119 protein-coding genes, 1 tRNA gene and 1 pseudogene (2 of these 121 running past the window's edge) are annotated in these 115,343 nt (G+C 26.8%); 78 read left to right on the forward strand and 43 right to left on the reverse strand.

Annotated elements, in window-relative coordinates:
* Nucleotides 1-280, forward strand: partial view of a group III truncated hemoglobin gene (locus tag AACT_RS06520; protein ID WP_172126034.1) — the 3' portion only. It extends 98 nt beyond the left edge of the window; the window shows 280 of its 378 coding nt (coding positions 99-378); its start codon lies beyond the left edge, outside the window; its stop codon occupies nucleotides 278-280.
* A 27-nt stretch (nucleotides 281-307) separates the two neighbouring features.
* On the opposite strand, the gene AACT_RS06525 is transcribed toward AACT_RS06520, so the two are convergent.
* Nucleotides 308-997 (reverse strand): SDR family NAD(P)-dependent oxidoreductase, encoded by a 690-nt coding sequence (locus AACT_RS06525; protein ID WP_172126035.1) that lies wholly within the window; start codon nucleotides 995-997, stop codon nucleotides 308-310.
* Between the two features lie 128 nt (nucleotides 998-1,125).
* Here AACT_RS06525 and AACT_RS06530 point away from each other — a divergent pair, with 128 nt between their 5' ends.
* Nucleotides 1,126-1,821 (forward strand): glutamine amidotransferase, encoded by a 696-nt coding sequence (locus AACT_RS06530; protein WP_172126036.1) that lies wholly within the window; start codon nucleotides 1,126-1,128, stop codon nucleotides 1,819-1,821.
* On the opposite strand, the gene AACT_RS06535 is transcribed toward AACT_RS06530, so the two are convergent.
* Complete coding sequence (locus AACT_RS06535; RefSeq protein ID WP_172126037.1) at nucleotides 1,818-2,633, reverse strand: hypothetical protein; 816 nt, start codon at nucleotides 2,631-2,633, stop codon at nucleotides 1,818-1,820. The genes AACT_RS06530 and AACT_RS06535 overlap by 4 nt on opposite strands.
* A gap of 126 nt (nucleotides 2,634-2,759) precedes the next feature.
* On the opposite strand from AACT_RS06535, the gene pnuC reads away from it, so the two are divergent.
* Genes pnuC through AACT_RS06550 form a run of 3 tightly spaced genes read left to right on the forward strand, consistent with a single transcriptional unit; the run spans nucleotide 2,760 to nucleotide 4,575 of the window.
* On the forward strand, nucleotides 2,760-3,341 hold the full coding sequence (gene pnuC, locus AACT_RS06540) for a nicotinamide riboside transporter PnuC (protein WP_172126038.1): 582 nt from the start codon (nucleotides 2,760-2,762) through the stop codon (nucleotides 3,339-3,341).
* Nucleotides 3,322-4,074, forward strand: a complete 753-nt coding sequence (locus AACT_RS06545; protein WP_172126039.1) for a choline/ethanolamine kinase family protein — start codon at nucleotides 3,322-3,324, stop codon at nucleotides 4,072-4,074. The genes pnuC and AACT_RS06545 overlap by 20 nt, the downstream gene beginning before the upstream one ends.
* Nucleotides 4,075-4,092: 18 nt before the next feature.
* Nucleotides 4,093-4,575 carry an HD domain-containing protein gene (locus AACT_RS06550; RefSeq protein WP_172126040.1) on the forward strand — a complete coding sequence of 161 codons (483 nt, stop codon included), beginning with the start codon at nucleotides 4,093-4,095 and terminating at the stop codon, nucleotides 4,573-4,575.
* Nucleotides 4,576-4,644: 69 nt separating this feature from the next.
* Here AACT_RS06550 and AACT_RS06555 read toward each other — a convergent pair whose 3' ends face one another.
* Complete coding sequence (locus tag AACT_RS06555; RefSeq protein ID WP_172126041.1) at nucleotides 4,645-4,806, reverse strand: ORF6N domain-containing protein; 162 nt, start codon at nucleotides 4,804-4,806, stop codon at nucleotides 4,645-4,647.
* A gap of 135 nt (nucleotides 4,807-4,941) precedes the next feature.
* Here AACT_RS06555 and AACT_RS06560 point away from each other — a divergent pair, with 135 nt between their 5' ends.
* The 6 genes from AACT_RS06560 (at nucleotide 4,942) to AACT_RS06585 (ending at nucleotide 10,268) form a co-directional block, all read left to right on the forward strand.
* Nucleotides 4,942-5,220: a hypothetical protein gene (locus tag AACT_RS06560; RefSeq protein WP_172126042.1), complete on the forward strand. Its 279-nt coding sequence runs from the start codon at nucleotides 4,942-4,944 to the stop codon at nucleotides 5,218-5,220.
* A 365-nt stretch (nucleotides 5,221-5,585) separates the two neighbouring features.
* A complete protein-coding gene (locus AACT_RS06565; protein WP_172126043.1) occupies nucleotides 5,586-6,050 on the forward strand; it encodes a hypothetical protein in 465 nt (154 codons plus the stop codon).
* 9 nt (nucleotides 6,051-6,059) lie between these two features.
* Nucleotides 6,060-6,584 (forward strand): hypothetical protein, encoded by a 525-nt coding sequence (locus AACT_RS06570; RefSeq protein WP_172126044.1) that lies wholly within the window; start codon nucleotides 6,060-6,062, stop codon nucleotides 6,582-6,584.
* 464 nt (nucleotides 6,585-7,048) lie between these two features.
* Nucleotides 7,049-7,810, forward strand: a complete 762-nt coding sequence (locus tag AACT_RS06575) for a transposase (RefSeq protein WP_172126045.1) — start codon at nucleotides 7,049-7,051, stop codon at nucleotides 7,808-7,810.
* 135 nt (nucleotides 7,811-7,945) lie between these two features.
* Nucleotides 7,946-9,079 carry a hypothetical protein gene (locus AACT_RS06580; RefSeq protein ID WP_172126046.1) on the forward strand — a complete coding sequence of 378 codons (1,134 nt, stop codon included), beginning with the start codon at nucleotides 7,946-7,948 and terminating at the stop codon, nucleotides 9,077-9,079.
* Between the two features lie 112 nt (nucleotides 9,080-9,191).
* Nucleotides 9,192-10,268: a CNNM domain-containing protein gene (locus AACT_RS06585; RefSeq protein ID WP_172126047.1), complete on the forward strand. Its 1,077-nt coding sequence runs from the start codon at nucleotides 9,192-9,194 to the stop codon at nucleotides 10,266-10,268.
* Nucleotides 10,269-10,298: 30 nt separating this feature from the next.
* Here the strand turns inward: AACT_RS06585 and AACT_RS06590 are convergent, their stop codons facing one another.
* Both AACT_RS06590 and AACT_RS06595 read right to left on the reverse strand, forming a co-directional pair.
* Nucleotides 10,299-12,116 (reverse strand): L,D-transpeptidase family protein, encoded by a 1,818-nt coding sequence (locus AACT_RS06590; protein ID WP_172126048.1) that lies wholly within the window; start codon nucleotides 12,114-12,116, stop codon nucleotides 10,299-10,301.
* A 115-nt stretch (nucleotides 12,117-12,231) separates the two neighbouring features.
* Nucleotides 12,232-12,897: a tRNA-uridine aminocarboxypropyltransferase gene (locus AACT_RS06595; RefSeq protein WP_346726251.1), complete on the reverse strand. Its 666-nt coding sequence runs from the start codon at nucleotides 12,895-12,897 to the stop codon at nucleotides 12,232-12,234.
* 136 nt (nucleotides 12,898-13,033) lie between these two features.
* Between AACT_RS06595 and AACT_RS06600 the strand changes: the two genes are divergently transcribed.
* On the forward strand, nucleotides 13,034-14,158 hold the full coding sequence (locus tag AACT_RS06600) for an AI-2E family transporter (protein ID WP_172126049.1): 1,125 nt from the start codon (nucleotides 13,034-13,036) through the stop codon (nucleotides 14,156-14,158).
* Nucleotides 14,159-14,196: 38 nt separating this feature from the next.
* On the opposite strand, the gene AACT_RS06605 is transcribed toward AACT_RS06600, so the two are convergent.
* From AACT_RS06605 to AACT_RS06635, 7 genes are all read right to left on the reverse strand, one after another.
* Entirely contained in the window at nucleotides 14,197-15,066 is an 870-nt protein-coding gene (locus tag AACT_RS06605; protein ID WP_346726262.1) for a response regulator, read from the reverse strand.
* Nucleotides 15,033-15,509 carry a histidine kinase dimerization/phospho-acceptor domain-containing protein gene (locus tag AACT_RS06610; protein ID WP_172126051.1) on the reverse strand — a complete coding sequence of 159 codons (477 nt, stop codon included), beginning with the start codon at nucleotides 15,507-15,509 and terminating at the stop codon, nucleotides 15,033-15,035. The genes AACT_RS06605 and AACT_RS06610 overlap by 34 nt, the downstream gene beginning before the upstream one ends.
* Before the next feature lie 3 nt (nucleotides 15,510-15,512).
* Nucleotides 15,513-16,046, reverse strand: a complete 534-nt coding sequence (locus tag AACT_RS06615; RefSeq protein WP_172126052.1) for a heme NO-binding domain-containing protein — start codon at nucleotides 16,044-16,046, stop codon at nucleotides 15,513-15,515.
* Nucleotides 16,047-16,059: 13 nt separating this feature from the next.
* Complete coding sequence (locus tag AACT_RS06620) at nucleotides 16,060-16,560, reverse strand: pyridoxamine 5'-phosphate oxidase family protein (RefSeq protein ID WP_172126053.1); 501 nt, start codon at nucleotides 16,558-16,560, stop codon at nucleotides 16,060-16,062.
* Between the two features lie 2 nt (nucleotides 16,561-16,562).
* On the reverse strand, nucleotides 16,563-18,938 hold the full coding sequence (locus AACT_RS06625) for a helicase HerA domain-containing protein (protein ID WP_172126054.1): 2,376 nt from the start codon (nucleotides 18,936-18,938) through the stop codon (nucleotides 16,563-16,565).
* Between the two features lie 108 nt (nucleotides 18,939-19,046).
* The gene (locus tag AACT_RS06630) at nucleotides 19,047-19,373 is read right to left on the reverse strand and encodes a YegP family protein (RefSeq protein WP_172126055.1); all 327 of its coding nucleotides are present in this window, start codon (nucleotides 19,371-19,373) and stop codon (nucleotides 19,047-19,049) included.
* A gap of 201 nt (nucleotides 19,374-19,574) precedes the next feature.
* Nucleotides 19,575-20,630, reverse strand: coding sequence for a CNNM domain-containing protein (locus tag AACT_RS06635; RefSeq protein ID WP_172126056.1), 1,056 nt, complete (start codon nucleotides 20,628-20,630; stop codon nucleotides 19,575-19,577).
* A gap of 177 nt (nucleotides 20,631-20,807) precedes the next feature.
* Between AACT_RS06635 and AACT_RS06640 the strand changes: the two genes are divergently transcribed.
* Nucleotides 20,808-21,167 carry a hypothetical protein gene (locus tag AACT_RS06640; protein ID WP_172126057.1) on the forward strand — a complete coding sequence of 120 codons (360 nt, stop codon included), beginning with the start codon at nucleotides 20,808-20,810 and terminating at the stop codon, nucleotides 21,165-21,167.
* 21 nt (nucleotides 21,168-21,188) lie between these two features.
* Here AACT_RS06640 and AACT_RS06645 read toward each other — a convergent pair whose 3' ends face one another.
* The 3 genes from AACT_RS06645 to AACT_RS06655 form a co-directional block, all read right to left on the reverse strand.
* Entirely contained in the window at nucleotides 21,189-21,539 is a 351-nt protein-coding gene (locus AACT_RS06645; protein WP_172126058.1) for a DUF309 domain-containing protein, read from the reverse strand.
* Nucleotides 21,539-24,352, reverse strand: a complete 2,814-nt coding sequence (uvrA, locus tag AACT_RS06650) for an excinuclease ABC subunit UvrA (protein WP_172126059.1) — start codon at nucleotides 24,350-24,352, stop codon at nucleotides 21,539-21,541. The genes AACT_RS06645 and uvrA overlap by 1 nt, the downstream gene beginning before the upstream one ends.
* 144 nt (nucleotides 24,353-24,496) lie before the next feature.
* On the reverse strand, nucleotides 24,497-24,949 hold the full coding sequence (locus AACT_RS06655) for a hypothetical protein (RefSeq protein WP_172126060.1): 453 nt from the start codon (nucleotides 24,947-24,949) through the stop codon (nucleotides 24,497-24,499).
* Between the two features lie 254 nt (nucleotides 24,950-25,203).
* On the opposite strand from AACT_RS06655, the gene acnA reads away from it, so the two are divergent.
* The 3 genes and pseudogenes from acnA to AACT_RS15525 all read left to right on the forward strand — a co-directional run bounded on the left by acnA (nucleotide 25,204) and on the right by AACT_RS15525 (nucleotide 29,320).
* On the forward strand, nucleotides 25,204-27,690 hold the full coding sequence (gene acnA / locus AACT_RS06660) for an aconitate hydratase AcnA (RefSeq protein ID WP_172126061.1): 2,487 nt from the start codon (nucleotides 25,204-25,206) through the stop codon (nucleotides 27,688-27,690).
* A 28-nt stretch (nucleotides 27,691-27,718) separates the two neighbouring features.
* Nucleotides 27,719-28,825: pseudogene (locus AACT_RS15520) on the forward strand (cation:proton antiporter domain-containing protein); the annotation flags it as partial.
* On the forward strand, nucleotides 28,814-29,320 hold the full coding sequence (locus AACT_RS15525; RefSeq protein WP_228720570.1) for an NAD-binding protein: 507 nt from the start codon (nucleotides 28,814-28,816) through the stop codon (nucleotides 29,318-29,320). The pseudogene AACT_RS15520 and the gene AACT_RS15525, both read left to right, overlap by 12 nt.
* Before the next feature lie 29 nt (nucleotides 29,321-29,349).
* Here AACT_RS15525 and AACT_RS06675 read toward each other — a convergent pair whose 3' ends face one another.
* Together AACT_RS06675 and AACT_RS15685 are read right to left on the reverse strand one after the other, a co-directional pair.
* Nucleotides 29,350-29,847 (reverse strand): hypothetical protein, encoded by a 498-nt coding sequence (locus tag AACT_RS06675; protein ID WP_228720549.1) that lies wholly within the window; start codon nucleotides 29,845-29,847, stop codon nucleotides 29,350-29,352.
* A gap of 225 nt (nucleotides 29,848-30,072) precedes the next feature.
* Nucleotides 30,073-31,059 carry an ATP-grasp domain-containing protein gene (locus tag AACT_RS15685; protein ID WP_172128579.1) on the reverse strand — a complete coding sequence of 329 codons (987 nt, stop codon included), beginning with the start codon at nucleotides 31,057-31,059 and terminating at the stop codon, nucleotides 30,073-30,075.
* A 191-nt stretch (nucleotides 31,060-31,250) separates the two neighbouring features.
* Here AACT_RS15685 and AACT_RS06685 point away from each other — a divergent pair, with 191 nt between their 5' ends.
* Nucleotides 31,251-32,477 carry a DEAD/DEAH box helicase gene (locus AACT_RS06685; RefSeq protein WP_172126064.1) on the forward strand — a complete coding sequence of 409 codons (1,227 nt, stop codon included), beginning with the start codon at nucleotides 31,251-31,253 and terminating at the stop codon, nucleotides 32,475-32,477.
* Here AACT_RS06685 and AACT_RS06690 read toward each other — a convergent pair.
* The 7 genes from AACT_RS06690 to AACT_RS06720 are packed head-to-tail and all read right to left on the reverse strand — an operon-like array spanning nucleotide 32,474 to nucleotide 38,606.
* Nucleotides 32,474-33,217 carry a sulfite exporter TauE/SafE family protein gene (locus tag AACT_RS06690; protein WP_172126065.1) on the reverse strand — a complete coding sequence of 248 codons (744 nt, stop codon included), beginning with the start codon at nucleotides 33,215-33,217 and terminating at the stop codon, nucleotides 32,474-32,476. The two genes, AACT_RS06685 and AACT_RS06690, sit on opposite strands and share 4 nt — an antisense overlap.
* Entirely contained in the window at nucleotides 33,214-33,987 is a 774-nt protein-coding gene (gene cysE / locus AACT_RS06695) for a serine O-acetyltransferase (protein WP_172126066.1), read from the reverse strand. Before cysE ends, AACT_RS06690 begins: the two co-directional genes overlap by 4 nt.
* On the reverse strand, nucleotides 33,980-35,785 hold the full coding sequence (gene speA, locus AACT_RS06700) for a biosynthetic arginine decarboxylase (protein WP_172126067.1): 1,806 nt from the start codon (nucleotides 35,783-35,785) through the stop codon (nucleotides 33,980-33,982). The genes cysE and speA overlap by 8 nt, the downstream gene beginning before the upstream one ends.
* A 2-nt stretch (nucleotides 35,786-35,787) precedes the next feature.
* Nucleotides 35,788-37,011: a histidine--tRNA ligase gene (gene hisS / locus AACT_RS06705; protein WP_172126068.1), complete on the reverse strand. Its 1,224-nt coding sequence runs from the start codon at nucleotides 37,009-37,011 to the stop codon at nucleotides 35,788-35,790.
* Nucleotides 37,001-37,570 carry a dTMP kinase gene (gene tmk / locus AACT_RS06710; protein ID WP_172126069.1) on the reverse strand — a complete coding sequence of 190 codons (570 nt, stop codon included), beginning with the start codon at nucleotides 37,568-37,570 and terminating at the stop codon, nucleotides 37,001-37,003. The genes hisS and tmk overlap by 11 nt, the downstream gene beginning before the upstream one ends.
* Nucleotides 37,555-38,049, reverse strand: coding sequence for a pantetheine-phosphate adenylyltransferase (gene coaD / locus AACT_RS06715; RefSeq protein WP_172126070.1), 495 nt, complete (start codon nucleotides 38,047-38,049; stop codon nucleotides 37,555-37,557). The genes tmk and coaD overlap by 16 nt, the downstream gene beginning before the upstream one ends.
* A gap of 2 nt (nucleotides 38,050-38,051) precedes the next feature.
* Complete coding sequence (locus AACT_RS06720; RefSeq protein WP_172126071.1) at nucleotides 38,052-38,606, reverse strand: UbiX family flavin prenyltransferase; 555 nt, start codon at nucleotides 38,604-38,606, stop codon at nucleotides 38,052-38,054.
* Nucleotides 38,607-38,816: 210 nt separating this feature from the next.
* On the opposite strand from AACT_RS06720, the gene AACT_RS06725 reads away from it, so the two are divergent.
* The 16 genes from AACT_RS06725 to AACT_RS06800 all read left to right on the forward strand — a co-directional run bounded on the left by AACT_RS06725 (nucleotide 38,817) and on the right by AACT_RS06800 (nucleotide 50,166).
* Nucleotides 38,817-39,455, forward strand: coding sequence for a recombinase family protein (locus AACT_RS06725; RefSeq protein WP_172126072.1), 639 nt, complete (start codon nucleotides 38,817-38,819; stop codon nucleotides 39,453-39,455).
* Between the two features lie 67 nt (nucleotides 39,456-39,522).
* Nucleotides 39,523-39,969, forward strand: coding sequence for a 50S ribosomal protein L9 (gene rplI, locus AACT_RS06730; RefSeq protein ID WP_172126073.1), 447 nt, complete (start codon nucleotides 39,523-39,525; stop codon nucleotides 39,967-39,969).
* A 4-nt stretch (nucleotides 39,970-39,973) separates the two neighbouring features.
* A complete protein-coding gene (gene hslV, locus AACT_RS06735; RefSeq protein WP_172126074.1) occupies nucleotides 39,974-40,510 on the forward strand; it encodes an ATP-dependent protease subunit HslV in 537 nt (178 codons plus the stop codon).
* A 4-nt stretch (nucleotides 40,511-40,514) separates the two neighbouring features.
* Nucleotides 40,515-41,843 (forward strand): ATP-dependent protease ATPase subunit HslU, encoded by a 1,329-nt coding sequence (gene hslU, locus AACT_RS06740; RefSeq protein WP_172126075.1) that lies wholly within the window; start codon nucleotides 40,515-40,517, stop codon nucleotides 41,841-41,843.
* Nucleotides 41,844-41,901: 58 nt separating this feature from the next.
* Nucleotides 41,902-42,207: a hypothetical protein gene (locus tag AACT_RS06745; protein ID WP_172126076.1), complete on the forward strand. Its 306-nt coding sequence runs from the start codon at nucleotides 41,902-41,904 to the stop codon at nucleotides 42,205-42,207.
* A complete protein-coding gene (locus AACT_RS06750) occupies nucleotides 42,204-42,992 on the forward strand; it encodes a TatD family hydrolase (RefSeq protein WP_172128581.1) in 789 nt (262 codons plus the stop codon). The genes AACT_RS06745 and AACT_RS06750 overlap by 4 nt, the downstream gene beginning before the upstream one ends.
* Before the next feature lie 36 nt (nucleotides 42,993-43,028).
* Complete coding sequence (locus AACT_RS06755; protein WP_172126077.1) at nucleotides 43,029-44,291, forward strand: lytic transglycosylase domain-containing protein; 1,263 nt, start codon at nucleotides 43,029-43,031, stop codon at nucleotides 44,289-44,291.
* Entirely contained in the window at nucleotides 44,275-45,261 is a 987-nt protein-coding gene (locus AACT_RS06760) for a septal ring lytic transglycosylase RlpA family protein (RefSeq protein WP_228720550.1), read from the forward strand. The genes AACT_RS06755 and AACT_RS06760 overlap by 17 nt, the downstream gene beginning before the upstream one ends.
* 9 nt (nucleotides 45,262-45,270) lie before the next feature.
* Nucleotides 45,271-45,843 carry an imidazoleglycerol-phosphate dehydratase HisB gene (gene hisB / locus AACT_RS06765; RefSeq protein WP_172126078.1) on the forward strand — a complete coding sequence of 191 codons (573 nt, stop codon included), beginning with the start codon at nucleotides 45,271-45,273 and terminating at the stop codon, nucleotides 45,841-45,843.
* Nucleotides 45,840-46,337, forward strand: a complete 498-nt coding sequence (locus AACT_RS06770; protein WP_172126079.1) for a KdsC family phosphatase — start codon at nucleotides 45,840-45,842, stop codon at nucleotides 46,335-46,337. The genes hisB and AACT_RS06770 overlap by 4 nt, the downstream gene beginning before the upstream one ends.
* Nucleotides 46,334-46,873, forward strand: a complete 540-nt coding sequence (locus tag AACT_RS06775; RefSeq protein WP_172126080.1) for a hypothetical protein — start codon at nucleotides 46,334-46,336, stop codon at nucleotides 46,871-46,873. The genes AACT_RS06770 and AACT_RS06775 overlap by 4 nt, the downstream gene beginning before the upstream one ends.
* Nucleotides 46,870-47,364: a lipopolysaccharide transport periplasmic protein LptA gene (gene lptA / locus AACT_RS06780; RefSeq protein ID WP_172126081.1), complete on the forward strand. Its 495-nt coding sequence runs from the start codon at nucleotides 46,870-46,872 to the stop codon at nucleotides 47,362-47,364. The genes AACT_RS06775 and lptA overlap by 4 nt, the downstream gene beginning before the upstream one ends.
* Nucleotides 47,361-47,963, forward strand: coding sequence for a ribosome biogenesis GTP-binding protein YihA/YsxC (gene yihA / locus AACT_RS06785; protein ID WP_172126082.1), 603 nt, complete (start codon nucleotides 47,361-47,363; stop codon nucleotides 47,961-47,963). Before lptA ends, yihA begins: the two co-directional genes overlap by 4 nt.
* On the forward strand, nucleotides 47,953-48,414 hold the full coding sequence (locus AACT_RS06790) for an N-acetyltransferase (protein ID WP_172126083.1): 462 nt from the start codon (nucleotides 47,953-47,955) through the stop codon (nucleotides 48,412-48,414). Before yihA ends, AACT_RS06790 begins: the two co-directional genes overlap by 11 nt.
* A 93-nt stretch (nucleotides 48,415-48,507) precedes the next feature.
* Complete coding sequence (locus tag AACT_RS06795) at nucleotides 48,508-49,290, forward strand: transglutaminase-like domain-containing protein (protein ID WP_216658227.1); 783 nt, start codon at nucleotides 48,508-48,510, stop codon at nucleotides 49,288-49,290.
* Between the two features lie 24 nt (nucleotides 49,291-49,314).
* Complete coding sequence (locus AACT_RS06800; RefSeq protein ID WP_172126085.1) at nucleotides 49,315-50,166, forward strand: transglutaminase family protein; 852 nt, start codon at nucleotides 49,315-49,317, stop codon at nucleotides 50,164-50,166.
* A 29-nt stretch (nucleotides 50,167-50,195) separates the two neighbouring features.
* On the opposite strand, the gene AACT_RS15615 is transcribed toward AACT_RS06800, so the two are convergent.
* The 9 genes from AACT_RS15615 to fliK all read right to left on the reverse strand — a co-directional run bounded on the left by AACT_RS15615 (nucleotide 50,196) and on the right by fliK (nucleotide 60,968).
* Nucleotides 50,196-51,851: an efflux RND transporter permease subunit gene (locus tag AACT_RS15615; RefSeq protein ID WP_172126086.1), complete on the reverse strand. Its 1,656-nt coding sequence runs from the start codon at nucleotides 51,849-51,851 to the stop codon at nucleotides 50,196-50,198.
* 8 nt (nucleotides 51,852-51,859) lie between these two features.
* Nucleotides 51,860-53,419, reverse strand: coding sequence for an efflux RND transporter permease subunit (locus tag AACT_RS15620; RefSeq protein ID WP_172126087.1), 1,560 nt, complete (start codon nucleotides 53,417-53,419; stop codon nucleotides 51,860-51,862).
* A 9-nt stretch (nucleotides 53,420-53,428) separates the two neighbouring features.
* A complete protein-coding gene (locus AACT_RS06815; protein ID WP_172126088.1) occupies nucleotides 53,429-54,190 on the reverse strand; it encodes an efflux RND transporter periplasmic adaptor subunit in 762 nt (253 codons plus the stop codon).
* On the reverse strand, nucleotides 54,190-55,554 hold the full coding sequence (locus AACT_RS06820) for a TolC family protein (RefSeq protein WP_172126089.1): 1,365 nt from the start codon (nucleotides 55,552-55,554) through the stop codon (nucleotides 54,190-54,192). The genes AACT_RS06815 and AACT_RS06820 overlap by 1 nt, the downstream gene beginning before the upstream one ends.
* A gap of 128 nt (nucleotides 55,555-55,682) precedes the next feature.
* Complete coding sequence (gene fliP, locus AACT_RS06825; protein WP_172126090.1) at nucleotides 55,683-56,411, reverse strand: flagellar type III secretion system pore protein FliP; 729 nt, start codon at nucleotides 56,409-56,411, stop codon at nucleotides 55,683-55,685.
* Nucleotides 56,412-56,484: 73 nt separating this feature from the next.
* A complete protein-coding gene (mrdA, locus tag AACT_RS06830) occupies nucleotides 56,485-58,263 on the reverse strand; it encodes a penicillin-binding protein 2 (protein WP_172126091.1) in 1,779 nt (592 codons plus the stop codon).
* The gene (locus AACT_RS06835; protein WP_172126092.1) at nucleotides 58,260-58,700 is read right to left on the reverse strand and encodes a hypothetical protein; all 441 of its coding nucleotides are present in this window, start codon (nucleotides 58,698-58,700) and stop codon (nucleotides 58,260-58,262) included. Before AACT_RS06835 ends, mrdA begins: the two co-directional genes overlap by 4 nt.
* A gap of 62 nt (nucleotides 58,701-58,762) precedes the next feature.
* The gene (locus tag AACT_RS06840) at nucleotides 58,763-59,086 is read right to left on the reverse strand and encodes an EscU/YscU/HrcU family type III secretion system export apparatus switch protein (protein WP_172126093.1); all 324 of its coding nucleotides are present in this window, start codon (nucleotides 59,084-59,086) and stop codon (nucleotides 58,763-58,765) included.
* A 1-nt stretch (nucleotide 59,087) separates the two neighbouring features.
* A complete protein-coding gene (gene fliK / locus AACT_RS06845; protein ID WP_172126094.1) occupies nucleotides 59,088-60,968 on the reverse strand; it encodes a flagellar hook-length control protein FliK in 1,881 nt (626 codons plus the stop codon).
* A 42-nt stretch (nucleotides 60,969-61,010) separates the two neighbouring features.
* Between fliK and AACT_RS06850 the strand changes: the two genes are divergently transcribed.
* The 11 genes from AACT_RS06850 to AACT_RS06900 all read left to right on the forward strand — a co-directional run bounded on the left by AACT_RS06850 (nucleotide 61,011) and on the right by AACT_RS06900 (nucleotide 73,620).
* The gene (locus tag AACT_RS06850; protein WP_172126095.1) at nucleotides 61,011-61,505 is read left to right on the forward strand and encodes a gluconate 2-dehydrogenase subunit 3 family protein; all 495 of its coding nucleotides are present in this window, start codon (nucleotides 61,011-61,013) and stop codon (nucleotides 61,503-61,505) included.
* Nucleotides 61,502-63,160, forward strand: a complete 1,659-nt coding sequence (locus AACT_RS06855; protein WP_172126096.1) for a GMC family oxidoreductase — start codon at nucleotides 61,502-61,504, stop codon at nucleotides 63,158-63,160. The genes AACT_RS06850 and AACT_RS06855 overlap by 4 nt, the downstream gene beginning before the upstream one ends.
* Before the next feature lie 69 nt (nucleotides 63,161-63,229).
* Nucleotides 63,230-64,135: a hypothetical protein gene (locus AACT_RS06860; protein ID WP_172126097.1), complete on the forward strand. Its 906-nt coding sequence runs from the start codon at nucleotides 63,230-63,232 to the stop codon at nucleotides 64,133-64,135.
* 86 nt (nucleotides 64,136-64,221) lie between these two features.
* Entirely contained in the window at nucleotides 64,222-64,572 is a 351-nt protein-coding gene (gene arsC, locus AACT_RS06865; protein WP_172126098.1) for an arsenate reductase (glutaredoxin), read from the forward strand.
* The gene (locus AACT_RS06870; protein WP_172126099.1) at nucleotides 64,569-64,934 is read left to right on the forward strand and encodes a hypothetical protein; all 366 of its coding nucleotides are present in this window, start codon (nucleotides 64,569-64,571) and stop codon (nucleotides 64,932-64,934) included. Before arsC ends, AACT_RS06870 begins: the two co-directional genes overlap by 4 nt.
* On the forward strand, nucleotides 64,934-67,264 hold the full coding sequence (locus AACT_RS06875; RefSeq protein ID WP_172126100.1) for an AAA family ATPase: 2,331 nt from the start codon (nucleotides 64,934-64,936) through the stop codon (nucleotides 67,262-67,264). The genes AACT_RS06870 and AACT_RS06875 overlap by 1 nt, the downstream gene beginning before the upstream one ends.
* A 58-nt stretch (nucleotides 67,265-67,322) precedes the next feature.
* A complete protein-coding gene (locus AACT_RS06880) occupies nucleotides 67,323-68,786 on the forward strand; it encodes a peptidylprolyl isomerase (RefSeq protein ID WP_172126101.1) in 1,464 nt (487 codons plus the stop codon).
* A 3-nt stretch (nucleotides 68,787-68,789) separates the two neighbouring features.
* Nucleotides 68,790-70,187 (forward strand): cell division protein FtsA, encoded by a 1,398-nt coding sequence (gene ftsA / locus AACT_RS06885; RefSeq protein ID WP_172126102.1) that lies wholly within the window; start codon nucleotides 68,790-68,792, stop codon nucleotides 70,185-70,187.
* Entirely contained in the window at nucleotides 70,187-71,320 is a 1,134-nt protein-coding gene (ftsZ, locus tag AACT_RS06890) for a cell division protein FtsZ (RefSeq protein ID WP_172126103.1), read from the forward strand. The genes ftsA and ftsZ overlap by 1 nt, the downstream gene beginning before the upstream one ends.
* Nucleotides 71,321-71,538: 218 nt before the next feature.
* Nucleotides 71,539-73,179, forward strand: coding sequence for an IS1634 family transposase (locus tag AACT_RS06895; RefSeq protein ID WP_172125626.1), 1,641 nt, complete (start codon nucleotides 71,539-71,541; stop codon nucleotides 73,177-73,179).
* Nucleotides 73,180-73,200: 21 nt separating this feature from the next.
* Nucleotides 73,201-73,620, forward strand: coding sequence for a hypothetical protein (locus tag AACT_RS06900; RefSeq protein WP_172126104.1), 420 nt, complete (start codon nucleotides 73,201-73,203; stop codon nucleotides 73,618-73,620).
* 65 nt (nucleotides 73,621-73,685) lie between these two features.
* Here the strand turns inward: AACT_RS06900 and AACT_RS06905 are convergent, their stop codons facing one another.
* The 4 genes from AACT_RS06905 to AACT_RS06920 are packed head-to-tail and all read right to left on the reverse strand — an operon-like array spanning nucleotide 73,686 to nucleotide 76,581.
* The gene (locus tag AACT_RS06905; RefSeq protein ID WP_172126105.1) at nucleotides 73,686-74,777 is read right to left on the reverse strand and encodes a YeeE/YedE family protein; all 1,092 of its coding nucleotides are present in this window, start codon (nucleotides 74,775-74,777) and stop codon (nucleotides 73,686-73,688) included.
* Nucleotides 74,778-75,041: a hypothetical protein gene (locus tag AACT_RS06910; RefSeq protein WP_172126106.1), complete on the reverse strand. Its 264-nt coding sequence runs from the start codon at nucleotides 75,039-75,041 to the stop codon at nucleotides 74,778-74,780.
* 11 nt (nucleotides 75,042-75,052) lie between these two features.
* Complete coding sequence (locus AACT_RS06915; RefSeq protein ID WP_172126107.1) at nucleotides 75,053-76,087, reverse strand: coproporphyrinogen III oxidase; 1,035 nt, start codon at nucleotides 76,085-76,087, stop codon at nucleotides 75,053-75,055.
* Nucleotides 76,084-76,581 (reverse strand): nucleoside 2-deoxyribosyltransferase, encoded by a 498-nt coding sequence (locus AACT_RS06920; protein ID WP_172126108.1) that lies wholly within the window; start codon nucleotides 76,579-76,581, stop codon nucleotides 76,084-76,086. The genes AACT_RS06915 and AACT_RS06920 overlap by 4 nt, the downstream gene beginning before the upstream one ends.
* Nucleotides 76,582-76,697: 116 nt before the next feature.
* On the opposite strand from AACT_RS06920, the gene AACT_RS06925 reads away from it, so the two are divergent.
* The 11 genes from AACT_RS06925 to AACT_RS06970 all read left to right on the forward strand — a co-directional run bounded on the left by AACT_RS06925 (nucleotide 76,698) and on the right by AACT_RS06970 (nucleotide 88,057).
* On the forward strand, nucleotides 76,698-77,720 hold the full coding sequence (locus AACT_RS06925; RefSeq protein WP_172126109.1) for an adenosine deaminase: 1,023 nt from the start codon (nucleotides 76,698-76,700) through the stop codon (nucleotides 77,718-77,720).
* Nucleotides 77,717-78,166, forward strand: coding sequence for a protein tyrosine phosphatase family protein (locus AACT_RS06930; protein ID WP_172126110.1), 450 nt, complete (start codon nucleotides 77,717-77,719; stop codon nucleotides 78,164-78,166). The genes AACT_RS06925 and AACT_RS06930 overlap by 4 nt, the downstream gene beginning before the upstream one ends.
* 90 nt (nucleotides 78,167-78,256) lie before the next feature.
* Nucleotides 78,257-79,363: a homoserine O-acetyltransferase MetX gene (metX, locus tag AACT_RS06935; protein WP_172126111.1), complete on the forward strand. Its 1,107-nt coding sequence runs from the start codon at nucleotides 78,257-78,259 to the stop codon at nucleotides 79,361-79,363.
* The gene (gene xseB, locus AACT_RS06940) at nucleotides 79,364-79,567 is read left to right on the forward strand and encodes an exodeoxyribonuclease VII small subunit (protein ID WP_172126112.1); all 204 of its coding nucleotides are present in this window, start codon (nucleotides 79,364-79,366) and stop codon (nucleotides 79,565-79,567) included.
* 70 nt (nucleotides 79,568-79,637) lie between these two features.
* A complete protein-coding gene (gene radC / locus AACT_RS06945; RefSeq protein ID WP_172126113.1) occupies nucleotides 79,638-80,297 on the forward strand; it encodes a RadC family protein in 660 nt (219 codons plus the stop codon).
* 150 nt (nucleotides 80,298-80,447) lie between these two features.
* Nucleotides 80,448-81,104 carry a BRO-N domain-containing protein gene (locus AACT_RS06950; protein ID WP_216658228.1) on the forward strand — a complete coding sequence of 219 codons (657 nt, stop codon included), beginning with the start codon at nucleotides 80,448-80,450 and terminating at the stop codon, nucleotides 81,102-81,104.
* On the forward strand, nucleotides 81,082-81,279 hold the full coding sequence (locus AACT_RS15455; protein WP_216658229.1) for a hypothetical protein: 198 nt from the start codon (nucleotides 81,082-81,084) through the stop codon (nucleotides 81,277-81,279). The genes AACT_RS06950 and AACT_RS15455 overlap by 23 nt, the downstream gene beginning before the upstream one ends.
* 148 nt (nucleotides 81,280-81,427) lie before the next feature.
* Nucleotides 81,428-83,470: a type I restriction-modification system subunit M gene (locus AACT_RS06955; RefSeq protein WP_172126114.1), complete on the forward strand. Its 2,043-nt coding sequence runs from the start codon at nucleotides 81,428-81,430 to the stop codon at nucleotides 83,468-83,470.
* Nucleotides 83,467-84,771: a restriction endonuclease subunit S gene (locus AACT_RS06960; protein ID WP_172126115.1), complete on the forward strand. Its 1,305-nt coding sequence runs from the start codon at nucleotides 83,467-83,469 to the stop codon at nucleotides 84,769-84,771. Before AACT_RS06955 ends, AACT_RS06960 begins: the two co-directional genes overlap by 4 nt.
* A 4-nt stretch (nucleotides 84,772-84,775) precedes the next feature.
* Nucleotides 84,776-87,676, forward strand: a complete 2,901-nt coding sequence (locus AACT_RS06965; RefSeq protein WP_172126116.1) for a DEAD/DEAH box helicase family protein — start codon at nucleotides 84,776-84,778, stop codon at nucleotides 87,674-87,676.
* A gap of 90 nt (nucleotides 87,677-87,766) precedes the next feature.
* The gene (locus AACT_RS06970) at nucleotides 87,767-88,057 is read left to right on the forward strand and encodes a hypothetical protein (protein WP_172126117.1); all 291 of its coding nucleotides are present in this window, start codon (nucleotides 87,767-87,769) and stop codon (nucleotides 88,055-88,057) included.
* An 86-nt stretch (nucleotides 88,058-88,143) separates the two neighbouring features.
* Here the strand turns inward: AACT_RS06970 and AACT_RS06975 are convergent, their stop codons facing one another.
* Nucleotides 88,144-88,932 (reverse strand): polysaccharide deacetylase family protein, encoded by a 789-nt coding sequence (locus tag AACT_RS06975; RefSeq protein WP_172126118.1) that lies wholly within the window; start codon nucleotides 88,930-88,932, stop codon nucleotides 88,144-88,146.
* A 147-nt stretch (nucleotides 88,933-89,079) separates the two neighbouring features.
* On the opposite strand from AACT_RS06975, the gene AACT_RS06980 reads away from it, so the two are divergent.
* The 15 genes from AACT_RS06980 (at nucleotide 89,080) to AACT_RS07045 (ending at nucleotide 105,785) form a co-directional block, all read left to right on the forward strand.
* A complete protein-coding gene (locus AACT_RS06980; protein ID WP_172126119.1) occupies nucleotides 89,080-89,763 on the forward strand; it encodes a HesA/MoeB/ThiF family protein in 684 nt (227 codons plus the stop codon).
* 31 nt (nucleotides 89,764-89,794) lie between these two features.
* Nucleotides 89,795-90,421, forward strand: coding sequence for a LysE family translocator (locus tag AACT_RS06985; RefSeq protein WP_172126120.1), 627 nt, complete (start codon nucleotides 89,795-89,797; stop codon nucleotides 90,419-90,421).
* 73 nt (nucleotides 90,422-90,494) lie between these two features.
* The gene (gene carB, locus AACT_RS06990; protein WP_172126121.1) at nucleotides 90,495-93,737 is read left to right on the forward strand and encodes a carbamoyl-phosphate synthase large subunit; all 3,243 of its coding nucleotides are present in this window, start codon (nucleotides 90,495-90,497) and stop codon (nucleotides 93,735-93,737) included.
* Between the two features lie 6 nt (nucleotides 93,738-93,743).
* Complete coding sequence (locus tag AACT_RS06995; RefSeq protein WP_172126122.1) at nucleotides 93,744-94,187, forward strand: Sua5 YciO YrdC YwlC family protein; 444 nt, start codon at nucleotides 93,744-93,746, stop codon at nucleotides 94,185-94,187.
* A gap of 70 nt (nucleotides 94,188-94,257) precedes the next feature.
* Nucleotides 94,258-94,333, forward strand: a tRNA-Glu gene (locus AACT_RS07000).
* A gap of 941 nt (nucleotides 94,334-95,274) precedes the next feature.
* Nucleotides 95,275-97,851, forward strand: a complete 2,577-nt coding sequence (locus AACT_RS07005) for a DEAD/DEAH box helicase family protein (protein WP_216658230.1) — start codon at nucleotides 95,275-95,277, stop codon at nucleotides 97,849-97,851.
* Between the two features lie 21 nt (nucleotides 97,852-97,872).
* Nucleotides 97,873-98,400, forward strand: coding sequence for a DUF3427 domain-containing protein (locus AACT_RS15460; protein WP_216658231.1), 528 nt, complete (start codon nucleotides 97,873-97,875; stop codon nucleotides 98,398-98,400).
* Between the two features lie 198 nt (nucleotides 98,401-98,598).
* The gene (locus tag AACT_RS07010) at nucleotides 98,599-98,811 is read left to right on the forward strand and encodes a helix-turn-helix domain-containing protein (RefSeq protein ID WP_172126123.1); all 213 of its coding nucleotides are present in this window, start codon (nucleotides 98,599-98,601) and stop codon (nucleotides 98,809-98,811) included.
* Nucleotides 98,811-99,137: a HipA N-terminal domain-containing protein gene (locus tag AACT_RS07015; RefSeq protein ID WP_172126124.1), complete on the forward strand. Its 327-nt coding sequence runs from the start codon at nucleotides 98,811-98,813 to the stop codon at nucleotides 99,135-99,137. Before AACT_RS07010 ends, AACT_RS07015 begins: the two co-directional genes overlap by 1 nt.
* A 1-nt stretch (nucleotide 99,138) precedes the next feature.
* Nucleotides 99,139-100,137 (forward strand): type II toxin-antitoxin system HipA family toxin, encoded by a 999-nt coding sequence (locus AACT_RS07020; RefSeq protein ID WP_172126125.1) that lies wholly within the window; start codon nucleotides 99,139-99,141, stop codon nucleotides 100,135-100,137.
* 467 nt (nucleotides 100,138-100,604) lie between these two features.
* Nucleotides 100,605-100,991, forward strand: coding sequence for a PAS domain-containing protein (locus AACT_RS07025; protein WP_172126126.1), 387 nt, complete (start codon nucleotides 100,605-100,607; stop codon nucleotides 100,989-100,991).
* Nucleotides 100,992-101,000: 9 nt separating this feature from the next.
* Complete coding sequence (locus tag AACT_RS07030) at nucleotides 101,001-101,552, forward strand: nitrate- and nitrite sensing domain-containing protein (protein ID WP_172126127.1); 552 nt, start codon at nucleotides 101,001-101,003, stop codon at nucleotides 101,550-101,552.
* Between the two features lie 144 nt (nucleotides 101,553-101,696).
* Nucleotides 101,697-102,728 (forward strand): IS5 family transposase, encoded by a 1,032-nt coding sequence (locus AACT_RS07035; RefSeq protein WP_172125441.1) that lies wholly within the window; start codon nucleotides 101,697-101,699, stop codon nucleotides 102,726-102,728.
* Nucleotides 102,729-102,843: 115 nt separating this feature from the next.
* A complete protein-coding gene (locus AACT_RS07040) occupies nucleotides 102,844-104,583 on the forward strand; it encodes a methyl-accepting chemotaxis protein (protein ID WP_228720551.1) in 1,740 nt (579 codons plus the stop codon).
* 128 nt (nucleotides 104,584-104,711) lie between these two features.
* Nucleotides 104,712-105,785 (forward strand): ankyrin repeat domain-containing protein, encoded by a 1,074-nt coding sequence (locus AACT_RS07045; RefSeq protein ID WP_172126129.1) that lies wholly within the window; start codon nucleotides 104,712-104,714, stop codon nucleotides 105,783-105,785.
* A gap of 36 nt (nucleotides 105,786-105,821) precedes the next feature.
* Here the strand turns inward: AACT_RS07045 and AACT_RS07050 are convergent, their stop codons facing one another.
* Together AACT_RS07050 and AACT_RS07055 are read right to left on the reverse strand one after the other, a co-directional pair.
* Nucleotides 105,822-106,214: a heat shock protein transcriptional repressor HspR gene (locus AACT_RS07050; RefSeq protein WP_172126130.1), complete on the reverse strand. Its 393-nt coding sequence runs from the start codon at nucleotides 106,212-106,214 to the stop codon at nucleotides 105,822-105,824.
* Between the two features lie 4 nt (nucleotides 106,215-106,218).
* Entirely contained in the window at nucleotides 106,219-107,088 is an 870-nt protein-coding gene (locus tag AACT_RS07055) for a DnaJ C-terminal domain-containing protein (protein ID WP_172126131.1), read from the reverse strand.
* A gap of 178 nt (nucleotides 107,089-107,266) precedes the next feature.
* Between AACT_RS07055 and AACT_RS07060 the strand changes: the two genes are divergently transcribed.
* Nucleotides 107,267-108,415, forward strand: a complete 1,149-nt coding sequence (locus tag AACT_RS07060; protein ID WP_172126132.1) for an acyltransferase family protein — start codon at nucleotides 107,267-107,269, stop codon at nucleotides 108,413-108,415.
* Nucleotides 108,416-108,459: 44 nt separating this feature from the next.
* Here the strand turns inward: AACT_RS07060 and AACT_RS07065 are convergent, their stop codons facing one another.
* From AACT_RS07065 to AACT_RS07075, 3 genes are read right to left on the reverse strand one after another with little or no spacing between them, the layout of a single operon-like run.
* The gene (locus AACT_RS07065; protein WP_172126133.1) at nucleotides 108,460-109,950 is read right to left on the reverse strand and encodes an ATP-binding protein; all 1,491 of its coding nucleotides are present in this window, start codon (nucleotides 109,948-109,950) and stop codon (nucleotides 108,460-108,462) included.
* Complete coding sequence (locus AACT_RS07070; protein ID WP_172126134.1) at nucleotides 109,947-110,564, reverse strand: chemotaxis protein CheX; 618 nt, start codon at nucleotides 110,562-110,564, stop codon at nucleotides 109,947-109,949. The genes AACT_RS07065 and AACT_RS07070 overlap by 4 nt, the downstream gene beginning before the upstream one ends.
* Complete coding sequence (locus AACT_RS07075; protein ID WP_172126135.1) at nucleotides 110,565-110,933, reverse strand: response regulator; 369 nt, start codon at nucleotides 110,931-110,933, stop codon at nucleotides 110,565-110,567. It abuts the gene before it with no gap.
* Between the two features lie 117 nt (nucleotides 110,934-111,050).
* On the opposite strand from AACT_RS07075, the gene AACT_RS07080 reads away from it, so the two are divergent.
* From AACT_RS07080 to AACT_RS07110, 7 genes are all read left to right on the forward strand, one after another.
* Complete coding sequence (locus AACT_RS07080) at nucleotides 111,051-111,368, forward strand: hypothetical protein (protein ID WP_172126136.1); 318 nt, start codon at nucleotides 111,051-111,053, stop codon at nucleotides 111,366-111,368.
* Nucleotides 111,365-112,552 carry an FAD-dependent oxidoreductase gene (locus tag AACT_RS07085; protein WP_172126137.1) on the forward strand — a complete coding sequence of 396 codons (1,188 nt, stop codon included), beginning with the start codon at nucleotides 111,365-111,367 and terminating at the stop codon, nucleotides 112,550-112,552. Before AACT_RS07080 ends, AACT_RS07085 begins: the two co-directional genes overlap by 4 nt.
* Entirely contained in the window at nucleotides 112,549-113,130 is a 582-nt protein-coding gene (locus tag AACT_RS07090) for a hypothetical protein (protein ID WP_172126138.1), read from the forward strand. The genes AACT_RS07085 and AACT_RS07090 overlap by 4 nt, the downstream gene beginning before the upstream one ends.
* Nucleotides 113,131-113,387: 257 nt before the next feature.
* A complete protein-coding gene (locus AACT_RS07095) occupies nucleotides 113,388-113,621 on the forward strand; it encodes an acyl carrier protein (protein ID WP_216658232.1) in 234 nt (77 codons plus the stop codon).
* Nucleotides 113,614-114,753: a D-alanyl-lipoteichoic acid biosynthesis protein DltD gene (locus AACT_RS07100; protein WP_172126139.1), complete on the forward strand. Its 1,140-nt coding sequence runs from the start codon at nucleotides 113,614-113,616 to the stop codon at nucleotides 114,751-114,753. The genes AACT_RS07095 and AACT_RS07100 overlap by 8 nt, the downstream gene beginning before the upstream one ends.
* A complete protein-coding gene (locus AACT_RS07105; RefSeq protein ID WP_172126140.1) occupies nucleotides 114,753-114,893 on the forward strand; it encodes a hypothetical protein in 141 nt (46 codons plus the stop codon). The genes AACT_RS07100 and AACT_RS07105 overlap by 1 nt, the downstream gene beginning before the upstream one ends.
* Nucleotides 114,893-115,343, forward strand: the 5' end (the start) of a protein-coding gene (locus tag AACT_RS07110) for an MBOAT family O-acyltransferase (RefSeq protein WP_172126141.1). 686 nt of this gene lie beyond the right edge of the window; the window shows 451 of its 1,137 coding nt (coding positions 1-451); the start codon lies at nucleotides 114,893-114,895; the stop codon falls past the right edge of the window. Before AACT_RS07105 ends, AACT_RS07110 begins: the two co-directional genes overlap by 1 nt.

Consider the following 115,343-nt stretch of genomic DNA (forward strand, 5'->3'; position numbering starts at 1 on the left):
TGAAAAATTGGGAGCAGATATGAAATCAGAGATTTGGCAAAAGCATATAACATTGCTTACAAATTTTTGGTTTACAATATCTTTCGGAAGAGGGGAATACAATGGCTCACCATTTGCTCCTCATATGCAAATATCAGGATTAGATAGAGAATCATTTGAAAGATGGTTAAAACTATTCTTTGAAGCTCTTGATAAGATTTATGTGGAAGATATTGCACTTAAATTTAAAGAAAGAGCTTCTATAATTGCTAGTAATTTTATGAGAAACTTATCTATTTAGAAATATAGATATAAACAGATTTCTTGTTTATATCTTTCTTACATCCACATAAATACCTGATTGGAATTCATCAATTCTATTAATCAAAGTATCTATTTTAATAACTGTTTCTTCAGGGCTTTGAACTATCCCTTCATTTAATTTTTTAGCTGATGTAAAAATCTCTTCATCTATTTCAAATCTTATATAATCTGTCATTGGTGTTTTAATAACTCCAGGAGCAACAGCAAGTATTTTTGTGTTTGTCATTTCATTTGAATACAGATTTACAAGCATATTTACGCCTGCTTTTGATAAACTATATGAACCCCAACCTTTATATCCAGTTAATGAAGCTCCTGAAGAGATGAACAAAATATTTTTTACTTCTATTTTCATAAAAATATCAAGGAGTTCTTTGTTTGCATAAACATTTAAGTCATAAACTTCTTTCATTTCATCTATTGATAGTTCTTCTAGTATTTTGATTTTTCCTAGCATTCCTGCATTTAAAAATACTATTTCAATATTGTTTATCTCTTTTATGAAGTTTGTAAGCTCTTGTTTTATTTTTGTAACTTGTGATAAATCAAAACTTTTATGAATAAAATTTTCATCAAAAATATCTGGTTTTTTTCTACTGATTCCATAAACTTTATATTTTTTTTCTAAATAGTATTTTGTAAGAGATAGTCCAAGACCTGAACTACAACCTGTTATTAAAATTTTTTTTTGCAAAATAAGCCTTTGTGGTTTTTTTTATTTTAGTAAAGCTTTGCTTATAATAGATTATATTTTAAACAGTTTACATAATATTTTTTTACATAATGATGTATAATTTTTTTAATTAATGCTTTGAGGAAAATATGAAAAAATTATATATTATAAAATGTGGTTCTACTTTTGAAAACCCAAATGGTGATTTTGAAGATTGGATTATTGAAAAACTTGAAAAAAAAGATTTAAATATCTCTACAATTGATCTTCAAAAAAATCATCCTTTACCTATGCCTAGAAAAAACGATGCTATCATCATAACAGGTTCACACAGTATGGTAACAGATGAAGAGTCTTGGAGTTTAGAGCTTGAAAAATGGCTTCCCAAAATTATAGATGAGCAAATACCTCTTCTAGCTATTTGTTATGGACATCAATTATTAGCAAAATGTTTAGGTGGAGTTTCAGGTTATCATGAAAATGGAATCGAAATAGGAACAGTTGATATATTTTTAGAAGATTTTGCAAAAGAAGATGAGCTTTTCTCAAAACTTCCAAATAGTTTTAAAGCTCACACCGTTCACTCTCAAACAGTAGTGGAACTGCCAAAAAATGCCATAAGACTGGCTTTTAATAATCATGATATAAATCATGCTTATAGGGTAGGGTCAAAAGCTTGGGGAGTGCAGTTTCATCCTGAATTTGATGCGAATGCAATGAATTTATATATAAATGAAGTCTCTAAAAAGAAAAATCTAGAAGTAAATAAACTTATAAAACAAAGTGAGGAAACCATAGCTGCCACTTCTATTATAAAAGAGTTTGAAAGATTGTTTTGTATTTAAACAATCTTTCGAAATAATACATAAAGAATGTATAAAAAAACAATAGGTAAAAATATTGTTTGAAAAATAAAAACAATAATCAAATCTATTAAATACTGACTTGAATTATCAACAGCATTTTTATACTCATCAATCTTTTTCTCATAAAAACTCATATCAAATTTTTCTGCAATTTTATTAAAAAATGAGCTCTCTTCTTTTTGTATTACAGTATCTTTATTTATTTTACTTACCTCTTCTTTTACTTGCATAATATTTTCATTTAGTGTTTCTATATTGTATTGAGGTTTTACAAAATAGTTATAAGAAACATCGTTTATATAGACTATAAAAGGAATAGAAAATCTTAGAAAAAGCAGTATAAAAGTAGCTTTGAAAAAGATATTTCTGATTATTTCATCCTTTGAAAAACGAACAAATAGCCAAATATTAAAAACTAAAATAAAAGCAAAAAGCACATAGTTGTAAATATCATTTGTTAAAAAACCTAATAAAATCTTTTGAATTCCAAGAGAAACTAAACTTGCAAGCATTATTAGTGAAAATTGCTCAACAAGATCATTTATGGGATCAAGTATTTCTCCAACAGCAACAACTACAAAGGGCAGATTTATTTCTGTTCCTTGCGCTAGTGATATTACACCATTTAAAGCTTTTGCACTTCCAAAAACTATTACAGCTTGTTTAAATGAGTCATCAACCAATTTTTTAGAGTTTTCATCAAGTGTAAAAGAAAAAGCGAAAAATAAAGCTATGCAAGTAAATACAAGTAATAAAAGTTTATTCCAATTGTTTATAATAAATGTTTTCATGGAAGCAATTATAGCAGATTAATAAACAAGAAAATTAATTAAATATTGGATAAAATCTATCTTATTTAAAACAAGGAATATAAAATAGAAAATTTTATTAATAATATTCAAGAAGCTATAGGCTATATGACTTCTTGGGAAATGCTGGCTGTATTTTTGTCAGTTTCTTATATACTTTTAGCCATAAAACAAAATCTATGGTCTTGGGTTGCTGCATTTTTTAGTACTTTGATTTATAGCATACTTTTTTTTGATGCTTCACTTTTAATGGATAGTGCTTTAAACATCTTTTATTTAGTAATGGCTGTTTATGGTTGGTATTCTTGGAAATATGGAAATATAAAAGCTCAAAATGAACAATTAAAAATCACTACTTATGGAATAACAAACAATTTCAAAATCATTGGTATTTTGATTCTTATATCTATTGTATTGGGCTATATAATGGCAAACTATACAAGTGCTGATTTTGCATATTTAGATACTTTTACTACAGTATTTGCTGTATTTGCTACTTATATGCTTGCAAAAAAAGTTTTGGAAAATTGGATTTATTGGGTTGTTATAGATACTGTTTCTATTTATATTTATATACAAAAAGGCTTTTATTTAACAGCTGTATTATTTGCTATCTACACAGTTCTAGCTTGTGTTGCATATATCCAATGGAAAAAAGAGTATAAAAATCTTGAACTTAAATCTGCTTAAAACATATAATATTTTTAAAGAAGAATTATTAAGCCTTGAGATATTAAAAAATCAAGGCTTTAATAATGTAAGTTATCTTTTAAAAACTACAGGAAAATCATATATAATAAGAGTTTTTAAATCAAATGAAAGCGTAAATATAAGCAGAGAATTTGAATTTAAAACTCAAAAAAAAGCACATAAACAAAAGATTGCTCCTAAAGCTATTTTCTTAAATAGTGAATTTATGATTTATGAGTATAAAAAAGGTATTCATAAAACAAAACTTAAAAATTCTGATATTAAAAATCTTGCAAAACAGATAAAAAAACTTCATAAAATAAAAACAAAAGCAAAAACCTATGATTTTAAAAGTGATTTATTAAACTATAAAAAGATGTTAAAAGATGAAAAAAGTAAAAAAATCATAAGTGAATCACTTAAAAGTTTAAAAAAACTAAAAAAGTTCAAAAAAGAATTAGTTCTTACACACCATGATTTAAATCCTAAGAATATCATTTTTTATAAAAATAAAATAAAAATTATAGATTGGGAATATGCAGGAATAAATGATAGATTTTTTGATTTGGCTGCTATTTGTATTGAGTTTAAATTAAATAAAAAAGAAGAAGAATTATTCTTATCTTATTATTTAAAAAAAATAGATAAGAACAAATATTCAAAACTAAAAAACTTTAAAACAATATATAAAAACCTTTGTGATTTATGGTTTGAAAAATTAAACTATTTATAAAAAAGATATAATTGCTTTATGAATACAAAAAGAATATTAAAAAAAGAGTTTTTCATAACTTTATTTATCAAACAAAATAAATGGCATAGATTTGGTATTTTAGTACATACCTTAGCTGTAGCTTTTCATGTTTTTAAAGCCAAAAAATACTCTATGCTAAGTGCTGCTTTTTTACATGATATTGGAAAACCCTATGTTGCTTATCAAACAAAAGAAGATAAAATCACAGGTGAATACTCTTTTCATAATCATGAAGAAGCTAGCTACCATATTATAAAAAACTGGAAAATTTCAGAATATACAAAAAAACTTGTTCGATATCATTATCTAATAAGAGGAATGCAAAAAGCAAAAGAAAAAAATCACTTAGGCAGATACAATCGTATGAAAAGAGCTTTTGAAAACCTTGATGAGAATTTTAAAAAAGAGTTAGAGCTTTTTATGCATTTTGATGATTTGGGAAAATCTTGCTTTTTTGAATCTAATAATCACTTGAATTAAATTTTTTTTGATAAAGAAAATCTATATTAAAAAGGATTTTTTATGGAGATAGCTATTATTCTAATTTTTTTAGTAAATTCTTATATAAATACCTTGTTCTGTGAAAACTTTTGGATTTGTTCTTACTTTAGCAAAATTTGCGGTCAAATTTTTTGACCGCAAATTCTCAAACTCAATATCTGATAATTCAAAATAAAAATCTTCCAATTTGTTAAGTTTTTGTTTGTTCAAGCCAGTATCTAATAATCATTTGAATTAAATATCGCTTGAAATATTTAAGATATTAAATTTTTTTTGATAGAATAATCACAACAATATATTTTAGAAGTTTTACTTGTAATTTAAATTTGAAAAATAGGAAAAAATATGAGTTTTGAAGAACAAGGCTTTTTTGATAAGGTTTACCATAGAAATGGGAAACTATATAAAAAAGTAAATAAAGAAAGTATAGAAGAAATGATAAACGCTGTTAATAGTAAATCATTTTTAAATAAAGATTTATTGATTGTAGATATTACAGATGAAAAAATTAGAAGCTATAGTAAGATGTTAGAAATATTAGAAGCCCAAAATATCGAAGAATTATCAGTTAAATTAGATAAATTAAAATATAAAGTATATTTACGAATAAGAATTAAAGATTAGTGAATTATATGTCCTACTTTTGGAATTCTTTCCTTGTTTCCAACGTACACGTTGGGAATGCATATAAAAACCAAATAAAATAAGAGAAACAAAAATGAATAGAAGTAGATATAAAATATATGAACCAACATATCTGCATTTTATGACCTGACCCCCTTTTTTCAATTTTTCAATTTAAACGAACGTTATAGCACATCACTAACTAATTAATTATACTTACCTTTTTTATATACGATATATGTACAAAAAAATTAAATATATACATTTTTCTAACTTTTGGCTAAGAAAGTATTATATAAGCTAAAAAGTTATATTCTAAACAAATAATAAATTTACTTGAATGAATATATAATATAAGGACTAATATGGAAATCTTACTATTTCTACTTGTAGGAATTATTTTAATACTTGTTCTAAAAAATATTTTTAGAACATTTGCAGTAACAAAAGAGCTTAAGTTTGTTGTAAACACGTTAACGGATATAAAGGATAATAAGTTAACGTTAACAAAGGTAAAAGAACAACTAGATGCTCAAAATATTGAATATTCCTTAAGTGATGATGGAACCTTGTATTGGCAAAATCCAAATAATAATAATTGGATTTTTATTTTTGACAGATTGAGTTTCTCTGTTTCAGTGCAATCTCATGAAGAGTCATTATATAACGGTATTGAATTAAAACTTTGTTTATATGGTTCTTCTTATGATGAGGCTTGGACTGAAGGCAAATTTGTAAACTATATAGCTAAGCCCACAGTTGAGACAATAATGATGATTAGAAAATTTCCATACTATAATGTGAAATTAGTTGATTTCTTTACAACATAGGGAGTTTTGATGAGTTTATTTTCATTTTTCCCAAATTTACTTGCAAAAGCTAAAGCATCTATCATTGTTGAAAACTTATTAATAATTCAAAATGAAAGATTTAATTTTGACGATAACATAAGTAAAACTTCCCAAGAACTTATTAACCAAGTTTTTGAGTCTATGCCAGATGTTTATGAGGGTAAATTTGGAGTTAGACCACATAAGATAACAGTAGCTATTACAGCATTAGCTGAAGGATTAAACAAAACAAATATAAACGATAAATATTTTACGCCTTTTGTATTATCATTAGCAACTGCTTTAAATGAAGTAGAAGTAAATTCAGGTTTTTATCATTTTACAAATATTGATTATACACTACTTAATTCAAGTATAAAAATATTAGAAGAAAAAGAAAGAGAATTTGAACTGAAGAATAAAGATATCTTAGATAACTTTGATTTTTTATCAAAAGATTTAAATAGTAAGAAAGAATCTAAAGAAAATAAACTTCAACAAATGAGGAAAGCATCAAACCTTAACTTAAAATAGTATCATGATTTGTAATTATATTACATGAGGCACAAGTAATATAACACACTTAACCAAAAAGATTAAAAAGTATAATTCCCCGTACTACAACATCAAATACTTTTAAGAACTTTCAAAAAATCAAACTTCTTTAAAACTAATTATTATTACTATTGAAAAGTAAGCCAGAGAATAAAGGTTTCTAACTCAAGCAGTAACAATATGAGCTCTTCAAATGTATTTACGACTAGAAAGATTAAAACGAGAAAAATATAAAAGTGATTGATTATTAACTATAAAATATTTTGTGATGAGAGCTGTCATTTACAAAATGATGCTTGGGATAGTAAGACACTAGGGGCTTTAAAATGTCCAAGGAAAATACAAGGAAAATAGGGGTCAGGTCATGAATTTCCACTTTTAATAAAATAAAAAATAAAATTATTATATACTAATCCTAATATTGTATTGTAAAAGGATAAAATATGCCAAGAAGAGTAAGAATAGAATTAGCAGGCTTTCACCATGTATATAATAGGTCAGTAGAAAGAAAGTATATTTTGCAATATCCAATTGATAAAGATAAGTTTTTAGAGATATTAAATGAAGTTTGTGAGAAATATAAACTAAAAATACACTCATATTGTATTATGGATAATCATTACCATTTATTACTAGAAAATTCACTGGAAAATTTATCTTTGGCAATGAGACAATTAAACTCTAAATATGCAACATATTATAATAAGAAGTACAATAGAGTAGGTCATTTATGGCAAGATAGGTTTAAGTCATGGTATGTGTTAAATGAAAACTATTTGTATATTTTATATAAATATATAGAATCAAACCCAGTGAAAGCAAATATGACAAAGAATATAGGAATTTATAAATACTCATCTTCTTATACAATCCTAAATAACTGTATAGAAAAGTGTTTAGATAAATCTTTTATAATAAGAGATTTTTCAGTAAAAGAATTAGCTATGTTTTTATCAATACCTTTAAATAATGAAGAAGTTAAAAATATAAATAGTATTCATAAAGAAAAACTTAAAACTGAAGATGAGAAAATAGTAAGAGAAAAAGAAAAAAGTTTAAATGATATATTTATGAATATAAATACCAAAGAAGAAAGAAATAGAAAAATCAAGTATGCTTTTTATCATGGATATAAACAAAGTGAGATTTCAAGATATTTAGAAATATCTTCGTCTAGTGTATCAAAAATTATTAAGAAGGCTTAAAAGTGGCGATTCATGACCTGACCCCTTTTAAATTAAATTTAATTACAGAATATTTAAGGTATTTAAAATTTTTTTAGCTATAATCAAAATCACTTAAGAATAGAAGGGAAGGGTATTTATTTACCTTAATACAATTTGCAGCAATTTACAATTACAGATAAAATAAAAAGTCTTGATATACAAGACATAACAGAAAACCTTTTTCATTACTCATATGATAGCAAGAGCTTAAAAGCATTAGTTAAAAGTAACACATCAAAAGAAGATATTTCATATATATCGGCATATAGCAGCTTCAAAGGTGAAGTTTATGAAAATATAGTTTATGAACTTTTAATGCAATATGCATTAACTCAAGATGAAATCACAAGATTTGTATTAAAAGGTCCATACCAAGATAAAGAAAATCTATATATTAAAAGTGGACTTTTAATAGATAGAAGTTCTCAAATAGTTTATAAATCAGCATATAAAGATATTAGTGAGTTTGATGCTTTATTTTTTACAAAAGACTCATTATATTTTGTAGAGATGAGTACATCTAAAAAAACTTCGAGTTTAAATAAAAGATTGGCAAAAAAATATGCTCTTTTAAAGATGATATTTCCAACATTAAATATAAATGCTTTAATAGTAGTTACAAAAGGTTCAGTTGGATTAAAAAACTTTCCACCATATGCTACTATTTGGTTAACAAATGATTTAGAAGATGAAGAATTAATAGAAAAGATTATTTTTGCTAAAAAAGTTAAAAATGATATTCAAACTTTAAAATCTCCTAGAAATAGCAAGTTTGTAGAAGCATGTAAAGTAAAATATAAAAAATTCCAATATTTTCCTACTTTAGAATGGATTTTAAATAAATCAAGGGAACATCAAAAATTTACAGTTGATTTAAAGTTTTTTTCATCACCAAAACTTGGTCTTTATTTTGATATTTTTACAAAACTTTATATAGGATATACAACTACAGCAGAATTTTTAGAGTTATATAAAGAGTTTGATTTAAAAGTTAAGTCAGATAGAATAATTGTAACAATAGAAAAAGTAAACCAAACACAACTTGATATTGTATATTATGCTAAAGAAACTAATGGAAAACTAAAAAGAGTTCGTTTAGAAGAGGATAAAATTTCTATAAAAGACAAAGAACTTGATGGCTTCACAAACGCCGAAGTAAGGTTCTTTATGAAGGTTTTAGAAGAGAAACACCATCTTAGTGTTGAAAATATAAAACATATTTTAAATAATATATCTTTAATAAAATAAAATATGGTATAATCCTCGTTAAAATTTTTCAAAGGATTATATCAATGAATTTAACTGACTCCTATCGTAGGCGTAATTTAATTTATTCTAAAAACAACTCAGGGTTTGCAATATGACTCTTCTAATTACTTATCTTCTAATCGCGTTACTTGTCTCTTTCTTGTGTTCTATTTTAGAGGCTGTTTTACTTTCAAGCACACCTTCTTATATTGAATCATTAGGTAAAAAAGACAATTCAGATACTGCTGAAATGCTAAGAAATTTAAAATCAAATATTGATAAACCAATATCATCTATTTTAATATTAAATACTTTTGCACATACAATGGGAGCAGCAGGTGTTGGTGCACAAGCGCAAATGTTGTATGGAAACAAATATGAGACTATTATTGCTGTTGCATTAACTCTTTGTATTCTTTATTTTTCTGAAATAATACCAAAAACAATAGGTGCTGTATACTGGAAAAAACTTTTACTTCCATCTGCATATTTAATTAATTTTTTAATAAAAATTACTTATCCTTTAGTTTGGATATCTTTATTTATTACAAATTCTATTTCAAAAGGTAAATCAAAAGATTCAGCTTTTTCAAGAGATGAAATTATGGCAGCAGTTACTATGGGGGAAAAAGAGGGTTCTATTCTTTCTACTGAAAGTACTTTGATAGAAAATCTTTTTAAACTAAAAAATATCAAAACAAAAGATATTATGACTCCAAGAAGTGTAGTTTTTGCATTTAAATCAAGTACTAGTGTTGAAGATGCTATTGAAGATGATAAAATGTATATCCACTCAAGAATTCCTGTTTATTCAGAGAATATTGATGATATCATAGGAATAGTATTTAATCAAACTATTCTGGAAGAGAGTGTTGAAGAAAGAGATAGTACTCTTTTATTAGATATTACAGTTCCTGTTCATAAAATCTCTGAAAATGTACCTGTTTCTTCTTTAATTGACCAATTCATAAAAAGAAAAACACACTTATTTGTGGTTCAAGATAACTATGGACAAACAAGTGGTGTGGTAACTTTAGAAGATGCTATTGAAACTCTTTTAGGTGTTGAGATAGTTGATGAAATGGATGAAGTTGAAGATATGCAAGTTTTTGCAAAAAATAAAAACAAACAGTTCCAAGATAAAATGTTAGTTGAAAAGAAAAGGCTAGCAAAAATTAGACTGGCGTAAAGCTCAGTCTAATTATATTTTTTTAATCTATTAGTAAAGTAAATCTTTTTGGATATTATCATAATTGTAAATATCTTCTCTAAATTGTAAAACACCATCTTCATCTACCCACGAAGTTAAATAAACTAAATGTATAGGAATTTTTTTGGTTAAGCCTATTGATTTTTCATTTGAATCTTTTAATATAGCGTTTACTTTTTCCATATTTAGATTATTGTCTTCAGATGCTATTTTAGCCATTAATTCTTCTGGTTTAGATAATCTTATGCATCCATGAGAATACGCTCTTCTAGCATTACTAAATAAGCTTTTTGCAGGTGTATCATGTAAATAAACTGCATGTTTATTTGGAAACATAAATTTCATTCTTCCTAATGGATTATCAGAACTTGGGCTTTGAGTTAATCTGAAATTTGGAATAGAGTCTACATCTTCTAAAATAAATGCATCAATAATTTCTTTAGCATCCATTTTCTCAGATTCAGGATGCCAAGAATCATAAATATCTATACCTTTTGAAGCTAGATAATTTGGATCTTTTATTAATTTAGGAATAATCTCTTTTTTTGTAATGCTTTGAGGAATATTCCATTTTGGATTTATAACAACATATGACATTTTGTCTGAGAATATAGGAGTAGGGTGTTTTCTTTCTCCTACAACAACTGCCATATTTAATTTAACATCATTATTCTCAATCATTCTTAATTTGAATTCAGGGATGTTTACAATTAAGTATTTTTCTCCTAAATCTATTGGCAACCATCTCATTCTTTCAAGGTTTAATCTGATTTTTTCTATTTTTTCATCAGCACTCATATTTAAGAATCTTTGTGTTTGCGCACCTACGATTCCATCTGCATATAATCCATGCTTTTTTTGAAATGAGATAACGGCTGTTTTTAAATCTTCATCAAAATTATCTTCACAAGAAATAGCTATAGGTTTTTCTATTGTTTCTTTATTAATATTTTCATTTGTAACATTTGTTTGATTTTGCACATTAATATTATTTGTAATAACATTTTCAGCATTTATATTGCTTTGAATATTGTTTTCACATGTTTTTAGTAAATCGTTACTTTGAAGTAATCTTTTTCTTAGAAATTTTACAAGCTCAGAATTGTCTCCAAGTCTTAAGCTTTTTATTTCTGGTATTTTTGTATAACCACCATTTTCTGAGATAGTTTGTAAATCATTTATAGCAAGAATTAATTTATCAGCATTAGGAAAATTAAAATCAATTTCTTTAAAAGCAAAAGATAAATCATTATTTTTAATAGCTTTACTCAACAATATTTTTGAGTCTTTTGAAAAATAAACTCTATCCCAATATGCTTTTATCTCTGTTTCTTTGTCTATCATTTTAAGCTTTTCTTCAAAAGCTTTCCAGTTTATTGAACCTTTTAAAAGATAAGTAAAATATTTATCATATAATTCTGTAATCATAAAATCTATAGTTAATAAATCATTGTGATTTTCTACTTTTGTTATATCAAAACCTTTTAGTTTTTCAAGAACTTCATTTAATTTAAATGTTTGTAGAGATTTTGGTCCAAGAACAGGATCATTTTTTATTTTATCAAGAAGAGAAATAGAGATATCTTTTATACCATTTTTATCTATCCAATATGTTTGATAATTATTGTGTTTATAGTAATCTTTTAATGTTTTTTTATCTATAATGAATGGTAGATAATTTTTTTCTAAAAAAGATTTATTAGCACTACTCAAATCTTTTTCAATAAAACTCTTTTCTTTATTTTCTAATTCATTATTTATAATATTTGCAAATAAATAACTGTTAAATAAAGCAAAACTAACAACTACCGACTTTAGTTTACTCATAAAAATAATCCCCACATAGATTTCGTATTTTAATTTTATATAAAATACCCAAAATATGATTAAATCTTAATAATAAGAAATATTTTTTTATATTAAATTATTAAAAATATCTCTTTTAAAACAAGTTAGCTTTTTTATATGCTGGTTTATACCTAATATTATTTTCATCATTAGCATATTTTAATTGGTATTTAACCATATTCTCAAAAGGTAGTAAAAAATTTAATAATTTTTTTTCAGGAATCTTTTCTATGTTATGATTATTCAATTGTTCTAATACACATAAGGTTGATTCAATTGTAGATAGGCAATATTGATTTGGTTGTGTTTTTATTTTAAATTGTGATGATTTATTATGTTCAAAGCTAATTTTTCTTAGATTTTGAAGATTTTTGCTTAGCCTTAGCATTTTCTTAGAGCAAGGCCAAGTTGAGTCTATTATGAAAATTAAAGATTTTTTTAGAGTTGGAATTTTCTCACTATTTAGTTTTATACTATTTGTATCAGGATATAAAACATAAGGTTCATAATTTTTGTCATTTAAAAGTTCATTTACTCTTTTATGATTTGTAAAATCAATTCCCACATGTAGCTCACAGTTTTCTAAAGAGTTATTTGTCATATGGCCTGTTCCATTTTTTGTTTTTTTAAACTCTTTTGGATGCATTAAAATTACAAATTTGGTTCGGGTTTTTATGGGATCTACTATAAATTCACAAATACAAGAGGATTTTGGTCTATAACATTTGTAGCATATTTCTCTATTTTCAAGCTCTATCAATTAATCTACTTTTTTAATTTTTGCAAATTATAGTCAAATACTTATTACATTTATAGAAAACTTGGATTAAATGAATATAATTGCGTAAATTTAAAATAAAAAAAATTATATATAAGAAAAAAATAGAGGATTAATTATGGAAAAAAATAGTAGTTTTGAAAATATAACAACATTATCAAAAACTAATTTTGCAGGGGCTTTTTATTTTTTTGCATTTGTATTTTTGGTAGTTTTTGCATTAAATAGTTTAAGTAATATTTTAACACCAATAGCAATTGCCATATTAATTTGGTTTTTAATAAATGCCTTTGCAAATCAAATTAAAAAATTACCTTTTTTAAATGAAAAAGTAGGGGACTTAATAGCTATTCCATTATCTTTGATTTTCATCGTTTATTCTATGATTGAAATAGGAAGTTTTATAGCTTCTAGTATGTTAGAGTTAAGTTCAACAATTTCTCAGCTTGATAGTAAAGTAAATGCATTAATAGATAAATTATCTTTAATGACTTCATTTGATTTAGCAACACCTTTACAAAAGTTTTTTCAAGAGTTTAGCTTATCAAGTGTGATAAACAAAATCATAAGTGCTTTTAGTGCTATTTTTAGTAATATTGTTCAAATATTTTTATATGTATTATTTCTATTAATTGACCAAAGATTTTTTAACACAAAACTAAATGCTCTCTTTCCTAAAAAAAATAATAGAGATAAAGCTCAAAATGTATTAACATCTGTTTCTAAAGGAATCAGAACTTATATTTCAATCACTACAATTATTAGTTTAAGTACTGGCTTTCTAACATATATAATATGTGAAATGTTTTCTCTTCAAGGTGCAATTTTATGGGGATTTATAGCTTTTGTATTAAACTTTATTCCTACAATTGGAAGTATTATTGCTGTTTTAATTCCTGCGATTTTTGCTCTTATTCAGTTTCCTGAGTTAACTCAAGTGCTATTTTTATGCTTAGCTTTAGTTTGTGTACAGTTTGTAATAGGAAATATAATTTATCCAAAACTTATGGGAAATAAATTAAATATTTCTCAGTTTGTTGTAATTTTATCTTTAGTTGTTTGGGGCGCTATGTGGGGAACTATTGGAATGTTTTTATCTGTTCCTTTAATGATGATTTTATTAATCATCTTATCTCAATTTGAAAGCACAAGAACTCTAGCTATTTTAATTTCAGGAGATGGTACTATTATGGAGAATAAAGCTCATGATAAAAAGACAGCAGAGCAAAATACTAAAATATAAAGAAAACAAAACAGTTTTCTTTATATTGAAATTTTGACTTATTTATTTGTAAATTTATTTATTATATCAATAAGTTTATTGATATTAAAAGGTTTAGATAAATAGTCATTCATTCCATTTTTTAGGAATTCTTCTTTATCACCTTCAAGTGAATTAGCTGTTAATGCAATAATTGGAGTTTGAAGCTTAAACTCATTTTTTAGTATATTTGTAGCTTCAATTCCATTCATAATAGGCATATTAATATCCATTAAAATAATATCAAATTTTTCTTCTTTACATTTATCAATGGCAATTTGCCCATTTTGAGCAAGAACAAATTTTATATTTAATCTTTTTAAAACTTCTGAAATTAGAAGTAAATTAATTTGATTATCATCAACAATCAAAATATTTAGATTTTGATTATAGTTTTTAATTTCCTCTTTTAAATCTAAATCTAATTGTGTTTTTTCATCTTTTTTTACATCTTGAGCTTTTTCAAATTCAAGTTCAAAGAAAAAACTACTTCCAATATTTTCTTCACTATTTAATTGTAATTTTGCTCCTAATAACTCTACAATAGCAGCAGAGATATTTAATCCAAGACCAGTTCCACCAAATTTTCTAGTGGTTGAATTATCAGCTTGTGTAAATGCTTCAAAGATTTTACTTTGTTTATCAATGGCAATTCCAAGACCTTCATCTTTTACTTCAAAGAGTATTGTTTGCTTATTATTTGAATCATTTTTTAAATTTATATTTATATTGATTCTTTTGTCTTTATCTGTAAATTTAATTGCATTATTAATCAAGTTTGATAGAACTTGTTTTAATTTATGAATATCTACATATAAATTATCAGCTATTTTTTCATCAATATTAAAACTATAATTTATACCTTTTTTTGTGCATCCTTTGAGAATAATAAAATATTATTAGCCATCTCTTTTTTAAGATCAACTTGGCTTAAATCAATTTCAGTTTTTCCACTTTCTATTTTTGAGAAATCTAAAATATCATTTATAATTGATATTAATGTTTTAGTTGATGATTCAATAATATCTATATACTCTTTTTGTTGCTCATTAAGGTTTGTTTGTAAAAGTAATTGGGTAAAACCAATTATCCCATTCATTGGAGTTCTTATTTCATGAGACATATTTGCTAGAAAATTTGATTTTGCTTCTTTTGCAATATTTGCAACTTTTAGGGCGTCTTCAAGTTCTAAAGTTCTTTCGTAAATTAGTTTTTCAAGATTTTTATTAATATCATATACTTCACTACTTTTTTTTTCTAAAAGTTCTTCAGCTTCTTTTCTAGCATTACGTTCTCTTTCAAAACGTTTTTTCCATGGGCTTTCTTCTATCATTTATTACTTTTCTATTTCTAAAGTAAATCTTGTAATATCATCTATCTTTTCTTGGCTAATGATGATTTTCTCATTGAAATATTTCGCAGAACCTTTCATCAATCCTATTGCAAATGGTTCTAGGTGTTTACTTGAAATATAATCAATAACTATTTTGTTTTCACTTCTTTGTATTAAATTGAATTTTGGTAAATCAGCACCAGGATATAGTTTTTGAACTTCAGGGTGAATAATATCATCTACTCTTGAGATTAAATCTAATGAAGATTCAAAATTATCTTTTAACTGAGGATTCAAAGATATTAATCTTGAAAACATATGTTCACCAAATATTTCTAAAAGCTTAGGAACTTCAATATTTGACTCTTTGCTAAGTGCTACAACTAATCTAACAAGCTCTTCAAATGGATAATTTCCTGCTTGTGTAAAAGAACCATTATTTGGTAATTTTGCTTCTTCAATAATCTTATCTGCCATATCAAAGCCAAAATTATTTTCAACATACTCAAGTAATTCTGTAAAAACTAAACCCTTCATTTTCTATCCTTTATTATTTTGTATTTCCATGTCCATTTGAAGAAGTACTTGATCTTTGAATAAACTCTTCAAAGTTTTCTCCACCTAAGTTATAAGCTTGTCCAAATCCAAATACAGCTTCTCCATAAAATGGTGTAAATTCAAATAGATAAAAATCACCCATTTTTTTAAGCATATCTACCATATTCTTTCCAAATCTATTTCTGAATTCATTTAGAATCACTTGCTCTTTTTGTGTATCTTGGTCAAGTTTTAATGTATTACATTGAATTGATACTCTTTTTTTAGCAAAGATATTTTCACAGCTTTGCTCATCTTCACAGAAGAAAATAGAAGCTATTTTATTTTGTGTAAGATTTGATGAATGTTTTGCCATAAGTGACAAATATACATAGTATTTATGATTATATTTTACAAAAGGTGCATAAGATGAAAAAGGGTATCTTTTGTCATCTAGTGAGCTTATTGTAAGACTTTTTATTGGTTCTAAAAATTCGTTTAGGTTTTTTGCCATTGTTATTGTTCTTTCCAAAGTAATTCTAATTTTATATTATAAATATCACTTCTTTTTGGTTTTATAAATATTTCTTCAATTTCATAGTTTGAACTTAGGTTAGAACTATTTATTTTTTCTATTTCATTTTCAAGGGTATGCTGAAGAGTTTTTTGCTCTTCTTGAAGTTGTAAAATATTAGCTTCAACATATTTTATATCATTTCTTTCTTTTAGTATTCTACTAGCTCCCTTTGCGCTTGAAGCCACTTTACCCATATTTGTTTTAGTAAGTACTGATTTTCCAAAAAAAGCACCTAATAGAGATGTTCCTATTGATATAAGCGTATCTGTTGTTGTGGCTGTTGCTTGTTGCTCTTCACGTTCTAGTTTTTCATAAAGAGTTGACAGTTTATTTTCTATTGAATCATTATCTTTTTGAAATTTTATTTGAAGTTTTTCAACTTCATCATCAATTTTTTCATTTAGTCTATCTTGCAATCTAATTTTAAAATCACTCAAAGTCTCATCTTGTTTAGAAACAATTTTTAAAGCATCATTTTTATATAGAGTTAGTTTTGTGTTTCTATAGATATAATCACTAAAATCTTTTTCAATTGCTTTTAACTCTTTTTCATTTTGTATAAAAACAGGAAGAGTATAATAAGAAGAATTAGTTCTTTCCTTTTCTTCAAAAGAAGCATTTTCAAGATTTTCTCTCTCTTCAAAATCAATAGCTTTCATCTCTTCATCTAAGTAAATTTTAAAAGCTTGTGTAGTTTCCAAATCAATAGCCTTAGAACTATTTACAAAATGAACATTACAAGAAAATGTCAAATAAGCTTGTAAATAGTAGCTATTATTTTGTGAAGTATAAAGGTACTTTTGAGCTATATTACTTGTAAGTATTGGTTTTGAACTTTGCTCTGCTTTTGGGATATGAGCTTTTATTGTCTCTTTTTCTGTTTTTTCTTCATTTGGCTTTTGATTTAATTGATTAATTTTGTGAGCCATTAATTTTTTTATATCATCTTTTGGAATAGGGCCTTTTAAATAAGATAATGCCCATCTAGTTTTAAACAGTTTTATTCCATCTTCATTTATATTTTTTAAAATAAATGTTCTTTTTTCAAGATTTGATATTAAATTCATTACTTCATTTTTATCAAGATTTCCCTCGCTTGCACTACTTAATCCATCTATTACTTTTTCTTTATCTTGTTTTGTTTGTAATCTTCCTATAAACCAAGTCCCAATGTTTGCTAAACCTTTGTAGTCAATATCAACAGGATTTTGAGTTGAAAGTATAATTCCTACACCAAAAGATCTTGCTTGTTTCAAAAGTGTAAGCATTGGTTGTTTTGATGGAGGGTTTGATGATGGGGGAAAGTATCCAAAAATCTCATCCATATAAAGTAGGGCTTTAAGTGATGATGTACCTTCTTGTCTTCTCATCCATGAAACCATTTGATTTAGTAGTAATGAAACAAAAAACATTCTTTGAGAATCATTTAAGTGGGCAATAGAAAAAATAGAAACCTTTGCTTTTCCATTTTCATCATAAAGTAAGTTTGAAATATCTAAAGTTTCACCCTCTATCCAAGATTTAAAAGATGGATTTGCAATAATAGTATTTAATTTAAGAGCCAGTTTTAATCTATCATCTTGTGCAAAAAATGTTTCTAAATCAAAGATACCAACTTTTTCAAAAGGTGGCGTTACAATCAAAGAGATTAGTTGTTCTAAATTTAAATCTTTTCCTGCTGAGTAATAATTCATAAATATAGAAGAAATTAAAATACTCTCTTTTGAAATAGAATCATTTTTCTCTTCTATTAGTGATAAAATTGATGAAACAGTAGAGTTGATTAGTGAAACTAATAAATCATTATCTTCTAAAACTTCACGTGATGGAGCTTTAAAAGATGATAAAATAGATATTTGAACACCAGCAGAGCTTCCAGGAGTATAAATAGTAAAATCAGCTGCATTTTTTAGTTTTTCAATTCTTTGTGCACTTTGAAAATCCCCTTCAATTCCTTTTTTCCACATATTAGCAGTGTTTTTTGCATGCTCTTTTACTGTTACGCCATTATTAATAGCATCTTGTTCTTCAATCCAAGGTTCAAAATCACTTCCTTCTAAGTTTGGAAAAGTAAGAAGTAGATTTCCCATATCACCTTTTGGGTCGATTATTATTGAAGGGATGTTATCAATAGCAGCTTCTTCAAGTAGTGAAATTCCAAGTCCTGTTTTTCCACTTCCTGTCATTCCAATAATTGCAGCATGTGTTAATAAATCTTTGTTTTTATAAACTAATGGAGTATAAACATCTTTTGATGATTCTTCTTTTCCAATATAAAAGAGTTTTAGTTTTTCATAATCAATAGTACTATTCATAATAGACCTTTATTTTAAATATATCATTCATATTTTGACTAAATATTATAGCAAAAAAAAAGTGAATGCCTCTTTGACATTCACTTTTTCTTCTATAAGATTTATTGTTTATTCTTCAATAATATCAGCAGTTTCACTATTTGCTTTTAATTCAGCAATAGCAGCATTTCTTTCAATAACATCTGAAAATAAAGCACTTGTTCCAACGATTTGTCCATTTGTTGATTTGATATTAAAAAATTGCTTACCATTTGATGATTCTTTTAATTCATATCTAGAATCTTCTTGACAATTTTTTTTAACAGATTCTATTCCATTTTTTGCACTAGCTTTTTGTGCGTAGTTTTCACTTTTGATAATAGTTTTACCTTCTGCATTTACAAAAATAAATGAAAATGGCTCATTTGCTTCACTTTTTCTAGGTTTGATAGTCATTGTTTTTCCTTTTTTATAGATTCACATTGATTCTATAGAAAATAGATTTAAAAAGTACTTATTAAAAAGAATATTATTTGTTATTTTTGATATTTATATAGGGGCTTAAGCCCTATATATATTTTATTTTAGAATAGTTCTAGTATTTAGTTTTGTAGTATTTGCTTAAAGAATAAAAATTTGAAAGTTTAATTTATTAGATTAAACTTCTTTCTCTTTTTCCTTTTCTTTCTCTTTTCTTTTTGCTTTCATTTTATTTAAAGCTAATTTCCTCATATCTGCTGTTGTATCTAGTTCATCCATTATTTCAAGACCAAGTAATGTTTCAATACAATCTTCTAAACTTACGATTCCTTCAGTTTGATTATATGAATCATGTACTATAAACATATGTTCTTTCTTTTGTATAAACATATTTAAAGCTTTTGCAACATGAATATTTTCATGTAATGAAAATACAGGTTTCATAATATCTTCAAGGTTTTTTTCACCTTCTGTAAGTGCTTGTTTAAATATTTTTTTTGTTAAAACAATTCCTACGATATTGTCAATATTTCCTTCATAAACAGGAACTCTTGAAAATTTAAAAGTTCTTTTATCTTCAACGATATCTTTTATTAAAGTATTTTTTTCTATTGCGTAAACAACAGAACGAGGTGTTAATATATCTTTTATTTTTATATTATTTAGTGTTAAAGTATTTTCAATTATTTGAGACTCTAAATCACCAATAATTCCTTCTTCTTCACTTAAAAGTGTTGAATGAATTAACTCTTCTCTAGAAATAGCATCACTACTTTCTTTTCCTATTTTTCTTGTAACAAATTGAGTTATAATAATAATAGGATATGTAATAAATATAAAAAAATTAATAATTCTAGGTGCATGGGGTGCTAATTGTTTCCAATAAACAGCTCCAATAGTTTTTGGAATAATTTCAGCAAAAAACAGAATCATAAATGTAAGTATAATTGAAACAACCATAACAAGAGTACTATTCCCAGCAAAAACATTTTGTGCTTGAACTCCAATTGCTGTTGCACCAAGTGTGTTAGCAATTGTATTTAAAATAAGAATTGAAGCAATAGACTTATCAATATCTGTTTTTAATTTTTTTAATAGCTTTCCAGCAACAGGATTGTTTTTTTCTAAAACAGAAATGTAAGATGCGTTTGTAGATAGTAGAACTGATTCTAAAATAGAACATAAAAATGATGTACCAATAACTGCAATAAATAGTAAGATTAAAATTTCCATTTTTTCTCACTTCTTAATAAACTACGCCTCGGGGAACTATCTTCCAAGGAAACTCCTTTTTTTATATGAATTTTATAAACAATAATATCAAAATAAACTTTAATATATAAAAATATTTTGACAAATATTTATTTTTTCTAGTATAATACAGTATATTATTTTATAAGGAGGGTTATTATGGAATATGGTGCAATACCTAAACTTGATCAATTTACTGATAATAGAGCTCTAAATATACAAAAAGTTCAATCATCAAAAGAATCATCAGGTATAACAAATAAAGAAGATTTAAATCAAGTATCAAAAGAAACATCAACAGAAGTAAAACAAACATCTGCTGCAAGTGAAGTTTCTACACAATCTTCAAGCCAGGCTAAATATGAAGTAGTTTTGACTAATACAAATTTTGGTTATAATGATTCTTCAAAAGATTTTTATGTGAAAGCGATACGAGGAAATAGTGAAAATCAATATCCTACAGAAAGTATGATGAGAATTAAATCATATATGATAAGTCAAGCTAATACAGCTTCTTAGAAATCAAGTTTTATTTTAATATTACTTGATTTTTATTTGGGAGTTTATTTTTATTAATATGTTTTTAGCTTCGTAAAATTTTTCTTTATTTTCTAATTCAATATGATCTAATAAAGGTATGTATTTTAAAAATGCAGGCCAAACTTTTTTATAACCCTCAGGTTTTTTCTTTATAAAAAAAAGTGCAAGGGCTGTTGCCCCATTTATAAGACCTTTTAAAACAAGAGCTTTTTCTTTTTGCCCTTGTTTTTTATATAAATTCCAATCATCTTCAAGTAACTCATGAGCTTCTACAAAATAGTCATTTTCAATTGCAAATAAAAATCTATCAATTGCAGTTTCTTGATTAAAAATAGTGTAATCTATTTTCATTAGCTGTTTATCTCTTTATCTAAATAATATCCAGTATGAGAACCTGAGATTTTATGATTTGCTGCAAGATATTCAGGTGTTCCCTCATCAACTAACATTCCACCTTTATTTCCACCCTCAGGTCCCATATCAATAACCCAATCAGAGTTTTTGATAACATCAAGGTTATGCTCAATTACTAAAACAGAGTTTCCTAAATCAACAAGATGATGTAATACTTTTGTTAATCTATCAACATCTGCAAAGTGTAAACCTGTGGTTGGTTCATCAAGTACATATAAAGTATTTCCTGTATCTTTTTTACTTAACTCTTTACTTAGTTTTATTCTTTGAGCTTCTCCACCACTTAGTGTAACTGCATTTTGTCCAAGAGTAATATATCCCAAACCAACATCACTTAGTGTTTGAAGTTTTGCATTTAGTTTAGGAACTTTTGCAAAAAATTCTAAGGCTTCATCAACACTCATATTTAATATATCAGAAATATTTTTGCCCTTGTATAAAATCTCTAAAGTTTGAGCGTTGTATCTTCTACCATGACAATCATCACATTTCACCATGATATCTGGTAAGAAGTGCATTTCAATTTTGATTTCACCTTCACCTTGACATTTTTCACAACGACCACCTTTTACATTAAAAGAGAATCTTCCTATTTTATAACCTCTTAAACTTGCTTCCTTCGTTTTTGCAAATAATTCTCTTATTTCATCCATTAATCCCGTATATGTAGCTGGATTTGATCTTGGTGTTCTTCCAATAGGACTTTGATCAAGGTAGATAACTTTATCAAGTTTTTCTAATCCTTCTATTTCAACACCATCTACCTTTTTCACTTTTCTAGCACGATTTAAAAGCTCTTTTGCAACTGGAAGTAGAGTTTGTAAAATAAGAGATGATTTTCCGCTTCCTGAAACCCCTGTTATTGCACATAGGTTTTTAAGGGGAATTTTTACATCTAAATTTTTTATATTGTTTATAGTTACATTTTTTATCTCTATAAACTCTTCTTGAGGACGATTATGAACATAATCTATTTTTTTAGCCCCCGTTACATATTTAGCAGTTAGTGTTTTTGCTTTATTCATCTCTTTTAGGGTTCCAGCAAATACGATTTCTCCACCATATTTTCCAGCATTTGGTCCAATATCTACTATAAAGTCAGCTGCTTGAATAGTTTCTTTATCATGCTCAACTACAATTACAGTATTTCCTTTTTCTTGTAAGGCTCGAAGAGTCTTGATAAGTTTATTTGTATCTCTTTCATGAAGTCCAATAGAAGGTTCATCAAGTACATACATAACTCCTGTTAATCCAGAACCAATTTGAGAAGCAACTCTAATTCTTTGAGCCTCACCTCCACTTATACTTCTAGCATCTCTACCTAAAGTTATATATCCAAGTCCTACGTCATATAAGAAATAGATTCTCTCTTTTATCTCTTTTAAAATAGGTTTTGAAATCATTTTATTTTGATCAGATAGATATTCAAAATTCTTTTCATCTTGAAAAAATGCATGGGCTTCTTCTATGGGAACATTTAATAAATCACTAATAGTTTTTTTAGCTACAAACACACTTTGAGAAGAGGGTTTTAATCTATTTCCATTACAAGAGTCACATTTCTTTTCAGTCATATAGTCAGCCATCTCTTTTTCATCTTTGATCATGTCGTAGGCTAATTTTATAATTCCTTCCCATTTTCTTGTAAGTTTATGCTTTTTCCAAAAGAATACAGCATCTTCAACACTTCCATGTAAAATAGCTTTTCTATGATGATCTTCTAATTCTTTAAAAGGAATTTTAGTATCAACTCCTATTTTTTCACAAAAAGCTAAAAGCATTTTGAAATAGAATCCTTTATTAAATCCATATATAACTTTTATAGCTCCATCTTCAATAGTAAGTTCTTCATCAATAACTTTTTTCATATCAAGGGCATATCTAATACCTAAACCATCACATGATGAACAAGCACCTTTGGGTGAATTAAAAGAGAACGATAAAGGCTCAAGTGGTTCAAAAGAAATTTTACAAGAAAAACAAGCCATATGCTCAGAATAATGTATATGTTTTTCAACACCCATTTCTTCATGGTTTAAAACTTCAATTTCTAGTTCTCCAAAACTCTCTTTAAGACCTTTTTCAACATCTTGAGCGATTCTATCTCTATTTTCTTCTTTTATTACAACCCTATCTATTACTATTTTAATAGTGTGCATTTTATTTTTTTCAAGCTCTATTTCTTCATCAAGTCTTGCCATTACTCCATCAATCATGGCTCTTACATAACCTTTACTTCTTAAGTTTTCAAGTAAATCAGCAAAGCTTCCTTTTTTTCTATTTATAATAGGAGCTAATATTACGATTTTTGATTCATTTGGTAGTGTAAGAACTTGAGTGATTACATCACTTGCACTCATTTGAGAAATTGGCTCTCCACATTGGTGACAATGTTGTTTTCCAATTCGGGCATATAAAAGTCTAAAGTAGTCATATACTTCTGTAATAGTTCCAACAGTAGATCTTGGATTTTTAGAAGTTGTTTTTTGATCAATAGCAATAGCAGGAGTTAGTCCTTCAATTCTTTCGACATCAGGTTTCCCAACTTTATCTAAAAACTGTCTAGCATATGCAGAAAGCGATTCGATGTATCTTCTTTGACCTTCTGCGTAAAGTGTATCAAAAGCAAGTGTAGATTTACCAGAACCTGATAGTCCTGTAAATACAATTAGCTTATTTTTTGGTATTTCTAAATTTATATTTTTTAAGTTATTTTCTTTAGCGTTAAATATTTTTATAGTATCTGTCATTTTTTGCCTTTAAAATTTTCAAGCCCATATTATAGGATAGATTTCTTAATAGCTTATTGAAATTTATAGTATGGTTTTTATATTTGAGTTTATAACACTTTAGTGAATAAATCATCTAAAGTGTTATAATTTCTTAATAGGGAGTTAGTCTTCTATTTCTTCTTGTAGATCTGCATGTGTTTTAGCTTTGTAGCTTTCAATATCTTCTAAATCTTTTAACCAAAATTCTGAACTTATAATTTCATATACAGTTTCATTTTTAGATTTAGAAACTTCTTTTACTTGCCATAAAATATTTTCAGCTTCTACAAAAGTTTCGCTATTTATTTGATCTTCATATAAACGATTAAGAACAGATGTTTCATTCATTCCTTTTGATAAAAGTCTAACCAGTGAAGGTTTAAGTGAAATATTAAATACTTCAAAATTATCTGGATTATCACTTGATATTTTTATTGTTAATTTAACACCTGTTGGCTGAAAAAAAGTTCCATTAAAAGATTCTCTTAAAAGTCCTTGTGCATTAAATAATCTTTCATGATATGAAAGATCTGCGAATTGTTCCCATTTCAATTTTATTAATTTTTTTAAATTCAACTATTTCAACATTAAAAGTATTAGACATTGTAAGCCTTTGATAAATGAACTATAACATAGTGTTTAAAACACTAATTAAGTAAGCAATTTATATATGAACTTAGCTTATATGATACTTTAAAAAATCAATGATGGGATATAAATTAATTATCTAGAAAATTATATAAAATATAAAGAAATTAATAGCGTATTTAAAAGCAATTCAAAGTTATAATAAGAAAGTCTTTACAATGATATAGTCAAAAGGAATAATATTGAATAAATATACAAATAATTTTATTTTTAATAAAAATGTTTACTACTATTGTGATTTAAAAAAGATTTTTGAAAAATATCCATTATTAAGAAAACTTCCAAACTCTGCAAAGATTTTACTAGAGTCAAATATAAGAAATGCAAAAGAGGAAGATATCTCTTCTATAATATCTACTTTTATACATAGAAACTATTTAAATAAAATTGAATTTAATCCAAATAGAGTAATACTAGAAGATTCTATTGCTATATCTATTCTTATGGAACTAGCTTTAATGAAAGAGTTTGTATATTCACAAGGGAAAAACCCAAAAGATTTAAATCCTAAGATTATGTTAGATGTAGTTATAAATGGCTCTTTAGATGATAACAGTATTAATATAAATGAACAAAAATATAGTTTTATCAAATGGGCTAGTAATGAATTTAAAAACCTTAGTGTAATACCTTGTAATTTAGGAGTTTGTAAAAAAGTAAATTTAGAATATCTATCTACTATGATTAGCTCAGAAATTCAAGGTGATAAAATATACATATATCCAGAAACATTAGTAGGTAGTGATTCTCAAACTACTATGATAAATGCCCTTGGAGTTCTTTCTTATAATATAAATGAAATAGAGATTCAATCATTGCTTTTAGGTTTAAGTACTAATTTATCATTTCCAAAAGTAATAGGTATAGAAGTAATTGGTACACCAATACAAACAATAGGAATAAATGATATTTTATTAAAGCTTATTCATATACTAAGAGAGCATAAAGTATCAGATACCATTGTAGAGTTTTATGGAGATGGTTTAAAACATATAAGTATAGAGAATAGAGCTATGATAGCTAGTATTACTCCAAAATATGGAGCTATTTGTTCTTATTTTGGTATTGATAATACTACTATTTCATATATAGAGAAAACTAGAGGAGTAAATGCAAGTCTAATAGAAGAGTATTTTAAAAATCAAGGTATATATAATTGTAATGATTCAATATATGATGAGTATATAACGCTTGATTTATCATCTATAGAAATTACAGTAGCAGGTCCTAGAAAAATAGAAGATAATTTTAGTATAGAAGAGTTGAGAAGTAAATTTACAACTTTTAAAAAAGGGCATTATGTAAATGATAATGATATTGTGTTGGCAATTATTTCTTCTACTACAACTCAATCTTTAATACAAGCAGGTTTATTAGCAAAAAAAGCATGTGAACTAGAACTTAGTATTAACAATAATATCAAAAGAGTACTTTTTCTTGATTCTTTAATAATAAAAGAGTATTTGATAAAACTAGATTTATATAAATATTTTGAAGAATTAGGCTTTGAAATTGTTAGTAAAGATTTAGCTTTTTACTCTACAAAAAAACTTGAAATGCTTAAAATTTCTATGGATATAGATAAATTTGATTTAAATGTTGTATCTCTTGTATCTTCAATGGAAAACTTTAAAGAAAAAGTACATCCAAAAATAAATTCAAATTGGTTGATGTCTCCTGCATTATTAATAGCTTATTGTTTAAAAGGGAATATGGACTTTAATATTTTAGAAAATGCTATATATGAAGATATTACATTAAATGACATATGGCCAGATACTAATGAAGTAGATGAATTTCTGAAAAAAATCGATTACAGTATATATAAAAATGCATATAAAGATATCTTTTATGGGAATGAACAATATAAAAAACTAAAGTATCAAAACTTACCTATATACAAGTGGGACAATACAGATATTTATATACAAGCAGAAAAAAATCAAAAACTATTTGAAAATAAGAGTATAGATAAAATTGAAATTACAGATGCAAGTATAATGGCAATTTTTGGTAATGCTATTACTACAGAGCAAATAACACCAATGGGAAAAATATTACCATATTCTAAAGCTGGAATGTATCTTGAATCAAAAGGTGTTAAGGTAAATGAATATGGAAAGTTTGAAAATAGAAAATCAAATGTTGAGGTAATGCTAAGAGGAACTTTTTCAAATATAAAATTAAGAAATAAGATTATAAGTTCAAAAGAGGGGGGATTTATAAAAGACTTTTCAAGTGGTGAGATTATATCTATATATGATTTTTCAAGTGAAATGCAAAAACAAAATACTCCTCTTGTAATATTTGCTGGAAGTTACTATGGAATTGGTGAGTCAATAGACTGGGCTGCAAAAGGAACTAAGCTTTTAGGAGTAAAAGCGATAATTGCAAAATCATTTGCCCACAATCATAGATTAAATCTAATTTCAATGGGAATATTACCTTTAGAGTTTATTGATGATGATATTGAGAGTTTACATTTAGTGGGAGATGAACAAATCTCAATAAAATCAAATGAGATAAAAATAAACGCAAAAGTTAATATAGAAATAAAAAGAAGTGATGAGGTAAAAGTAATAAGCGTTAAAAGCAAATTAGAAACAAAAGATGAGCTAATTTATTATAAAAATGGTGGAGTACTGTCTTATTTATTAAAAAGCATTTAAAAATATTTAAAAAAACATAAGGGATTTGATGGAACAAGTTATTTTAGTAATATTAGCTGTTGGTGTTGTAGCAGTCATTTTAGGAATTTTATTAAAGCGTTTAGATGTTCCTCCTTTAGTTGGGTATATTTTTTCAGGAATTATTCTTGTAAATATTGTTGGTTCAAATGAAGAAAATTCACATATATTAGAACAAATTGCTGAGTTTGGTATTGTGTTTTTAATGTTTACTATTGGTCTTGAAATGAAACTTGATAATTTAATCCAAATGCGTAAATAAGTTTTTGTATATGGGGGCCTTCAAGTTGTTTTATCAATAGCTGTATTTACTCTTTTAGCTCATTATTTATTTGCTTTAGAGCTTAAAACTTCTTTAGTTATTGGAGGGGCTTTATCTTTATCTTCAACAGCAATTGTTTTAAAAATGTTAAATGATTCAAATAATATTACAAACTATTATGGGCAAAATTCTTTAGGGATACTTATTTTTCAGGACTTAGCTGTTATTCCTATTTTATTAGTATTAACTATTTTATCAAATAGCCAAAGTTCTGTTAGTAATTTATTATTTGATATATTTCTTTCTGCAATCGTATTATTTGCAGTTATGATTATTTTTGGTAAATATTTTTTAAATCATATTTTAAAATTAGTAAATAAAGCAGAAACACACGAACTTTTTATAATGATAATTCTAATCATAGCTATTGGTTCAAGTTTTTTAGCCCATTATTTAGGATTTACTTATTCAATGGGAGCTTTCATTGGTGGTATGTTAATTGCAGAAACTCACTATAAACACCAAGTTGAAGCTGATTTAATACCTTTTCGAGATCTATTTCTAGCACTGTTTTTCGTTACAGTTGGAATGCATATTGATATACAATTTTTTCTAAGTCATATATTTCAAGTTTTTACTTTGAGTGTTATTATTATGATTATAAAGGCTTTGATTATATTTACAATTATGTATTTTTATGTTGGAAAAAGAGTTGCCCTTGAAACTTCATTAGCTATTTGTCAAGTAGGGGAGTTTTCATTTGTTGTTTTTACTCAAGCTACACAAACTACACTTTTAGATTCAAATACAGGACAGTTATTAACTCTTTCTGTGATTATTTCTATGATTGCTACTCCATTTATATTAAAAAATATAAAATCTATTACATATAAATTTTTACAAAAAACAGATGCTTCTAATGATGAAGTAATACTTACAAAAAAAGAGTCATTTAAAAATCATGTAATTGTATGTGGATATGGTAGTTTTGGAAAACAAATACTTTTAAATCTGAAAAAAAACAATATACAACATCTAGGAATAATAGATAATTATGAGTTTTTTGAAAATGCTTTAGAGCAAAAAGAAAAAATAATATTTGGAAATCCAACACAAAAACATATTTTACAAGAAGCTGGAATATCAAAAGCAAAGGCAGTAATTATAGCTTTACATGATATAGAAAGTATCACTCTTTTAACTCATACTATAAAAGATATAAATAAAGATGTGAAGATATTGGCTAAGGTTACTAAAAAATCTGTTTTACCAGATACTATAGATAGTGAAGATTTTGTTGATATTTATGATTGTACAGCTGAATTATTAGTTGAAAAAGCTACTAATTAAATAAGCTAGTGAATAAAATGTTTTAAAGATTATTTACTAGTATTTAATTTATATTCATTGATTCTAATACGTCTTTCAATTTCTCGTTTAACTGCATTAAAAGCATAATTTTTATTTCCACCATGAATAGATGTAATTAATTTTGATTCGCAAGATTCACAAATAAAATCTGTTTTAGAAACATCCGTATATTTTGTATGAGAAGAAGTGTCATCATATACTAATATTGATGCGCAATTAGGACAATAGCATTGTAAATTTGTTATTTGATTTTTATGCCATTTCCATTTCCAAGTTGCACCATAAATTGAATCTTCTGTATAGCTTGTGTAGTCTAATTTTGAATTTTTCTTAATTAACATAAATATTGTTAATAAAGAAATTAATCCAAAAATAGATGCTAATAAAAATATCCATGCAGGATAATTATAAGCAGTTAACTGAGTGTTTTCTAGCCAAAGCATAGCTTGTGAAAACCATGAAGATGATATTATAAAATATTCTTGAGTTTTTTCAATAACTTGCAAAAAATTGTCCTAGTTTAAGTGATTTTACTAATGTAATAATAGTTTTATTTGAATTTTTTATTTGAAAACCTTTTTATAGGTTATTTTTTTGGAATTATATAGTATGTACACTAAATTTAAAATTTTTAAGTGTAGTTTTTTAATATGTTTTTGAAAATAAATATTGAAATATGGCATTAGTATTTAGAATATTGACATTTGTATATGTCAATATCTTATTAAATATTAAAATTCTGCTACTTGGGGAACAACTATACCTGCATCAGCGATTCTTAAAATCATTTGTTCATAATCCATATCATTTAGTAAAAATGAACGTGAATAATATCCATTTTCAAGTTCTGGCATAAGGTTTGCTTCTATAAAATGTAAGACTCCCTTGTAACTTGTTTTTATATCAATTCTTCCTATTGTTTTACCGTTTAATGCTCTAAAAGAATTTAATGCAATAGTACAAAGCTCTTTATGAATTTTTTTATCGCTTACCTCTATTACTTCTTCTAAATTATTTTTTACTTCATTATCTAAAATACGATGTCCATTTTTATTTTTAACTGCAATTATTTCAACAGGTAAAATCATTAAAATATTTTTTGATTTATTTTCTAAAATACTAACGCTATATTCTTTTCCTGATAAATAGTTTTCTACTAAAGTACGAGATTTATCTGTGTTATAAATATCTAAAACTTTTGCTTGATATTTTCTAAAATCAAAAACAACAGATTCAGGAGTTATTCCTTTGCTATTTTCGCCAGATATTGGTTTTAAAAATAATGGAAAAGTTACAGGAAGTGAAGCTTCTGTTTCATGTTCATCTGGTTGGGTAGTAAAAAAGTTTGCTGTATTTATATTTGCTTCTTTTATTGTAAGTTTGGCATGATTTTTATCATATTCATTATCTAAGGCTTCTTTATTTGAAGTTATAAAATTAATATTATGTTTTTTTAAATAATCACTAAGCCAAATTTCTTGGTTTTGGAAATCAAAATATTTTATTCCTGAAAATACTAAATCAGGTTTTCTTTTTATTAAAGATTTTAAATCATTTTCATTTTCAATAATAGTAATAACAACTTTCTCATAGGCTTTTGATAAAATTTCTAAGATTAGATTTTCGTCTAATTTAAAGCCTATATCTTTTCTATATGAAGTTGAATCTTTTGGTGTATCGATTGTGACAATTTCTATTGATTTATTGATTAAAGAGATGGGATGTCCTTTTTTGTAGTTTTAGTAAGATTAAATAGTTCATTTTTACTTGAAAAAACTACCCAAAGTTATTTTAGGGTAGCGTAAATAGTATTAATTACATATTTTTATAATTTTTTTATGTTTATTGGTTTTAATAAAGGCAAATAATCATAAAATACCCCAATCAAACAAGCAATTAAAGGATTTTTATGTCATTTTCACACTTAGGTCTAAGCCTAGAAATAAATAAAGCACTAAATGAGAATGCTTATAAAATACCAAGTAAAATTCAAGAAAAAGTAATTCCTTTAATTTTAGAAAAAAAAGATGTGATGGCAAGAGCCCAGACAGGTAGCGGAAAAACTGCGAGTTTTGTTTTACCTATTTTACAACTTTGGAATGAAAAAAAGTATGAAGGAAAAGCAAAAATTAAAGTTTTGATTCTAACACCAACTCGAGAATTAGCTCTTCAAGTATCTCAATCTTTTGAATTGTTTTCTAAATACTTAGAAAAGAAACCAAAACTAGTTACTATTATTGGTGGTAAAAGTATTGGTGATCAGCTTTTGGATATACAAAAAGGTTGTGATATTGTTGTGGCAACCACTGGTAGGCTAAATGATATCTTAGATAAAAAACAGATGAATTTATCAGCACTTGAATTTTTTGTTTTAGATGAAGCAGATAAGATGCTTGATTTTGGTTTTGAAGAAGAATTAGAACTACTTTTAAAACAAATTCCAAAGGAAAGACAAAATTTACTTTTTTCAGCAACTTATCCTTTAAAAGTTCAAAATATTATTGCAAAAATCACAAGAGAAGCAATAGAAGTTTTCATAGAAGATGAAGCACCAACAGTGCAAACTATAAATCAAAGGCTAATAGAAGTTAATAAAGAGAACAGAAGCCCACTTTTAAGAAATCTAATAGAAAACCATTCTTGGGAGCAAATACTTGTTTTCATGGCTAATAAACGTTCTTGTGACAATATAGCTGCAAAATTTAGAAAATATGGTTTAAATGCAGAATCATTTCATGGTGATTTACTTCAAGATGAAAGAAATGAAACACTACAAGATTTTAAAGATAAGAAAATAAAAATCTTATTTGCTACAGATATTGCAGCACGTGGTTTGCATATAGATGATATTTCATGTGTAGTAAATTTTGATTTACCAAGGGCACCTGCTGATTATATTCATAGAATTGGAAGAACTGGACGAGCTGGGAAAAGTGGAAATGCAATCTCTTTTATAGGATTAGAAGATTTTGAACATTTTGCTTTAATTGAAAAAAAATGTGATTTAAAACTCCAAAGAGAACAGATAGAAAAATTTGAATTAATAGGAAAACCATTAGAAAAAGAAAAAGGGAAAGAACCTATAAAAGGTAAAAGATTAAGTAAAAAAGATAAACTAAGACAGCAAAAGCTTTAAAAAGAGTAAATAGTCTTATAAAGCATTGCTACTAATATAATAATATTCAAAATTAAAATATATTGTTTATATGAAGTGGCTTTTACTAAATGTTTTGCTTTTATTCCAAAATATACCCCAATAAGTGAACCAATCCCTACAACTGCCCCTTCAAGATATAACATATGACCATGAAGTGAAATAGATGTAAATCCAGCAATTGATGAGAAGATAACAAAAAATAATCCCAAAGCTGTAGCTGATTTTAAATCATACTTCATAAATCCAACAAGAATAGGTGTTAATAAAATAGAACCACCAACTCCTATACTCATAGCAATAAGACCTATGAAAGCTCCAATAACAAATAAAGTTAATTTACTATGTGATTTTCTTTCCCCATCATAAGAAGCAGGAGAATAAAAAATTCGAATAATAGCAAAGATTAAAATCGCAATAAATAAATATTGTAAAGATTCATTTGATACATTTGTAACAATATATCCACTTTGTAAACCACCAACAAATCCGCCTAGTCCAATTATAAGACCATCTTTTACAACATTTTGAGCGTGTTTAGCATTTAATATAGATCCATAAATTGAAGAGAAAACCATTTGCATGATAGATATTGCAACTGCTTCTTTCATTACATATCCTACTAATAAGAGTATAGGAACAAGAATCATTCCTCCGCCAACTCCAAAAAAACCAGATATAAAACCTGTGATTATTCCAAAGCCAGCAAGTTCTAGTATCACGAATCAGTCTTTTTAATAGAGTTCATTGCTTCAATAAAGTTATTGTATTCCTCTTCAAGCTTTTTATCTTTTACACTTACATCAATTCCATCTTCTTCTTTTAAAGCAACTTCAACAACATGAATTCTTTCAAGAAGATATTTAAACATTTCTTTATTAATATCAGGTAAATCCCCATGTGCCATTTTACAATTTTTATTATCACGTCTAATAATTTTTGCAGGAACTCCAACAGCAGTTGAGTTATCAGGAACATCACAAACAACAACAGAGTTAGCACCAACTTTAGAATTTCTACCAATTGTAATATTTCCTAAAACTTTTGCTCCACTTCCTATTACTGTGTTTGATTTAACAGTAGGATGTCGTTTCCCTTTATCAAGACTAACTCCTCCAAGAGTTACACCTTGATAAATTAAAACATCATCTTCAACAATAGCAGTTGCACCAATAACCACTCCAATAGCATGATCTATAAATACTCTTCTTCCTATTGTACAAGCAGGGTGAATATCTGTTTTTGTAAGAAAAGAAGATATTCCATTAATAACTCTAGAAAGTTTTTTCCAACCTTTATAATAAAGCTTATTTGCAATTCTATGATTAATAATTGCCCAAACACCCGGGTAATTAAAAAATAGTTCTAAGTTGTTATCTAAAGCAGGGTCGTTGTTTCTTGGAACACAAAAATCTTCTTTTATTTGTGCCCAAAATGAAATTTTTTCTTGTTCTTTTTCAAGCTCTTGCTCTTCTATTTTTCCATCATTCATGATAGCTCCAAATAGTTTTTAAGTAGCTATTTTCATTTAAATATTTTTCCATATCATTATAATTATGATCATTTAAACTTTTTCTCAGTATTGCTCTTATCTCATTAGTGTCATAATCAATATCTTCTAAGATATCAATAATCTTTTGAGACTCTAAGATCTTTTCTAAAACAACTTCACCATCTTTAAATACAACATTAACTTCTGTTGGGTGAGAAAATAAATTATGTTTCATTCCTAATGTATCTTGATAAGCTCCCACGTTAAAGAATCCTATGAAATAATCTTCTTTATTTAAATTTACATCATGTAAATATAAAGGTTTTTTTATATCAAATGGTAATTCTCCATCACTATCACAAGTAATATCCCATAATGATGCACTTCTTGTTGGTTTTTTATCAAGATGAGTAATAGGCATTATAGGAAATTCTTGGTCAATTCCCCAATAATCAGGAAGTGATTGGAATAATGAAAAGTTTAATAAATATTTTTCTTGAATATTTTCATCAAGCTTTTTTAACTCTTCATAGTGGTCAATTTCAAGTAAAGATATAGCTTTTTTAATAACTTGGTGAGTTAAAATTTCAGCATTTGATCTGTCTTGTAAATCAATATAACCTAAATCAAATAGTGTTAATAAAGATTCCATATGGTCAATACTATCATGCATATACTCATAAGCAGTTCTTTTTGACATATCTCTTAATAAGTCATGTAATTCTTGAATTAATGGAGGATTTTTTTCTTTTAAATTTAAATGGTCAAGATCATATTCAGAAGAGAATAATTCAAGAACAGGAGTTATTAAAACAGTTGAAGCCGCAGATATAAATCTTCCTGATTCTGTGAAAATATTTGGTTCATCAACACCTTTTTGCTTTGCAATATCTTTTAATGTAAAAATAACATCATTTGAAAATTCAGATAATGAATAAAATCTTGTTCTTTCATAAGCATTATATTCAACAGCTAATCCACCACCAATATTAATAGCGTTAAGATTTGTAGCACCTAGATTTTTGAGTTCGGCATAAATATGTCCAGCTTCTCTTAATGCTTTTTTTAATGGTTTGATTGAGTTCATTGCTGAACCAATATGGAAGTGAATCATTGTTAAATACTTAACTATATTATTATCTTCCATTAATTCATAAGCTTCTAAAATTTCAGTAGATGTAAGACCAAATTTAGAGTTAATACCTCCACTTTTAGCCCATAATCCACTTCCTCCACTGTGAAGCCTAACTCTTAGTCCAATACTTGGAGCTTCCATTTTTGTTTCGTTTAAAACCTCTATAATCATTTCTAGTTCGTTTAAACCTTCTATAATAAGTGTAATATCATGACCCATACTTTTAGCAATAAACCCTAAATGAATCATCTCTTTATCTTTAAATCCATTAACCGTAATTGGAGAATTTATATTATTGTAAGTCATTGCAATTACAAGTTCAGCTTTACTTCCAGCTTCTAATCCATAATTAAACTTTTTACCTTCATTTATTAAAGGATGAATAAAGTTTGGTAATTGATTTACTTTTAAAGGGAAAACAGCATTAAAATTACCTTTATAATCATATTCTTTAATACTTGCATTAAATGTGTTGTATAAAGTATTTATTTGCTTCTCTGTAATATGAGGAAACCTTAAAAGCAAAGGACCTTTAAAGTCTTGTTTTCTTATATCCTTAACAATAGAGATTAAAGAAGGTTTACAATCATGATTTATCTTCGCTAATCCATCTTCTATTACAAAATTGTCATCACTCCATATATTTATACCATAGTTATTCACTTTTAAAAATCCTCTAATTTTAAATTTGTTTCTTCTCTTGTTTTTATATTTTTTATATAAATTGTGCCATTTTTTAGTTCATTTTCACCAATTAGTGCAACAATATTAGCCCCTAGTTTTTCAGCAATACTAAAATGTTTTCCAAAACTTCTTGGCGTGTATTCTACTAAAGTTTTTGTTGTTTTTCTCTTTTGATTTGCAACTTTTATCATAGTATTTAATGAACTATCATCCAGGGTACCCATGTATATCACATCTTGATTACATTGTGGCATCTTAATTAGCTCTAATAGTCTTTCAATTCCAATTGCAAAACCAATTCCAGGTGTTGATTTTCCACCTAAGAATTCAACAAGTTTATCATATCTTCCACCACCTGCAATAGCACTTTGTGCACCAATTTCATTACTTACAAACTCAAATGCTGTTTTATTATAATAATCTAAACCTCTTACAAGATTTGAATCTACTTCATAATTTATGTTATTGAAATTTAAAATCTCTTTTAGTTTTTCAAAATCACTATCACAAGAATTACATAAACTAGTAGTTATTTTTGGAGCACCTGTTAATAATAATTGACATTTATCATTTTTACAATCTAAAACTCTAATTGGGTTGGTTAGAATTCTTCTATTACAGTCTTCACAAAGATTCTCTTTAAAATTTGTTAAATGTTTAACTAGGTTTTCTTTATACGGAGGCATGCACTCATTACAACCAAGAGAATTTAATTTTAAAGTAAATCCAATTCCAAAAAATTCAAGAATTTCTTTAAGCATGATGATTATATTTGCATCTTCAAAAACAGAATCTATTCCAAAGACTTCACAACCAAATTGGTGAAATTCTCTTAATCTTCCTTTTTGAGGTCTTTCATATCTAAACATAGGTCCGTAATAATACCATTTGTAGTTCCCACCAGCACGATCAAGTTTTTTCTCAACAAAATGTCTCACAACTCCTGCTGTTCCTTCTGGCCTTAAACAAACGTCATTTTCACCTTTATCAATAAATTGATACATCTCTTTATTTACAATATCACTACTTTCTCCAACAGATCTTTTAAATAATGCTGTTTCTTCTAAAAGGGGTGTTTCAATATATGAAAAACCGTAGTTTTTTGCAATTTTTGATGCATTATCTACAAAATAAGTAAATAAAGCACTCTCTTCATTTACAATATCTTTCATACCTCTTAAGCTTTGTATTGTCTTATTTGCCATTCATAAATTCCTCTATCTTCATCTCTATTTCTTCTATTTTCAAGCTTGCATCTATAAAAATATAATTTATATTTAATTTTTTTATTGTTTCTTTCATTCTATTTTGGATATTCAATAAGTAATCAATTCCTCTTAATTCTATAGAATCATTTTCTTTTTGTGATAATCTATATTTCAATTCTTCAGGTGTTAATTCAAGTAAAATTACATGGCTTGGAAGGGTATTATCTGTTGCAATTAAATTAAGTTCAATTAGTTGATCTATTTTTAATTGAGTAGAATAGGCAATCCCTGATATTATCGATCTATCTGAAATTATTGTATTATTTTTATTGGGCTTTATCACTTGTTCAATATGCTCAGCTCTATCAGCCATAAAAAGAAACATTTCAGCAACTTTTGATTTTGCTTCTCCATTTAAAGCCATAACTCTAAGTTTAGTTCCAAGTTCTGTTCCTCCTGGCTCTTTTGTAAAAATTGCCTTTGGATATTTACTTTTTAATAAATTTAATTGAGTAGATTTACCAGCTGTATCAATACCTTCTATAACTGCATACATTTTACTACTTTCTCTGGAACTAAATGTTCAAATTTACCATTGAATCTTATAATTTCTCTAACAATTGTAGAAGAAACAAAAGCATTTTGTAATGTTGGCATTAAATATAAAGTTTCAATTTTTTTATTTATTGAAGAGTTTGCATATCCCATTTGAAGTTCAAATTCAAAATCTGAAACAGCTCTTAATCCTCTAATAATTGTATTTACTTTAAGCTCAGTTGCTAAATCAACAAGTAATGTGTCAAATCCTAAAACACTTACTCCTTCTATTCCTTCAACCGCTGCTTGTGCAAATGCAACTCTTTGATCGTGATCAAACATAGGTTTTTTTAGTTCACTTTTTGCAACAGCTATAATTACTTCATCAAATATATTTGCGGCTCTTTTTATGATATCTAAATGGCCATTTGTAATTGGATCAAAAGTACCACTATATATAGCTTTTCTATATGAATTTATATCACAGTTCTTTGGCATATTTATTCCCATCTTTTATATAAGTTATTATCTATTTTTAGTAAATCAAACCATTTACCAATTAGAAATTTTTCCATATCTTCTAAACTTTGCTGAGCACTATAATAACCCAGAATTGGAGGTGCTATTATTACTCCTAAGTTTGACAATTTAAGCATATTTTCTAAAACAATACTATTTAAAGGCATTTCTCTAGGTGCAAGAACTATATCTCTTTTTTCTTTTAACATAACTGTAAAAGCCCTTGTTATAAGTGAATCTGAAATTCCAACAGCACATTTTGCTAAGGTATTCATAGAGCATGGCAAAATTATCATTTTGTCCACTTTAAAAGAGCCAGATGCAATACTTGCACCAATATTTGAATCTTTAAAAACTGTTATGTTTTCACAATCTTCAAATAGTTTATTTGCAGATATGCCATTTTCAAGCTTTAATGCAGTTTTTGCACTTTTAGAAAAGATAACAAACACTTCAATATCTTTTGGTATTTGTTTCACAAAATTAACACCAAGATTAGAGCCACTAGCTCCTGAAATTGCAACAGTTATTCTCAAGAAAAACCTTTAATTTTAATATATTAAAAATGATAATAGCAAAAAAAAACTTTTAATTCAATCCACCTAGTTACATATAGGAAAAAGCCCTAATTATAAGCTTAATTTAATTGAGTAAATGATAACATATTGTATAAATAATATATATTATATTTTAACATTTTGTAGAATAAAATATTATTTAATATACTTTATGTAAAAGGATTTTATATGTCAAAAATTTTTACGTATATTAGAAAAAATGAAAATAATTTAAAATATACCCAAGAGCAAAAAGATTCTGTTGAAAAATATATCAATAAGAAAAATATCGAAGTTTATAAAAATATAGAGATTGTTATAAATACCCCTCGGGAAGAAAAAAATATATTAGAATTATTGAAAAACTGTGAAATGAATTCAACTATTATTGTTTCAAATCTAAATGTTTTTGGAAGAACAATTGAAACTATTTTAGAAATAGTTAAATTTTTGTTATCAAATAAAATTAGAATAATCATTGTTGAACAAAATTTAGATTTAATAGACGATAAAGATATGCTAAGCCAAATGATTTTAGGTGTTATTTCAATGACTATTGGTTTAGAAAAAGAGTTAATGAGCTTAAGAACAAAAGAAGCATTAACAGCTAAAAAATTAAATGGTATAGCCTTAGGAAAACCAAAAGGTACAATACAAAAATCAAAATTTGATTTACAAAGAGATAAAATAGAAGAACTTTTAACTGTTGGTTTATCAGTTAGAAAGATATCAAAACTTCTTGGATATAACAATCATATAGGATTGAATAACTATGTTAAAAAAAGAAAAATAAAAGCAAATCTAAAAAATGAACAAAAAACATTATAGTGTTTATATTTATAATGGTTTAAATAAAATATAGTAAAATAAAATAATTAAAATTAATGGAGTTATTGTGAAAGTATTATTAACAAAAGATGTAAAAAGTTTAGGAAAAGCTGGTGAGATTAAAGAAGTAGCAGATGGTTATGGTAAAAACTTCTTAATAGGTAAAGGCTTAGCATTACACGCAACAACTGAAGTATTAAATAGATGGAAGTCTGAACAAAAAAGAGCAGCTGAAAATGAAGCAAAAGAAATAGCAACAGCAAAAGAGTTAGCAGAAAAGTTAAATGCAACAAAATTAACAATCAAACATAAAGTTGGAGCAAATGGTCATTTAATTGGGTCAGTTACTAATAAAGAGATTGCAGAATCATTAGAAGATCAATTTTCAATTATGCTTGATAAAAAAAATATTTCATTAGATAAAAAAATCAAATCTGTTGGAATTTATGAAGTTGATTGTAAATTAGGTCATGCAATTCATGCAAGTTTAAAAGTTGATATAATTGGAGAATAATTAGATGTTTGATGCTACAACGATACTTGCTTATAAAGGTGCAAATAAAGCAGTAATTGGAGGTGACGGTCAAGTTACTTTTGGAAATACTGTTTTAAAAGGAAATGCAACAAAAATAAGAACTCTTTATAAAGATCAGATATTAGCTGGATTTGCAGGAAGTACAGCAGATGCATTTAATCTTTTTGATATGTTCGAAGGTCATTTAGAAGCTTGTAAAGGAGATTTATTAAAATCTGTAATTGCTTTTTCCAAAGAATGGAGAAAAGACAAACTTTTAAGAAGACTCGAAGCTATGATGATAGTTTTAAATAAAGAAAAAATTTTTATATTAAGTGGAAATGGTGATGTTGTAGAACCTGAAGATGGAGCAATCGCTTCTATTGGAAGTGGTGGAAATTTTGCTATTTCAGCTGCACGTGCGCTTGCAAAACATTCTACTTTAGATGAAGAGGCTGTTGTTAGAGAGTCTTTAATGATTGCAGGAGAACTTTGTATATATACAAATCAAAATATTAAAATATTAAAATTAGAGGACTAAAAGTATGGATATGACACCAAAACAAATCGTTGCATACTTAGATGATTATATTATTGGTCAAGCAAATGCAAAAAAGACTATTGCATTAGCACTTAGAAATAGATATAGAAGAATGAAAGTAGAGCCAAAACTTCAAGAAGAGATAATGCCTAAAAATATTTTAATGATAGGTAGTACAGGAGTTGGTAAAACAGAAATTGCAAGACGATTAGCTAAAATGATGGGTTTACCTTTTATAAAAGTTGAAGCTAGTAAATATACTGAAGTTGGATTTGTAGGTCGTGATGTTGAATCTATGGTTAGAGATTTAGTATATGAAAGTATAAATTTGGTAACTCGTGAATTTGAAGAAAAAATAAAAGATAAAATTGATGATGAAGTAAATAAAAAAATTATTGAAATTTTAGTTCCACCATTACCAAATACTGCTAGTGATAGTGCAAAGGAATCATTTATTAAAACATATAATGTAATGGAAAAGAAACTTTTAGACGGAACTTTAGATGATAAAAGAATAGAAATTGAAGTTCCTAAAAAAGCCCACGTTGAAATTTTAGATTCTTCAATGCCTTTTGATATGAGTTCTATGCAAGAAAGCTTAAATAAAATGTTAGGTGGACTTAATAAAGAAAAAATCAAAAAAGAAGTATCTATTAAGGACGCTAAAATTTTATTAAGAGGTTTTGCAAGTGAAAGTTTACTAGATCTTGAAGCTATAAAAATTGAAGCAATTAAAAGAGCTGAAAATGGTGGAATTATATTTTTAGATGAAATTGATAAAATTGCATCAGGAAAGAAAAATAATGGTCAAGATCCATCTAAAGAAGGAGTACAAAGAGATTTACTTCCAATAGTTGAAGGATCTAATGTTCAAACAAAATTTGGTCAAATTAAAACTGATCATATATTGTTTATCGCTGCTGGTGCATTTCATGTATCAAAACCAAGTGATTTAATTCCAGAACTGCAAGGAAGATTTCCTCTAAGAGTAGAATTAGAAGCTTTAGATGAAGAATCATTATATAAAATTTTAACTAGTACTAAAAACTCTTTATTAAGACAATACAAAGCTCTTTTAGAAGTAGAAGAAGTGGAATTAGAATTTGATGATGAAGCTATTAGAGCATTTGCAAAATATTCAGTTACTGCAAATGAAATAACAGAAGATATAGGTGCTAGAAGACTTCATACTGTTATTGAAAAAGTGATTGAAGATATCTCATTTGAAGCAGATGAGAAAAGAGGTCAAAAAGTTATTGTAACAAAAGAGCTAGTATCTGAAAAACTTGACGATATTGTTGATAATGTTGATACAGCAAGATATATCTTGTAAGTTATAAATTAATAATTTTTTAGATAGAATATTTTAATAAAAACAAGGAGATAGTATTATGAATATAATAACATTTTGTGAAGTAGATGAATCTTTATTTAATCCTGAATTTAATGTTGAACATTTTCATTCAGGTACAAGTTTAGAAGCAGATGTAGTTATTATTAATATTGATTCAATATTTGAATTTGAAGAAAATAAGACTGCAATCACTAAAGATAAATTTGTCTCAATAGCTATTATTGAAGATGAAAGTGATTATGATGCTTTTAAAAATTTTGGGATTGATGCTTGGATTAGAATGTCTGAAATTTCACAAATTAATAATATTATTAACTTAGTAAATAAAAGGCTTTTATCATAATTATAGATACTCACTGTCACTTAGACAATAAGAAATATTACGAAGATATTGATGCTGTTATTCAAAATGCATTAAATCATGGGATTAAAGGTTTTTTAATCCCTGGCGCTGATTTTAATGATTTACCACAAGCCATTAAACTTGCAGAAAAATATGAAGAAGTATATTTTGCTGTAGGAATTCATCCTTACGATATAGATATGTACAATGAAGAGATGATGGAAAAATATGTAAATCATCCAAAATGTATTGCAATAGGTGAATGTGGTTTAGATTATTTTAGACTTCCTGAAGATGAAGATGAAAAAATAGCAAATGTGGAAAAACAAAAAGAAGTTTTTATATCTCAAATTGAATTTGCAAAAAAAGTAAAAAAACCTTTAATAATTCATATTAGAGAAGCTTCAAATGATTCAAGACAAATTTTGATAGATTATAATGCTAAAGAAGTTGGTGGAGTATTGCATTGTTATAATGCAAGTGAACATTTACTCCCTTTATCTGAGCATAATTTTTATTTTGGAATAGGTGGGGTTTTAACTTTTAAAAATGCAAAAAAACTAGTTGAAGTTTTACCAAAAATACCAAAAGATAAGTTATTAATTGAAACGGATGCTCCATATCTTACTCCCCATCCCCATCGAGGTGAAAGAAATGAACCTTATTACACTACTTTTGTAGCCCAGAAAATGGCTGAATTACTTGAATTATCCCAAGAAGATATAGAGGATCTAACAACAAATAATGCTAAAAAATTATTTAAAGAGTTTTCTAGTCTTTCTTAGATATAATCTGACTTATATCAAATAAGTGAGGATTTTTTGAATAAAATCATAATATTAATATTTTTTTTAATAAATACTCTTTGGGCAAGCATTGGTACAAATGAGGACTTAAAAGTTTTAAAAAACTTAGGACTTGAATCTTCATTTATCTCAGATAGTGAGCTAGTTGATATATTCAACGAGTATTCTTCTAAAAGTAAAATTAGTTATTATCGGAATATTTTAAAAAAATCTTCATTAAATGCACAAGTTGTAAGAACTGAAATTGATAATGAAAATCTTCCAGAAGCTATATTCTTTATTCCCATGATTGAAACTAGTTTTGTAAATCATGTTAGAGGGAAGAACTCTCCAGCAGGCCTTTGGCAAATCATGCCAGCTACTGGGAAACATTTAAAATTAAGAAATGATGAATTTATTGATGAAAGATTGGATTTAATTAAATCAACTGATGCAGCTAGTTCTTATTTGAAAAGATATTATAATAAATTTGATAAATGGTATTTATCTATTTTAGCTTATAACTGCGGTGAGGGTAGAGTTATTGAAGGACTTACAAGAGCTTCTTTAGATATGTATATTGAAAATAATCCAAATAGAAGTACTCAGATTTTGAAAAGTTATCAAAGGGTACTTGATGATTATAGAAGAACTAAAAATGGAGTTTCAAAAGTTTATGGCGTTTATGGTGAGTTACAAAGTTTAGAAGTTCCTTTTAGTTTAGAATATTTAATTAAACATAATAAAGAAAGAGATTATCTACCTGAGTCAAGTTTATCTTATCTAAAAAAAGTTGCTGTTTTTTCAATGCTTTCAAGTAGAGATTTATTTGAAAATATAAATAGAGCACCTTATAGATTAGAAAAAGTAAAAGCACCAAAAAATATACAGCTAAAATCAATTGCAAGTGCTATAAATATGAATTCAAGTGAGTTTTTAAATATAAATAAACATATACGAAAACAAGTTTTACCAAAAGATTCTAGGAATTATAATATTTATATTCCAAAGAGTAAATTAGAAATCTATAATAAAAATATTGCTAATATAAAGCCAGTTATTGATAAAAAAGTTAAAGAAGTTAAAAAAGATAAGAATGTTAATACTAAAAAAAATAAAGATGAAAAAAAGATTGTAAAAGATACAAAAAAGAAAGCCTTGGTTTACATAGTAAAAAAAGGAGATTCTTTTGAATCAATTGCAAAAGCTTATAAAATAAGTGTAAAAAAACTTAAATCTGATAATAACAAGAAATCAAATTTAGTAAATATAGGAGATAAAATTGAGATTTATAAATAGAAATTTTAAAAATAGTATATTATTAAGTTTATTATTGAGTCTATTATTCTTTACAGGATGTTCTCAAAAAAGTGGTGATGTAGATTATAGTTTTTATAAAGATACTAAAAACTCAAAAATTAATAATTCAAAAGAAATGCATAAATACACTATGAGACCTTATAGTGTATTTGGTATTACTTATTATCCTTTTGTTGCAAAAATTGGTGATGATTTTGATGGTATTGCTTCTTGGTATGGTCCAGATTTCCACTCTAAGAAGACTTCAAATGGAGAAATTTATGACATGTATGATATGACAGCTGCTCATAAAACATTACCTATGAATACAGTTGTAAAAGTAGAGAATTTAGAAAATGGTAAAACAATAATTGTTCGAATCAATGATAGAGGACCTTTTGTAAAAGGCAGAATAATTGATTTATCAAATAAAGCAGCTCATGAAATTGATATGGTAAGACGAGGAACGGCGAAAGTAAAAGTTTCAGTTTTAGGGTATAATGGGGAAATTGATAATAGAAATGCACCTACTATAGAAATTCCAAGTACTCAAGTGGCAAGTAATAATATTGGAAAAGAAATAGAACCAGGTATTGATACATTAGAACCTTTAGAAATAAAAGAAGATAATATTAAAACTACTTCTGTTCCTGTTAGTGCTTCACGAAGTGATATAAGTACAACTTCAAGCGCTAAAATTACAAGACCAAGTAATACATCTTCTAGTGCATCTTTTTCATCAGGAAACTATAATCTTCAAGTTGGAGCATTTAGTCTTGAATCAGGTGCAATAAAAGTTAAAAGCGATTATCAAAAGAAATTTAGAAAAAATAAAGTAGAAGTACAAAAAGTATTTGTAAATGGAAAAACTTTAAACAAAGTATTTGTAAGAGGTTTTAGTTCTTATGAAAATGCACAAGAGTTTAAAAATGCAAATGGTTTAGATAATGCAGTTATAAGTAATGATTAGGATAAAAATATGATTGAAGTTAATAGAAAAACAAAAGAAACAGATATTAAGTGTAAAATTGATATTAATGGTTGTGGAAAATCAGTTATTAATACAGGTGTAGGATTTTTTGATCATATGCTTGAAGCTTTGTCTAAACACAGTGGTATTGATATAGAATTATCTTGTGCTGGTGATTTACACATCGATGCTCATCATACTGTAGAAGATTGTGGAATTGTTTTAGGACAATCTTTAAAAAAAGCTATATTCCCAATTCAAGCAGTTGAAAGATATGGAAATGCAACTGTTGTTATGGACGAAGCAGCAACTACTTGTGCCTTAGATTTATCAAATAGACCATATTTAGTTTATGAAGTAAATGTAAGTGGAAAAGTAGGTGACTTTGATGTTGAATTAGCTGAAGAGTTTTTTCATGCACTTGCTGGAAATGCTGGATTAACTGTACATATTATACAAGATAGAGGAAGAAATAAACATCATATTTTAGAAGCTAGTTTTAAAGCATTTGCTGTTGCTCTTAGAAGAGCATTAGTTAAAAATGAAAGATTAGGAATTCCAAGTACTAAAGGTATTTTATGATTGAATTAATTGTTTTAGATGTAGATGGTACTTTAACTGATGGAAAAATCACATACTCTTCTAGTGGAGAAGAAACTAAGTCTTTTGATGTAGCTGATGGTTTAGCAATTGCTGTTTGGACTAAAGCATTTAGTAAAAAAGCAGCTATAATTACAGGAAGAAATTCTTCAATTGTTGAAAAAAGAGCAAAAGAATTAAATATAACTCATTTACACCAAGGAATAAAAAATAAACAAGAAGTTTTAGAAGAAATTCTGAAAAAAGAGGGTTTATCTTGGAGTCAAGTTGCTGCAATTGGTGATGATTTAAATGATTACAATATGTTAAAAAAAGTTGGTCTTTCATTTACTCCTGCAAATGGAAGCCATTATTTAAAAGACTTTGTAAATGTCGTTTGTCAAAACAAAGGTGGAGAAGGTGCTGTTCGAGAAATGCTTGAATACATTTTCAAAGAAGAAAATTTAGAAGAGGACTTTTTAAACGCATGGATATGAGAATTTTCACCTCAATTCTTTTATTACTAGCATTGGGTGCTTACTTTTTTCCTGTTGAAAATTTAAAAAAGAATGCTTTAGAAAAAGATTTACCATTAGTTATATTTGAAAATCCAACTATGTATACATTAAATGAAAAAAATGTAAATAGGGTAGTTGTTGCAACACATGCTGTAAAGTATCAAGATAGAGATGAAATGTTTAATGCAGATATCATTCTAAAAAATAATGATTTAAGTAAAAATTTTGATAGTGAAAAACTAAAAGCAGATTTAATTGTAAAAAAAGCAGATATTTATACATTGACAAACAATGTAGATTATAGAAGAGATGATTTCATAAAATTAAATACAGATGAATTAATTTATGATGATATTAAAAAAATAGCACAAAATTCAAAACCTTTTAAAAGCGTTTATCAAAAACATATTTTAAATGGTAATTCAGTGTTTTTAGATATTAATAATAATTTTATAACAGCTAAGAATACACATTTTGAAATAGATATGACTAAAACGCAAAAAGGAAAAAAATGAAATATTTAATTGGAACTTTACTTTGTTCTACATTGTTGCTAGCTCAAACTGAAACATTGATAATTGATTCACAAGACTTTCAAGCAGATGATAAAAAAGGAGTCTCTATTTTTACAGGAAATGTAAAAATTAAAATGGGACAAGATAAGTTAAATGCAGATCGCGTTGATGTATTTTTTACAACAGATAAAAACAATGCAAAAGTTCCTTTAAAATATGAAGCAACAGGAAAAGCTGACTTTGAAATAGTGACAAAAGACAAACACTATATTGGTAATGGTGATAAGATTATATATTCACCACAAAAAGAAGAATATACTATTATTGGTAATGGATTTTTACAAGAAAAAAATGATGATAGAAAAGTTTACGGAGATACAATTTTTGTAAATCAATTAAGTGGTGAGGCAAGAGTCAAAGGTAGTGAAAACAAACCTGTTAGATTTATGATTAATGTTGAACGTGGTGAAGATAAAGGAACTAAGAAATGAAAATAACTGAAGCAAATTTTTTACAATCAGCACAAGGAATAGCAGATTCTCCAAGTCCTGATAGAGCCGAAGTTGCTTTTTTAGGAAGATCAAATGTTGGAAAGTCTTCACTTTTAAATACCTTAACAAATAGAAAAGGTTTAGCAAAATCATCTTCAACTCCTGGAAAAACTCAACTTATAAACTATTTTGAAATTAAATTCAAAACAGGTAATGAAGAGTTACCTTATTTATTTGCAAGATTTGTGGATTTACCAGGTTTTGGATATGCTAAAGTAGCAAAAAGTCTAAAAGCGGAATGGAATAGAAATTTAACTGCTTATTTAGAACAAAGACCAAATTTACAAATTTTTGTTCATTTAATTGATTCACGACATCCGTTACTTGATATTGATAAAAATGTTGACGAGTTTTTAAAAACAATAAAAAGAGGCGATCAGATTATTGTTCAAGCTTTTACAAAAATTGATAAATTAAAAATGAACGATTTAGCAAAATTAAAAAGAGAATACCCTGAAGGAATTTTTATATCAAATTTGAAAAAAAAGGGTATGATAGATTTACAAAATAAAATTACAGGATATTTATTTGGACATTAGATTTTATAAGCCAACAGTGGCAGATATTACAAAAATGCAAGATATTGTAAGAGAAGAAGTTGATAAAGGAAAAATCCTTTTAAGAACTGCTGATGAAATGGCCACAACTATTCGATCTTATACAGTTGTTGAAGTTGATGGAAAAATGGCTGGGTTTACAGCAACTCATATTCATTCTCCAAGACTTGCAGAAGTACGAAGCTTAGTTGTTGGAAAAGATTTTAGAGGTTTAAAGCTTGGAAAACAATTAGTTGAATCATGTATTAAAGAAGCAAAAGAATATGGAATTGAACAACTTTTATCTTTAACTTATGAGCAAGGCTTTTTTGAGTCTTGTGGATTTAGAGTTATATCAAAAGAAGAAATCCCTGAGCATAAAATCTGGGCTGATTGCATAAGATGTAAGCATTTTCCTATTTGTGATGAAATTGCAATGGTAATTGACTTATAATTCATCATTTTTTATATAGCTTTTATATTTTAAAACTACTTTTTTTAGTGTACAATGTACTTAAATATTATCTAAAAGGATTGATTTATGTGGTTGTCCACTAGCTGTACTTTCAAATTTGACATTTCTGAACCTACACCTTTTTTATTTATGTTAAGACCTCGAGGTGACTTAATTCAGCATATTACTTTTGAAGAATTTATTATTAAACCAAATATTAAAGTAACTCAATTTCAAGATATTTATGGTAATTTTTATCAAAGATTTATTGCTCCTCCTGGAAAATTAAAAATTAAAAGTAATAGTAAAATTAAAACAAATGAAAATTTCAACAATGCATATGGAAAAGAATTTATAGAAGTTCAATCTTTGCCTGAAAATGTACTTTTATATTTGCTTCCTAGTAGATATTGCGAGTCTGATTGTTTTAATCAAATGGCTACAGAAATTACACAAGGTTTACCTTTAGGATATGAGCAAGTAAATGCAATTACTAATTGGATACGAAATAATATTAGTTTTGAGAATAATAACAGTGATACACAAGTAAGTGCTATTGAAGTTAATAATAGAAAATATGGTGTATGTAGAGATTTGGCTCATTTGGGAATTGCTTTATGTAGGAGTATAAGTATTCCTTCTCGTATTGTTGTGGGATATTTGTATAATTTAGAACCTATGGATTTACATGCTTGGTTTGAAGTTTATATTGGTGATGGCTGGTATCGATTTGATGCAACACAAGAAGCAAATAAAGAAGGCTATGTAGTAATTGCATACGGTAGAGATGCAGCAGATGTTGCTGTTTATAATCAATATGGAGCTACACTTTTCCCTAGTTCTCAAAAAGTTAAAGTAAAAAAGATAAAAGAGTAAACAAATTAAAAATTAGGATAAATTATGCAACGCTTTAAAATTATACATAGAACGTATTATAACTATTCAAATAGTGTTGATTTAGGAGCTCATAATTTACTTTTAAGACCAAGAGAAAATCATGAACTTAGAATCGAGAATTTTGTTTTAAATATTACTCCTAAAGCAAAAGTTTTATGGCATAGAGATGTTGAAGATAATTCTGTAGGAATTGCCAGTTTTACTGAATCAACGCAACAATTATTAATAGAAAGTGAATTAATAATTCAACAATATAATGAATCACCTTTGGATTTTTTAGTTTCTTCATATGCAATTAATTATCCATTTACCTATGAAGCGGATGATAACTTAATTTTATCTGCATATAGAATACTTCCAGATGAACAAACAAGGAAACTATTAAATAACTGGATTTTCAATATATATAAAATAAATGAAGAAATTCAAACCTATACCTTACTTCAAAGATTAACTACTTATATTTATAAAAATTTTGTATATAAAATTAGAGAAGAAGTAGGCGTTCAAAGTGCAAGTGAAACTTTATCATTAGGTACAGGTTCTTGTCGTGATTTTGCTTATTTATTTATGGAAGCAGTGAAATGTCTAGGGCTTGCAACTAGATTTGTAAGTGGTTATTTATATGCTCCTTTAATGAGTGAACAAGTAGGTTCGACTCATGCTTGGGCTGAAGTTTATGTTCCAGGGGCTGGATGGATTGGTTTTGATCCTACTATTGGTAATATTGTAGGAAAAGATCATATCGCAGTTGCAGTGTCTAGACTTCCTAATAACATCTCACCAATTGCAGGTTCTTTTTCAGGAACTGCAACTTCAAGTTTAGATGTTGGAGTTTGGGTAACTTTATGTTAGTTTTTGAAATGTTATTTAATTAAAAAAGATTATAAAATCTTTTTTAACTGATTTTTTATAATAACTGGTACAAAAAACATAGAAACAACATAAGAGATTAAAGTTCCACCAATAAGTGCCACACCAAGCCCTCCAAATACAGCATCGTTTGCTATTAAAGCACTTGCAAATACCATTGTAAGAACTGTTAGAATTATTGGCTTAGAACGTGTTGCTGTGGCTTTTGCAATGGCTTCGTTTATACTCAAACCTTTTTCAATTACAAGTTGTTTTGAGAAATCTATAATTAAAGTCGAATTTCTTGAGTTTATTCCAATAAGTCCTATAAATCCTATAAGTGAAGTAGCTGTTAAATAGAAAATATCAACAGTTATCAAATCCATAATTATATGAGCAAAAATAACTCCAATTATTGATATAAAACTTGATAATACAATTCCCCCTGAAATTGCAAAACTTTTATAATACATAACCATTAAAAAGAAAATTAAAACAAGAGCAATTATAAACGCTCCTCCTAAATCTATAAATGTATCAATTGTAACTTTTAATTCCCCATCAAAAACCAAATCAAATCTTTCATTTGTTTTTTTATCTATAAATGATAGGTTTAGCATATTTGTTTTTATAAGATCATAATCAGAACTTAAACTATCTATCATTTCATTTCTAGCATCTAAAAGAGGATATATTTGACTATCTTTAGAAGTTTCAGCTATTACGTTTATCATTAGATTTAAATTCTTTGAAGTAATTGTTGGCTCTTTAATAACTTCTTTGATTTTTACAAATTCAGAAATACCAACTGTGTTCCCTTGGGCATTTATAATTTTTAGAGTTTGAAGTTTTGCTTTTAAATCATCTACTTTTGAAGTATTTAACAATCTTGAATCATCAAGTCTTAAAAAAATTGGGATTTGATTTTGTGCATTTGCTTTATTTATAACAGATACTTTCATTCCTTCAAAAGCTAAATAAAGAATATTTTTAATTTGCTCTAAATCAACATTACTTATAATTGCTTTTGAATTATCAAGTTCAAGCTCGTACATCATAAAATCTTTATCAGCTAAAATATCAATATCAACTAAAGTTGCTTGATTTTTTAGAATTTGTGCAATTTTAATTGCAAAATTTCTTCTACTTTCAAAACTATTTCCACCATATATTTCACTAACTATTGAAGCCAAAACAGGAGGGCCAGCGGGTAGCTCTATAAATTTTATATTTGCTTCATATAAAGAACAATTTTTTTGTACATCAGCTCTTAATTGGCTTACTAAATTATAACTTGTGATTTCTCTATCTTCTAGTTTTTTTATATTTACCATTATTTCAGCTTGTGATTCTTTATCTTTTAGAGCACTTTGTTTTACTAAGGCTGCAAAATCAAGGGGTTGACCTTCTCCTAAAAATGCTGAAATATTTGTAATATTTTCATCTTTTTGAAGATTTTTAGTAATACATTGGACAACTTCTTTTGTTTGATTTATGCTAGAACCATCTTTTAAATCAATATAAATAGAAAAAGTATCTGAATCCTTGCTTGGAAGCATTTTTGCTTTTGTTATTTGTGTTGGAAATGTTGCAATACTTAAAATAAATAAAATTAAAGTGATTAAATAAACCAAAAAAGATTTAAAAGGACTTTGTAAAATGTTGTAAATAAATTTTTCTAATCTCATATAAAATCCTATAAAACTTTTTTAACTAAATATGGCGTAAAAGCATATGCAACAAATAATGACATAGCTAAGGAAATAGGTACAAAAACAGGAAGAGGGTGCATAAACTGTCCCATCATTCCACCTACGAAAAACATAGGAATAAAAGTCATTATAATTGCAATTGTTGCAATATTGGTGGCATTTCCTATTTCATTCGTTGCATTTATTGAAATATTTGTAATATCAATATTTGGTGATTCACTTTTGTGTCTATGAATATTTTCAATTACAATAATAGCTGCATCTACTAACATTCCTAAAGATACTATTAGTGCAAATAGCGTAATTCTATTTATTGTTTCTCCAAAAATAAAACCTATAAAAAGAGTAAGTGATAAAATCATAGGAACCATCACAGATACAATCATCGCTTCTTTAAATCCAAGTGTAAAAATAAGTAAAATAGCAATAATAACAATAGAAATCAAAAGATTTGCAACTAAATCATTTACAGCATTATTTGCAGTATAACCATCATCTCTTGTGATAATATATTTGATATTTTTTGCTAATAATTCATCTTTTATAGAGTCCATATATGCAAAGATATTTTCATTTATACTTACAGAGTTAGTCCCTTTTAGTTTTGATGCTGTTAGGGTGATTTGTTCTGATTGCTCAAAATCTCCTTTTTCATCTTTGATATAAATTAGAGCCTCTTTTTTATTTTGAATATCAAAAGATTTTTCTACCTTTGCTATATCTTTTAGATAAATAGGTATTTGGAAATTATAAGAGATTATTAGATTTTCTAGGTCATTTATATTTTCTATTGCTTGTTTTATTCCAAAAACTACTACTGATGAACTTTGTGTATTTGTTGTAATATTTGGTGTTTTGTACGAAAGAGATTGTATTTGCTTCATAACTTGAGCTAATGAAAGATTGTAAGCTGCTAGTTTATTTGCATCAACTTGTACATTAAACTGCTCTTTTTTTTCACCTTTTAAATCAACTAAAGCTACATCTTTTATTTTATTTATCTCTTTTGATATTTTGCTTACTTCATTATATAAATCGGTTTGTAAAATAGCATCTTTGCCATCTATTTTATTGGCATAAAAAGCAATAGTAGCAATTGGAATATCTGTATCTATATCCATTGTTTTAATAATTGGTTGCATTGCACCTTGTGGCATTAAATCCATATTTCTCATAACTTGGTCATAAAGTTTTAGATTTGATTCTTCTTTGTTTTCACCTATAAAATATTGAACTTGCACGATTCCAACTGAATCTTTTGCAAATGAATAGATGTTTTCAACACCTTTTATTTCTCTGATTTTTTTCTCTAAAGGCTCAATTATAACTTTTTGTATTTCACTTGGATTTGCACCAGGAAGTGCTACAATTACTACACCACCACTTACTTTTATTTGAGGGTTCTCTTCTCTTGGCATTACAATTAGTGAAATATAACCTAAGGCTAGAATAAAAAATCCAAAGATAAAAGTCAAAGGATGATTTATAAAAGCTAAGGATAGTTTTCCTGCAATATTTAGATTTTTATCTATTTTATTATTCATCTAAAATTCCTAATTAGCATTTGCTAAATCAATTAAAATTTTTGAATACATTCCAGGATAGATATTAAAGTTTTCTTTATTAAAAGAGATTTTTAATATAAATGAGTGAGTCATTGCATTTGTATTTGGAATAATAGCTTCAATTACCCCTTTTGTTTTAAAGTTTTGAGAAGCTATTTCTATATCAACACTTTGACCTATTTTTATACTATTTAGATTTGTTTCTGAAATATCTGTTTTTATTAAAAGATTTGATAAATCAGTTAATATAAATGCAGGTATAGAAGGCATCGCCATTTCACCTGCTTTTATTGATTTTTTGATAATTAAACCATCATTAGGGGCTTTTATTTTTAGATAATCATATTGAGTATCAACTTCTTTTAATTTTGCATTTGTGATTAAAATCATATTTTTTGTATTTAATAGATTTAATTCTAGTTGCTCTAAATCATATTTAGATACTAAATCCTGCTCTTGTAATCTTTTATATCTGTTGTAGTTTAATTGAATATTTTTTTCTTGATTTTTTAAAATCTCTAGATTTAAAAGAACTTCTTTTTTATTTGAATCAATACTAGAAGAATCTATTTCATATAAAATATCACCTTTTTTTACCTGAGAGCCTTCATTTACATAAACATCTTTGATATATCCCATATTTCTACTTGTAATAATCTTTTCATTATCAGAAATCACTGTTCCTGATAGTTCTAGTTGATTTGCAAATAAATTTACACAAAAAATAGTTGTTAGTAATATTTTTATCATTAGTTTTTTTCCTCTTTAATATTTTTTCCTAAAACAAGATTTAGTGAAGCTAAAGCAAGAGATTTTTCATATCTAGCTTCTATTAATAAAGCTTCATTTTTTCTAAAGTTTGCTTCTTGTTGAAGTAGGGTTGTCATTGAAATTAGTTGGTTTTTATATTGTAATTTTGCTTGCTCTAAAATATCATTTGCTAGATTTTTAGCTTGCATTTTTTCAAGTAAAATTTTCTCTTTTGTTTCTAGGTTTAAAACTGCTTTTTTAAGCTCTAGTTTTATTGCATCTTTTAATTTTTCTTGATTTAATGTGGCTTTTGCATACTCTATTTTACTTTTTTGTTTTTCAATATTTCTTGTATTATCAAATAGAGTTATTGTTATACCAACCATAGCCATATAATAGTCTTTATCTTGTGATAGAGTTAAAGTATCATCATTAAATCCATACTCTAATCTTGAAAAAACAGTAGGATAATAAGCTGCTTTTGCAATATCAATATTTTTTTTACTAGCATCTACTTGAATGTTTTGCATTTTTATTTCATCTCTATTTTTTAAAGCTTGCTCATAAAGCTCTTTTTCATTTGGAAATTTAAAATAGATATTTTCAAGATTTTCAACATCAGTGATTGAATCATAAGAACTTAAAAAACCTAGATATGCAAGAGCTAGTTGAAAGTTATTTTTAGCTTCAAGTAGTTGAGAATTTATATTTGATTCATAAACTTTTGCTTCATTTACATCTATTTTTGTTACAAGTCCCTCTTTATGAAAAGCAATTGCTCCATTTTTCATAAATAAAACAGACTCTTTTGCTTTTTCTAAGGCTTTGACAAAATCTTTTGCAACAACAGCACTATTGTAAGCTTTTAAAACCTCAAACTCTAGCTCTTTTTTATCAAGATTATATTTTATGCTATTTGCTTGTTCTTGAAGTTTTAAAATATCCTTTTGATTTGATAATTTAAATCCTGTAAAAAGTGGAATATCGTATGTTAATTTTGTGTTGAAGTTGTTTCTTGCACTTGGATAGTTTAAATTATCAGGAATAACATTTTGTCCAGCCATAGCTTGTGCCATAGCTGATGGAGTAAATCCAAAATCATTGAAAGTGGCTTCCCTTGAAGATAGTTTTGAATTAAAAACATAACCTGAATGATTTGTTCTGCTTATCTCTTCACTAAGAGAGAATTTTCCATAAGAAACAGCATCAATATTTTCTATATCCAGTTTTGAAGACTCTATATTTAGTTTTTGTTTTTGTAAATCTTTACTATTTTTTATAGTTGTTTCTAATATTTTATCAAAACTAACACTTTGTGCATATGCAAAAGAGACTAGTAATAATGATAAATAAATTTTATGCATTTTTCATCCTATGTTCACTATATAGGCGATATTATACATTAAAAAATAAGAAATGCATATGGAAAAGTGTTTATATAATTATAAATATAAGTTATATATAAATCTGTTATATATATTATAATATAGGCTTATTTAAAGCTTTGGGCCAGATTACCAATTATTAATTGCCAGCCATCAATTACTATAAAAAAGATAATTTTTATGGGTAGGGATATCATAACAGGTGGAAGCATCATCATCCCTAGACTCATTAAAATTGAAGCCACAATTATATCTATAACTAAAAATGGTAAAAAGATTAAAAATCCTATTTCAAAAGCAGTTCTTAGTTCACTTACTATAAATGCTGGCATTAAAAGAGTTAATGGAACAGCGTCTATATTTTTAGGATTAGGTTCTTTTTTTATTCTATAAAAAAGTGCTAAATCATCTTCTCTTGTATTTTTTATCATAAATTCTTTAAAAGGTTTTATACCTCTTTCAAAGGCAACTTCATAACCAATTTTTTCATCCATATATGGTTTAATACCATCTTCCCATGATTTCTTTCCATAAGGTTCCATGATAAAGATTGTTAAGATTAATGATAAAGATATTACTATTTGAGTAGGAGGAGTTTGTTGTAATCCCATTGCTTGTCTTAGAAGTGAGAATACTATTATAATTCTTGTAAATGAAGTAACCATTAGTATTAGCGTAGGTGCTAATGCCATTAATGTTAAAATTATAGCTATATTTATAGTTTTTACAAATTGTGCAGGTTCGTTAATTCCAGAAACAGACAAGTTTACTATTGGTGCTGTATCTTCTGCAAATGCAAAAATAGATAAAAGTAATAAGGTAACTATAATTTTCAAAAAAAATCCTATCTAAAAAATGAGTTCAATGTTATCCAAAAAATGTTTAAAACGATATAATCAAGAACTAGGCTTACTCTTCACTTGTAATATAACCTAATTCATATAATCTGTCATAGATTTTACTAGCAATATCTCCTGCTGCTTCTCCACCATGTCCACCATGTTCTTCTATAACTGTTACAACATATTGTGGATTTTTAAAAGGAGCATAAGTTGTTATCCATGCATGAGATCTTTGATAATATTGTAACTCACTCTCTTTCATTCTTACTTTTTCAGATTGAGGAATAGATACAACTTGCGCTGTTCCTGTTTTTGAAGCAATTGTAATTTTAGAATTGATATGTTTACTAGCTGTTCCTTTTGCTGCATATGAAACATCATACATTCCTTTTCTTAGCACATCTAAATACTCAAGTGGTATATCTAATTCTTTGGGCTCTTCATATGTTGCTTTATAAAAGTGTGGTTTAGGAAGTTTCCCTGTTGCTATATAACTTGTATATCTAGCAATTTGTAAAGGTGTTACTAATACATTTCCTTGCCCGATTGATGAAATTACTGTTTCACCTACATACCAAGGTTGATTATATTTCTTTTCTTTCCATTCTTTATTTGGATTTACTCCAAAAAATTCATTAATTTGATCAACACCAGTTTGTTGACCAAATCCTAACTTATCAAGGGTGCTAGATATTTTATTGATACCAATTTTTAAACTCCCCTTATAAAAGAAATCATCACAACTTTCAGCAATTGCTTTTCTAAATCCAACATTTCCATGTCCTGTTGATTTCCAACATCTAAAATTTCTATTTCCAATTGTAATAGATCCTGAGCAGTTTACATTAAAGTTGTCTTTTATATTGTTTTCTAAAAATGATAAAGCAACACCCATTTTTATAACAGATCCAGGAGGATAAAGTCCATTTATTATTTTATTTGTAAATGGATGATTAAAATCGTTTCTCATATCATTCCATTCTTTTACTGAAATTCCACGTGCAAAAATATTATTATCAAACTCAGGAAATGATGCAGCAGATAATATTTCACCATTTTTTGCATCCATCACAATAACAGCTCCACTTTTTCCAGTAAAAATTTCTTGAATATATTTTTGAAGATTTATGTCTAAAGTGATTTTGATGTTATTATCTATTGATGGTTCTTTTTCATCTAAAATTTCAATCTCTTTATTTAAAGCATTTACTTTTACATCTTTATAACCCATTTCCCCTTGAAGCTTGGTGTTATAGTACTTTTCTAAACCATTTTTACCAATTATTCCATTAAATGAAGATAACTCATTATTCAAAATATCAATTTTAGAAGCTTTTCCTACATATCCAATTATATGAGAAGCTACTTCTTTTTGTGGATAATATCTTTTTGTTGAAGATTCAATTTTGATATCTTCCTTAGATGCTAAGATTGTATATTTTGAGAAAAATTCATCATAAGGAATATAATCAATTATTTCAATGAAATCATGATTATAAGAAGAATCAGCTTTTTTATACTCTTTCAATAGTTTTTCTTTTTCATATTTTGGAAAATGTTTTACTATTAAATCAATAATATTTTCTAATTGCTCTTTATATTTGTATGAGCTTAAATGAGGTTTTATTAAAATAGTAAAACCCATTTCATTAATTGCTAGTTTTTCACCATTTCTATCTTCTATGATTCCACGAATTGGTATTTTATTAACTCTGTTTATATAATTATTTTTTGATAATTCTTCATAATATGTGTTTGATTTTATACTTAAAAAATATACTCTTGAAAGTAAAGTAATAACAATTGTAAAAATTACAAGAAAAATTATAATTAATCTTATTTTCAAAGAAAGGCTCCTAAAAATAGTAGATCTATTATTGTATTTATAACTAAAGCGATAAATATATCCTCAGTTAATCCAAATGATATAGCCCACATAATAATAAGTCCTATGTAAAAAAATATTATATAAATATAACTATTTCCTGCACTATAAGACATTGAATTTTCTTCTTTTGGAAGAATAAAAATATAGATAAATAAGGATAAAAGAGTTAAAGAAAATGGCTTTAATCCTGTATTTATTTCGATAAATAAAAATGATATGATTACAAATGCTAGTGAATATAAATATCTTTTTCTAAGACATCTATAAAATGCTGTAAATAAAATTCCAGCAAGCATCACTAATAAAAAATGTATAGATGCAATAGTGTTTATTGTTATTGCAATTAATAATACTATAAATAAAAAAAATGGATTATCTAGGTTGTTTCTTGTCATATGTATCTAATATTTTATTTTGAATAAGTTTGGATTATAGTATAAAAAGTCTTATATGAATATCAAAACTTATTTATAAGGGAATTTGTTGTTTTCTCTTTGAGTTTACTATCAATATCTTTTTTATTATTTGATAAATCATAGATAAAAGAAAATATTTCAGCCACAGCTTTATACATAGATCCTGGAATCTCTTTATCTATATCAATTTGTGATAGAAGTTCTATTAAATCTGCATCTTCTTTTATTGGTATATCATGCTCTTTTGCAATTTTTATAATATTTGAAGCTGTTTCACCTTTACCTTTTGCAGTGATTTTTGGTGCATTGTCTTTTTCAATATCATATTTTAAGGCAATTGCTTTTTGTGTTATATTCTTTTCCATTTTATGCCCTTATATCAATACTTGAACTTATTGTTTGTGAATAGCTGTTTTCCATATAAGTTTGAGCTGGATCTTTTTTCTCTACTTGTTCTTCTTTTAAATCTAAAAGCTTAATATTCACAGGAATTAGGTCTACACTATTTAAAGCAACTTTTAATGATTGCATATTATCTCTAATAGCTGTTTTAAAATGTTCTCTTTGAGCATAGATTGTTAAATCAATTTTATTTTTATCATACATTGCAAGCATTAAATCAACTTTTCCAAAATCTTTTAGGGTTAAATTTATTTGACAATAAAACTTATCTTCATCAGTTTTTTTCATGGAGATATTACCCTCATCAAGCATTTCCCAAAAAAATGGTAAATATACATTATTTGAGTTAGAAGTTATTGAGGCTAATTGATGATAATCTATTTGAGTTAATAATTTATCCACTTGTCTTGCTAAATCTTGTGATTTTGGATCAGTTTTAGAACTAACTTCATCTTGTATTTGTAGTAAAATAGACTTCATATCATCTGAAATATTACTTGATTGAGCTTTTGGATATGCTAAATCTTTTATTAGATTTTCTACATTTTCAACTAGTTTTGAAATATGAGTTTGTACTGTAGTGCTATTTGGGTTTAAGGTTTCAAGACTTTCTTTTAGATTGGTTAATAAAGGGCTTAGATTTGATGAGAAATTATTTGAAAAAGTACTTATATTATTTTGATTTAATATATTTTGTATATTTTCACCTTTAACAAATAAATTATCCATTTTTAATAAGTTATCAATCAATGTAAGCGTATTCTTACTTGCAATACTTGGATTTTGAACTAGTTCATTTTTTATTTGAGTTAATAAATCTTTTGTTTGTGCATTTATTGCTTCTTTATTTTGAGTTTGAGATGTACTTAAAGAATTAGTTAAATTTTCTAAAGATGAAGTAAGAGTTCTTAAATTACTTGAAGTATCGCTACTACTTGGATTTTGAATAATTTTTGCTATAACTTCATTTATCTGTTTTGCTTCTGGCATATCCATGTTTTTTACTAGATTTTGTACTTGACTTAGTGTATCTTTATTTATTGAACTTGGATTTTGTATTAAATCATTTTTTATTTGAGTTAGTAAATCTTTTGTTTGAGCAGTTATTGTTTCTTTATTTTGTGGATTTAAATTTGCTGTATTATTTTCTACTTTTGATTCAAGTAAAGCACCATTACTTATAAACTCTTTTAATTGATTTGTAAGTGTTGATAAATTTTGTGTTTGGGATGTATTTAAAGTATTACTTAAATTTTGTAAAGAAGAGGTAAGTGTTTTTAAATTACTTGACAATTCAGTGGTATTTGAGCTTTGGAAAGTTTTTGTAAGTAATTCATTTACTTGCTTTGCTTGTGTGGTATCAACATTTTTTACTAAATTTTGTATTTGATTTAAAATATTTTCAATTTTTGCATTAGGAGTTTGAGTCATTTTTGATTCTAAAAAAACACCTGATTTACTTATTTGTTCTTTTAAAGTACTTGCATCCATATCTTTAATATTTTTTAAGAAGCTTTCTATTTGAGGTTTAAATTTTTGTAAATTTTCATCCTGTGAAATATCATCCATTAAAGTACTAAGATTACTTGATACATTTCCCATTTCTTTAAAAACAGTAGAGTTCTTTAGGACATTCTCTATTGTTGCATTTGATTTCGTTCCACTTTTTAAGCCATCAAACAATTCTTTTATAACATCTTTTACAGAAGTAGAATTATTTTTTAGCATTTGATCTAAGCTTTTTGAATCGGCTTCTTTTAAAACCTCTTTTAAAGCTTTGTTATCATTTGGCAATAGTATATTTAATGATGTATTATTTGAAACTAACATACAAAAGTATATCATATCTAAATACTTTATAAACACTTTTTTAGTTATAATTTTTTTATGAAAAGAAGAAAATTTATAAAATTCACCACTATTACTGCTTTATTGTTCTACTCAAATATTGTTATTGCGAGGGAATTCTCAAAAGATTCATTATTGATTTTAGATGAAGTTTTAAATATTATATTTCCAAAAACAAATACAATGCCTAGTGCAAAAGAGTTTGAAGCTTTAAATTATTTAGTTAAAAATATTTCCCATAAAAGTTTTGATAATGATGATAAGGTTTTAATAATTGATGGAACAAAAGATTTTCAAAGTAGTTTTCCAGAATTTTTGAGTTTAGATAAAGAAGAAAAAAAAGAACTTATTTTTTCAATAATAAAAAAGAGTCAATATGCTAAATCATGGATTTCAAAACTTTCATATTATGGAATAGAAGCTATGTTTAGTGATCCTTTATATGGTGGAAACTCTAATCAAAGAGGATGGCTTAGTGTTAATCATAATATTGGATATCCAAGGCCAATAAAGCTTTATGGAGAAAAAATATGATTTATGATGTCTGTGTTATTGGAAGTGGAGCAGGGGCTGGCCCTATTATTTATGAACTCAGTCGAAATGGTTTGAGTATTTGCGTTCTAGAAAAAGGTGATATTTACAATGAAAAAGATTTTTCAAAAGATGAAATAGCTGTTGTCAGGCGTCCAATTTACACTCCAAGTTTAAAAGATGAATATCACACTATTGAAGAGTTTGTCGAGGGTTCATGGCAAAAGTTTCCAACATATGAAACAGCTTGGAGTTTTTGGAATGGGAATCTTCTTGGAGGTTCTTCAAACTTTATGAGTGGATATTTTCACAGACTTAAACCAAATGATTTTAAACTTGCATCTACCTATGGAATTGCTCAAAATTCTAATATTGTTGATTGGCCTATAAGTTATGATGATATGGAAAAATACTATGAAAAAGTTGAAAGAATTGTAGGCGTTTCAGGTGAAGTTCAAGAATATGAATTTGTGGAGCCACGAAGTACAAAAGATTTTCCATATGCACCATTACAAGAGAATAAAATAGTAGAATTAATAGATAAAGCTTGTCGTGAGTTAAATTATAAAACAATAAAAACACCAAGGGCAATACTCTCAAGGCAAAAAGAGCATAGAAATCCTTGTTATTATTCCAATTATTGTGGTTCATATGCATGTTCAAGTGCTGCAAAAGGAAGCTCAAGAGCTTCATTAATAAAAGATGCACTAGTAACAAATAACGTAAAAATAATTCCAAATGCCTTTGTAATAAAATTAAATACTTCAAAAGATAAAAAAATTGAATCGGCTATTTATTTAACAAAAGATGGAAGTAAAAAAGAGATAAAAGCAAAGCTTTTTGTAATTGCTGCTCAAGCAGTTGAAACATCAAGACTTTTATTAAATTCAAAAGATGAAAACTTTCCCAAAGGCCTTGCAAATAATAGTGGAAATGTAGGAAAAAACTTTCTATCAAGTAGTGGTGGAATAGTAAGTGCTACCTTTGATGAGTCAAATTTACCTTTAAAAGATTTATTAGCTTCAGGACTTTTTGTAAATAGATCAATTATGGATTGGTATTACAGCGAAAAATTTAAAGGTGGAACTATTGATATACTTTTTGAACACGCAAATCCCATAAGAAGAGCATCCTTTTTAAGATATGATGAAAATGATGAATTAGTTATTGGTGAGAAATTACAAAATAGTATATTTGAAAGACTTACTAAAACTAGAACTTTAAATATGGAGTTGTTTTTAGATTGGACACCAAATGACAACTCCTTTATAAGTGTAGATGAAAAATATAAAGATAAGTATGGAATCCCTGTAGCAAATATAAGAATTGGAAGCCATGAACAAGATCTTAAAGCTGCAAACTTTTTAAAAGAGAAAGCTCTAAAAGTATTTGAAAAGATGGGTGGTAAAGATATAGTTTCTATTATTTCAGCACTTCCATCTTCAAACCTACAAGCAGGTGGTTGTAGATTTGGAGATAATCCTAAAACTTCAGTTTTAAATAAGTATTGCCAATCACATGAAGTTTCAAATCTTTTTGTAACAGATGGAAGTTTTATGCCAACGGGTGGAAGTGTACCTTTTACTTGGACTATATATGCAAATTCTTTTAGAGTGGCTGATTACATAAAAGAAAATTTTGAAAATATAATTATTTAAATAATTTCTTATAAAGTATTTATTAAAGCTTAGATAAAATAATAACTTAATTATAACCGGAGATGTTTTATGAAAAAAATAGTAGTTCTTCCTTTTTTAACTTTATCACTGTTTGCAAGTGGTGATTATATACCTGTAAGTGAGTTATCACATAGTAAAAAAGAAGAGTATAACTTCGTAAATAAAACTAATATAAACAAGCAAAACAGTCAAGTTGAAACAAATAATTACAAAAGTGTATCTCAAGAAAGTGATGAAGTAATAGAACCACTTGAAGAAGTTGAAATAAAAGAAACAAAACCAAATATTATTGAAAATATAAAAGAGAAAAAAGAAATAATACCAAATACTAAAACAGTAAATAAAACATTAATAAAAGAGTATAAAAATGAGAATATTTTAAAAGATGAAGTGAAATATAGTGATAATTCTTTTTCTAAAGATTTTTCTGTAACTCCTAAAATTTCTTATATGAATGTAACTACAAGTGTTGATAAATTAAATATTAATAATAAAAGTCATGAAATTATTCCTGAATTTTCTTTAACATATAAGAATGAGCATACAATAAAAGCTGATTATTTTAATGTAAATAGTGAAGAATTTGATACTAATTGGTATAGAGTAGCATATTTATATAAATTTTTAAATGCAAATATTGGATTGGCATTCAACAGCACAACACTAAAAGGTATTGCTATTGAAGATGGAAAAGATAATGAAAAATTTGCCACACTAGAACTTCATTTAAAAAATTCACAAAACCAACTTCAAGTTGAATATGGTGGCTTTTATGGGAAAAATAGTGGAAATATAAAAAGTGCATATGAATATTATTTAAGTCTAGGTTATAAAATATTTAATAATGATAATTTAATAATCAATGCAGGATATAAAAATAGAACAATAGAAGATGATGATGGGTATATAATTGAATACAAAGGTCCAACTCTAGGAATTAGTAGTACTTTCTAAGATAAAATATTACAAAATGTGATATTTATCTTCTGTAAAATAAGTTTTGGATATAATAAACACTAATATAATATTAGGTATAAAATATGCAAAACATTCAAATCTGGCATAATCCAAGATGCTCAAAATCAAGAAACGCAATGACCCTTTTAGAAGAAAAAGGTATCAATGCTGATGTTGTGAAATATCTTGAAAACACTCCCTCAAAAGAGCAATTAAAAGAAGTTTTAAAAAAATTAAATATGAAAGCCTCTGAACTTTTAAGAACAGGTGAAGATATTTATAAAGAACTAAAACTAAATACCATAAGTGATGAAGAAAAACTTATTGATATAATGATTGCAAATCCAATATTAATTGAAAGACCAATTATAATAAAAGGAAACACTGCTGTGATTGCAAGACCTATTGAAAATTTAGAAGAGCTAATAAAATGATATATGAAATAAATGAAAAACAACAAAGAATAAAATATATAAGGGTTTTAGAAAAGTTTTTTACAAGAACTGTTTCTTTATTAAAATTAGATAATTTCGATAAAGATTTATTTATTCAACGAACTATAAAAAATTATGAAGAATTTACTAAAACAAAAGAGATAGATTTATATTCAGATTATTATACAGATTTAAAAGATTATATAAATAGAACAATGTTTTATGTAAATGAACATAGTAAAACTTTTGAAGAAGAAAGAGCAAATCTATTAAAAGATGCGAATCTTTTACAAAAAGAAAAAAATAGAAGTTCATATAAAAAAGATAAACATAAAAACCAAAGTTTTAATGACGGATATTAATGGGTCAAGAAGAGTATAAAAGTTTCAAATTATCAGGAGTTATAAAAAAAGTTTTATACAAAAATGAAGAAACAAAATACATAATAGCAGTTTTAGAAAATAATCAAAAAATATGTGGAGCATATTTTGATACAGATATTGAAAAAATAGTTGGTGAAGAAGTTATTTTAAAAGGAAATTGGACAACCCATAAAAAATATGGTGTTCAATTTGAATTTGATACTTTAGAACTAAAAGAAGCAGAGATATTCTTTTTTCTTACAAAAATTGTAAAAGGAGTTGGTAAAAAATTTGCCCATGAACTTCTTGAAAAATATACAGAAGAAGAACTTGTTGAAATACTAAATGAAAAACCTCAAGAGTTATTGGATTTCAAAGGGATAAAAGAAAAAAAGCTTCAAACCATAGTTTCTTCTTGGCAAAAATTTAAGCACCTAAGAGAGTTGGGTTCATTTCTTGCAAAATTTGGTGTTACTTCAAATCTTATTACTAAAATATATGCCTCTTTAGGTGAAATTGATAATTTAATCGAAAAAATAAAAGCTAATCCTTATATTTTAATAAACATAAAAGGAATAGGATTTAAAAGAGCTGATGAAATAGCTAAATCACTAGGAATCGATCCTCGAAGTGAATTTAGAATAATGGCCTGTTTAAACTATACTCTAAGAGAATTTTGTGATAACAATGGAAACTCTTCTATTGATAAATTTCACTTATATAAACTTCTAGATGATTCTTTGAGATTTCATAATGAAGAGCTTTTGTATGAGCAAGCAATTTCAAAAATGCTTGTGGATGAAGATTTATTTGTAACAAGTGAAAACAGATACTCTTTATCAATGCTTTATTATGCAGAAAAAAGAATACTTGAATTTTTCCAAAGAAGAAAAGATGAAAAAAATAGAAAAATCATTGCTACATTTGATGAATATCTTATAAAAAAACAAGAAACCTTAGGTTTTGAGTTAAGTCCTGAGCAAAAAAAAGCAGTTGAACTTATAAATAATGGAGATAAAACATTATTTTTAATAGGTTACGCAGGAACTGGTAAATCAACTTCAAGTAGAGCTATATTAGAACTTCTTGAAGAAACAATGTCTTATGATGATATTATGACAATAGCACTTTCAGGAATAGCTTCTCAAAGGATTGCTGATACTACAGGATACAATTCATCAACTATTCAATCTCTTTTAATGAAGCATAAAGAGAAAGATTTTTTCCCTTACAAAGCTATTTTATTAGATGAAGCATCAATGGTAAATTCTGTTACTTTTTATCAAATAATCTCAAAAATTGATGATGATACAATATTTATAATCGTAGGAGATGATGGACAGTTACCTGCAATTGGTGCTGGAAATGTACTCGCTGATTCTATAAAATTTGAACTAGCTCCTATTTGTAAATTAACTAAAATTTATAGACAAAGTGAAAATCAAGCAATTGCAGTAATTGCAAATGATATTAGAAAAGGTGAAGTTCCTGCTTTTAAAGAAGATTATGAAGATTTCAAATTTATAGATGTTTCAATATCAAACTATTATTCACAAAAAAACTCTGTTTCTTCAAATGATTTTGCAGATTTAAGAGGAGAAAATTCTGAATATATTTTGAATAATATTTTAAATATTTCTTCAGGCTATATTGAAAAATATTATGAATATATAAAAAAGAAAAAGATATCAAAAGCATTAATACTTTTTCAAGTAATAACTCCGATGAAAGCAGGCTTATTAGGTGTTGATAATTTAAATATTCAACTTCAAAAACTTTTTAATCATACAAAAGGAAAAGCTTTTACATCTAAAGTTTATGAATATAAATTAACTGATAAAGTAATTCATATAAAAAATGAAAATATGAAAGCTCAAACTATGAGTATGTATAAAAGCGCATCAACAGATTTTTTAGAAAGAAGAGTTTATAATGGTCAATTAGGACTTATTATTAAACTAGATTTCGATGAAGAAAAATGTATTGTTTTATATCCAAATGATGATATGGTAGTTTTTTATGATTTTGATAATGTTCATTCATTACTATCTTTAGCATACTGCTTAACAATTCATAAAACCCAAGGAATGGAGTATGAAAATGCATTGATTCCTATGAGTTTTTCCCATTATATAATGCACAATACAAAACTTTTATACACAGCAATAACAAGAGCTAAAAAAATGTGTTTTATTGTGGGAGAAGAAGAAGCTTTTAAAAGTGCATGTAAAAAACTAGAAATAACAATTAGAGAATCTGTTATAAATGACTTACTATCGAAGAAAGAACAAAAAAATATTTCAGAAAATATAGAAAAAATTATTGTTTAACAAACATAAAAGCAAGTATTTTGTATCATATCTAAAATTTTTAAGAGGATAATATTTTATGATAACGTGGATGCAAAGACATAAAAGATGGCTAGTTATTACTATTTGGATTAGCACAATTGCGTTTGTCGGAGCTGGCTTTGTTGGTTGGGGTTCTTATGAATATGGAAAACAAGGTGGAGTTGTAGCAGTTGTAGGTGAGAGAGAAGTATCAGTTGAAGAATATCAAGAAGAGTATTCTAATCTTTATGAACAATATTCAAAAATGTTTGGTTCAATGTTCAATAAAGAACTAGCTGAGCAATTAAAATTAAAAGATGTAGCTTACAAACAAGTTTTACAAAGAAATTTAATTTTATCATACGCAGACTCATTAGGTCTTGACGTTACAAATGAAGATATTGCAAAAGAGTTAGTAAAATACGATGCTTTCATTAAAGATGGAAAATTTGACAAAGATACTTATATAAAAGTTTTAGCTCAAAATAGAATGACTCCAATAGCTTTTGAAGAGTCATTAAAAAGAGGTTTATTATTACAAAAAGTTCAATCATTATTTGATTTAAATCCAAATGGTGCTGAAATTGAAAACTTAAGTAAATTAATCTTTTTAGAAGATGATATTTCAATCAAAATTTTAAGTCTTAATGATATTTCCGTAGAATTAAAAGATGATGAAATTAAAAAATATTGGGAAGAGAACAAAAACTCATATATGTCTGAAGTTTCTTATGATTTAGTATATAAAGATATTCCAGTAATATCATCTAATTCTTCACAAGAAGATATCAATGCTCATTATGAAAAGTTTAAAATTGATTATAAGCACGCTGATGGAAAAATCAAATCATTAGAAGAAGCTAAAGATCAAATTATAAAAGATTTAGATGAGAAGTTTACAAAAACTGAAGCTTTAAAAATTTATTTAAAAATTAAAAAAGATGAAGAAAAACTTGAATCAACTGTTAACTTCAAAGAATCACAATTACCATATTTAGCTGAAGACAATGCTAAAATATTGGAATCTAAAGAGGGTGAAATTATTAAGCCTTTTGTTTACGATAATAAATATGTAATTGTTAAATTAAATAAAAAGAATGTATCAGCTCCATTATCATATGAAGATGCACTAGTTAGTGTTAGCTCTGATTATGAAAAAACATTAAAAACTAAAAAATTAGATGAATTAGCTGCTAGTGAATTAAAAACTTTTAAAGGTGAAGATATTTTAGGAGTTACTAGAGAATCTATTACTAAAATCACAGGATTAGAGCAACAAGAAGCTTCTAAGTTCTTAAATCAATTATTCTCTTCTACTACAAAAGAAGGAATAGCTAAATTAGATAATAAAATTGTTTTATATAGAATTAATAATTCAAAAATTTCAGACTATGATAAAACAAAAGATGATGTTGTTAAAAGCACACTAAAACAACTTCAAGAGGAAGAACTAATGACAAATTTATTAAAAAGATTAGAAAATACTTTTCCAATCCAATCTTCAATTCAAGAAAAGGAGTAATAGTTGAATAATACTTTCTTAGCAATTGATATAGGTTCATCTACCATAACAGCAGTTATTGCAAAGCATGACCTAGAGAATAATATAAATATTTTAGGTACAGGTATTCAAAAAAGTAACGGAATTAACAAAGGGTTAATAATAAATATTGAAGAAGCATCTAAGTCTATTAAAGATGCAGTTTCTGTTGCAAAAAGAACAACAACTGAAATGATTGATACTACAGTAGTTTCTATTTCAGGAAGTTATTCAAAAAGTATTAGAAGTAGTGGTTCTGTTAATGTACCAAATGGATTAATTACAGAAACAGAAATTAATCAAGTAATGCAAATGGCTTTATATAATGCAACGATTGTTCCAGAATATGAAGTTGTTCATGTTGTTCCAATTTTCTTTAAAGTTGATGATTCAATTGAAGTTGATAATCCTTTAAATATGAACGGATCAAGACTTGAAGTTTCAGTTTATATAGTAACAGCTAAAAGAACTGCTTTAACAAATATAAAATCAGCTCTTAAAATATCTGGTATAGAAGTTGTTAAATTTGTTTTAGATTCATATGCTTCAGCACTTGCTGTTTTAGATGATCAACAAAAGAAATTTGGAGCAATCGTTATAAATTTAGGTGCAACAACAACTGAATTTGTATATTTTAAAGGTAATTCAATTATTTTTAATGGATTTATTCCTGTTGGTTCAAATCATGTAACAAATGATTTATCAGTTATGTTGCATACTCCTCCAACAGCAGCAGAAAAAATAAAATTAGAATATGGTTCACTTGTAAGAAACTATTCTCCTAACAATGAATTAGGTGTTACAAAAGTTAAAATTCCTAGAATTGGTGATGAAGATAGTATTTCTGAAGTTGCCCTTGATTATATTCAAACTATTATTCATGCGCGTGTTGAAGAGGTTTTAGTTTTAGTTAAAAATAAACTAAAGAAAAGCGGTCTCATGGACAATACAGGTTCTGGAATTGTAATTACAGGTGGTATGAGTTATCTTGATGGAATAAAAAAATTAACTGAACGAATTTTTGAAGGTATTCCAATTAGCGTAGCTAATCCAAAAAATATTAAAAATGGTTTTATGAGTTTTGATGAAGCAAACATGGCAACTATCGTTGGATTACTTTTTTATTCGTTAGGTACAAATAGAAGTTACCAATTAGATTCAAGCAAAAAGTTAATTAAACCTTTCAAGAATGATAGAATTGTAGAGCAACAAAAGATTTCAGTATCTAATAGTAACAATCATCATATATCTGACAAACCTCAGGTTGAACATTTGAAAGAACAAATACAAATAAAAGATAACGCAACTGTTTTAACGCCTTTGACAAGAGATAAGAAAAAGGGTGTTTCAAAATTCTGGGGTAAAGTATCGGAGTGGTTTTAATGGAAAATTTATTTAGAGTAGATGATATAAAAGTGGATATGCCAAGCAAAGTTTTATCTGATAATGTAGCTAAAATAGCTGTAATTGGTGTTGGTGGTGGTGGTTGTAATATGATTAACCACATGATAAATGAAGGTTCTCATAAAATTGATTTAATAGCTGCTAACACAGATTTACAAGTATTGCATATCTCAAAAGCTCCAAAGAAAATTCAATTGGGACTTAAACTTACAAAAGGTTTAGGTGCTGGAATGAAACCAGAAGTTGGTCGAGATTCAGCTGTCGAAAGCTATGAAGAAATAAAAGCTGCGCTTAAAGGTGCTGATATTATTTTTATTGCTGCTGGACTTGGTGGTGGAACTGGAACTGGAGCTGCTGCTATTATTGCAAAAGCTGCAAAAGAAATTGGGGCATTAACTGTTTCTGTTGTTACTAAGCCATTTACTTGGGAAGGTAAAAAAAGAGCAGGATTAGCTAATCTTGGACTTGAAGAGCTTAAGAAAGTAAGTGATTCGATTATCATTGTTCCAAATGATAGATTATTAGAAATAATTGATGAAAACGTTGGAATGAAAGACGCTTTTAAAATAATTGATAATATTTTATACCAAGCCGTTAATGGTATGAGTGAAGTTATTTTAAATCCAGGTAATTCAGATATTAATACTGACTTTGCAGACGTTAAAACTATTATGCAACACAAAGGTATGGCATTAATGGGAATAGGACGAGCAAAGGGTGAAAATGCAGCTCACAGAGCCTTAGAAGATGCTATTGATTCTCCTTTACTTGATAAAGTTTCTCTAAATGGTGCTAAAGGTATTTTAATTCACTTTAATATACATCCTCAAGTTTCATTATTTGCTATAAATGATGTAATGGGTTCTATAAATGATAGAATGGATTCTAATGCTGAGATTATTTTTGGAACAACATCTGATTCTACTTTAGAAAAAGATGAAGTTAAAATTACTATTGTTGCAACTGGATTCGAATCTAGAAATGATGAACCAGAAGAACCAGCTGAAGGTACAGAAGAAAATGCTCAAAATGCAGTTCCTTTGGATATCGAAACTTATTTAGATACTCCTCCATTAATGAGAGATTATATAGTTCAATACCAATTAAACTAATAAATTATTTTACAAATAAAAAAAGGCTTTAAACGTAAGTTTAAAGCCTTTTTTTTAATATAAATCTATATCTGAAAATCAATAGGTTTATTTCCTGACTTCCGCGATAACTCAATAAATCAATAATTTAAAAATATGAATCCCTAAATAAAGGGCTTTATAGGTAATAAGAAAACACTATTTGTGTGTCTCAAGGGTATATTTGTTAAAATTTCTTTATGAATTTAAGAGTTAGAAAAAAGAAAAATGCTAGTGGTAGTATAAGTGTTCAAATATTAGATAGAACAAATAGAGGATACAAAGTAGTTGAAACTATTGGTTGTAGTTTTGAAGATCTAGAGATTGAAAAATTTTATGAAAAAGCTCTTGTAAAAATCAATGATTTATCTCAAAATCTTTTTGCAAATAAAATATCAGAATCAAATAAAAAGATACTACTTAAAGAACTACTTTCAAGTTTAAATACACAAGACTTTATTCCAATAGGTGATGAGCTTATATTTGGAAAATTGTTTAATAATATTGGATGTAATGATTTATTTAAAGATATAAATACAAAAAATATTAGGAATAAAGAGGATAAAAACTTTTTGTTTAAAAGTTTGGTGATTTCAAGATTATTATATCCAGGGAGTAAACTTGAACTTATAAACTATCTAAGTTACTTTAAAAATATTGATATAACAAGTGATAAAATATATAGATTTTTAGATACTTTGTACCAAGATGAAATAAAATCAAAAATAGAGACCTGTGTATTTGAATATACAAAAAATATAATGAAAGGTGAAATAGTATTAACCTTTTATGATGTAACAACATTATACTTTGAGAGTGAGAGTGAAGATGATCTTAGACGTATTGGATTTAGTAAAGAGGGTAAATTAGCACGTCCTCAGATACAACTAGGATTGTTTACAACACTGCAAGGATATCCATTAAGCTTTGAAGTTTATGAGGGTAATAAATATGAAGGCCATACACTAGTAGATATACTCAAAAAATTCCAAGAGAAATTTGTTCTTCCAAATAAACCTATAGTTGTAGCTGATCGTGGAATGTTAAATAATGCAAATATAGCTTATTTAGAAGAGAATAATTATAAATATATTTTAGCTGCTAAAACAAGAAGTATCGCAAGTGATTTAAAAGAAAAAATCACAAATCTAACATTTATTGATGATGGTACTATTCATACACTAAAATTTAATAAAGATATATCCTATAAAGAAAAAATAGATGAAGATACTAGCGTTTCAAAATCAATAAATGTAAATCAAAGATTAGTGCTTTCATATTCATTCAAAAGAGCAAAAAAAGATAAGTACAATAGAGATAAAGCATTGCAAAGATTAGAAGAGAAAATAAAGACTACAAAAAATATCACAAAAAAAGATTTAAAACTATCATACTATGCTAAATATCTTAATATTGATGATCATAAATGTGATATCACTTTTAATATCAATAATCAAAAAATAATTGAAGATCAAAAATTAGATGGTATCAAAGGATTTATAACAAATGATTTTAATCTTACAGCAAATGAAATAATTGAACACTATAATAATCAATATGATGTAGAACGAGCTTTTAGAATCTCAAAGACTGATCTAAAAATAAGACCTATTTATCATAGACTAGAAACAAGAATAAAAGCTCATATCTTAATTTCGTTTGTATCTTATGCAATCTATAAAGAGTTTGAAAGAAAATTAAAACTAAATGATGTTAAATTTGATTTCTCACAAAAATTTTTACGCAAAATTATTGAGCATATAATTGCTGTAAAAATAGATGATGAAATAATACCTATTAATCCATCTGAAATACAAAAACAGATTTTAGATATTATTTGAAATTTCAAGATATTGATTTGTGTGTCTTATCGCGGAAGTCAGGAGGGTGAAAATGCAGCTCACAGAGCCTTAGAAGATGCTATTGATTCTCCTTTACTTGATAAAGTTTCTCTAAATGGTGCTAAAGGTATTTTAATTCACTTTAATATACATCCTCAAGTTTCATTATTTGCTATAAATGATGTAATGGGTTCTATAAATGATAGAATGGATTCTAATGCTGAGATTATTTTTGGAACAACATCTGATTCTACTTTAGAAAAAGATGAAGTTAAAATTACTATTGTTGCAACTGGATTCGAATCTAGAAATGATGAACCAGAAGAACCAGCTGAAGGTACAGAAGAAAATGCTCAAAATGCAGTTCCTTTGGATATCGAAACTTATTTAGATACTCCTCCATTAATGAGAGATTATATAGTTCAATACCAATTAAACTAATAAATTATTTTACAAATAAAAAAAGGCTTTAAACGTAAGTTTAAAGCCTTTTTTTTAATATAAATCTATATCTGAAAATCAATAGGTTTATTTGTTTTATCATCATTCCATTCAAAAATAAAACACATTGGTAATTTATCTTTTTTACCTAATATTACAGCTGTTATATATCCTGAAACAAAAATAGACAAAATAGCAAGTAATGAAGCAAATGCAAGAGTTGAGAATCCTGTTAAACCTTGCCCAACTGTACAACCTATTGCTAATACTCCTCCTACACCCATTAATGATCCACCAATCATATTATATTTTACTTTATTTATATTTTGATTTGCAGTACATCCAAAGCTGTATTTTCTATTTGCAAATGACATAGAAAAAGTACCTATTAAAACACCTACAATAATTGCAATAGCAAAACTTACTTCATTTACTTGATAGTATGTAAATAGTTCTAGAGTTTTAGCTATTGGATAAACAAATGTGATACTTGATAATTCAATAGTTCTTTCCATACTCTCTTCACCCATAACGCCAGTTACATACCAAGCAAAACTAACTAATAGCCCAATTAACATACCATCAATTAAAGTGAATATTCTTTTTACTTTTTTTACTAAATAAAGCAAAATAAGAGCTAGAATTCCAACAATTACATAAATATTCATTTGAGTATTTTCAATTATGCTTGACCATTGAATAAGTGTTTCATTATTTATAAATGGATTTAAAACACCAGCTAATAAACCCTTTGTAGTTGCATATGCAAAAATTCCTATAAAAATTAAAGTCACAAGAGCATTTGTATCACCTTGTGCAAATTTAACTAAGCTTCTGCTACTACAACCATCTGCTATCATCATTCCAGCACCAAATAACAAGCCACCCAAAATAATAGAAAAGTAGTTAATATTAGATTTGAAATAGTTTGTTTGTGTTAAATCAAGTTCAAAATGATTTGCTATTATTGTAGTTGAAACAATTGCAACAATCATTGCCATTACTACAGATGCCGCTCTTTTTGTAGATTTTGTAAGAATATAATCCTTAATAGAACCACTAAAACAAAATTGATTTTTTTGTGCAATTGCCCCAAAAGCAATTCCTATAAACAATCCTAATATGTTTATTGTTTCATATATTTCTAAATCAAACATCTAAATATCATCCTCATCATCACTCATATCTTCTAAATCTTGAAGAATCTTAACTGCATCTTCTTCAGATAGGATATTTTTTTCAATATGTATTAATACTTCATCATAATATTTTTTTACATCCAACATATATTCTAAATGTGTTTTTAAATCTTCACTATCTTTTTGTTTAGATATAAATTTTTCTATTGTTTTTATTTCTTCATTTACTTGAATTAATACTTCTGTTTTTAATATTTTTTCTAATTCTTTTATAGCACTCATAGTTTTTCCTTTTAATTTTTATGATTATTTACTGTATTTGGTATTGTATTGCCACTTGCTTGATATTTTAAAGCTTGTGGATGATTTTTATAATGTTCTCGAACTCTTGAAGCTAGTTTTTCTTTTATTGATGCATTTATCATTCCATCATCTTTTATTGCCTCAACAAGTGCATTTACAAGTTCATCTTGTGGTTTTTCTACTTTTTGTATCCATGATTTTAATAAACTTTTATTTACAAAAGAAGGAAGAGAACCCATTATTCCTATATCATTTTGATTATGAACCAAAAGTCCTGATGTTGTTCCTCTATCTAATGTTAACACTTGAAATAGATATAAAGTATGATAATCAAGTTGTTTTTTAATATCTTGAACACTAAACTTAGTTCTAGTTTTAAAAGCATTTTCAATTATATTTATATATGTATCAATAATACCTTCACCAAAATTCTGAGCAAATAAAAAGTCATCTGATTCATTTTGTGTTTTATAATTTTCTAAATAAAAGTGACAAACACCTCTGTGTTTATTTAATGCTGGAATAAAAAAGTATTTATCTCCTTGTTTTATTCCCTCTTCATAAGTTTCATTTGACAATTCTTTTAAACTATTATTGAAAACTTCTTTATCTTCATCATTTTGTAAACTTGGATTCAAGTCAGCCATAACTCTCCAATAAGAGCTGCCATCTCTTAGACAAGTCAAAGATATATGAATATGAATTGATGGAACATTTGGATTTTTTGGATGAATGATTGTGGAAATTGCTGTTGCACTTTGAAGACTTTTTGTCTCATCTTCATCATAATGAACTTGTGATACATTTACACTAGCTGTATTAAAAAGTACATTATCCCTTGCTTCAAATCTATTTCCACCACCATGAATTCCATTGTCTCTAAACCAAACTACTTTTTCAAAGTTTTTATTTTCACCTAGAGTTGAACTTAAAAAATTTAATTTATCTACAAATCTTTTTTGTAAAATACTTACTAATTGGTAAGCTTTTATTGCATTTGCTGATTTAGCCATAATCATATTCATTTTACTAGTTCCTTTAAACAATCTTCAAAAGTTCCAAAAACTATATTTTCAACACTACAAGCTATCATTAAATTGATTGGATAATCAAAATCTTCAATAAATCTATTATCTAAATCAACTACAACATTATTCAAAAGTTTTGTTTCATCCTTTGAAAATGTATCAATATAATTTTGCTCTTTTTTCATATATCCAAAAACTTTTTTACCCAAAGCACTTGCATATCCACATTCCCAAATAGTTCCACTATCGGCTTCTTTACCTCTAAAAGCATTTATATTTGCAATTACAATATCACATTGATTTATCAAATTTACATTTGCTTTATAAATATCTTGAGCAATCTTATTTTTTTCTTGATTAAAGTCTATTACATTATCTAATGGATAAAGTCCAATAAAACCATACTCTTCACAGAGCTTTACAAATCTTTTTCCAATTTCAATTGAGTCGGGTTCAAATACATCGAATCCTGCTATATATATCTTTTTCATGGCAGAATTATATATAAATTAACTTAATTGAGTACTATTATTTGCCTTTGTACATCTTTTTCACATACTAAGATTGTATAATCGTCACATTATTTTAAAACAATTGGAATTATATTATGAAAGAATTTATACAAAAACTACCAAAAGCAGAACTTCATCTTCATATTGAAGGTTCTCTTGAACCTGAATTGATGTTTGAACTTGCAAAAAGAAACAATATAAAAATACCTTACAAAACTATTCAAGATATTAAAAATGCATACAATTTTACAAATTTACAAAGTTTTTTAGATATTTATTACGCAGGAGCAAATGTACTTATTACAAAACAAGATTTTTATGACTTAACTTGGAATTATATTTTAAAATGTGTTGAAAACAATATTATTCATACAGAAATATTTTTTGATCCACAATCACACACTCAAAGAGGAATTGAGTTTAAAACTGTGATTTTAGGAATAGTTGAAGCATTAAATGATGCAAAAGAAAAGTATGGAATCACTTCAGCTATTGTCATGTGTTTTTTAAGACATCTTTCACAAGAAGAAGCTTTGAAAACTTTTGATGAAGCCTTAGCTTTCAAAGATTATATTATAGGTGTGGGACTTGATTCTTCAGAGATTGGAAATCCTCCTTCAAAGTTTGAACAAGTTTTTAAAAAAGCAAAAGAACAGGGTTTTAAATTAGTAGCTCACGCAGGAGAAGAAGCTGATGTTTCTTATATATTTGAGGCCTTAGATTTATTAAATATTCAAAGAATCGATCATGGTGTTCAATCTATAAAATCGTCTTTTTTAATGGAAAGATTAAAAAAAGAGCAAATACCTCTTACTGTTTGTCCAAATTCAAATATTGAGCTAAAAGTATTTGAAAACTATTCACAACACAATATTAAAGAGCTTTTGGATTATGGTTTAAATGTAAGTGTAAATTCTGATGATCCTGCATATTTCAAAGGATATTTAAATCAAAATTTTATAAATTTATGGGAGAATCTAGACTTGGGCAAAGAGGATATTATTAAGTTAGTAAAAAACTCTCTTAATTCATCTTTTATTAGTGATGATTTAAAAAAAGAATATATAAAAAAAGTAGAACAGATAATAAATAATGAAAAAACTAAAGGTCAAATATGAGTGAAATTTTAAACTATATAAAAATAAATGAATTAATATCAACTTCAGGACAACCAAGTATTGAGCAGTTTAAAGAGATTGCAAATAACGAATATGAAGTTGTTATAAATCTAGCTTTACACAATGCTTCTAATGCAATTGAAAATGAAGATAAAATTGTAACAGATTTGAATATGGCTTATTTTCATATTCCTGTGAATTTTGAGAATCCAAAAATATCAGATTTAAAACTTTTTTTGAATCTTTTACAAGCTTTAGGAGCAAATAAAGTTTGGGTTCATTGTGCATTAAATTATAGAGTTAGTGCTTTTATGTATGTTTATCATAAATATATTTTGAAATCACCTTTTGAAAATATCGATTTATCTATATTTGAAGAATGGAGTCCACCAAAGATATGGCAAGATTTGATGAAAGTTGATTATGAAGATTTATATAAAGCTTAATTAATTATTTTACTATATGGGTAAATCATAGTCTTATGATATTTTTGATAATATATATACATTAATTTTACAAAAAAGACGGGTATCCATTTGAAAATAGAGACAAAAATAGAGAAGTTTAATGATCATTTATATCTTGAAAGTGGAAGACTTTTAGAGTCATTTCAAATCATTTATGAAACTTATGGCGAATTAAACGAAGATAAATCAAATGTAATTGTTATTTGTCATGCTTTATCAGGAAGTCATCATGCAGCTGGACGATATGCAGATGAAGCAAAGCCAGGTTGGTGGGATAAATTCATAGGTGATGGAAAAGTAATTGATACTAAAAAATATTTTGTAATATGTTCAAATAACATAGGAAGCTCTTATGGCTCTACAAATCCTATGAGTATAGACCCCTCAACAAAAAAAGAGTATAGATTAAAATTCCCAGTTTTAGCAATTTCTGATATTGTAAAAGCACAAATGAAACTATATAAAAGACTTGGTATTTCAAATGCAGTGGCTGTAATAGGTGGTAGTATGGGTGGAATGCAAGCACTTTGTTATGCAATAGAACACCCAACTTTTGCAAAAGAGATTATTGCTATGGCAACAACTGCATATACAAGACCTTGGGCAATAGCTTTTAATAAAATAGGAATGGAAGCTATAAGACACGACCCACTATTTAAAAATGGTGCATATAAAAAAGATGATCCACAAGTTTTAGGACTTCCAGGACTTGCTGTTGGAAGAATGGCTGGATTGATTTGTTATTTAAGTCCAAAACTATTTAATAAAAAATTTGGAAGAGATTACTCTTCAACAGATGGATTGTATGAGTTATTTGGAAGATTTGAAGTTGAAAAATACTTAGAATATAACGCTTATAGTTTTCCAAAAATATTTGACCCACTTTCATACCTTTATGTATGTAAAACAATGAATATTTTTGATGCAGGAAGAAATAAAGATAAATTAGCAGACTCTTTTGACAAGGTTCAAGCAAATCTGCATCTAATAGCATTTAGCGATGATATGCTATTTTTCCCAGAAGAAATGGAAGAAATAAGAGATGTTATGATAAAAGTTGGAAAAGAAAGTCAAGTAAGCTACTTGCTAGTAGATAGTCAATCAGGACATGACTCATTTTTAGTAGAAGTAGAAAAATTTGAACAACACGTAAGAGAAATATTAAAGGATAAATAAATGGCAGAAATAAAAGATATAGAACAATCAAACTTTGAAGATAAAATCATAAAAGCAAAAGAGCTTTTAGAAAAACTTTCAAATCCACAAATCACACTTAGTGATTCAATAAACGTATATAAAACAGGTGTAAAAGAGCTAGAAGATGCTCAAAAACTTCTAGATGAAGCAAAATTAATATTTTCTACACAAACTAAGTTTTAATTATAACTTTTTAAATTATTTTGTAGTAAAGATTTGATAAACTAATTACTACTAATAGTAGGAGAAGTTTATGAAATCTATCACACAGTTAGAAAACATCGATAAACCCAGAGAAAAACTTATAAAAAAAGGTGTAAAAGCACTAAAAAATTACGAACTTTTAGCAGTTCTTCTTGGAAGTGGTGTTAAGGGAAAAGATGTAATAAGTCTATCAACTGAAATAATAAAGCTTTTTGAAGAAGATTTTGAAAATACAAATCTAGAAAAACTTTTAAATATCCATGGTTTAGGAATATCTAAAGCCTCACAAATTTTAAGCTCAATTGAACTCTCACGAAGATACTTAATAAAACAAAGTAAAAAAATAACATCAGCAAAAGATGTTTACGATGAACTAAAAGAATATCAGAACAAACAACAAGAGTATTTTCTCTGTTTATACTTAGATGGGGCAAATCATCTAATACAAACCAAAATAATCACAATAGGAATACTAAATCAAAGTCTAGTTCACCCAAGAGAAGTATTTTCATACGCAATAGAAAAAAGATGTGCAAGTATAATAGTAGCCCACAATCACCCAAGTGGAATATTAGAAGCTAGTTCTGAAGATATAAATGTAACAAAAAGATTAAAAGAATCTGGAAAAATCCTAGGAATCGAACTGCTTGACCACTTGATAATCACAAATGATGGCTTTGTTAGTTTGAAAGAAGAGGGTGTTTTGTGAATAATTAGCCTCACTTAAAATAAGTGGGTGTGCCCGAAGGCGAATTCTAAGAGTATTATATCATTAAGTCAAATAGTTGAATGGTTGTTGTAAAATTGGTACTTTAATAAAAAGTACGAGATACAAATTAAAAAATTGTGGAGGTACAATATGGACAATAAAAATAGTATAAAAATATTTGAAGATAAAAAAGTAAGAACTCTTTGGGATGAAGAAAAAGAGCAATGGTTTGTTTCAATTATTGATGTGATTGAAGTATTGACTGAAAGTGTCAATCCTACAGCTTATTGGAGAAAATTAAAACAAAGATTGAAAGAAGAGGGAAATGAAACCGTGACAAATTGTCACGGTTTGAAAATGAAAGCTCCCGATGGAAAAATGAGGCTTACAGATGTAGCCACAACTGAACAACTTTTTAGACTCATTCAATCAATCCCCTCACCAAATGCTGAGCCATTTAAACTTTGGTTGGCAAAGTTAGGACAAGAGCGACTTGATGAGATGAGTGATCCTGAACTAAGTATCGATAGAGCTTTGAAACAATATTTAGAGTTAGGTTATAGTGAGAATTGGATAAATCAAAGACTAAAAAGTATCGAAATACGAAAAGAGCTTACCGATGAGTGGAAAAGTATAGGCTTAAAAGAGGGATTTGAATTTGCTACCTTGACGGACATCATCACAAAAACTTGGTCAGAAAAAACCACCAAAGAGTACAAAATACTCAAAGGGCTTAAAAAAGAGAATTTAAGAGACAATATGACAAACACGGAGCTTATTAAATATGTTGGCAGAAGCTTCTACTAAAGATATATCACAATCAACCAATCCAAAAGATTTAGAAGAAAGTAAAATAGTAGCTTCACAAGGTGGAAATGTGGCAAAAGTAGCAAGAGAAGCACTTGAATCAAAAACTGGTAAAAAAGTTGTCACAAGTAAAAATGCGAAAAATATCTTAGAGAATCAAAAGAAGATAGAGTGATATAAAAATATACAAGTAAAATTGTAAAAAAGTTATCTCCAAGAATTTATTTTTTGTCCATTTGTAAAACTCTTTTAAACCTACTTATTAGATAGTTTAAGTAAAATAATTTTTTAAAAATAAATAACTATTGGATAGAAAAACTTAAATGATAAATAAAGACAAACTAAATAATCTCACAAATGAAATATGGAAGTCAGCAGAGCGACTTCGTGGTAAATTTAAAGCATACGAATACCAAAATGTAATTATGCCTATGATTGTAATACGGCGTTTAGAGTGTGTACTTATAGATGGACGAAAAAGAATAGCAGATGATAAACTTCAAAAAACTCCTAATATTTCAAAAGAAGATTTAGAGATCTTTGTAAAAACAAAAGAGAACTCAAATTCTTCACCTTTACCTTTTTCAAATAGTACAAATTGGACTTTAGAAAAGATTGATAAAGAAGACCATACTCAAATGGAAAATAACTTTAGAGACTATATCAAAGGTTTTTCAGATAATGTACAAGAGATTATCAATAAATTTGATTTTAGAGCTGTTATTGGTCAGTTGGTTGAAAAAGACAGATTAGCAGCAATTATTAGTCAATACTCAAAAGAGCCATTAGGTCCTGAACATATTTCAAATCTTGAAATGGGTTATGTTTATGAAGAATTACTTAGAAAGTTTTCAGAGCAAAGTGGTGAAGAAGCAGGGGAACATTTTACTCCAAGAGAAGTAATAAGACTAATGGTTGAACTTCTTGATATAAAAATAACTACTAAAAGAATTTCTATTTATGACCCAGCTTGTGGAACTGGTGGAATGCTTTCTATTACAAAAGAGCATTTACTTGAACACGCTTCAAATGAAGAAGAAAAAGAAAATATAGATAAACTTATCACTCTTTACGGTCAAGAATTACAAGACCAAAATTATGCAATATGTAAATCAGATATGCTTATAAAAGGTGATAAAAACTCTCTTATCACTTGTGGAAATTCACTTATTCCAGATGATATAACAGCTAAAGAAAGAGGTGATCAACACGAACTTGATAACAATAGTAAAAAAAGAACTTTTGATTATATGCTTAGTAATCCTCCTTTTGGTGTAACTTGGGGTGGAAAAGATGGTTATGAAAAAAAAGTTAGTTTATTAAAATCTACAAGATACTCAGCAGGACTTCCTCGTTCAAACGATGGTGCACTTTTATTTTTACAAACTATCATAGATAAAATGAAACCAAAAAAAGATGGTGGTTCTAAAGTAGCTATCGTTTTTAATGGCTCACCTTTGAGTAATGGTGATTGTGGAAGTGGTGAAAGTGAAATACGAAGAGATATTTTAGAGCGTGATTTACTTGAAGCCATCGTGATGCTTCCTGACCAACTTTTTTATAATACGGGAATATTTACTTATATTTGGATTTTATCAAACAACAAAGATGAAAAAAGAAAAAACAAAGTTCAACTAATAGATGCAAGGCAAGAGTGGGAAAAAGAGCCTAAATCTTTTGGAAACAAAAGAAAAAGAATGGAGCAAGTTCATAGGGACAATATCTATGCTATGTATCAAGAGTTTGATTCAAGTGAAAACTGCAAAGTTTTTGATACTAAAGATTTTGCTTATCATAAAGTAGCAGTGACTTTTTGGCAAACTGATGAAGATGATAATAAAGCATACCAAACAAGTGAATTTACAAAAGCTTTGACTCCTGCTAGTTTTAAAGTTATTCAAGAGTATTATCGTGAGCCTTTAGTATTTAAAATAAAAGGTGAGTGGTTAAATGTAAAAGAGTTTGAATTTGAACTTACATTAAAAGCAAATCAGCCTTTTATAACTGAATACAACAAAGAGCTAAAAAAGATATTTAAAAATGAATTTAAAAAATTTGATGCAAAAGAAATAACTGCACTAATAAAAAACTTTGATGTAGAGATTTTTTATACTCATCCTCACTTTATAGATGATAACGAATATATTCCTTATGGAGAAGATATAGAGCAGTTTTTAAATGATGAGATAGGAAAAGAGATAATCAAATACCAAGATGCACCGCAACTAGGATATGAAATCCTTCCAAATAAATATTTTTATAAATACGAAGCACCTGAACCTACAGAAAAATTACTAAAAGAGTTTTGGGATTTAGAAAAAGAAGCAGAAGAGATACTTATATCTATGGGAAAAGAGCTTAGATGAGTATTTTGATGAAAGATTCTGGTGTTCAATGGATAGGAGATATTCCTGAAAACTGGAAAGTAAAAGTTTTAAAAAGAGTTTTAGCAGAACCATTAAAATATGGAGCAAACGAAGCAGCTGAATTTGAAAATACTGATCATCCTCGATATATTAGAATTACAGATTTTGGAAATGATGGATTGTTAAAAGATGATACTTTTAAGTCATTAGAACCACAAATTGCAGAACCATATCTTTTAAATGAAGGAGATGTTTTATTTGCTCGTAGTGGTGCAACTGTAGGAAAAACATTTCAATTCAAAAACTATAAAGGAAAAGCTTGTTTTGCAGGATATTTAATAAAAGCGAATCCTCAAAATTATTTAATATCTTCAGACTTTTTATATTACTTTACTAAATCACCTGCTTATGATACATGGAAAGAATCTATATTTACACAAGCAACAATTCAAAATATCGGTGCAGATAAATATGCATATTTACCGGTAGTAGTTCCATCTATAAAAATTCAAAAGAGAATTACAGATTTTTTAGATAAAGCAACACTACAAATTGATGATGCAATCAAAACAAAAGAGAAACAACTCAAAACTCTGGAAGCCCTTAAAAAATCTATTATCCATAAAGCTGTAACAAAAGGTTTGGATGATAGTGTAGAGATGATTGATAGTAAGATTGAATGGATTGGAGATATTCCAAAGTCTTGGAGAGTAGAAAAATTAAAATATATAGGAAAGTCTATTATTGGCTTAACTTATAGTCCTAATGATGTGACAGACAAAGAAAATGGAATTCATGTTTTACGTTCGTCAAATATTCAAAATGGGAAAATGGATTTTGGAAATAATGTTTATGTTGATAAAAAAATACCAGAAAATTTAATAACCCAAAAAGGTGATATTTTAATTTGTTCAAGAAATGGTAGTCGAAAACTGATAGGTAAGAATATATTAATTGATGAAAGTAATTGCAATTGTACTTTTGGTGCATTTATGACTATTTTTAGAAGCAATATGAATAAATATCTTTATTTTATATTTAATTCAACTTTATTTAGTCATCAAGCAGGAAGTTTTATGACATCAACAATTAATCAATTAACAATTAATGCAATTAATAATATGAAAGTTCCTATTCCTCCAAAAGATGAACAAAAAAATATTATAGATTACTTGACAATAGAAGTAGAAAAAATAAACACTCTAAAAGAAAATGTAAAAAAACAAATAGACAAACTCAAAGAGTACAAAAAATCACTCATCTATGAATATGTAACAGGAAAAAAACAAATAAAGGGGTAGTTTGATGGCAAGGCATGAAAAAGAGAAAGCATTTCAAAAGCATATTTGCGATTATCTAATAAACAATCACAAATATAAAAAACTAAATCAAGCAAATGATATAGCAAATGATGAATACTACATTGCCAAAGAGTTACTTCTTGAATTTATAAGCTCTACCCAAGAGACAAAACTAAAAGCTTTGCAAAAAGATTATGGAAAAGATAGTGGCGATGAGATTATTTCAGCATTAAAAGATGAATTAAATATTAAACCTCTTTGGAAAATCATGAGAGATGGTTTTAGTGTACGAAAACATGAATTTAAACTTTTTTTTCCAAAACCTCGTTCGAACACTACAGACAAATCACAAAAACTTTATGAACAAAATAGTATAAAAATAAAAGATGAACTTGTGATAAAAGGTGATAAACGAATAGATATAGTTTTATATCTAAATGGTTTGCCAATCATCACTATGGAGCTTAAACATGAAGATGCAGGGCAATATTTAGAAGATGCAGTTTTACAATACACAAAACGAAATCACAAAGATAAGATTTATCAACTTCCATTTTTACATATAGCTTTGGATACAAGTGAAGTAAAAGTAGCAACCAATCCAAGCAGTGAAAGTAACTTTTTATGGTTTAATCAAGATTTAGAAAATAAGCCAATAACTGATGGTGAATATCCAGTTGAGTATATGTATAAAGAGGTATTGAGTTTTGATTCTATTTTAAGTTATCTCTCTTTTTATTTGGTGTATGTTCCTAAAAGTGAAAAAAATGAAGCCTTTTCAATCTTTCCAAGATACCATCAAATACGCTCAACAAATAGATTATATGATGATATTTTAAATAATTTTAAAACTACAAATAGTATAGCAGGTAAGTATCTTATAAATCATTCAGCAGGTTCTGGAAAAACTTTGACCATGAGTTGGACAGCAGATAAACTTCATAGTTTGTATAAAGACTCAGAAAACAAAGCTTTTGATATGATATTTTTACTTACAGATAGAAAAAGTTTAGATAAAAATATTAGTGATGAACTAGGAAATTTTACCCACTTAAAAGATGTAGTTAAATATGCAAAAAATGGTGAAAATCTAAAAAAATTGATTCAAGAAAAAAGCTCTATTATAGTATCTACTGCTCAAAAGTTTAATATCATAACTGAAGAGCTAAAAGAAAATAGCAATTTGAGTAAGTTAAGAATTGCATTTATTATTGATGAAGCACATCGTTCGCAAGATGGAAAAACAAGCACAAATGTAAAATCCCCTTTTTCTGAGTATGAAACAGAAAAATATGATGATCCCAATGATGAAATAGTAGATAAAATAGAAACTTTAGAAAATAAAAATATTACTTTTATAGCTTATACTGCAACACCATCACAAAGAACAGTAACACTGTTTGAAAAGCCTTTTGATGTTTACAGTGAAGCTCAAGCAATACATGAAGAGTATATTTTAGATGTGGCTTCAAATATTATCTCTTATGAAACTTTATTTAATATGGACTCGAAAATTGCTTTAAAAAATGAAAAACTATATCCAAAAGGTGTGATAAAAAAAGCACTGCAACAAAGAGCTTATGAAGATGAAGGATTGATACAATATAAAGCAGAAGTGATGCTAAGAATCTTTGAAGAGAAAATCAAAGATTTAATTAATGGCAAAGCCAAAGTAATGGTTGTGGCTTCTTCAAGGGTTGCAGGGCTTACATATTTTAAAATATTAAAAGAGAAAATATTTCAAAGAAAATATAACTTTCCTTGTAAAATTTTATATGCTTTTTCGAACTTCACTCATCCTCAAACAAACGATACTATTAGTGAATACGATATAAATGATTTAAATGCAGGTGAACTTATAGAAGATAGATTTGAACAAGATGATTATAGAATACTTGTAGTTGCAAATAAGTTTCAAACAGGATTTAATCAACCCTTACTAGCTGGTATGTTTTTAGATAAATCTGTAAATGATATAAATGCAGTTCAAACACTTTCAAGACTTAATAGATGTGCAAAAGGCAAAAATGAAACAGTTGTTGTTGATTTTACAAATAGTGTTGAAAAAATATTTAAAGCATTTAATAAATACAGAGAAGGTACACCTTATGAGCCTCAACAACCAAACTATGAAAAAATACTAGAGTTAATAACTCAAATAAAATCATATAAACTTTTTAGTGATGATATTATTAAAGAAGTATTAAAATATCATGATGAAAATAGTGATGCTTTAAAAATGTCGCTTATAAATAAAATAAGAACAAATTTTAATATAGTAATTACAGATATAGAAGAAAGAGTTTCATTTGTTTATTTACTTTTAAAATTAAATACTCAATATCAATTCTTAAAATCTTTTTTTACTTTTAATAAAGAGCTTGAAAATTTCATTAGATTTTGTGAGATTATAGATACTCAACTTATAAAAAAAGGAAATGAATCTGAACTTTTAAAAGCTTTAAAAAACGTAGGTCTTACAAAAGCGAATGTAATATTTCATGGTGAGAAAAAATTTGAAAATAAAAAACCAAAAACTAGAAATGGAGGTGGTGGAAATAATACTCCACCACCTAAAGGAACAATTTCAAGTATGCTTGAAGATTTAAAAGAAGAGTATAAGATAAGCGATGAAGAAGCTATTATCATAAGAGAGATTTGTGAAGAAAAGTTACATGATGAAAGTATACTAACAACAATACATAATAACCAAGATGATGAAGATTATCTAAGAGTTTATTATAGTTCAGAGTTAAGAGCTAGTATTGTAAGGTCTTATGAAGATAGAGAATTAGATGATAAAATAATTGAACCAATTTATGATGATAAAGGTGCAATACTTGATACTATGACTGGAACTATTATATCTCAAGAACTTTTTAATATTGGAAAATTGAGATATTAATAAAATGATATTTAAGAAGGAATGGTAAGGCAAGATTCAGTTGTCCGGAATTACCGGACAACTTAAAGTGATAGTGAAAAGGGATATTAGATGAAAAATCAAAAAGCACCAAATGATATTGAAACTATTCTAAAAGAGCTCAAATCTTTAGCAAAAGAGAGTTTACCTATATTCTCAAGTATGGTTGATGATATTATCATATCAAACTGTAAAGATGAAAATCATATAGAACTAACACTAGATAGATTACTTGATTTTTGTTTTGATGATGAAAATTTACTATTATATAAAAAGTTGTGTAGGTATTATTTGACAATCAATCCAATAGCTACGGAAGATTATGTGAAGTTTTATTTTGAAATATATGGAGAAGAAAAATGAGTATAAATAGAAAGACCCCAAGCTTTAACTCAAAGGCTAAAGACTTATTAGGGGGATTCTGTTGTAATTTTATAACTAATATCTGATTATTTTAATTTATAATCAGATAATTTAGCAAATTTATAACCATTTGCTTTAAGCTTTTCAATGGCTCTTATCATACCTTCTCTTGTTTGAGATTCTGGATGATTAAAATGTGCGATAAAAATATCTCCACTTTTAGCTGTTAAAAATGCATTTTCAACTTGTTTTGCAGTATAAGTTGCTCCTGCATCTCCTAAAATAGAAAAACCAATAACTTGATGTTTTAATTTATTTGCAATTTTTACAGCAACTTCATCATAATAAGCAGTTCCTGATCTAAAATAAACTGGTCTTTTATTTGTAATTGATTGGATTTTTCTAGCACTTTGCTCTATTTCATCAACTAATTCTTCAACATTTGCAGTACCTTTTAATCCATAAGCTGATTCACCACTTACAGATGCTGGTTTATGAGCCATTCCATGATTTCCTATTTCAAAAAGAGGATTAGCTGCTAATTTTTTGAATGTTTCAAGATTAGTATCAATCCATCTTGCGTTTATAAATAAAGTTGCAGGAATTTCATTTTTTTCTAAATAAGCAATAAGTTTACTATCATAAGCCATTCCATGAGGACTTCCACATGCATCTAATGTAATTGCAATTGTTTTTTGTTTTGTTACTAATTGTGTTTTTACACCTTTTACATTTTCTCCCCATTCTTTTGGAGTTTGCTTTTCAAATTGTTTAACTATAGATTTTTTTAATGTATCATAGTCATCTTTTGGTTCTGCACAGTATGCATTTAAAGATAGCAGACAAGATAGGGCAAAAATAATTGGTTTTTTCATGGTTTTCCTTGGAGAAATTTATAAGGCTAATAATACTATATAGATTATTAAGAATTGATAGCAGACATTGGATTTTAATTTTAATTTGCTATTATTACAAAAAGATATAAAAATAATAATCTAAAGTAATATACTAAGGAATAACTTATGAATGAAGAATTTAACGAATATTTCAACAGACAAATTAAGCTTTGGGGACAAGAAACACAAGACTCTTTGCAAGGTAAAAAAGTAGCTATTATCGGAAGTGGTGGATTAGGTTGTACTTTAGCTATTGCTCTTGGAGCTTCTGGAATAGGGGAGTTTGCCTTTATAGACTTTGATACAGTTGGTGTTCATAACATCCATAGACAAATAGGTTTCAAAGTTGGAGATGATGGAAAATATAAAGCAAATGTTTTAAAAGAATTAGTAGAATCAAGATGTCCTTTTACTAAAGTTACAGCTTATACAGAAGGTTTTGATGAATTTGCTGCAAGAGGTTTAGAGTTTGATTTAATCATAGATGCAACGGACAATCTTCCAACACGAGCATCAATAAATGAATATTGCATGAAAAACAATCAAGCATGGATTTATGGTAGTGTTGAAGAGTTTCATGGTCAAGTTTGTTTCTTTGAAAAAGCATCTTATGAAGCTGTTTTCCAAATAAATGATAGAAAACCAAACGGAATAGCTTGTCCAATAGTTATGCATATAGGTTCACTTCAAGCGAATTTAGCACTTAGATATTTAGCAGGTCTTAGTGTAAAAAAAGATATTTTATATTATCTTTCTTTTGATAGTGAAGGTGTTTTAAATACAAAAAAATTCAATCTTCCAGTTGCATAAGATAGATTAATAAAAATAATATAGGATTTAGATGTTACCAATAGAAACTTTACTTGCTTTTTTTTCAGCGGCTCTTTTATTAGCTTTAGTTCCAGGGCCTGATAATATTTTTGTTTTAACACAATCGATTTTTCAAGGAAAAAAATCAGGTATTATGGTGATGTTTGGCTTATGTACAGGTCTTATCTTTCATACATTAGCTGTAACTTTAGGAGTTGCAGTTATATTTCAAACATCAGCAATAGCATTTACAATCCTAAAAATTATAGGTGCAGGATATTTATTATATCTTGCATGGCAAATTTTCAAAGCTCCAAGTGAAAAAATAGATACAAAAAACAATAAAATCATTGATTATAAAAAACTATACTATCGTGGAATTATTATGAATATAACAAATCCAAAAGTTTCTATTTTCTTTTTGGCTTTTTTACCACAATTTACAAATCCAAATTTAGGAAGTGTTTCTTTTCAAATGATATTATTAGGTGGATTATTTATACTTGCAACTATAATAATTTTTGGAATGATAGCTTTACTTTCAGGAAGTATATCTCAAGTTTTTAATAAATCTGAAAAATCTCAAATGATATTAAATAAACTAGCATCTTTTGTATTTGTAGCACTTGCTGTGAAATTAATAACGACTAAACAATAATCATATAACCCAATTTTAAGCCCCTTTTAGATACACTATCCAAATTTTATAAAAATATATGTGGGGAATTTTTATGCCAAAAAGAGAAGATATAAAGTCTATTTTACTTATTGGTTCTGGACCAATTGTTATTGGTCAAGCGTGTGAGTTTGATTACTCAGGTACACAAGCTACTAAAACGCTAAAAGAACTAGGATACAGAGTTGTTTTAATAAATTCTAATCCAGCAACGATCATGACTGATCCTGAATTTGCTGATAAAACATACATTGAGCCAATTACAGAAGCTGTAGTTGCTAAAATCATTGAAAAAGAAAAAATTGATGCTATTTTACCTACTATGGGTGGACAAACAGCACTTAATGTTGCAACTTCGATGTATGACAAAGGTATGCTTGAAGGTGTTGCTTTCCTTGGAGCTCATCCTGATGCTATTAAAAAAGGTGAAGATAGACATCTTTTCAACGAAGCAATGATTAAAATTGGTATGGATTTACCAAGAAGTGCAAATGCATACAGTGTTGAAGAAGCTATGAAAGTAGCAAAAGAAATTGGTTTCCCAGTAATCTCTAGAGCTTCATTTACCCTAGCAGGTGGTGGAAGCGGTGTTGCTTATAATATGGAAGAGTTTAAAAAACTAGCTGAAGCTGGAATTGATGCCTCTCCAATTAATGAAATTGAAATTATGGAATCTATGCTTGGTTGGAAAGAATACGAGATGGAAGTTATCAGAGATAATAAAGATAACTGTATCATCGTATGTTCTATTGAAAACCTAGACCCAATGGGTGTTCATACAGGAGACTCTGTTACTATTGCTCCAGCTCTTACACTTACAGATAAAGAGTATCAAGATATGAGAAATGCATCTTTTGCAATTCTTAGAGAAATTGGTGTTGATACAGGTGGTTCAAATGTACAATTCTCAATCTGTCCAAACACTGGAAGAATGATTGTAATTGAAATGAATCCAAGGGTTTCACGATCATCAGCACTTGCTTCAAAAGCAACAGGATACCCAATTGCAAAAGTAGCAACTTTACTAGCTGTTGGATTCACTCTTGATGAAATTCAAAATGATATTACAGGAACAACAGCATCATTTGAACCAGTAATTGATTATATTGTTACAAAAATTCCGAGATTTACTTTTGAAAAATTCCCTAAAGCTGAATCTACATTAACAACTTCTATGAAATCAGTTGGTGAAGTAATGGCAATTGGAAGAACTTTTAATGAATCAATCCAAAAAGCTCTTTGTTCACTAGAAACTGGACTTGTAGGATTTGATAGAATTGCTGGTGATTTAGATTTAATTAAAAAAGAAATTAGAAGACCAAATGATAAAAGACTTTTATATCTAATGGAAGGTATGAGACAAGGTCTTACAAATGAAGATATTTTCGAATTATCAAAAATTGACCCATGGTTCTTAACTAAATTTAGAGAAATCCATGATTTAGAAGTTTCAATAAATGAATCAATCTTAACAGATGCAGCATTTATGAGAAAAATTAAAACAAATGGTTTCAGTGATAAAATGATTGCTACTTTGATTGGTAAAACAGAAGAAAATATTTATACTGCTAGAAAAGCTTTAGATGTAGATTTTGAATACAATGAAGTTGATACTTGTTCTGCTGAGTTTAAAGCTTTAACTCCATATTTATACTCAACTACAAATATTTCAAAACTACCAAAAGTTGCAAAAGTTGAATCAAACGAGAAAAAAGTAATGATTATTGGTGGTGGACCAAATAGAATCGGTCAAGGAATTGAGTTTGACTATTGTTGTGTACATGCATCATTTGCTTTAAATGAAATGGGTGTAAAAACAATTATGTATAACTGTAATCCTGAAACTGTATCAACAGATTATGATACTTCAGATGTTTTATATTTTGAACCAATTGATTTTGAACACGTAAGAAGCGTAGTTGAAAAAGAAAATCCAGATGGTGTAATCGTACATTTTGGTGGACAAACTCCTTTAAAACTTGCAAATGCTTTAACAAAAGCAGGAGCAAAAATCATAGGAACAACAGCTGAAGTTATTGATTTAGCAGAAGATAGAAAAAAATTCTCAGCATTTGTTGAAAATATTGGATTATTACAACCTGAAAATGGAACAGCTGTAGAAGTAACAGAAGCTATAGAAATCGCAGAAAAAATTGGTTATCCAGTTCTAGTACGTCCTTCATTTGTTCTTGGTGGAAGAGGAATGAAAATTGTTTATTCAACAGAAGAATTAAAACAATATATGGATGAAGCGGTTTCAGTTTCAAATGATGCACCTGTATTAATCGATAAATTTTTAGATAGAGCAATTGAACTTGATGTTGATTGTATTTGTGATGGAAAAGAAGTTTACATTGGTGGAATTATGCAACATATTGAAGAAGCAGGTATTCACTCAGGAGATTCAGCTTGTTCTTTACCTCCAATTTCAATCAGCGATGAACTAATAAAAGAGCTTGAGACAAAAACAAAAGAGATGGCTTTAGGTTTGGGTGTTGTTGGATTAATGAATACTCAATATGCAATTCATAAAGGTCAAATTTATTTAATTGAAGTAAATCCAAGAGCTTCAAGAACGGTTCCATTTGTAAGTAAAGCAACTGGAATGCCACTTGCAAAAGTTGCAACTAGAGTTATGTGGGGTGAAACTTTAAGAGACGCATTAGCTGTTTATGATAAAGATATTGTAACAGAAGGTAATGGTGTTTTAAAACCAAAATTAAAAGGTCATGTAGCTGTTAAAGAAGCTGTTTTCCCATTTAATAAATTAACTGGTGCAGATTTACTTTTAAGTCCTGAAATGAAATCAACAGGTGAAGTAATGGGTATTTCTGATAACTTTGGTATGGCATTTGCTAAATCTCAAAGTGCAGCAAAAAATAGTTTACCAAAAGATGGAAAAGTATTTATTTCATTATGTGATTTAGATAAAGAGTTTGCACCTTCAATTGCAAAAGGTTTAAGTGAAAATGGCTTTACACTAGTTGCAACAGGTGGAACTCATAAAGCTATTGCAGATGCTGGAATTGAGTGTGAAAAAGTATTAAAAGTTAGTGAAGGAAGACCAAATATCACTGATTTACTTGCAAATGGTGATATTGCAATGGCAATTAATACAAGCGAAGCAAAAGAGTCATCAAAAGATGATGGAAAAGAGATTAGAAGATCAGTTCTTAAAATGAATGTTCCATATTTCACAACAGTAGCAGCTGGACTTGCATCTGTTGAAGCGATAAAAGTTTTAAAAACAAATGACGTTTCAACTCCAAAATCAATCCAAGAATTCTTAAACGATTAAGAGTTTATGGATTCTTCTTTAATCTATCTAGTTCAAACAGATACAACAGTAGGGTTCTCATCATCAAGTGATGAGAAACTCTCAACTGTGAAACAAAGACCACTTACAAAAAAAATACTAAATACAGTTGACTCTTTTGATACATTAAGTAAAAATACAAGAATTCCTAAAAATTTTAGAAAAAAAGTAAGAAATAGTAAAAAAACAACATTTATCTATCCAAATGGAATGTCATTTAGAGTAGTACCTAAAGATTCAGATTTCTATGACTTTATCCATAAATTCAGAATTTTATATTCAACTTCTGCAAATAAAACAGCAGAAACGTTTGAAAAAGATTTTGCAACAATCGGAGCTGATATTCTAGTAGAAGATAAAAAAGGTTTTTACGAAACTACAGCATCTACAATAATCAAGTTATCAAAAAGAACTTTAAAGAAAATAAGATAGAAAAACTCCTAAAACACTGTTTTTAAGCAAAAACAAACACAAAGTAAAATATAATCTTAATCTCAATTTTGACCCTGTCGTCTAGAGGCCAAGGACGTCTGGATTTCCTCCAGAAGACGAATGTTCGAATCATTCTGGGGTCGCCATCAATTTAAAGGGCTTTATTAAGCTTTTTAAGTTTTCTTTTTAAATATCTTTTCTACCCTATTTATACCCTTATATAGAAAATACATACTATTAATATTACATGAATTTAAAAGATTAATTTATTTTTTTAAGTTATTACTTTTTAATACTACTGCATATCGAATTATTTAAGGTAATTTAATTAAATTAAATTCATATCGAAAAGAATTTTACTATAAAATTCTTTTATTTACATTCCCCACAAAACCCTATATACTAGCTCTATAAATATTTAGAGCTTGGCAAGCTACATATCTGCTTTGTAGATTTATCGCTCGATAGATTTGCTAAGCTCTAAGTATTTATTAGATGTGTAACTTGCCAAATTTACAATCTAATTTTAAATACTAATCAAAAAATCTATTTTAATTTTAAATATAAAAATATGAAAGCCACTTAAATGTTGGAGAATATTTTTATGTTTGAAAAAAGGAGTACTTCAGCAATTCTTCCCTGTTAGTTTGGCGACTAAAAGAATTGCTAAAAAAGTAATAACATCTTAACAAATATCTAAATAAATTCAATCTTTTAATTCAAAATTTTTTTAAAAAATTAACTTAAGTGTCGAGGATAAAGTAATGTCAAAAATAACCATATTAAGCCGTAGAGTATAGGGACTGCACAGTAAGCAAAATCTTATACCAAAACAAATACTTATAGGTCAGGTAGTATTTCATGAATTTAGAAAAAAGAGTCATTTGCGAGTCATTTACTTGCTATAATAATATTAATATAAATTACAGAAGAAATTATTATAATGAATATGCTAAGGAGCATCTTATCAAGTCTATTCAATTACTACAAAAAGCAACATCTTTACTTGAATCATTGTCTCAATTTATAAAACTTTTTGTAGTTGATAGGAATTACAAAATAAATGGTGAAGTATGGAGTCTTTATAATGTTTGAAGCAGGATTATACGAACAACTATTAAACAAAATTATTTCTGAAAAAATAGATAATACATGTATTGATAAATTTTATATAAAAACATCACAAATTCAAAAAGCAGAAGCTTCCCAAATACTTACAAACTATTGTGCAAAGATAATCAAATTTGCATTAGATTTAATAAGTGGTGAAGATAGTATTCAAAAACAAATAGAGCTTATTAATAAAATTATATTGATTTTAGAAAATGAAATACAAAAACAAGACTTTACTCAAAATATAGTTGATTTAAATGGAAATCTATTAAAAGCAGTTTTACCAAAAATTGATTCAGATATTGTACATTTTGACAATTATATAAAAGAAATTACCCCATATACTGGATTAACTCAAAGTGAACTTTTTACAGGTAGTAATGCAGGTGTATCACTTGAAAGTGAAATAAAAAAAGAGATTTTATCATCAGATAAAATATATCTACTTGTTTCTTTTATAAAATGGTCTGGAATAAGAATATTTGAAAAAGAACTTCGTGAATTTACAAGTAAAGGTAATAAACTTAAAATCATTACTACTTCGTATATGGGAGCAACGGATTTAAAAGCAGTTGAATTTTTAGCAAGCTTACCAAATACGCAGATTAAAGTTTCTTATAATACAGCAAATGAAAGGCTTCATGCAAAATCGTATCTATTCTTTAGAAATACTGGTTTTCACACTGGCTATATTGGCTCTTCAAATATTTCAAAAAGTGCATTAACAAGTGGCTTAGAATGGAATCTAAAAGTTACAACAGCTGAAATATCTCATATCATTAAAAAATTTGAAAAAACTTTTGAAACATATTGGGAAGATAAAGAGTTTGAACTTTTTACAGGTGAACAAAAAGAAAAGCTACAAATAGCATTAAAAAATGACTCTATAGAAAATCAAAATAGATTTTCTACTTTTTTTGATATTAGACCATTCCATTATCAAGAAGAGATTTTGGAAGAGTTACAAACCCAAAGAAATATACACAAACGTTTTAAAAACTTAGTTGTCGCTGCAACAGGTACAGGTAAAACTGTAATTAGTGCATTTGATTATAAAAGATTTAAAAATCAAAATAAAAAAGCAAAGCTTCTTTTTGTTGCACATCGTAAAGAGATTTTACTTCAAGCAAGAGATACTTTTCAATCAATTTTTAGAGATAATAATTTTGGTGAATTATGGGTAGATGGAATTGAACCAAATAGTTATGAATATCTTTTTGCATCAGTTCAAACTTTACAAAATAATATTGAATCACTTCAGTTATCACAAAACTATTTTGATTTTATAATTATTGATGAAGTTCATCATATTGCAGCAAAAAGTTATCGCCCAATATTAGAAAAATTTAATCCAAAAATACTTTTAGGGCTTACAGCAACACCTGAGAGAATGGATAACGAAAATATATTAAATGATTTTTGTGATGTAATTGCAGCTGAAATTAGACTTCCTGAAGCATTAAATAGAAAACTACTTTGTCCTTTTCAATATTTTGGTATTAGTGATAATATTAATTTACAAAATATTAAATGGCAAAATGGTAAATATCAAGTAAGCCAATTGAGTGATGCATTATCTACAAGACAAAGAGTTGGAGATATTTTATTAAAATGTAAAGAGTATTTAACAGATATAAATGATGTTATTGCTTTAGGATTTTGTGTTTCACAAGAACATGCAATGTTTATGAGTGAGAATTTTTGTAAAGCTGGATTGAGGGCAGATTATCTAATCAGTGGAAATAAAAATCGTAATGATATTAAATATAAATTATTAAGCAAAGAAATAAATTATCTTTTTGTTGTTGATATTTTTAATGAAGGAGTTGATATTCCCCAAATTGATACCGTTTTATTTTTACGTCCGATAGAGAGTTTAACTGTATTTTTACAACAACTAGGACGTGGGCTTAGATTTGCTGATAATAAAGAGTGCTTAACTGTTTTAGATTTTGTAGGAAATGCAAGAGATGAATATGATTTTGAAGGAAAATTTAGAGGTCTAATAGGTAAAACATCAACTTCAATAAAAGATGAAATAGAAAATGAATTTCCACATCTTCCTTTAGGATGCTCAATAGTTCTAGAAAAAAAAGCAAAAGAACATATTTTAAATAATATTAAAAAAGCAACAATACTTGGGAAAAGAAAAATTATTAATAAAATTCAAAACTTTCAAAGTTACACAAATTTACCGCTCACTATTAAAAATTTTACAAAAGTAAATCATATTACACTCGAAAAACTTTATAAAAATGATAGTTTTACTAAGTTATGTTATGAGGCAAATGTTGTAAAAGATTTTAGTGAGATAAACGAAAAAGAGCTTGTACGAGCTATCACAAAGAAATTATTACTCACTAAATCTTATAAATATTTTCAATTTATTTTAGAACTTATTAAAAATGATTTTAAATTTAATTTAGATTGTGAAGAAGAAAAATTAATGGCACTTATGGTGTATTATGATTTTTTCCAAGAAGCAAGTTTATTTGACAATTTAGAGGAAGGAATAAAATATATCGGCGAAAATAAATTATTATCAAATTAACTAAAAGAAATTTTAGAGCTCTTGAGTGAAAAAATAAACTATATTGAATATAATTTAAATCTTCCTTTTCAAACACCAATAAAAGTGCACTCAAGATATACAAGAGAGCAGATTTTAGCTGGCTTTGGCGTTCATAGTTTTGATAAGAAATTTAGTAGCCGGGAAGGTGTATTAGATATAAAAGATAAAAATACAGAACTTCTTTTTGTAACTTTAGAAAAAACCGAAGAAAAATATTCTCCAACTACAATGTATGATGATTATGCAATTAATGAAAAATTGTTTCATTGGCAATCTCAAAATAGTACCAAACCAGAATCGCTAAAAGGTCAGAGTTATATCACTCATAAACAAGATGAAAAAAATATAATTCTATTTGTTAGAGAATCAAATCATGATGAAAATAAAAATGTTATGACATATGTATGTCTAGGTAAGGTTTTTTATAAATCTCATTATGGAAGTCAACCTATGAGTATTACCTGGGAATTAGAACAGGAAATCCCACCATTTTTATGGAAATATATTGCAAAAATGTCAGTGGGTTGATAATTAGTATTTTTAAAAAGTTAACACTACTTCATTTAATATATATACTAAAATTTAAGTATTTCTTAAAATCTTTATAATTTTTAGATTTTTATTTAGTATATAAGTTAAATTTAAAGTAAATATTAATTTTATAACATATATAATTAGCCATATTTAACTTATATACTAAATGAAAGTAAATACTTAAGGTATAAAATGGAACTAACAACTATAAAAATAGGTAAAACTATAAAGAAGAGAAGAAAAGAATTAAATCTTGAACTAAAAGATTTACAAGATTATTCTGGTGTTAATTATGTTTCAATCTCAGATATTGAAAATGGAAAAGCAAATCCTACAGTTAAAACACTCGAAAAGCTTTTAGATGTACTAGGAATGGAATTAGACATTAAAGTAAAGATTAAATAATGCAAAAAGGAAAAGTTTTTAGAAATAATATATTTGCTGGTTTACTTAAAAAGCTTGATGAAAATAGCTATAGTTTTGTTTATGATGAAGAGTATTTAAATAAAGAAAATGCAAAACCTATTAGTTTGACTTTGCCCTTACAAAAAAAAGAGTTTACATCAAAATATTTATTTCCTTTTTTTTATAATTTATTAGCAGAAGGTAAACTAAAAGATATTCAATGCAAAGAGCTTAGAATTGATATGAACGATGATTTTTCAAGATTACTATTAACAACAAAAGAGAACACTATAGGTTCTATTACAATAGAAAAAGATGAGATATAAAATGGAAAACAAGATATGTTTAGGCTGTTTAGCAATAGATAAAAAATTAAGAAATAACTATTGTCCAAAATGTATTAAAGAACTTTTTAATGGAACTGTGCCAAATCCTTTAACTTTTGATAAAGTTGAATTTACTAAAAAAAGAGCTGAACTATCTGCAAGAATGTCAATCTCAGGAGTACAAGACAAAATCTCTTTAACTTTTGAAAAGAAAGATTTAATTCCAACTGCAACAAATGGAAGATATATTTTAAAACCTATTCCAAGTGGAGATGGACATATTCAAAATGAAAAAGATATTGCTGCAAATGAACATTTATCTATGCTTATTTCAAAGAATATCTTTAAAATTCCTACAGCATCATGTGGATTGATAAAATTTAGTGATGGGGAACTAGCTTATATAACAAAAAGATTTGATTACGATGAATTTTCAAATTTAAAATATGATCAAGAAGATTTTGCAGGAGTTATGGGTATTACTCCTATAACTCATGGAGAAAACTATAAGTATGATGCTTGTAGTTACTTGGATTGTGCAAAGATAATAAAAAAATATGTAGCATCAAGTATAATATCCCAAGAAGATTTTTTTAAAAGAATTATTTTAAATTATCTAATATGCAATGGTGATGCTCATATTAAGAACTTCTCTTTATATAGTAAAGCAGATTCTATAGAATATTTTTTAACACCAAATTATGATTTATTAAATACTAGATTTCATATAAATGAAAAGTATGGAGATATGGCAATAGATTTATTAGATGATTATACATCTACTTATGAAGCTTATGGTTATTATACTTATGATGATTTTAAAACTTTTGCTAAGTATATAGATTTACTTGAAATTAGATTTAATAAAATTATGAAATTTATTGAAGATTCATATCAAGAGGTAGAGATACTAATTGATAAATCTTTTCTAAGCCCTAAAGCAAAAGAGTTTTATAAAGAATCATATAAAGATAGAATGAAAAGATTGAGGCTTAAATAACACTATTTAATAGGAAAATTCTTTTAATAGGAACTTACTTTGACATATTGTAAAGTCATTTTTATATCTTTATGTTTCATAAGTTTTTGAATTGTAAAAATTGTTGTCAGTTAGTATTTCTGTCTAAATAAATGTTCGAATCATTCTAGGGTCGCTAATTATTTAAAGGGCTTTGTTAAGCTTTTTAAGTTTTCTTTTTTTAAATATTAAATTACATTTCACTTGGAATATTATAACTATTATGGATAAATCATATTGATATGCTTTATTTTAATTAAACCCTCTTTAGATTAAATATTTTAAGACATAGAAAACATATGCCAAATAAAAAAGAGTATGTAAAATACTTTTTTGATGACAAAGAATTTTTAGAAAGTTATCATTCTTTACAATATATTCTAAATATTGTATACTTTATCTCTTTAGAATTATTATTTTTACATTAACATATAAAAAAGGAAACTTTTATGAATTCAAATGAACTTAAACTTTCAGTTGATTCTTTTTTATTATCAGAAACTGATGAAAAAGGAATTATTCGTTATGCTAACGAAGAATTTTGTCAATTTGCAGAGTATAAACTTGAAGAACTAATAGGAAAACCACACAATATTGTAAGACATGCTGATATGCCAAAGGCTGCATTTAAAGATTTGTGGGAAACAGTGCAAAAAGGGAAACCATGGAAAGGTTTTGTGAAAAATAGTACAAAGTCTGGAAAGTTTTATTGGGTTTTCGCAACTGTATTTCCATTTATTGCCTGTGATGGTTCCAAAGCTTACATTTCATGCCGAAGAATGGCTTCTCAAGATGAGATTGATAAATATACAGCCATATACAAAAAAATGAAATAGGAATTTGCTATGATAACAACTTTAAAAAGATTATCTATTGTAAATAAAATGAAATTAATCTCTGGATTTCCTCTAATATTTATTATTATTTTATCATTAAGCGTTTTATTTGATTCTTATGAAAAAAAGAACAAATTAGAATCAATCAAAGAAATAGTGGTATTAAATACGAAAATATCACTTTTATTACATGAAACACAAAAAGAAAGAGGAACAAGTGCTGGTTATTTAGGAAGTAAGGGAGTTAAATTTAAAGAAGATCTATTAAAACAAAGAACCCTTACAGATGCTAGAATTAGTGAGTTTAATACTTTTTTAGCTACTTTCCCCTTTCAAAAATATTCTTCAAATAATAAAAAAATTATGGATAAAGCAGTAAATGATTTATTGAATATTAAAGATATTAGATCTAAAGTTGATAGCTTAGGAATTGAAACAAAAAAAGCAATTGAATATTATACAAATATGAATGCAGATTTTTTAATTTTTGTAGCTAATACTTCATTAATTGCAGATAACTCTGAACTTGTAAATAATATTAAGGGCACCTCTAAAAATTAGTCAATATTCATAAAAATTGAAAATATTCATAAAATCACTGATGATGTATACTTTGCAATAAAGCGACAAAACCCTTTATGTAAGGCTTTTTGTAGGACTTTTTAGCTAAAATATCTATATAAATATAGGTACAAAGGTTAAAAAATGGCAGGACTATTTGACTACGAATTTCAATTGGAAAAAATCAATAAACATCAACCACCGCTACAAAAACTAAACAAGATTATTGATTGGGAGATGTTTAGAGAAACAATTGAATCAGCTTTAGAAAAAGAGGATAGAAAGTCAAATGCAGGAAGAAAGCCATACGATAAATTGCTAATGTTTAAAATTTTAATACTTCAACGATATTATAATCTTTCAGATGAACAAACAGAATTTCAGATCAAAGATAGATTATCATTTTTAGATTTTTTAGGATTGCAAATCGGTGATGATGTACCAGATGAAAAGACTATATGGTTGTTTAAAGAGCAACTAAAAGAGAAAGGTTTATCCAAAAAATTATTTGAACTATTTACCTCTAAACTTATCTCAAATGGAATAGTTGCCAAAGAGGGGACAATCGTTGATGCTTCATTTGTAAATGTACCCAAACAAAGAAATACAAGAGATGAAAATAAACAAATCAAAGAGGATAAAATGCCACAAAGCTTTGAAGACAATCCAAATAAAAAAGCTCAAAAAGATTGTGATGCAAGATGGACAACAAAAGGAGGTCAAAGAGAATATGGATATAAAGATCATGTAGCCTCAGATCAGAAAACTAAAATTATCACTAAATATGAAGTGACGCCAGCTTCAACCCATGATTCACAAGTGGTTAAAGATTTGATAGATGGAGATGATAATACCCTCTATGCTGATAGTGCTTATAAATCTGAAGAGACTGAGCAATATCTCGAAAGTAAAAATGTGAAATCAAAAGTTATCAAAAGAGCCTACAGAAACAAACCCTTAACCAATGCCCAGCATAAAGAAAATTATAAACACTCTAAAACAAGAGTAAGAGTTGAACATATATTTGGAACACTTACAACTCAAATGCATAATGCACTTAATCTTCTCTCAATTGGAATAGATAGGATAAAGTCCACAATAGGACTTACGAACCTTACCTACAACTTAGTCAGATACGAACAGATGGTTAGATTACAAAAGGTAAAATTGATATGAAAAGAGTTGGGAAATGGATGAAATATCCAAAATATTAGGGTGATTTCCACAAAATTCTTAGTAAAGTTCAGTTAGAATTGGGCTGAGATTTTTTAAAAATCAAAAAAAGTAAAAGTTGGGAGCTTTAAAAGGTATTTTTAGAGGTTCCCTTAATGCTTATTATAATTTCTTAATGGCTAAAGAAAGATCAGGTATTGAGCGTGCCGTTGGTGCAGGAACTTTCGCAAATAAAACCTTTGCTCCTGGAATGTATACTAAATTTTTGAGTTTAGTAAATGAACAAGATTTATTTCTTAAAACATTTCTTATTTATGGAAATCAATATGAAAATTTTATAAAAGAAAAAATGAATAATCCTATTTTTGCAGAAGTTCAAAAAATGAGAGATATCTTACTTTCATACTCTGAAAATAGAGATATAGTATTTGATATAGAATCTAAATATTGGTTTGATTCAATTACTCAAAAAATCAATATTTTAAAAGAAATAGATGATTATGTAATTCAAGATATTAATACTAGGATTGATACATTTATAAATGAAGAAACGAATAGAATGTATATTATCGCATTGGGATTGATATTTATAGTTTTATTTACAGTTTTATTTGTTCGATTTTTTATTGGAAGTATTCATAGAGCTCTTTCAAAAATTAACGATGGTATAGAACAATTTATGAAATACTTAAATAAAGAGATAAATGAAATTGAATATATTAAAGTAGGTACTAAAGGTTATTTAGGTCAATTAGCAGATATGGTAAATAAGAATATAGATACAATTAATGGTAATCTAGAAAAAGATTTACTTTGTGTTGGTGAAGCTACAATTACTCTTGATAAGGTTCAAAAAGGCTATTACGGATGTCGAGTTAAATCAGTAGCAGCAAATCCTCAAGTTAGAATATTAGCAAAAAATATTAATAGCATGTTAGATATTCAACAAAAAATTATAAATGAAATTTTAAGAGTATTAAATGAATATACAAATTATAATTATTTAAGTGTTATTGATATTAAAGAAATAGAGGGTGAATCAAAACAAATGGTTGAAGGTATTAATGCTTTAGGCCAAGCCATCACAAATATGTTAATTGAAAATAAAACAAATGGGCAAACTTTAGATGAAGGTTCTACTCAATTATTAAAAAATGTTGACCAATTAAATAAAGCTTCAAATGACGCAGCAGCAAGACTTGAAGAAACAGCAGCGGCAGTTGAAGAGATTACAAGTAATATTGCTTTAAGTAGTCAAAATATTGCACAAATGGCAAAAAATGCAAATGAATTAACGGTTTCAGCAAATGAGGGCGAAAAACTTGCAACTCAAACAGTTTCTTCAATGGATGATATTAATACTCAAGTAACAGCTATAAATGAGGCTATTAGTGTTATTGATCAAATTGCTTTCCAAACTAATATTCTTTCATTAAATGCAGCTGTTGAAGCGGCAACTGCTGGAGAAGCAGGGCGTGGATTTGCTGTTGTTGCAGCTGAAGTGCGAAATTTAGCATCAAGAAGTGCAGAGGCTGCAAATGAAATTAAAGCATTAGTTGAAAATGCTACTTTAAAATCAAGACAAGGGAAAGATATAGCAGCTTCAATGATAAATGGTTATCATAATTTAAATGATAATATTAATAATACTTTATCATTAATATCAGAAGTTGAAAATGCATCAAAAGAACAAAAATATGGAATAGAGCAAATTAGTGATGCTATTAATAGTTTAGATAAACAAACACAAATAAATGCAAATGTTGCAAATCATACAAATACAATTGCTGTAGAAACATCAGAATTAGCTAAAAATGTTGTTGAATCTACAAATACAAAAGAGTTTAGAGGAAAATAAAAACAGAAAATTCTAAATATTGAAAACAATTATTATAAAAATATTAATTTTTAATAAATAACTATATTATTTTATTAAATATAGAACTTTAATTTGATATTATGACGCAAATAAGAAAAAGGAAATAAATGTTTAAAATTTATTGTGTAAGTTTACTATTTACTCTTTTGTTCACATCTTGCGTCCAAAATGAGAGATTAGAGATTCGATTAACTCCTATAATGAAAAATGATACTATTAGTAATATCCCTTTACATGATGCTGTAAGAGCAAAAGATATAAATAAAGTAAAAGAAATACTTTCAGATGGGTTTTTATTAAATACTCAAGATAAAGCGGGTTTTACAGCTTTGCATTTAGCAGTGAGATTTGATCAGTATGATATTGCTGAATATCTTATCAATAAAAAAGTATCTGTAAATACATTTGATATATATGGCGATACACCATTATTAGAATCTATGAGAAATAAAACAGATAATATTTCTAAACTTCTACTTTGTAATGGTGCAAAACAAGATGTTAAAGATAGAAATTTATTATCTCCTTTAGACTACGCTAAAATTGATGATAATGAAGCAATGATTAAAATATTAGAATCTTCAGATATAAAATCTTTTTGTGAAGAAAAAGAGATTATTACAGTTCAAAGAGTAGAAGAAAAATCCTCAACTAATAATATAGATAATGAAACTAGCATTATTGAGTTAACATTATACGATGCTTTGAAAAATGAATTTCATTCTGACTTAGTTAAATGGAATGCAGAAATAAAAGAGGGTAGTTTAATATTTAGATTTAAAAATACTGATATGTTATTTGCCCATGGAAGTAGTGAATTATCATCTGATTATAAGATAATATTGGATGATTTTTTTCCAAGATATTTAAATGTTTTATATAACTATAAAAATGAAATAGAACAAGTTAGAATAGAAGGTCATACTTCATCTGTTTATTCTTCAGCAAAAAATGAAAATGAAAAGTATGCTAAAAATAAAGAACTTTCAACAAAAAGAGCAAACAAAGTTGTTGATTATGTATCATCAATACCGAATAATTTTATTATTGAACATAAAGATTGGTTAAATGATTATGTAAAACCTTATGGAATGGCTTCTGATAAGCTTATTTATAAGCAAGGTGTTGAAGATGAATCTTTATCTAGAAGGGTTGAGTTTGTAATTATCAAAAAGAAATAAAATATAACTTTCCCATTTTATTAAGATGGGAAGGTTTTATTTGCTTGTTTTTTTTTCTACAATAAGAATGTCAAATGAAGTTTTTTGAACTACTAAAGCTTTTGAATCAGGAACAATAGATAGATTGTTGATATTTTTTATTTTTGTTTTATATAAATGTATATTTTGTTCTAGTTCTTCAATTTTCTTATTTAATTGTAAAATAATATCAACTCCAGCTAAGTTAACTCCTAATTCTCTTGTTAGTGTTAATACATATTTTATATGATCAATATCTTTTTGAGAATATAGTCTTATCTTACCATTTGTTCTAGAAGGCTTTATTAAGCCTTCTCTTTCATACTGTCTTAATGTTTGAGGATGAATATTTAATATCTCAGCAACTGCTGAAATCAAATATACAGGCTCTATATAGCTATTTGTTTCCATAATCTTAATTTTCTGGTAATTTATCTTGTAATACTTTTACCAATTCTTCGTCTAAGTCTTCAATTTTTGGTAAAACAATATTTGCTTTTAGATATAAATCACCTTTAACTCCTGCTTTTCTATTTAGAACACCTAGTTCTTTAACTCTAAATTTTTGATTTTGTTTTGTATTTTGTGGAACTTTTAAAGTAATACTTTTATGAATAGTTTGTATTTCAATTTTTCCACCAAATAAAGCAACTTTTAAAGGCACATCAAAATACTTACTTAAAGTATCTCCATCTCTTGTATATTCAGTACTTGAAGCAACATTAATTTTTAAAATCAAATCACCTCTTTGTCCTTGATAAGATTTTCCTTTACCTTTTGCTCTTATTTTTTGACCATCTTCTATTCCTTCTGGAATTTTTACATCAAAAGAATCATTATTTAAAGTAATATGTTGTTTCCCACCAAGAACTGCAACATCAAAAGCAATTGTAACTTGTGCGTTTGTATCTAAGTCAGGTTCACTAAACCCTCCAAATCCTCCAAATCCTCCTTGATTGAAGCCAGATCTATTAAATCCACCTCCACCTCCAAACATTTGTCTTAAAATTTCATCAAGGTCTACATTTTGTCCTTGACCACGTGCAAAGTCATGGAAATTTTGTCCACCAAACATTGCATCACCATGTTGATCATATTGTTGTTTCTTTTCTGGATTACTTAAAACTTCGTATGCAGCGTTGATTTCTTTGAATTTCTCTTCTGCACTTGGGTCTTTATTAACATCTGGATGATATTTTCTTGCTAATTTTCTATAAGCTTTTTTTATTTCATCTGCTGCTGCATTTTCATTAATTTCTAATGTTTCATATAAACTTTTTGCCATTTTCTATCCTAAATTTTTTTATCATATATTTAATTTTATTTTTGAAATTATAGCACAAGGTTGAGTCAATGTCAATCAAGTTTATAAAATAAGAAATAGTAATACTATTAATATAAAAAAGGGTATAATATAATCCAAATAATTATAAAGAATTATTTAAATCTTTAATGGAGGGTTTATGCCTATTACGATTACTAATGTTCCTGAATCAAATATGATTGTTATTGCTGTATTAATAGCAGTTTTATTTTTGACTTTTAGAAAGTCAAAACATACAGAAATTTTCCCTATTTCTGTAACTCAGGAATTAAAAGGCTTAGGTATTTTGACTGTTGTATTTGCTCACTTTGCATATATGCTTGTGACAAATGCTGAATTTTTGTTTCCCCTATCAATAATTGCTGGAGTTGGGGTTGACTTATTTCTTTTTATGTCTGGATATGGATTAAGTGTTGGAATGTTGAAAAGACCAATGCCTGTATTAGACTTCTATAAAAGAAGATTAATAAAAATATTTATTCCTTTCTGGATTGCTTTAATTTTTATTTTTGCAGCAGATGCTATATTTTTACAAATCAATTATCCAGTACCTTACATGATTCAATCATTCTTAGGATGGTTCCCAACTGCAATTGGGTTTGGTGATGTTAATTCACCTTTTTGGTATATTACTTGGATGATAATGTTTTATGCTTTATATCCTATTGTATTTTCTACAAAAAGACCATGGTTAAGTGCTTTAATACTAGCAGTTATTGCAACACTATTAGGCGTTTATAATCCATTAGATATGGGTGATAATTGGCTTCATAGATTGCATACTTTAGCTTTCCCATTAGGAATAGTTGCTGCGTGGCTACTAATGGAAACAAAAGATAAGGAAAACAAGTTAGTTACAACTTTAAAAAACTTTAGAAATAATGCATCAAATTCAATGATTCATTATGTGATTATTGTCGTGATGTTAGCTATTGTAGTTTATATGTCTTTACATACAACTGCGAATCATTGGCCTAAATTAACGGCTTTATTAGGAAAAGGTTATTTTGTTGATCAATTTACTTCTTTAGTAATTATGTTTGCATTTATCGTGATTTTTTCACTTAAAAAGTTTGATAATAAGTTTTTATCGATTTATGGGCTTTATTCATTTGAAGTTTATTTGATTCACTGGCCATTAATTGGAAGATATGATATTTTCTTTAGTTATATGCCAGCTTGGGCTGCTGTTCTTGCATGGTTAGTCGCATTTATTTTAATAAGTATTGTATTACAAAAAATGGTAACACCTGTTAGTGCTTGGATTGATAGATTAGTTCAAAAATAGTAATTAAGCTCCTATTTTAGGAGCTTGATTTATAGTAATAAGAATTAGTTTATATTTAAAGTGATTTTAAAAAGAGCACCTTTATATTTTTTCTCCTCATGATCAAAAGTCTTATTTGTTGCTTTAATTGAGCCCTTCATACTAATTTTCAAAATTTTTCGAGTCATATATAAACCTAATCCAGTTCCTTGATATTTATGTTTTGTAGTAAAATAAGGTTCAAATATTTTCTTTATAATATCTTTTTCTATACCACCTGCATTATCAACTATTTCAATAATAGCTTTGTTTTTTTCTTGTCTAGCAGTAATTTTTATTATTCTTAATTCATCATTTGATAATCTAGCTTTAATTGCATCACATGCATTATGTAATATATTTACAATTATTTGACTAAATTCATTTGAAAAATTATAAATATAAATGTCTTTGTCTAAGTCTAAATGCAACTCTATATTATTTCCAGCAATTACAGTTTCAATCAAAGATAAATTATTATGTATGTTTTGGCTTAAATTAAATAGAGATTTTTCTTTATCTTCTTTATAAAAATCTTTAAATACATCAATAGTTTCAGATAGATGCTCTGTTGTATCAAGTATTTGTTTTAATGAGTCGTTTAATGATTCATCACTTAATATTCCTAAATCTTTTTTTACTTTTGCACCTGATGCTGAAACTGAGATCACATTTAAAGGTTGTCTCCATTGATGGGCTATATTACCTATCATTTCACCCATTGCTGCTAATTTTGTTTGTTCTGTTAAAAGATTTTCTTTTCTTCTTATTTCACTAACATCAACAATTGTTAATATTTTAAAAATTTGTGAACGAATACTTGTATCTTTGATATTTAATAAAGCTTTAAATGTGCTATTATCTTCTCTTAATATATTCACTTCAATAGGCTCACTATCGGCTTTATATAAGATTTTATTATTAAGGATTAGTTCTTTTAGGTTTTTAGTAATTATTTCATATTTTGAAGAGTAATGAAATAACTTAACAGCAATTTCATTACAATCAATAACAACATCGTCTTTTAGTAAAATTATTGCTTCCATGGTAGCATCTAGTAATAGCTTTAGCTTTTCATGTTTTTCTTCAACTTCAACTTTTACTTCATTTAATTGATAATTCATTTCACAAAGCATTGTAATATCATAAATATAAATTATTACTAACTCTTCTTCTAAATCAAAAGGAGTTATTGTAATACTTTGTTGCATATTATCAAAAACTCTATCAGTGATTTTTCCTAATTCAATATTTAATAAATAATTGCTAATTTGAGGAGTATAAAAAGTAGATGATTTTAATTTCAAAGCAGTGCTTATTTTTCTAACTAGCTTTTTTTCATCAATATCTGGATAAAAGTCTGTTAATTTTTTTTCTATAATAGTACTTGTACTGATTCCTGTTCTTATTTCTAACCATTTATTCCAGAATTTTACTTCTAAATTTTTATTAATTAAAATAATACCATTATCAAGAGTATTACAAATTATATCAAATTTGCTAGCTGTTAAAATCACAGTTCATCCAGTATTTTGTTAATTTTTTCTTTTATAAATAAAATAGAATTATCCGTTGTTAGAATAAATAATTCAGCTCTAATATTTAACTCTTCAAAGTTTAATTCAGTTGAAATAATAATTACTTTTTCATATTTAGAAATAAATATATTATTTAATTGATCTATTGAAGTTAGTTTTTTGATTGTTGGCGCTGAAAAAGAAACATTTGTATCAATATCTTCTGCAAGTTTACTAATAGTTGATGAAGATAAAATATTTGTAATTTCTAAAACAATATCTGAAATTTCATTATCATCTATTTCATCATCTTCTAAACCAAATTTATAAGCGATATTTATAGCTGATTGTTTATCAATTACAAACATATTTTCACCACTTATTGTTCCATTTAATTGTTGTAATGAAACTAAATGTTCCATTTCTAGATTTAGTTTATTTGATAAATATGGTTTTAATTCACTTGAATCTATTATTTGAATTTTAGGAATAGATAAATTTGCAAATGCATTAAGAATCTCTGTAATCGCAGCAGTTGCACTACCATATGCTACATTCATTAATTCTTGTAGGCAATCTTTTTCATCTTCTGTTAAATTTATATTTGAATTCATTTATGCTTTACCATTTAATTTTTCAAATATTTGTTTCATTTTACTTGAATCAATAGGTTTTTTAACAAAATTAAATGCACCTAATTGAAGTACTCTATCCATTGAAAGTTTTTGAATATCAGCTGAAATAACCACAACTTTTGCATTTTTATCAAACTCTTTTATTTTTTCTAAAGCTGTAAATCCATCCATAATTGGCATTGTTAAATCAAGAAAAACAATTTTTGGAGATAGTTCTTTATATAAATCAAGTGCTTCTTGACCATTTTGTGCTTCAAATATTTCTAGGTCACCTTCAATGTTCTCTGTAAGAGTTTTGATAACCATTTTTCTAGCCATCTTTGAATCATCTGTAACCAAAATTTTCATTAGTTTTTCCTATAAAATTAAATTGAGTGTGCATTTTACCTAAAATTTAATAATAATTACTTTTTTTTAATAGGGAATATACTAATATAAGCCTTTAATAAAAGGAAATACTTATTTATGTTTTCAAAAGATGAATGGACTCAAAAAGAGTTTTTACAAAATAAAAGAGAATTAGAGAAAAAAGGTATCAAAGTAATTTTAATTGATACTATTTTAAAGCCTATTGATCATATTGAAACTATGGTTTATAATCCTTATGAAATGGAATTATTCCCACCTGATACGGTATTTGTATTTTATTGTGATACAGGAAAAAGCACTAGTGAGAGACTTTCATACTATAAAAAGAAATTTCCAAAACATAAATGTATTAGTTTAAAAGGTGGGCGAGGTTATTTTAGACCTAATTTACAATTACTGGATGAAGATAAATGAATAAAGAATATGATTATGTGATAATTGGAGCTGGAATTGCTGGATGTTCTTTAGCTTATTTTTTAAAAAAATATTCAAAATCTATACTTTTAATAGATAGAAATTCTAATGTTGCTTTTGGAGCAAGTGGAGCTGCGGGTGCTTTTTTATCACCACTTTTGGGTAAACCAAATGATTTTAAAGATTTGATTGCAAAATCTTTAATTTTTTCTACAAATTTTTATAAAAATTTATCAGAAGATTTAATAAGTAATTGTGGAGTATGTAGAATCCCTAAAAATGGAGAAGATAGAGATAAATTTGAATCATATAAACCATATATGGATTTTAAATATACACAAATGGATGATGGATATTTCTTTGAAATAGGCTCTCAAGTAACTCCTTCTTTGATTTGTGAAAAACTAACAAAAGATATTGAAAAAAAACTCTCTTATAATGTAGAAAAATTAGAACAAAACCAAGACTCTACTTGGATAATAAATGATGAGCTTTGTGCAAAAAATATTATCTTAACAACAGGTGCTGATATTAAACATATAAAAGAAGAGTATTTTGATATTCGTGGAGTTTGGGGACAAAAAATTGATGTTAGTACTACAACTCAAACCCATATAAATTATCACAAAGAGTGCTCTGTTTCAAAGGCTTCTAAAATAGAAGGAAGTGATTTATATAAAGTATCAATTGGTGCAACTCACCATAAATTTAATTGTGATAAAAATATATGTAACTATTGTATAGAAACGGCAAACATAAATGATTGCAGTAAATGTTATAATAACTCTATTGTAAATAGTGATTCTGTGAAGCTAATAGCTTTGGCAAATGATATTATAAAACTTGAAAATGTAGAAGTAATAGATGTGAAAATCGGAGCTAGGGCTTCTAGCAATGATTATTTTCCTATGATTGGAAAGCTAGTTGATTCTAAAAAAAGTATTGAAAAGTTTCCTCATTTATTAAATGGAACACATATAAAAAACTCTATGTTAGAAACAGTAAATAATTTATATGTAATAAATGGAGTAGGTGGAAGAGGTTTTGTTTTATCACCTTATTTGGCTAATGAATTAGTTGAACATATAATTAATGATAAACAGATAGAAGATAATCTAAGTAATCATAGATTATTTAAAAGATGGGCAAAAAAACAAAAAAATAAAGACATAGGAAAAAAATGAAAAATGTATTAAAAATAGTATTTTTAGGAATTATAGGATTTTCACTTCTTGTATATTTAACAGCACCAAAAAATGTAGAAAAAAGTACTATATCAAATGATGAAAATAGTGTTTTAACCATAGATTCAATTCCTAGATATTTTGAATTAATAGGAAAAAATCCTTATACAAAATTTGAAACTTTATTTCAAGAGGGTGTAGAAAAATATATTGTGGTTTTAAATCACGATGCCTTAGCTGTATTTAAAGATTTATATAAAAAAACAGATAAAAATATTGTTCTAATTGCAAATATATCAAATACACCTTGGATAATTAAACAAATAGCTGTAAATGGTGAATTGGAAAAGATGTATAAAGATTCAAAAATTCCTTTAATAAATGATGACAATGGTTTTTTTGTAAAAACACTAAAAATAGATAATAATAAACAAAATCAATATTTTGTATTTAAATTAAATACCGATGGTACAATAGAAAAAGTAACTGAAGGTTTAGTAAAACAAGGAGCTTTAGAAAAAGGTTTAACAAATGATGAATTAGAAAAAAGTCTAAATGAAATAGTAAAAATATTTTAATTTATTATTAAAAAAATTGTAGTTTGTAAACTAATTTTAATAAAATTTTCGCTTAGTATTTTCTTTAAATAAAGCAAGAATTTTTAAATTTATATCAAATGTTACTTTTTGATATGCTTACCCTAAATATAAATATAATATACTGTCTAAATATTGACAGTATATCCCTTCCTATGGCAGTATTCACAACCTCATTTAATTAAAAAATCTATTGTTAATTAAGAATAAAATATTGAATAAATAAAGGAAAAAAAACAGTGAATTTCATAGAAAGAATAAAACCTTTAGTAGAAGAAATTGCATTTAAAAAAGTTGATATTGATGAACCATTATATACTTCGAATTTAATAGATAGTATGGGAACAGTTGACCTTGCAATGATGTTAGAAGAAGAATTCAATATAAAAATTGATACAAGAGATATTATAGAAAGTAATTTTGATAGTTTAACTAAGTTAGCTAATTATATCAAAAGCAGGGTAAGTGAATAAACTTTTTATAAATATTTTATCATTTACTATTGCCTTATTATTAGTTTTAGGATTATTATATTTTAATAAAAATAAGATATTAAATTATTATGCAAAACCTTTACAAGATTCTTTACAAAGAACTATTAGCTTGCAAAATGATTTAGAAAGTGGAAAAATCGTTTTATTTGGTTCTTCTGAGTTAGTATTTTATCCTAATCAAAAATTTCTACCACAAAACTATTTTAACAATGATTTAAAACTACCTTTGCGAGTACAAGGGAACGAAGGGCAACAATCTTTTGCTATTATGTCTCAATTGGCAGCTTGTGATAATGAACTTGTACGAGATAATGCAAAAGTTGTAGTACTTTTATCACCTAGTTGGTTTACAGGTTCTTATGATAATGGATTAAAAATGCCTAAATTCTTAGAATATATGTATCCAGGAATGATGAATAAACTTTATTTCCAAAGTGAATCAGATGATAAATATAAGTTATTAATTAGTGATTATATCAAAAAAAATATTGCTCAAATTAAAGAACCAAACTTTATATATAAAGACTCTTTTTATGATTTAAAAAGTGATTATTTAGATAATAAATTTAAACAAATTATAATTGAAAATTTTGATAGTAAAGATAATAATCCTAAAAATATTGATTATAAAAATCCAAATCTTGATTATGAGAGTTTAAAACTTGAAGCCAAAAGTATTACTATTCCTCCAAAAAATAATAATTATGGAATAAATGATGAGTATTATGATAGATATATTGTGAAACAAATAAAAAAAGACAATTTTCCTTTTGGTGTTATAGTATCTCCTGATATAAATCAAAATCAAGAATATAATGATTTTTTAGTTTTACTAGAGTATTTAGAAACTTATAAAATCAAAGCACTTTTTGTAATGCAAGATTTAAATCCTTATGCTTTTGCTAATAATAGGGAAGAAGCAAATAAGCTTATGCAGATAATTAAATCAAAAGTTTTAGAACATAATTTTGAATATTTAGATATGTGGTCAAATAAAAAAGAAGATTACGAAATTGGAACATTAACAGATATTGTTCATATGGGTGAATTAGGTTGGGTACGAATCAATCAGGCTATTATCAATCATTTTATGAAAAATAAGGAAAATTAATGAAATATTTCTTTAGAAGTTTTTTTATATATTTGTTATTGATTATTGGATTCTTATTTATTCTTATTGATAAAAATGTTGAAGATTTAAGTGGACAAGATGTTGAATCAACAGTAACATTCGTTTATGAGGCATTTTAATGGATAAAATTTTACCTTTTTCTGGAATTAGCTTTTTTCTTTTATTTTTTTCTTTTATATTATTTTTATATTTATTTAAAAATATTTTAAAGAAATTTATTCCTTTTAGTACAGTTTTATTTATTGCTGTAATCTTGTATATATATTTTTGTATTCCTCATGCAGATAAAATATTACTTTTTCTTGTGTATGTTTATGCTATATATTGGATATTTGTAGCAAATAAATATCAAGAAACGATTTTCCCTATGATGCTTATTGCAATACCTATGATAATACACAAGATGGATATATCTCCAATATTTAAAATTCTGGGAATATCATATATTACATTTAGAACAATTCAAGCAATGGTTGATAGTCATAATTATGGAAAATTATCTTTTATTGAATTTACTTCATTTTTATTATTCCCAACAACATTACTTGCAGGGCCTATTGATAGATCAT

It is taken from the genome of Arcobacter acticola, assembly GCF_013177675.1.
GTDB classification, from domain to species: domain Bacteria; phylum Campylobacterota; class Campylobacteria; order Campylobacterales; family Arcobacteraceae; genus Aliarcobacter; species Aliarcobacter acticola.

Bases quoted from the DNA above. Each gene is read 5' to 3' on its own strand.
- AACT_RS06530 (WP_172126036.1), top strand. From the start codon at position 1,126: ATGAAAAAATTATATATTATAAAATGTGGTTCTACTTTTGAAAACCCA.
- AACT_RS06535 (WP_172126037.1), bottom strand. From the start codon at position 2,633: ATGAAAACATTTATTATAAACAATTGGAATAAACTTTTATTACTTGTA.
- pnuC (WP_172126038.1), top strand. From the start codon at position 2,760: ATGACTTCTTGGGAAATGCTGGCTGTATTTTTGTCAGTTTCTTATATA.
- AACT_RS06550 (WP_172126040.1), top strand. From the start codon at position 4,093: ATGAATACAAAAAGAATATTAAAAAAAGAGTTTTTCATAACTTTATTT.
- AACT_RS06560 (WP_172126042.1), top strand. From the start codon at position 4,942: ATGAGTTTTGAAGAACAAGGCTTTTTTGATAAGGTTTACCATAGAAAT.
- AACT_RS06565 (WP_172126043.1), top strand. From the start codon at position 5,586: ATGGAAATCTTACTATTTCTACTTGTAGGAATTATTTTAATACTTGTT.
- AACT_RS06570 (WP_172126044.1), top strand. From the start codon at position 6,060: ATGAGTTTATTTTCATTTTTCCCAAATTTACTTGCAAAAGCTAAAGCA.
- AACT_RS06575 (WP_172126045.1), top strand. From the start codon at position 7,049: ATGCCAAGAAGAGTAAGAATAGAATTAGCAGGCTTTCACCATGTATAT.
- AACT_RS06585 (WP_172126047.1), top strand. From the start codon at position 9,192: ATGACTCTTCTAATTACTTATCTTCTAATCGCGTTACTTGTCTCTTTC.
- AACT_RS06590 (WP_172126048.1), bottom strand. From the start codon at position 12,116: ATGAGTAAACTAAAGTCGGTAGTTGTTAGTTTTGCTTTATTTAACAGT.
- AACT_RS06600 (WP_172126049.1), top strand. From the start codon at position 13,034: ATGGAAAAAAATAGTAGTTTTGAAAATATAACAACATTATCAAAAACT.
- AACT_RS06610 (WP_172126051.1), bottom strand. From the start codon at position 15,509: ATGATAGAAGAAAGCCCATGGAAAAAACGTTTTGAAAGAGAACGTAAT.
- AACT_RS06615 (WP_172126052.1), bottom strand. From the start codon at position 16,046: ATGAAGGGTTTAGTTTTTACAGAATTACTTGAGTATGTTGAAAATAAT.
- AACT_RS06620 (WP_172126053.1), bottom strand. From the start codon at position 16,560: ATGGCAAAAAACCTAAACGAATTTTTAGAACCAATAAAAAGTCTTACA.
- AACT_RS06625 (WP_172126054.1), bottom strand. From the start codon at position 18,938: ATGAATAGTACTATTGATTATGAAAAACTAAAACTCTTTTATATTGGA.
- AACT_RS06630 (WP_172126055.1), bottom strand. From the start codon at position 19,373: ATGACTATCAAACCTAGAAAAAGTGAAGCAAATGAGCCATTTTCATTT.
- AACT_RS06635 (WP_172126056.1), bottom strand. From the start codon at position 20,630: ATGGAAATTTTAATCTTACTATTTATTGCAGTTATTGGTACATCATTT.
- AACT_RS06640 (WP_172126057.1), top strand. From the start codon at position 20,808: ATGGAATATGGTGCAATACCTAAACTTGATCAATTTACTGATAATAGA.
- AACT_RS06645 (WP_172126058.1), bottom strand. From the start codon at position 21,539: ATGAAAATAGATTACACTATTTTTAATCAAGAAACTGCAATTGATAGA.
- uvrA (WP_172126059.1), bottom strand. From the start codon at position 24,352: ATGACAGATACTATAAAAATATTTAACGCTAAAGAAAATAACTTAAAA.
- AACT_RS15525 (WP_228720570.1), top strand. From the start codon at position 28,814: ATGATTGCTACTCCATTTATATTAAAAAATATAAAATCTATTACATAT.
- AACT_RS06685 (WP_172126064.1), top strand. From the start codon at position 31,251: ATGTCATTTTCACACTTAGGTCTAAGCCTAGAAATAAATAAAGCACTA.
- cysE (WP_172126066.1), bottom strand. From the start codon at position 33,987: ATGAATGATGGAAAAATAGAAGAGCAAGAGCTTGAAAAAGAACAAGAA.
- hisS (WP_172126068.1), bottom strand. From the start codon at position 37,011: ATGGCAAATAAGACAATACAAAGCTTAAGAGGTATGAAAGATATTGTA.
- tmk (WP_172126069.1), bottom strand. From the start codon at position 37,570: ATGTATGCAGTTATAGAAGGTATTGATACAGCTGGTAAATCTACTCAA.
- coaD (WP_172126070.1), bottom strand. From the start codon at position 38,049: ATGCCAAAGAACTGTGATATAAATTCATATAGAAAAGCTATATATAGT.
- AACT_RS06725 (WP_172126072.1), top strand. From the start codon at position 38,817: ATGTCAAAAATTTTTACGTATATTAGAAAAAATGAAAATAATTTAAAA.
- hslV (WP_172126074.1), top strand. From the start codon at position 39,974: ATGTTTGATGCTACAACGATACTTGCTTATAAAGGTGCAAATAAAGCA.
- hslU (WP_172126075.1), top strand. From the start codon at position 40,515: ATGGATATGACACCAAAACAAATCGTTGCATACTTAGATGATTATATT.
- AACT_RS06745 (WP_172126076.1), top strand. From the start codon at position 41,902: ATGAATATAATAACATTTTGTGAAGTAGATGAATCTTTATTTAATCCT.
- hisB (WP_172126078.1), top strand. From the start codon at position 45,271: ATGATTGAAGTTAATAGAAAAACAAAAGAAACAGATATTAAGTGTAAA.
- AACT_RS06770 (WP_172126079.1), top strand. From the start codon at position 45,840: ATGATTGAATTAATTGTTTTAGATGTAGATGGTACTTTAACTGATGGA.
- AACT_RS06775 (WP_172126080.1), top strand. From the start codon at position 46,334: ATGAGAATTTTCACCTCAATTCTTTTATTACTAGCATTGGGTGCTTAC.
- lptA (WP_172126081.1), top strand. From the start codon at position 46,870: ATGAAATATTTAATTGGAACTTTACTTTGTTCTACATTGTTGCTAGCT.
- yihA (WP_172126082.1), top strand. From the start codon at position 47,361: ATGAAAATAACTGAAGCAAATTTTTTACAATCAGCACAAGGAATAGCA.
- AACT_RS06800 (WP_172126085.1), top strand. From the start codon at position 49,315: ATGCAACGCTTTAAAATTATACATAGAACGTATTATAACTATTCAAAT.
- AACT_RS15615 (WP_172126086.1), bottom strand. From the start codon at position 51,851: ATGAGATTAGAAAAATTTATTTACAACATTTTACAAAGTCCTTTTAAA.
- AACT_RS15620 (WP_172126087.1), bottom strand. From the start codon at position 53,419: ATGAATAATAAAATAGATAAAAATCTAAATATTGCAGGAAAACTATCC.
- AACT_RS06815 (WP_172126088.1), bottom strand. From the start codon at position 54,190: ATGATAAAAATATTACTAACAACTATTTTTTGTGTAAATTTATTTGCA.
- AACT_RS06820 (WP_172126089.1), bottom strand. From the start codon at position 55,554: ATGCATAAAATTTATTTATCATTATTACTAGTCTCTTTTGCATATGCA.
- AACT_RS06835 (WP_172126092.1), bottom strand. From the start codon at position 58,700: ATGACAAGAAACAACCTAGATAATCCATTTTTTTTATTTATAGTATTA.
- AACT_RS06840 (WP_172126093.1), bottom strand. From the start codon at position 59,086: ATGGAAAAGAATATAACACAAAAAGCAATTGCCTTAAAATATGATATT.
- fliK (WP_172126094.1), bottom strand. From the start codon at position 60,968: ATGATATACTTTTGTATGTTAGTTTCAAATAATACATCATTAAATATA.
- AACT_RS06850 (WP_172126095.1), top strand. From the start codon at position 61,011: ATGAAAAGAAGAAAATTTATAAAATTCACCACTATTACTGCTTTATTG.
- AACT_RS06855 (WP_172126096.1), top strand. From the start codon at position 61,502: ATGATTTATGATGTCTGTGTTATTGGAAGTGGAGCAGGGGCTGGCCCT.
- AACT_RS06860 (WP_172126097.1), top strand. From the start codon at position 63,230: ATGAAAAAAATAGTAGTTCTTCCTTTTTTAACTTTATCACTGTTTGCA.
- arsC (WP_172126098.1), top strand. From the start codon at position 64,222: ATGCAAAACATTCAAATCTGGCATAATCCAAGATGCTCAAAATCAAGA.
- AACT_RS06870 (WP_172126099.1), top strand. From the start codon at position 64,569: ATGATATATGAAATAAATGAAAAACAACAAAGAATAAAATATATAAGG.
- AACT_RS06875 (WP_172126100.1), top strand. From the start codon at position 64,934: ATGGGTCAAGAAGAGTATAAAAGTTTCAAATTATCAGGAGTTATAAAA.
- AACT_RS06880 (WP_172126101.1), top strand. From the start codon at position 67,323: ATGATAACGTGGATGCAAAGACATAAAAGATGGCTAGTTATTACTATT.
- ftsZ (WP_172126103.1), top strand. From the start codon at position 70,187: ATGGAAAATTTATTTAGAGTAGATGATATAAAAGTGGATATGCCAAGC.
- AACT_RS06895 (WP_172125626.1), top strand. From the start codon at position 71,539: ATGAATTTAAGAGTTAGAAAAAAGAAAAATGCTAGTGGTAGTATAAGT.
- AACT_RS06905 (WP_172126105.1), bottom strand. From the start codon at position 74,777: ATGTTTGATTTAGAAATATATGAAACAATAAACATATTAGGATTGTTT.
- AACT_RS06910 (WP_172126106.1), bottom strand. From the start codon at position 75,041: ATGAGTGCTATAAAAGAATTAGAAAAAATATTAAAAACAGAAGTATTA.
- AACT_RS06915 (WP_172126107.1), bottom strand. From the start codon at position 76,087: ATGAATATGATTATGGCTAAATCAGCAAATGCAATAAAAGCTTACCAA.
- AACT_RS06920 (WP_172126108.1), bottom strand. From the start codon at position 76,581: ATGAAAAAGATATATATAGCAGGATTCGATGTATTTGAACCCGACTCA.
- AACT_RS06925 (WP_172126109.1), top strand. From the start codon at position 76,698: ATGAAAGAATTTATACAAAAACTACCAAAAGCAGAACTTCATCTTCAT.
- AACT_RS06930 (WP_172126110.1), top strand. From the start codon at position 77,717: ATGAGTGAAATTTTAAACTATATAAAAATAAATGAATTAATATCAACT.
- xseB (WP_172126112.1), top strand. From the start codon at position 79,364: ATGGCAGAAATAAAAGATATAGAACAATCAAACTTTGAAGATAAAATC.
- radC (WP_172126113.1), top strand. From the start codon at position 79,638: ATGAAATCTATCACACAGTTAGAAAACATCGATAAACCCAGAGAAAAA.
- AACT_RS06950 (WP_216658228.1), top strand. From the start codon at position 80,448: ATGGACAATAAAAATAGTATAAAAATATTTGAAGATAAAAAAGTAAGA.
- AACT_RS15455 (WP_216658229.1), top strand. From the start codon at position 81,082: ATGTTGGCAGAAGCTTCTACTAAAGATATATCACAATCAACCAATCCA.
- AACT_RS06955 (WP_172126114.1), top strand. From the start codon at position 81,428: ATGATAAATAAAGACAAACTAAATAATCTCACAAATGAAATATGGAAG.
- AACT_RS06960 (WP_172126115.1), top strand. From the start codon at position 83,467: ATGAGTATTTTGATGAAAGATTCTGGTGTTCAATGGATAGGAGATATT.
- AACT_RS06965 (WP_172126116.1), top strand. From the start codon at position 84,776: ATGGCAAGGCATGAAAAAGAGAAAGCATTTCAAAAGCATATTTGCGAT.
- AACT_RS06970 (WP_172126117.1), top strand. From the start codon at position 87,767: ATGAAAAATCAAAAAGCACCAAATGATATTGAAACTATTCTAAAAGAG.
- AACT_RS06975 (WP_172126118.1), bottom strand. From the start codon at position 88,932: ATGAAAAAACCAATTATTTTTGCCCTATCTTGTCTGCTATCTTTAAAT.
- AACT_RS06980 (WP_172126119.1), top strand. From the start codon at position 89,080: ATGAATGAAGAATTTAACGAATATTTCAACAGACAAATTAAGCTTTGG.
- AACT_RS06985 (WP_172126120.1), top strand. From the start codon at position 89,795: ATGTTACCAATAGAAACTTTACTTGCTTTTTTTTCAGCGGCTCTTTTA.
- carB (WP_172126121.1), top strand. From the start codon at position 90,495: ATGCCAAAAAGAGAAGATATAAAGTCTATTTTACTTATTGGTTCTGGA.
- AACT_RS06995 (WP_172126122.1), top strand. From the start codon at position 93,744: ATGGATTCTTCTTTAATCTATCTAGTTCAAACAGATACAACAGTAGGG.
- AACT_RS07005 (WP_216658230.1), top strand. From the start codon at position 95,275: ATGTTTGAAGCAGGATTATACGAACAACTATTAAACAAAATTATTTCT.
- AACT_RS07010 (WP_172126123.1), top strand. From the start codon at position 98,599: ATGGAACTAACAACTATAAAAATAGGTAAAACTATAAAGAAGAGAAGA.
- AACT_RS07015 (WP_172126124.1), top strand. From the start codon at position 98,811: ATGCAAAAAGGAAAAGTTTTTAGAAATAATATATTTGCTGGTTTACTT.
- AACT_RS07020 (WP_172126125.1), top strand. From the start codon at position 99,139: ATGGAAAACAAGATATGTTTAGGCTGTTTAGCAATAGATAAAAAATTA.
- AACT_RS07025 (WP_172126126.1), top strand. From the start codon at position 100,605: ATGAATTCAAATGAACTTAAACTTTCAGTTGATTCTTTTTTATTATCA.
- AACT_RS07030 (WP_172126127.1), top strand. From the start codon at position 101,001: ATGATAACAACTTTAAAAAGATTATCTATTGTAAATAAAATGAAATTA.
- AACT_RS07035 (WP_172125441.1), top strand. From the start codon at position 101,697: ATGGCAGGACTATTTGACTACGAATTTCAATTGGAAAAAATCAATAAA.
- AACT_RS07045 (WP_172126129.1), top strand. From the start codon at position 104,712: ATGTTTAAAATTTATTGTGTAAGTTTACTATTTACTCTTTTGTTCACA.
- AACT_RS07050 (WP_172126130.1), bottom strand. From the start codon at position 106,214: ATGGAAACAAATAGCTATATAGAGCCTGTATATTTGATTTCAGCAGTT.
- AACT_RS07055 (WP_172126131.1), bottom strand. From the start codon at position 107,088: ATGGCAAAAAGTTTATATGAAACATTAGAAATTAATGAAAATGCAGCA.
- AACT_RS07060 (WP_172126132.1), top strand. From the start codon at position 107,267: ATGCCTATTACGATTACTAATGTTCCTGAATCAAATATGATTGTTATT.
- AACT_RS07070 (WP_172126134.1), bottom strand. From the start codon at position 110,564: ATGAATTCAAATATAAATTTAACAGAAGATGAAAAAGATTGCCTACAA.
- AACT_RS07075 (WP_172126135.1), bottom strand. From the start codon at position 110,933: ATGAAAATTTTGGTTACAGATGATTCAAAGATGGCTAGAAAAATGGTT.
- AACT_RS07080 (WP_172126136.1), top strand. From the start codon at position 111,051: ATGTTTTCAAAAGATGAATGGACTCAAAAAGAGTTTTTACAAAATAAA.
- AACT_RS07085 (WP_172126137.1), top strand. From the start codon at position 111,365: ATGAATAAAGAATATGATTATGTGATAATTGGAGCTGGAATTGCTGGA.
- AACT_RS07090 (WP_172126138.1), top strand. From the start codon at position 112,549: ATGAAAAATGTATTAAAAATAGTATTTTTAGGAATTATAGGATTTTCA.
- AACT_RS07105 (WP_172126140.1), top strand. From the start codon at position 114,753: ATGAAATATTTCTTTAGAAGTTTTTTTATATATTTGTTATTGATTATT.